Annotated in this window: 107 protein-coding genes (1 of these 107 running past the window's edge); 74 read left to right on the top strand and 33 right to left on the bottom strand. The window is 44.0% G+C overall.

Features of this window, described 5'->3' with window-relative positions; genetic code table 11:
* On the bottom strand, window positions 1–1,397 hold the 5' portion of the coding sequence (locus BM265_RS02630) for a putative bifunctional diguanylate cyclase/phosphodiesterase (protein WP_074959917.1). It extends 256 nt beyond the left edge of the window; the window shows 1,397 of its 1,653 coding nt (coding positions 1–1,397); the start codon lies at window positions 1,395–1,397; its stop codon lies off the left edge, out of view.
* 409 nt (window positions 1,398–1,806) lie between these two features.
* Between BM265_RS02630 and BM265_RS02625 the strand changes: the two genes are divergently transcribed.
* The 3 genes from BM265_RS02625 to BM265_RS02615 all read left to right on the top strand — a co-directional run bounded on the left by BM265_RS02625 (window position 1,807) and on the right by BM265_RS02615 (window position 4,818).
* Window positions 1,807–2,418, top strand: a complete 612-nt coding sequence (locus tag BM265_RS02625) for a phosphoribosylanthranilate isomerase (protein WP_074959916.1) — start codon at window positions 1,807–1,809, stop codon at window positions 2,416–2,418.
* Between the two features lie 217 nt (window positions 2,419–2,635).
* Window positions 2,636–3,985, top strand: coding sequence for a hypothetical protein (locus BM265_RS02620; protein ID WP_242940753.1), 1,350 nt, complete (start codon window positions 2,636–2,638; stop codon window positions 3,983–3,985).
* Window positions 3,986–4,119: 134 nt separating this feature from the next.
* A complete protein-coding gene (locus BM265_RS02615) occupies window positions 4,120–4,818 on the top strand; it encodes a ComF family protein (RefSeq protein WP_074959915.1) in 699 nt (232 codons plus the stop codon).
* A gap of 84 nt (window positions 4,819–4,902) precedes the next feature.
* On the opposite strand, the gene asnB is transcribed toward BM265_RS02615, so the two are convergent.
* Window positions 4,903–6,738 carry an asparagine synthase (glutamine-hydrolyzing) gene (asnB, locus tag BM265_RS02610; protein ID WP_074959914.1) on the bottom strand — a complete coding sequence of 612 codons (1,836 nt, stop codon included), beginning with the start codon at window positions 6,736–6,738 and terminating at the stop codon, window positions 4,903–4,905.
* 282 nt (window positions 6,739–7,020) lie between these two features.
* Between asnB and BM265_RS19930 the strand changes: the two genes are divergently transcribed.
* The 6 genes from BM265_RS19930 (at window position 7,021) to BM265_RS02585 (ending at window position 13,182) form a co-directional block, all read left to right on the top strand.
* Window positions 7,021–7,191, top strand: a complete 171-nt coding sequence (locus tag BM265_RS19930; RefSeq protein WP_177219525.1) for a hypothetical protein — start codon at window positions 7,021–7,023, stop codon at window positions 7,189–7,191.
* Window positions 7,192–7,696: 505 nt separating this feature from the next.
* Window positions 7,697–9,991 carry an anaerobic ribonucleoside triphosphate reductase gene (locus tag BM265_RS02605; protein ID WP_074959913.1) on the top strand — a complete coding sequence of 765 codons (2,295 nt, stop codon included), beginning with the start codon at window positions 7,697–7,699 and terminating at the stop codon, window positions 9,989–9,991.
* Window positions 9,992–10,060: 69 nt separating this feature from the next.
* Window positions 10,061–10,582 (top strand): anaerobic ribonucleoside-triphosphate reductase activating protein, encoded by a 522-nt coding sequence (gene nrdG, locus BM265_RS02600; protein WP_074959912.1) that lies wholly within the window; start codon window positions 10,061–10,063, stop codon window positions 10,580–10,582.
* Between the two features lie 186 nt (window positions 10,583–10,768).
* The gene (locus BM265_RS02595; RefSeq protein ID WP_347500672.1) at window positions 10,769–11,386 is read left to right on the top strand and encodes a phage head-tail adapter protein; all 618 of its coding nucleotides are present in this window, start codon (window positions 10,769–10,771) and stop codon (window positions 11,384–11,386) included.
* A 317-nt stretch (window positions 11,387–11,703) separates the two neighbouring features.
* Window positions 11,704–12,456 carry an exodeoxyribonuclease III gene (locus BM265_RS02590; protein WP_074959910.1) on the top strand — a complete coding sequence of 251 codons (753 nt, stop codon included), beginning with the start codon at window positions 11,704–11,706 and terminating at the stop codon, window positions 12,454–12,456.
* Between the two features lie 27 nt (window positions 12,457–12,483).
* Window positions 12,484–13,182 (top strand): metallophosphoesterase family protein, encoded by a 699-nt coding sequence (locus BM265_RS02585; RefSeq protein ID WP_074959909.1) that lies wholly within the window; start codon window positions 12,484–12,486, stop codon window positions 13,180–13,182.
* Window positions 13,183–13,234: 52 nt separating this feature from the next.
* On the opposite strand, the gene aspS is transcribed toward BM265_RS02585, so the two are convergent.
* On the bottom strand, window positions 13,235–14,569 hold the full coding sequence (gene aspS, locus BM265_RS02580) for an aspartate--tRNA(Asn) ligase (protein ID WP_074959908.1): 1,335 nt from the start codon (window positions 14,567–14,569) through the stop codon (window positions 13,235–13,237).
* A 217-nt stretch (window positions 14,570–14,786) separates the two neighbouring features.
* Between aspS and BM265_RS02575 the strand changes: the two genes are divergently transcribed.
* A complete protein-coding gene (locus tag BM265_RS02575; protein WP_074959907.1) occupies window positions 14,787–15,632 on the top strand; it encodes a hypothetical protein in 846 nt (281 codons plus the stop codon).
* Window positions 15,633–15,674: 42 nt separating this feature from the next.
* Here the strand turns inward: BM265_RS02575 and BM265_RS02570 are convergent, their stop codons facing one another.
* From BM265_RS02570 to BM265_RS02560, 3 genes are all read right to left on the bottom strand, one after another.
* Window positions 15,675–16,967: a PrsW family glutamic-type intramembrane protease gene (locus tag BM265_RS02570; protein WP_177219524.1), complete on the bottom strand. Its 1,293-nt coding sequence runs from the start codon at window positions 16,965–16,967 to the stop codon at window positions 15,675–15,677.
* Window positions 16,968–17,039: 72 nt separating this feature from the next.
* On the bottom strand, window positions 17,040–17,861 hold the full coding sequence (locus tag BM265_RS02565) for a DNA-3-methyladenine glycosylase family protein (RefSeq protein WP_074959905.1): 822 nt from the start codon (window positions 17,859–17,861) through the stop codon (window positions 17,040–17,042).
* Window positions 17,862–17,866: 5 nt separating this feature from the next.
* The gene (locus BM265_RS02560) at window positions 17,867–18,235 is read right to left on the bottom strand and encodes an Imm1 family immunity protein (protein WP_074959904.1); all 369 of its coding nucleotides are present in this window, start codon (window positions 18,233–18,235) and stop codon (window positions 17,867–17,869) included.
* 109 nt (window positions 18,236–18,344) lie between these two features.
* Between BM265_RS02560 and BM265_RS02555 the strand changes: the two genes are divergently transcribed.
* From BM265_RS02555 to BM265_RS20525, 31 genes are all read left to right on the top strand, one after another.
* Window positions 18,345–19,028 (top strand): DUF6062 family protein, encoded by a 684-nt coding sequence (locus BM265_RS02555; RefSeq protein ID WP_074959903.1) that lies wholly within the window; start codon window positions 18,345–18,347, stop codon window positions 19,026–19,028.
* 518 nt (window positions 19,029–19,546) lie between these two features.
* Window positions 19,547–19,813 (top strand): hypothetical protein, encoded by a 267-nt coding sequence (locus tag BM265_RS02550; RefSeq protein WP_143098653.1) that lies wholly within the window; start codon window positions 19,547–19,549, stop codon window positions 19,811–19,813.
* A 132-nt stretch (window positions 19,814–19,945) separates the two neighbouring features.
* A complete protein-coding gene (rlmB, locus tag BM265_RS02545) occupies window positions 19,946–20,716 on the top strand; it encodes a 23S rRNA (guanosine(2251)-2'-O)-methyltransferase RlmB (protein ID WP_074828274.1) in 771 nt (256 codons plus the stop codon).
* Between the two features lie 17 nt (window positions 20,717–20,733).
* Window positions 20,734–23,139 (top strand): HAD family hydrolase, encoded by a 2,406-nt coding sequence (locus BM265_RS02540; protein WP_074959901.1) that lies wholly within the window; start codon window positions 20,734–20,736, stop codon window positions 23,137–23,139.
* Window positions 23,140–23,223: 84 nt separating this feature from the next.
* Window positions 23,224–24,423: a glycoside hydrolase family 10-like protein gene (locus tag BM265_RS02535; RefSeq protein WP_074959900.1), complete on the top strand. Its 1,200-nt coding sequence runs from the start codon at window positions 23,224–23,226 to the stop codon at window positions 24,421–24,423.
* A gap of 108 nt (window positions 24,424–24,531) precedes the next feature.
* Window positions 24,532–25,371, top strand: a complete 840-nt coding sequence (locus tag BM265_RS02530) for a sulfide/dihydroorotate dehydrogenase-like FAD/NAD-binding protein (RefSeq protein ID WP_074959899.1) — start codon at window positions 24,532–24,534, stop codon at window positions 25,369–25,371.
* Window positions 25,364–26,758: an NADPH-dependent glutamate synthase gene (gltA, locus tag BM265_RS02525; RefSeq protein ID WP_074959898.1), complete on the top strand. Its 1,395-nt coding sequence runs from the start codon at window positions 25,364–25,366 to the stop codon at window positions 26,756–26,758. Before BM265_RS02530 ends, gltA begins: the two co-directional genes overlap by 8 nt.
* Before the next feature lie 81 nt (window positions 26,759–26,839).
* Complete coding sequence (gene yajC / locus BM265_RS02520) at window positions 26,840–27,181, top strand: preprotein translocase subunit YajC (RefSeq protein ID WP_074959897.1); 342 nt, start codon at window positions 26,840–26,842, stop codon at window positions 27,179–27,181.
* Window positions 27,182–27,282: 101 nt separating this feature from the next.
* Entirely contained in the window at window positions 27,283–27,681 is a 399-nt protein-coding gene (locus BM265_RS02515; RefSeq protein ID WP_074959896.1) for a TIGR04086 family membrane protein, read from the top strand.
* 114 nt (window positions 27,682–27,795) lie between these two features.
* The gene (gene scfA, locus BM265_RS02510; protein WP_074828246.1) at window positions 27,796–27,939 is read left to right on the top strand and encodes a six-cysteine ranthipeptide SCIFF; all 144 of its coding nucleotides are present in this window, start codon (window positions 27,796–27,798) and stop codon (window positions 27,937–27,939) included.
* A 140-nt stretch (window positions 27,940–28,079) separates the two neighbouring features.
* A complete protein-coding gene (gene scfB / locus BM265_RS02505) occupies window positions 28,080–29,453 on the top strand; it encodes a thioether cross-link-forming SCIFF peptide maturase (protein ID WP_074959895.1) in 1,374 nt (457 codons plus the stop codon).
* Window positions 29,453–30,115, top strand: a complete 663-nt coding sequence (locus BM265_RS02500) for a hypothetical protein (protein ID WP_074959894.1) — start codon at window positions 29,453–29,455, stop codon at window positions 30,113–30,115. The genes scfB and BM265_RS02500 overlap by 1 nt, the downstream gene beginning before the upstream one ends.
* A gap of 1 nt (window position 30,116) precedes the next feature.
* Window positions 30,117–30,470: a hypothetical protein gene (locus tag BM265_RS02495; protein WP_074959893.1), complete on the top strand. Its 354-nt coding sequence runs from the start codon at window positions 30,117–30,119 to the stop codon at window positions 30,468–30,470.
* A gap of 268 nt (window positions 30,471–30,738) precedes the next feature.
* A complete protein-coding gene (gene miaB / locus BM265_RS02490; RefSeq protein WP_074959892.1) occupies window positions 30,739–32,136 on the top strand; it encodes a tRNA (N6-isopentenyl adenosine(37)-C2)-methylthiotransferase MiaB in 1,398 nt (465 codons plus the stop codon).
* A gap of 22 nt (window positions 32,137–32,158) precedes the next feature.
* Window positions 32,159–32,569 carry a YlbF/YmcA family competence regulator gene (locus tag BM265_RS02485; RefSeq protein ID WP_074828232.1) on the top strand — a complete coding sequence of 137 codons (411 nt, stop codon included), beginning with the start codon at window positions 32,159–32,161 and terminating at the stop codon, window positions 32,567–32,569.
* A gap of 41 nt (window positions 32,570–32,610) precedes the next feature.
* The gene (gene mutS, locus BM265_RS02480) at window positions 32,611–35,226 is read left to right on the top strand and encodes a DNA mismatch repair protein MutS (protein ID WP_074959891.1); all 2,616 of its coding nucleotides are present in this window, start codon (window positions 32,611–32,613) and stop codon (window positions 35,224–35,226) included.
* A 57-nt stretch (window positions 35,227–35,283) separates the two neighbouring features.
* Window positions 35,284–37,371 carry a DNA mismatch repair endonuclease MutL gene (gene mutL / locus BM265_RS02475; RefSeq protein ID WP_074959890.1) on the top strand — a complete coding sequence of 696 codons (2,088 nt, stop codon included), beginning with the start codon at window positions 35,284–35,286 and terminating at the stop codon, window positions 37,369–37,371.
* 36 nt (window positions 37,372–37,407) lie between these two features.
* Entirely contained in the window at window positions 37,408–38,370 is a 963-nt protein-coding gene (gene miaA, locus BM265_RS02470) for a tRNA (adenosine(37)-N6)-dimethylallyltransferase MiaA (protein ID WP_074959889.1), read from the top strand.
* Window positions 38,371–38,502: 132 nt separating this feature from the next.
* On the top strand, window positions 38,503–38,751 hold the full coding sequence (gene hfq / locus BM265_RS02465; protein WP_013498645.1) for an RNA chaperone Hfq: 249 nt from the start codon (window positions 38,503–38,505) through the stop codon (window positions 38,749–38,751).
* A 15-nt stretch (window positions 38,752–38,766) separates the two neighbouring features.
* On the top strand, window positions 38,767–39,996 hold the full coding sequence (locus BM265_RS02460; RefSeq protein ID WP_074959888.1) for a biotin/lipoyl attachment domain-containing protein: 1,230 nt from the start codon (window positions 38,767–38,769) through the stop codon (window positions 39,994–39,996).
* Window positions 39,971–40,687, top strand: a complete 717-nt coding sequence (locus BM265_RS02455) for a YggS family pyridoxal phosphate-dependent enzyme (protein WP_242940752.1) — start codon at window positions 39,971–39,973, stop codon at window positions 40,685–40,687. Before BM265_RS02460 ends, BM265_RS02455 begins: the two co-directional genes overlap by 26 nt.
* Window positions 40,688–40,690: 3 nt before the next feature.
* Window positions 40,691–41,290, top strand: coding sequence for a cell division protein SepF (locus tag BM265_RS02450; protein ID WP_074959886.1), 600 nt, complete (start codon window positions 40,691–40,693; stop codon window positions 41,288–41,290).
* Window positions 41,290–42,072: a YlmH family RNA-binding protein gene (locus BM265_RS02445; RefSeq protein WP_074959885.1), complete on the top strand. Its 783-nt coding sequence runs from the start codon at window positions 41,290–41,292 to the stop codon at window positions 42,070–42,072. The genes BM265_RS02450 and BM265_RS02445 overlap by 1 nt, the downstream gene beginning before the upstream one ends.
* 12 nt (window positions 42,073–42,084) lie before the next feature.
* The gene (locus tag BM265_RS02440; RefSeq protein WP_074959884.1) at window positions 42,085–42,891 is read left to right on the top strand and encodes a DivIVA domain-containing protein; all 807 of its coding nucleotides are present in this window, start codon (window positions 42,085–42,087) and stop codon (window positions 42,889–42,891) included.
* Between the two features lie 71 nt (window positions 42,892–42,962).
* Window positions 42,963–43,472: a signal peptidase II gene (gene lspA / locus BM265_RS02435; RefSeq protein ID WP_074959883.1), complete on the top strand. Its 510-nt coding sequence runs from the start codon at window positions 42,963–42,965 to the stop codon at window positions 43,470–43,472.
* Window positions 43,465–44,379 (top strand): RluA family pseudouridine synthase, encoded by a 915-nt coding sequence (locus tag BM265_RS02430; protein ID WP_074959882.1) that lies wholly within the window; start codon window positions 43,465–43,467, stop codon window positions 44,377–44,379. Before lspA ends, BM265_RS02430 begins: the two co-directional genes overlap by 8 nt.
* Before the next feature lie 8 nt (window positions 44,380–44,387).
* Window positions 44,388–45,206 (top strand): Cof-type HAD-IIB family hydrolase, encoded by an 819-nt coding sequence (locus BM265_RS02425; protein WP_074959881.1) that lies wholly within the window; start codon window positions 44,388–44,390, stop codon window positions 45,204–45,206.
* Between the two features lie 120 nt (window positions 45,207–45,326).
* Window positions 45,327–46,166, top strand: coding sequence for a transketolase (locus BM265_RS02420; RefSeq protein WP_074959880.1), 840 nt, complete (start codon window positions 45,327–45,329; stop codon window positions 46,164–46,166).
* A 3-nt stretch (window positions 46,167–46,169) separates the two neighbouring features.
* On the top strand, window positions 46,170–47,117 hold the full coding sequence (locus tag BM265_RS02415) for a transketolase family protein (RefSeq protein WP_074959879.1): 948 nt from the start codon (window positions 46,170–46,172) through the stop codon (window positions 47,115–47,117).
* Between the two features lie 61 nt (window positions 47,118–47,178).
* Window positions 47,179–47,802: a sporulation protein YunB gene (locus tag BM265_RS02410; protein ID WP_074959878.1), complete on the top strand. Its 624-nt coding sequence runs from the start codon at window positions 47,179–47,181 to the stop codon at window positions 47,800–47,802.
* 503 nt (window positions 47,803–48,305) lie between these two features.
* A complete protein-coding gene (locus tag BM265_RS20525) occupies window positions 48,306–54,155 on the top strand; it encodes a dockerin type I repeat-containing protein (protein ID WP_074959877.1) in 5,850 nt (1,949 codons plus the stop codon).
* 115 nt (window positions 54,156–54,270) lie between these two features.
* On the opposite strand, the gene BM265_RS02400 is transcribed toward BM265_RS20525, so the two are convergent.
* A complete protein-coding gene (locus BM265_RS02400; RefSeq protein WP_074959876.1) occupies window positions 54,271–55,203 on the bottom strand; it encodes a hypothetical protein in 933 nt (310 codons plus the stop codon).
* Between the two features lie 209 nt (window positions 55,204–55,412).
* On the opposite strand from BM265_RS02400, the gene ligA reads away from it, so the two are divergent.
* A complete protein-coding gene (gene ligA / locus BM265_RS02395; protein ID WP_074959875.1) occupies window positions 55,413–57,392 on the top strand; it encodes an NAD-dependent DNA ligase LigA in 1,980 nt (659 codons plus the stop codon).
* Window positions 57,393–57,572: 180 nt separating this feature from the next.
* Complete coding sequence (locus BM265_RS02390; protein ID WP_074959874.1) at window positions 57,573–60,308, top strand: CotH kinase family protein; 2,736 nt, start codon at window positions 57,573–57,575, stop codon at window positions 60,306–60,308.
* A 68-nt stretch (window positions 60,309–60,376) separates the two neighbouring features.
* Here the strand turns inward: BM265_RS02390 and BM265_RS02385 are convergent, their stop codons facing one another.
* Complete coding sequence (locus tag BM265_RS02385) at window positions 60,377–61,570, bottom strand: ATP-binding protein (RefSeq protein ID WP_074959873.1); 1,194 nt, start codon at window positions 61,568–61,570, stop codon at window positions 60,377–60,379.
* A gap of 230 nt (window positions 61,571–61,800) precedes the next feature.
* Here BM265_RS02385 and BM265_RS02380 point away from each other — a divergent pair, with 230 nt between their 5' ends.
* From BM265_RS02380 to BM265_RS02340, 9 genes are all read left to right on the top strand, one after another.
* Entirely contained in the window at window positions 61,801–65,514 is a 3,714-nt protein-coding gene (locus tag BM265_RS02380; RefSeq protein WP_074959872.1) for a phosphoribosylformylglycinamidine synthase, read from the top strand.
* A gap of 113 nt (window positions 65,515–65,627) precedes the next feature.
* Window positions 65,628–65,999, top strand: coding sequence for a hypothetical protein (locus BM265_RS02375; RefSeq protein WP_074959871.1), 372 nt, complete (start codon window positions 65,628–65,630; stop codon window positions 65,997–65,999).
* 91 nt (window positions 66,000–66,090) lie between these two features.
* Window positions 66,091–66,570, top strand: a complete 480-nt coding sequence (locus tag BM265_RS02370) for an Lrp/AsnC family transcriptional regulator (protein ID WP_074959870.1) — start codon at window positions 66,091–66,093, stop codon at window positions 66,568–66,570.
* Window positions 66,567–67,748 carry an aminotransferase class I/II-fold pyridoxal phosphate-dependent enzyme gene (locus BM265_RS02365; RefSeq protein ID WP_177219523.1) on the top strand — a complete coding sequence of 394 codons (1,182 nt, stop codon included), beginning with the start codon at window positions 66,567–66,569 and terminating at the stop codon, window positions 67,746–67,748. The genes BM265_RS02370 and BM265_RS02365 overlap by 4 nt, the downstream gene beginning before the upstream one ends.
* Entirely contained in the window at window positions 67,735–68,634 is a 900-nt protein-coding gene (ispE, locus tag BM265_RS02360; protein WP_074959869.1) for a 4-(cytidine 5'-diphospho)-2-C-methyl-D-erythritol kinase, read from the top strand. The genes BM265_RS02365 and ispE overlap by 14 nt, the downstream gene beginning before the upstream one ends.
* 22 nt (window positions 68,635–68,656) lie before the next feature.
* Window positions 68,657–69,685, top strand: a complete 1,029-nt coding sequence (locus tag BM265_RS02355; RefSeq protein ID WP_074959868.1) for an FmdB family zinc ribbon protein — start codon at window positions 68,657–68,659, stop codon at window positions 69,683–69,685.
* Window positions 69,682–70,587: a radical SAM protein gene (locus tag BM265_RS02350; protein ID WP_074959867.1), complete on the top strand. Its 906-nt coding sequence runs from the start codon at window positions 69,682–69,684 to the stop codon at window positions 70,585–70,587. The genes BM265_RS02355 and BM265_RS02350 overlap by 4 nt, the downstream gene beginning before the upstream one ends.
* A gap of 15 nt (window positions 70,588–70,602) precedes the next feature.
* Window positions 70,603–70,953, top strand: a complete 351-nt coding sequence (locus BM265_RS02345) for a hypothetical protein (protein WP_074959866.1) — start codon at window positions 70,603–70,605, stop codon at window positions 70,951–70,953.
* Between the two features lie 158 nt (window positions 70,954–71,111).
* The gene (locus tag BM265_RS02340; protein ID WP_074959865.1) at window positions 71,112–71,645 is read left to right on the top strand and encodes an HD domain-containing protein; all 534 of its coding nucleotides are present in this window, start codon (window positions 71,112–71,114) and stop codon (window positions 71,643–71,645) included.
* Between the two features lie 57 nt (window positions 71,646–71,702).
* On the opposite strand, the gene BM265_RS02335 is transcribed toward BM265_RS02340, so the two are convergent.
* A complete protein-coding gene (locus BM265_RS02335) occupies window positions 71,703–72,461 on the bottom strand; it encodes a YdcF family protein (protein ID WP_074959864.1) in 759 nt (252 codons plus the stop codon).
* A 140-nt stretch (window positions 72,462–72,601) separates the two neighbouring features.
* Window positions 72,602–73,261, bottom strand: coding sequence for a DUF3592 domain-containing protein (locus BM265_RS02330; RefSeq protein ID WP_074959863.1), 660 nt, complete (start codon window positions 73,259–73,261; stop codon window positions 72,602–72,604).
* Between the two features lie 267 nt (window positions 73,262–73,528).
* Here BM265_RS02330 and BM265_RS02325 point away from each other — a divergent pair, with 267 nt between their 5' ends.
* From BM265_RS02325 to BM265_RS02310, 4 genes are read left to right on the top strand one after another with little or no spacing between them, the layout of a single operon-like run.
* On the top strand, window positions 73,529–74,557 hold the full coding sequence (locus BM265_RS02325; RefSeq protein ID WP_074959862.1) for a DnaD domain protein: 1,029 nt from the start codon (window positions 73,529–73,531) through the stop codon (window positions 74,555–74,557).
* Entirely contained in the window at window positions 74,554–75,543 is a 990-nt protein-coding gene (locus tag BM265_RS02320) for an ATP-binding protein (protein WP_074959861.1), read from the top strand. Before BM265_RS02325 ends, BM265_RS02320 begins: the two co-directional genes overlap by 4 nt.
* 10 nt (window positions 75,544–75,553) lie before the next feature.
* A complete protein-coding gene (locus BM265_RS02315) occupies window positions 75,554–76,885 on the top strand; it encodes an esterase/lipase family protein (RefSeq protein ID WP_074959860.1) in 1,332 nt (443 codons plus the stop codon).
* Between the two features lies 1 nt (window position 76,886).
* Complete coding sequence (locus BM265_RS02310; protein WP_074959859.1) at window positions 76,887–77,129, top strand: hypothetical protein; 243 nt, start codon at window positions 76,887–76,889, stop codon at window positions 77,127–77,129.
* Between the two features lie 46 nt (window positions 77,130–77,175).
* Here the strand turns inward: BM265_RS02310 and BM265_RS02305 are convergent, their stop codons facing one another.
* From BM265_RS02305 to BM265_RS20520, 11 genes are all read right to left on the bottom strand, one after another.
* Window positions 77,176–79,578 carry an endonuclease MutS2 gene (locus BM265_RS02305; protein ID WP_074959858.1) on the bottom strand — a complete coding sequence of 801 codons (2,403 nt, stop codon included), beginning with the start codon at window positions 79,576–79,578 and terminating at the stop codon, window positions 77,176–77,178.
* Window positions 79,579–79,592: 14 nt separating this feature from the next.
* Window positions 79,593–80,348, bottom strand: coding sequence for a DNA repair protein RecO (recO, locus tag BM265_RS02300; RefSeq protein ID WP_074959857.1), 756 nt, complete (start codon window positions 80,346–80,348; stop codon window positions 79,593–79,595).
* Between the two features lie 150 nt (window positions 80,349–80,498).
* A complete protein-coding gene (gene era, locus BM265_RS02295; RefSeq protein ID WP_074959856.1) occupies window positions 80,499–81,395 on the bottom strand; it encodes a GTPase Era in 897 nt (298 codons plus the stop codon).
* 1 nt (window position 81,396) lies between these two features.
* Window positions 81,397–81,864 (bottom strand): GNAT family N-acetyltransferase, encoded by a 468-nt coding sequence (locus BM265_RS02290; RefSeq protein ID WP_074959855.1) that lies wholly within the window; start codon window positions 81,862–81,864, stop codon window positions 81,397–81,399.
* Window positions 81,864–82,403: an NUDIX domain-containing protein gene (locus BM265_RS02285; RefSeq protein WP_074959854.1), complete on the bottom strand. Its 540-nt coding sequence runs from the start codon at window positions 82,401–82,403 to the stop codon at window positions 81,864–81,866. Before BM265_RS02285 ends, BM265_RS02290 begins: the two co-directional genes overlap by 1 nt.
* On the bottom strand, window positions 82,396–82,875 hold the full coding sequence (locus tag BM265_RS02280) for a diacylglycerol kinase family protein (RefSeq protein ID WP_074959853.1): 480 nt from the start codon (window positions 82,873–82,875) through the stop codon (window positions 82,396–82,398). The genes BM265_RS02285 and BM265_RS02280 overlap by 8 nt, the downstream gene beginning before the upstream one ends.
* On the bottom strand, window positions 82,859–83,371 hold the full coding sequence (gene ybeY / locus BM265_RS02275; RefSeq protein ID WP_074959852.1) for an rRNA maturation RNase YbeY: 513 nt from the start codon (window positions 83,369–83,371) through the stop codon (window positions 82,859–82,861). Before ybeY ends, BM265_RS02280 begins: the two co-directional genes overlap by 17 nt.
* Complete coding sequence (locus BM265_RS02270) at window positions 83,340–84,335, bottom strand: PhoH family protein (RefSeq protein WP_074959851.1); 996 nt, start codon at window positions 84,333–84,335, stop codon at window positions 83,340–83,342. The genes ybeY and BM265_RS02270 overlap by 32 nt, the downstream gene beginning before the upstream one ends.
* Before the next feature lie 106 nt (window positions 84,336–84,441).
* Complete coding sequence (locus tag BM265_RS02265; protein WP_074959850.1) at window positions 84,442–85,692, bottom strand: sporulation protein YqfD; 1,251 nt, start codon at window positions 85,690–85,692, stop codon at window positions 84,442–84,444.
* The gene (locus BM265_RS02260; protein WP_074959849.1) at window positions 85,673–85,972 is read right to left on the bottom strand and encodes a YabP/YqfC family sporulation protein; all 300 of its coding nucleotides are present in this window, start codon (window positions 85,970–85,972) and stop codon (window positions 85,673–85,675) included. Before BM265_RS02260 ends, BM265_RS02265 begins: the two co-directional genes overlap by 20 nt.
* 31 nt (window positions 85,973–86,003) lie before the next feature.
* Window positions 86,004–86,261 carry a hypothetical protein gene (locus BM265_RS20520; RefSeq protein WP_242940751.1) on the bottom strand — a complete coding sequence of 86 codons (258 nt, stop codon included), beginning with the start codon at window positions 86,259–86,261 and terminating at the stop codon, window positions 86,004–86,006.
* A 34-nt stretch (window positions 86,262–86,295) separates the two neighbouring features.
* Between BM265_RS20520 and BM265_RS02255 the strand changes: the two genes are divergently transcribed.
* From BM265_RS02255 to BM265_RS02230, 6 genes are all read left to right on the top strand, one after another.
* Window positions 86,296–87,120 carry a nucleoside recognition protein gene (locus tag BM265_RS02255; protein WP_242940750.1) on the top strand — a complete coding sequence of 275 codons (825 nt, stop codon included), beginning with the start codon at window positions 86,296–86,298 and terminating at the stop codon, window positions 87,118–87,120.
* A gap of 69 nt (window positions 87,121–87,189) precedes the next feature.
* Window positions 87,190–87,402, top strand: coding sequence for a hypothetical protein (locus tag BM265_RS02250; RefSeq protein WP_074828099.1), 213 nt, complete (start codon window positions 87,190–87,192; stop codon window positions 87,400–87,402).
* A 90-nt stretch (window positions 87,403–87,492) separates the two neighbouring features.
* Window positions 87,493–87,894: a putative ABC transporter permease gene (locus BM265_RS02245; RefSeq protein WP_074959847.1), complete on the top strand. Its 402-nt coding sequence runs from the start codon at window positions 87,493–87,495 to the stop codon at window positions 87,892–87,894.
* Between the two features lie 73 nt (window positions 87,895–87,967).
* The gene (locus tag BM265_RS02240; protein ID WP_074959846.1) at window positions 87,968–88,222 is read left to right on the top strand and encodes a sporulation transcriptional regulator SpoIIID; all 255 of its coding nucleotides are present in this window, start codon (window positions 87,968–87,970) and stop codon (window positions 88,220–88,222) included.
* A 136-nt stretch (window positions 88,223–88,358) separates the two neighbouring features.
* The gene (locus BM265_RS02235) at window positions 88,359–89,138 is read left to right on the top strand and encodes a putative ABC transporter permease (protein WP_074959845.1); all 780 of its coding nucleotides are present in this window, start codon (window positions 88,359–88,361) and stop codon (window positions 89,136–89,138) included.
* Window positions 89,139–89,281: 143 nt separating this feature from the next.
* Entirely contained in the window at window positions 89,282–91,186 is a 1,905-nt protein-coding gene (locus BM265_RS02230) for a GGDEF domain-containing protein (RefSeq protein WP_074959844.1), read from the top strand.
* Between the two features lie 45 nt (window positions 91,187–91,231).
* Here BM265_RS02230 and BM265_RS02225 read toward each other — a convergent pair whose 3' ends face one another.
* The 3 genes from BM265_RS02225 to BM265_RS02215 are packed head-to-tail and all read right to left on the bottom strand — an operon-like array spanning window position 91,232 to window position 93,359.
* The gene (locus BM265_RS02225) at window positions 91,232–91,624 is read right to left on the bottom strand and encodes a PaaI family thioesterase (RefSeq protein WP_074959843.1); all 393 of its coding nucleotides are present in this window, start codon (window positions 91,622–91,624) and stop codon (window positions 91,232–91,234) included.
* Window positions 91,621–92,448, bottom strand: coding sequence for a nitroreductase family protein (locus BM265_RS02220; RefSeq protein WP_074959842.1), 828 nt, complete (start codon window positions 92,446–92,448; stop codon window positions 91,621–91,623). Before BM265_RS02220 ends, BM265_RS02225 begins: the two co-directional genes overlap by 4 nt.
* Window positions 92,445–93,359: a glycoside hydrolase family 5 protein gene (locus BM265_RS02215; RefSeq protein WP_143098652.1), complete on the bottom strand. Its 915-nt coding sequence runs from the start codon at window positions 93,357–93,359 to the stop codon at window positions 92,445–92,447. Before BM265_RS02215 ends, BM265_RS02220 begins: the two co-directional genes overlap by 4 nt.
* 261 nt (window positions 93,360–93,620) lie before the next feature.
* On the opposite strand from BM265_RS02215, the gene BM265_RS02210 reads away from it, so the two are divergent.
* From BM265_RS02210 to glgA, 3 genes are all read left to right on the top strand, one after another.
* Entirely contained in the window at window positions 93,621–93,944 is a 324-nt protein-coding gene (locus BM265_RS02210; RefSeq protein WP_074959841.1) for a TfoX/Sxy family protein, read from the top strand.
* On the top strand, window positions 93,941–95,002 hold the full coding sequence (locus BM265_RS02205; RefSeq protein WP_074959840.1) for a hypothetical protein: 1,062 nt from the start codon (window positions 93,941–93,943) through the stop codon (window positions 95,000–95,002). The genes BM265_RS02210 and BM265_RS02205 overlap by 4 nt, the downstream gene beginning before the upstream one ends.
* Before the next feature lie 135 nt (window positions 95,003–95,137).
* A complete protein-coding gene (gene glgA / locus BM265_RS02200; RefSeq protein ID WP_074959839.1) occupies window positions 95,138–96,580 on the top strand; it encodes a glycogen synthase GlgA in 1,443 nt (480 codons plus the stop codon).
* A gap of 52 nt (window positions 96,581–96,632) precedes the next feature.
* Here glgA and BM265_RS02195 read toward each other — a convergent pair whose 3' ends face one another.
* The gene (locus BM265_RS02195) at window positions 96,633–97,682 is read right to left on the bottom strand and encodes a TraB/GumN family protein (RefSeq protein ID WP_074959838.1); all 1,050 of its coding nucleotides are present in this window, start codon (window positions 97,680–97,682) and stop codon (window positions 96,633–96,635) included.
* 204 nt (window positions 97,683–97,886) lie between these two features.
* Entirely contained in the window at window positions 97,887–99,206 is a 1,320-nt protein-coding gene (locus BM265_RS02190) for an aspartate kinase (RefSeq protein WP_074959837.1), read from the bottom strand.
* A gap of 240 nt (window positions 99,207–99,446) precedes the next feature.
* Here BM265_RS02190 and BM265_RS02185 point away from each other — a divergent pair, with 240 nt between their 5' ends.
* Window positions 99,447–99,887 (top strand): zinc ribbon domain-containing protein, encoded by a 441-nt coding sequence (locus tag BM265_RS02185; RefSeq protein ID WP_074959836.1) that lies wholly within the window; start codon window positions 99,447–99,449, stop codon window positions 99,885–99,887.
* Window positions 99,888–99,928: 41 nt separating this feature from the next.
* Here the strand turns inward: BM265_RS02185 and nrdG (BM265_RS02180) are convergent, their stop codons facing one another.
* The 4 genes from nrdG (BM265_RS02180) to nrdD are packed head-to-tail and all read right to left on the bottom strand — an operon-like array spanning window position 99,929 to window position 103,599.
* Window positions 99,929–100,453, bottom strand: coding sequence for an anaerobic ribonucleoside-triphosphate reductase activating protein (gene nrdG / locus BM265_RS02180; RefSeq protein WP_074959835.1), 525 nt, complete (start codon window positions 100,451–100,453; stop codon window positions 99,929–99,931).
* A 34-nt stretch (window positions 100,454–100,487) separates the two neighbouring features.
* On the bottom strand, window positions 100,488–100,931 hold the full coding sequence (locus BM265_RS02175) for a hypothetical protein (protein ID WP_074959834.1): 444 nt from the start codon (window positions 100,929–100,931) through the stop codon (window positions 100,488–100,490).
* Window positions 100,932–100,959: 28 nt separating this feature from the next.
* A complete protein-coding gene (locus tag BM265_RS02170) occupies window positions 100,960–101,400 on the bottom strand; it encodes a GNAT family N-acetyltransferase (RefSeq protein WP_074959833.1) in 441 nt (146 codons plus the stop codon).
* Between the two features lie 27 nt (window positions 101,401–101,427).
* Window positions 101,428–103,599 (bottom strand): anaerobic ribonucleoside-triphosphate reductase, encoded by a 2,172-nt coding sequence (gene nrdD / locus BM265_RS02165; protein WP_074959832.1) that lies wholly within the window; start codon window positions 103,597–103,599, stop codon window positions 101,428–101,430.
* Window positions 103,600–103,774: 175 nt separating this feature from the next.
* Here nrdD and BM265_RS02160 point away from each other — a divergent pair, with 175 nt between their 5' ends.
* The 6 genes from BM265_RS02160 to BM265_RS02135 all read left to right on the top strand — a co-directional run bounded on the left by BM265_RS02160 (window position 103,775) and on the right by BM265_RS02135 (window position 110,427).
* A complete protein-coding gene (locus tag BM265_RS02160) occupies window positions 103,775–104,422 on the top strand; it encodes a Crp/Fnr family transcriptional regulator (protein ID WP_074959831.1) in 648 nt (215 codons plus the stop codon).
* 126 nt (window positions 104,423–104,548) lie between these two features.
* On the top strand, window positions 104,549–105,820 hold the full coding sequence (locus BM265_RS02155) for a hypothetical protein (protein ID WP_074959830.1): 1,272 nt from the start codon (window positions 104,549–104,551) through the stop codon (window positions 105,818–105,820).
* Window positions 105,821–106,138: 318 nt separating this feature from the next.
* Window positions 106,139–107,140, top strand: coding sequence for a LacI family DNA-binding transcriptional regulator (locus BM265_RS02150; protein ID WP_074828056.1), 1,002 nt, complete (start codon window positions 106,139–106,141; stop codon window positions 107,138–107,140).
* A 51-nt stretch (window positions 107,141–107,191) separates the two neighbouring features.
* Complete coding sequence (locus BM265_RS02145) at window positions 107,192–107,560, top strand: C-GCAxxG-C-C family protein (RefSeq protein ID WP_074959829.1); 369 nt, start codon at window positions 107,192–107,194, stop codon at window positions 107,558–107,560.
* Window positions 107,561–107,810: 250 nt separating this feature from the next.
* Entirely contained in the window at window positions 107,811–109,574 is a 1,764-nt protein-coding gene (locus tag BM265_RS02140) for a 1-deoxy-D-xylulose-5-phosphate synthase (RefSeq protein WP_074959828.1), read from the top strand.
* A 19-nt stretch (window positions 109,575–109,593) separates the two neighbouring features.
* Window positions 109,594–110,427 (top strand): sugar phosphate isomerase/epimerase family protein, encoded by an 834-nt coding sequence (locus tag BM265_RS02135; RefSeq protein ID WP_074959827.1) that lies wholly within the window; start codon window positions 109,594–109,596, stop codon window positions 110,425–110,427.
* Between the two features lie 69 nt (window positions 110,428–110,496).
* Here the strand turns inward: BM265_RS02135 and BM265_RS02130 are convergent, their stop codons facing one another.
* Window positions 110,497–111,396, bottom strand: coding sequence for an alpha-hydroxy-acid oxidizing protein (locus BM265_RS02130; protein ID WP_074959826.1), 900 nt, complete (start codon window positions 111,394–111,396; stop codon window positions 110,497–110,499).
* 282 nt (window positions 111,397–111,678) lie between these two features.
* On the opposite strand from BM265_RS02130, the gene BM265_RS02125 reads away from it, so the two are divergent.
* Both BM265_RS02125 and BM265_RS02120 read left to right on the top strand, forming a co-directional pair.
* Complete coding sequence (locus BM265_RS02125) at window positions 111,679–112,203, top strand: RNA polymerase sigma factor (protein ID WP_074959825.1); 525 nt, start codon at window positions 111,679–111,681, stop codon at window positions 112,201–112,203.
* Window positions 112,200–114,026, top strand: a complete 1,827-nt coding sequence (locus BM265_RS02120) for a PASTA domain-containing protein (protein ID WP_074959824.1) — start codon at window positions 112,200–112,202, stop codon at window positions 114,024–114,026. The genes BM265_RS02125 and BM265_RS02120 overlap by 4 nt, the downstream gene beginning before the upstream one ends.
* 64 nt (window positions 114,027–114,090) lie before the next feature.
* Here the strand turns inward: BM265_RS02120 and BM265_RS02115 are convergent, their stop codons facing one another.
* Together BM265_RS02115 and BM265_RS20335 are read right to left on the bottom strand one after the other, a co-directional pair.
* On the bottom strand, window positions 114,091–114,831 hold the full coding sequence (locus BM265_RS02115) for an alpha/beta hydrolase family protein (RefSeq protein WP_074959823.1): 741 nt from the start codon (window positions 114,829–114,831) through the stop codon (window positions 114,091–114,093).
* A 290-nt stretch (window positions 114,832–115,121) separates the two neighbouring features.
* Window positions 115,122–115,343 (bottom strand): hypothetical protein (locus tag BM265_RS20335; protein WP_207646943.1); only part of this gene is annotated, 222 nt, incomplete at its 5' end.

Genomic DNA, 115,343 nt, shown 5'->3' with positions numbered 1-115,343 from the left:
ACCGATATGTTTTGCAGCATAAGCAGTGATGAATAGCCGATACCGAAATCATCTATCGCCACGGTGAAGCCGTTCTTGTGAAGTCCATTGACATAAGTGAGAAGACGATTGATCTCGTAGACATCTACGGTTTCCGTCATCTCTATCTCGATAAGGTGATGGTCGATGCCGTATTTATCGACTATCGCGATGATACGTTCAACAAGTTCATCATCGCCGAGATGGTCGTTGGAAAAGTTTACGGACACGGTTACAGGTTCAAGACCATTATCCACCCAGCTGCGGAGATCGCGGCAGGTCTGTTCCAGAACGTAGAAATCAAGATCGGATATAAGATGCTCTCTTTCAAATATCTCAACGAAATCCCCGGGATATATCACCTTGCCATCGTTGTTCCATCTGACGAGAGCTTCAGCACCGTAAAGAGTGTTGTTTTTTGTATATACCTTAGGCTGATATAGCACATAGAATTCGTTCTTATCTATGGCGTTCTTGAACTTCTGGCAGAACTCCTTATGTTCAATCACCTTGTGTTCAACGTCTTTGGTGTAGTAGACAACGTTTGTCCGCGAGTAGCTTTTGGCGTAGTTGAGGCTGGTAGAAAGATACGATACGACCTTGTCAAAAGTCTGGTCGGGAGTACCTACCATGTAAATACCAGCCCTGGCAGTGAGGTTGAATCTCAAAGTTGCGGAGTTTACTCTTGCCTTTACTTCGATACCTTTGAGCAGCTTGTTGATCTTGTCGATATTCTCCTTTTTGAATATGATGATAAAATTATCTCCGCCGGGACGAGCAACAAGTTCATCAGCACCGAACATATCTTTCAGCTTTGATGCATACTGTTTAATGACCTTTGTTCCTGTTCGGAATCCGGCCTTTTTATTTACATAGCTGAAACCGATTATATCCAGAAGTGCGCAGCCGTATTGATCAAAGATACCTCGTCTTATCAGTTTGCTGACAAATCTGCCAAGACCGTTGTTATTGCTTACGCCTGTGACGGTATCGATATAATAGTAGCTGTTTGCCATGGCATCCAGCCGTAACTTTTCGGACAGCGTGCAAGCCGTCGTACTGATAAAATCCAGGTCTTCAAGATCTTCAGCGTCCCATACAGTGCCGCTGCTGATCCATGTGATGACGGTTCTTACGCCTGCCCTGCGCCTGCCTTCATAGGTAAATATCTGTTTGCCGACTATATCAACAGAATTATCGCCGTAGAGATAGTATAGCTGTTTGGTGTTTGACCTGAAAGGGATCTCCAGTATAATTGCTGCAGCGCCGTATGCTTCTGCTATAGGCTTTACAGATTCACGGATGACCTCCTCATCGAAAACAGACAGACCCTCCAGCATCTTGAAGGACTGTTTTATAAGTTTAAATTTATCGTTCAAATTACCACCCCGATATCAATATCAAAATAATACTTTATCGGTAACAAACCCAATCTTTAATACCATTATACAGGAAAGTTTGTAAAAATCAAGTGATATGTTAAAAGTTCTAAGAATATCACAATACAGAGCATAAATTAAGCAAACTATTTTACTGTTCAAACAAAGAAATATCATTGAAATTGACTAATATTGGCAGATATATAAATTTAGAAATTGATTAATACAGATTAAATTCAGTTAATTATTTCTAAAATAAAGCACAAGATAAGCTTTTCTAAGAAATTTCAGTTTACAGAATGTTAAATTATGGAATTCAATAATCTGCACAATTGACTTGAAATTGAAAAGTAAATATGCTATAATAATTAACGAAGAATGAACCAGATATCTATGGATGGTGATATAATTGTCAGTTAAGATAAAAATTTGCGGACTTGTATCTGCCGAGGACGCTGTGAATGTCTCGGAAAGCGGAGCGGATATGGCAGGAATGGTGCTGTTTTTCCCTAAAAGCAAAAGGAATGTCAGCATCTCTCAGGCAAAGGAAATAATGAGCGCGCTTTCGGATAATGTGAAAAAATGTGCGGTGACGGTGTCGCCCGATGCTGAACAGGTCAGGGAGATAAGCGGGGCAGGGTTCGATATCCTGCAGGTGCACGGTGAACTTTTCGATGAAGCTTATGAGGCTTCCGCTATACCCATAGTCAAAGCATTCAATGTAACGGACATCGGAAGCTTAGAGAAATACGCTAAGCTTGACAAGGTCTGCGGTTATGTTTTTGATGCTGCTGAGTATGGAAGCGGAAAATGTTTTGACTGGAAGCTTCTTGACGACATTCCCCGTGACGGTAAAATGTTCATACTGGCTGGAGGACTTCATCCCGAAAACGTTTTTGATGCTGTAAAACGTGTCAGACCCGACTGTGTCGATGTATCATCGGGAGTAGAGAAAGAAGAGGGAATCGGAAAGGACAGAAACAAGATATTTGCCTTTGTAAAAAATGCACGAATGGCATAATTGTGTTTTGTAAAATGTTAATATCATGTTTCTGACAATTATTAAAATATTCCACCGAGAAAAATATTAAAATATTGTAGAGATTTTCGACAAATTGTATTGACATTTTAATTCAAATATTGTATAATATACAAGAGCGATAAAAACGGTGTCTGTTGCATTTGCAAAGAGCTGTTTTCAGCTTGATACCGGAATATGCATGGAAGGATTGATTAATTTGGCTAAGAAGAAGGAAGAAAGCACTAATGAAAAGATCGTTCGTTTGTATAAAGAGGGGTATAGTTTTGATGAAATTTCAAGATCTATGAATAATATCCCTAAAGCGAACGTTATTGGTATAGTAGAGAAGTATTTTCCTGAGTATAAAAGCTATGTTCAGCCCAAGGTAGATCATTCTATCACAGAGGAGAACGAAAAGGGTCAGAAGGCTAAGTTCCCGGGTGTGGGCTTCCTGAAAAGAAACTCCAAGAGTGACGATCATCCCGTCAAGATAACAGTAAACCTTGATATGGACGACGAGGGATTTCTCGATAAGCATACAGAGGGCATCGCAAAGATGCTGAAAGACGGCAGAAGTGTAAACGATATCGCAGAATTTTTTAACAAGGATAAGGCTGATATTCTGGCTGTTCGTGACGTTATGGACGAACATTTCAGAAGAGTTGAAGCATGCAAGAAAGCTGAGCCTGCTCCTGCTAAGTCTTCCGGAACCGAGGATAAGGATAATAAGTTCAGCAACTTTGCAACAGGTCTTGAGGGCGATCAGATCGCAAAGCCCGTAAGACCCAAGTATACACCTCCTACGTATTCAAAGCATGATGACCCCAAGCCTGTTTCGGCTTCTTACGGTCTTGCAAGCAATGAGCCTGCAGCTGAAGAAAAGCCTGTGGAAGAGCCTGTGGTTGAAGAGACAGTAAAGGCTGAGACTTCTGCCGATACTATTGATGAGGCAGAGCTTCTCAGAAAGGCTGTTGAGGAAGCAAATCTTCCTCCTATCATCGAGAAAGAGGAAGTTGAGGAGCACAAAGTCAGCCTGCTGCCCAGTGATGATGATAACGGAAACGGCGAACCTGCTGAAGATCACAAGGTAAGCCTCATAGATGATGTGCCTGAGGATCCTGCTATGGATGAGATCCTCGAGATCCCATCTATCGAATCGGTAAGTCCCGAAGAGCTTGAAAAGGAACTTACCAAGGCACCTGAGCCAGTTGAAGATATCCCTGAGATCGGATATGAAAATAATACCGAGGAAGTAGTTTCCACGGAAGTGAAGGAGGTTTATCCGGGCATGAGCGCTTTGGAAAAAATGAAGCAGTTTGCTCAGGAGCAGATTGCGGCTAATAACAAGAAAATCGAGGAGCTGAAGTCCAAGAAGACTGATGCAGAAAACGATGCATTCGACTGCAACACCAAGGTTGAGATGATGAAGAAGGAGATCGAGGAAATGCAGGCTAAGCTGCTTATCCTTATTGACGAAAAGGATAAGGCAGGCAAGGTAGTCAGCGATATCAACGAAGAGATCGAGGCCATCAACAAGGAGAATGCTGATTACGGTACATATCTGTAATATAAAGTGTTCTTATTGAATGATATAGAATGTTCTACATCCGCATACTGTAATATGCGGGGCAGGATATACTATAATTGTTGTACTATCAAAGCTCCGTCCGAAAAGGCGGAGCTTTTTGCTGAGGTGATATTATGCTTGCATCAAAACCAGTCTACAAATATCTTGCGGATATCGTTTTTCCCAACACCTGTGCATTTTGCGGAAATGTGATAAAGTGGGATAATATTTTGTGCGAAAAATGTGCAGAAGATATACCCGATACTTTTGAGGGTCTTATACGCATTGAAAACACTGACGGTGCGGTGGGCGTGTTTTATTACGAGAGCGATATCATCGGGCTTATCTATAAACTGAAACACGGTGATGCTGTATTCAATTTTGCTGAGCTCAGTGCGGGTATGATAGCAGAGCGGCTTCTGGCGCGGAAAATAGCAGACAGCATAGACATTGTAACTGCTGTACCCATGCATATTTCAAAGAAAATAATTAGGGGCAGAGATCAGGCGGAGCTGCTAGGGCGTTTTGTGGCGGATAAGCTTGGCAAGCCAACGAATTTTCACTTGCTTGGCAGGAAAAAGGACAGCACCGAACAGCACAAACTGGAGCGTGAGGAACGTCAGAGCCACGCAGAGGAGGTTTATACTGCGCTGCCAAAGCATCGTGATATCTCAGGAAAGACCGTACTGATTTGCGATGATGTTATCACGACAGGCTCAACCATAAGGGCTTGCGCTGCACAGCTGAAGTCCATGGGTGCTAAGAAAGTTTATGCTTGCAGTGCGGCTGTTTCGGCTGTTTACAAAGATCGCGGGGATGATATTTTGCCATGAGCTTTTGCAGTTTCCGTAAGTTTGGTTTGTTGTCAAAAAATGCCACAGTTCTTCCGATGAACTGTGGCATGATTTTATTTGTTTTTAAACTCCTGCGCCGAAGTATACATCGTACCAGATAAGGAATGTGAATACTGTCCAGATCTTTCTGGAGTAGTCATATTTCATATCACGGTGGTCATCCAGCAGGGCTACAAGCTCGGATGTATTGAAGAATTTTTCTGCGGCAGGAGAAGTGAAGCAATCCTTTACTATGCCGTAGTATTTATCTTCTCTGAGCCATACTCTTGTAGGAACAGGGAAACCAAGCTTTTTCTTATTTGCTGTCTGAGGTGGGCAGGCTTTGAGTGCTGCTATCCTCATGGCGTACTTGGTATTCTCTTTGGTCACGCGGTATTTTGCGGGTATCTTCTCGGCAAGTTCCATAACTTTTCTGTCGAGGAAAGGTACACGGAGTTCAAGGGAATGAGCCATTGACATTTTATCGGCTTTCAGCAGTATATCTCCAGCCATCCAGAGGTGGAGGTCGAGGTACTGCATCTGTGTGACCTGATCCTGATCGCGGACTTTATCGTAGTATGGTTTGGTGACAGCCATAGCATCAGGTGCGTTTGTTTTAATCTTCAGTATCTTTTTGCGTTCTTTTTCAGAGAAAATATAGGCATTACCGATGAAGCGCTCGTCCAGGTCTTTTGAACCTCTTATAAGATAATTTACGCCATGCTTGTGTGGAAGTTTTTCAGCGATCGCGCCCACACCTTTTCTCAGCGGCTTGGGAATCTTGAAATATGCTGCCATATCTGCGGGGTTGTGGTATATATTATATCCGCCGAAAATTTCATCAGCGCCCTCACCTGAAAGCACAGCCTTTACCTGCTTTGAAGCAAGCTGGCACACAAAGAACAGTGCGATAGCCGCAGGGTCAGCAAGAGGTTCGTCCATATGATACTGTATCTTTTTGAGATTATCCCAATATTCTTCGGGAGTGATTACCTTTGAGAAATTCTCTTTGCCGATGTACTTTGAGAATTCCTTAGCATAGCCTATCTCGTTGTACTTCTCATCCTCGCCGAAACCTACAGTAAAGGTCTTGTCAACGTCAGCAACTGCTGCAACGTAGCTTGAATCCACACCGCTGGAAAGGAATGAACCCACCTCAACATCTGCGAATTTATGTGCATCAACAGAATTCTTGAAAGTATCGGATATCTTCTCGACCCAGTTTTCAAGATCGGGACCGTTATCTGCATTGAACTTTACTTCCCAGTAACGGCGGATATTCAGCTTGCCGTCCTTGTAGGTGAAGCAGTGGGCAGGCAGGAGCTTTTTGACATTTTTAAAGAAAGTATCCTCAGTAGGGGAGTACTGGAAGGTCAGGTAAGTTTCAAGAACGTCTGTGTTCAGCTCCTTAGTGAAATCGGGGTGGTCGAGAAAGCTCTTGATCTCACTGCCCCACATGAAAGTCCCGTTCATCTGTGCATAGTAGAAAGGCTTGATGCCAAAGAAATCTCTTGCACCGAAAAGCTCACCTGTATTTTTATTGTATATAACGAAAGCGAACATACCACGCAGTCTGTCCAGAAGCTTTTCGCCCCACTCCTCATAACCGTGGATGAGCACCTCGGAGTCGGTCTTGGTGTAGAAGCTGTGACCAGCAGCAATAAGTTCATCTCTGAGTTCTTTGAAATTATATATTTCACCGTTGAAAGTCAGCACCAGCGACTTATCCTCATTGAAGATAGGCTGACTGCCCACATCACTGAGGTCGATGATAGAAAGTCTGCGGAATCCCATGGCAACACCGTCATCGATATACTTTCCGTCAGAATCGGGACCGCGGTGTTTAATCCTGTCCATCATTCTGCCGAGAACATCGGACGCATTGTCAATTTTGTTTGTGAATCCTACGATACCACACATAAATACCCTCGTTTCCCAGAATAAATCTGAATGATCATAAAAGCGGATAGTATCTCCGCTGCAAATACAACTTATATTATACACCGCCTTGAATGTATTTGCAATAGGTATTTTGTAAAAATAAACAAAGTCATATGCAAAAAATTGTCTAAATAGCAATCAATATCTGATTTTTAGTGCCTTTTTGAATAATTTGATTTACCCCCTTGCAAAATATTAAAAGATAGTGTATAATAAATAATGTAATTACTACCATTAAGATCTTCAAAGGGGGAGAGTGGCATGAAGGAGAAAAAGAAGAAGCGTTTCAGACTGGATATCGCACTGCTTATAGGACTGCTCGCCATGCTCGTATCTTTTGGTGCTTATATGGTAAACACCAGTCTTGAAGAAGTGCTTGAAAAGGAATACGGTGCGCCTGTGGTAACTCATGATTACAGCAGCGAAAAGTAAATATTCCTTGATTTGATTTCTGATATGCACCTTTGCTGTCATGGTAAAGGTGCTTTTTTATGAATTGAAACGAATATTAGTACTGACAAGCAATATCACTTGTCAATTTGAAAAGGTTACAAATTGTAACCTTTTGGCGCGAAGTTGTATTCCGGATAGCATATGTAATTCTGGGTGTAAAGCTTTTTACTTCACAAAAAAGCCGTAAAAGTCCATTGAAACCGACAAGTAAATGTGCTTGTCATGGTTAGTTGATGTATAAATTGACAGGTCAGCGGGATATATTTGTCTTGTTTTGATTTTCCAAAATGTAATTGTTTTGCACAAGAAACCAATTGCTGCGTTGTGCAATGTACACAAATATGTGTGATACTTTTTGGCAGGTCCCCGCCTTGACTTTGGAATGATATTACTATATACTAGAATACGAACGCATTTTGAATACTAGATATGGTGGTTGAATGCAGTTCAACACTTTATTACAATAAAGTATGGAGGAAGTACCATGATCGTAAAAATAAAGAAGAGGGACGGTCGTACCGTTACTTTCAATATTGAAAAGATAGCACAGGCTATCTATAAGGCAGCTCAGTCTGTCGGCGGAAGCGACTATGAGACCGCGCTTGAACTTTCGGGCAGGGTAGTTGATATGCTGATGGTAAATAATATCTCGACACCTACCGTTGAAGAGATCCAGGACTGCGTTGAAAAAGTGCTTATCGAAGAGGGTCATGCGGCTACTGCAAAATCCTATATTCTTTATCGATCCGAGAGAACTAAAGCTCGTGAGATGGATACCCGTCTTATGAAGGTGTATGAAGACCTTACTTTCAAGTCTGCTGAGGACAGCGACCTGAAGCGCGAGAACGCAAATATCGACGGCGATACCGCAATGGGTACCATGCTGAAATACGGCTCTGTTGGTGCTAAGGAATTCTATGAGATGTACGTTCTTGAAGAGGAGCACGCAGAGGCTCACGAAAACGGCGATATCCACATCCATGATATGGACTTCTATACTCTCACAACTACCTGCACCCAGATAGACCTCACCAAGCTTTTCACTGGCGGTTTCTCCACAGGTCACGGATACTTGAGGACACCTAATGATATAACCAGCTATGCCGCTCTTGCCTGCATAGCTATACAGTCCAACCAGAACGACCAGCACGGCGGTCAGTCTATCCCTAAGTTTGATTATGACATGGCTGAGGGCGTCAAGAAGACATTCCGCCACCGTTACAGAGATAATATCCGCAGAGGTCTCTCTCTGCTGGCTGATGTTCCCGATAATCCCGATATAGCTCAGAGATGTGCTGATTTTCTGGCTAAGAGGGGACTTACTCCCACACTTGCAAATGATAACGGCTACATGGAAGAGGAAGCTCAGCTGCTGTCTTCCTATGCTGATGCAAAGGTCGTTAAGAAGATACAGAATTTCGCATTCAAGAGTGCTGTAAAGGAGACTGACAGGGCTACCTATCAGGCTATGGAAGCTTTGATACACAACCTTAATACCATGAATTCCAGAGCAGGCGCTCAGACACCTTTCAGTTCGATAAACTATGGTACTGATACCTCTATTGAGGGTAGGATGGTAATCAAGAATATCCTGCTGGCTGAGGAGGCTGGTCTCGGAAACGGCGAGACACCTATATTCCCAATACACATTTTCAAGGTCAAGGAGGGTATTAACGTCAATCCGGAAGACCCGAACTACGACCTGTTCAAACTGGCGTGCAGAGTTTCGGCTAAGAGACTTTTCCCGAACTTCTCGTTTATTGATGCGCCTTTCAATCTTCAGTACTACAAAGAGGGCGACCCCAATACCGAGATCGCTTACATGGGCTGCCGTACACGAGTTATCGGCAATGCTTACGACCCCGAAAGAGAGATCGTTACAGGCAGAGGAAACCTCAGTTTCACAACTATCAACCTGCCGAGACTTGGTATCAAGGCTCATTACAATATCGACCTTTTCTATCAGTTGCTTGACGAAAAGCTCCAGCTTTGTATCGATCAGCTGATGCACAGATACAGGATACAGGCTAGCAAGAGAGTCAAGAACTATCCTTTCCTTATGGGACAGGGCGTTTGGATGGATTCTGAAAAGCTCTCGTACAATGACAGCGTAGAAGAAGTGCTCAAGCACGGTACACTTTCTGTAGGCTTCATCGGTCTGGCTGAGTGTCTTAAAGTTCTGACAGGCAAGCACCACGGCGAATCTGAGGAATCAAGAAAGCTGGGACTTGAGATCATCAAGCATATGCGTGAGCGTATGGATAAGGAGACCGCTGCTACCGGTATGAATTACTCTCTGCTGGCTACACCTGCTGAGGGTCTTTCTGGACGTTTTGTTAAGATGGACAAGGAGCTTTTCGGCGACATCCCCGGCGTTACCGACAGAGATTACTATACCAACTCGTTCCACGTGCCTGTATACTACAAGATCAATGCTTTTGAAAAGCTAGCTATCGAGGCACCTTATCATGAGCTGACCAATGCAGGTCACATCAGCTATGTTGAGCTTGACGGCGATCCTCTGGGCAACCTGAGCGCCTTTGAAAAGATCGTAAGATACATGAAAGAGGTTGGCATAGGCTATGGCTCTATCAACCACCCTGTTGACAGAGACCCCGAGTGCGGATACACAGGTATCATCGGTGACCGCTGTCCGAGATGTGGCAGATCTGAAGCTGAGCACCGTAAGTCCACTCACGAGAGGATACCTCGTATCAAGATCGATGCTGTTCCTGCTGATACGGCTGAAAAGAAGCCTGCAAAGAGCAAGAAAAAATAACCATACCATTATCTCCTGTCCATCTGTTTTGTACAGGAGATAATTTTGCGCAAATATCGGAGGTTTATTATGGAGATCAGGATAGCCGGTCTGGCTGAAGAATCTATAGTTGACGGCCCGGGTTTCAGGTTCACCGTGTTCACCCAGGGCTGCCCCCATCACTGCAAGGGCTGTCAAAACCCTCAGACCCACGACTTCAATGGCGGCAGGATAGATGACACCGATCGTATTTTTGAGATGATAATAAAAGACCCCTTGCTTGACGGCGTAACTTTCAGCGGGGGCGAGCCGTTTTGTCAGTGTGCTGCGCTGCTTTCATTGGCTGACAAAATACGTGATTTCAAGGAGCGCAGGCTGAATATCATCAGCTTTACGGGCTACACCTTTGAACAGCTCATCGAGCGCGGCAAAACCGAACCCGACTGCAAGGCTTTGCTTGAAAAGCTTGATTATCTGGTTGACGGAAGATATGAAGAAGACAAACGCTCCCTGGAGCTGAAATTCCGCGGAAGCTCAAATCAGCGTTTTATCGATGTTCAGCGTTCTCTGAAAGAGGGAAAAGCAGTTGAGGTCGATGACGAGCTGCTCTGAATCTGATTTTTAAATTGCTGTAATGATCAAGAAGTTTTAAGCCATAGTACTTCTGAAATTATTCAGTGGTACTGTGGCTTTTTAATTTACGATCTGACAGCTGGATGATATAATTTTAAATAACAAAACGGGAAAGCGGTGAACGGTATGAATAAAGAATGGTCTGGGATGAATAAGCTTATGCAAATGCAGATAAAAAAGAGGGATTCATTTTCTGAGGGTATAAACACATTGCTTGAACTACGCAGCAATTTGATGCGCACTCTTATATCTTTCAAAAACGAGCTTTCAGCAGACGATTTTTCTGAAATGCCTTTCATGAATGCGGAGGGCTATCACAGTAAGACCATCGCTTATTCATTGTGGCACATTTTCAGGATCGAAGACATAGTTGCACACACTTTGATAAATGGTGATGAGCAAGTTTTCTTTTCGGGAAAATATAAAGAGAGGATCAATTCACCTATAATTTCTACAGGCAACGAGCTTGTAAAAAATGAGATCTCGGAGTTTTCAAGGCAGTTAGATATAAACGAATTATATACATATATTTTTGAAGTCAAAGACAGCACAGAAAAAATCCTGCGTGAAATGCCTTACGAAAAACTTAAAGAAAAAATATCTGAAGAGCGCAGAGAGATACTGCAAAACTTGAATGTTGTCAGCATTGACGATAATGCTGTATGGCTGATTGATTATTGGTGCGGAAAAGATATTCGCGGTCTGATACAAATGCCATTTTCGCGGCACTGGATAATGCATACAGAGGCAAGTATAAGAATCGCAAATAAGATACACAAATAACTGAACTCGATGCCCCGAAGTGTTTAACGAAGAACGCTTAGGGGCAAAACCTTATTTTAAATTTTCTCATGGGTTGATTCTATGCTGTCACTTTTAGACGGATATCTACATCGTATGCAGTTAGAATAATTATTTTAGAATAGTATTGCGTTGCAGTTTTCCAGATTGTGGGATATGTTGATACATTAGCTTTAATATTATTAAAATTTTAAATAAACAGACATGATATGTATTCCCCGAAGTCTTTACTTTTGTTAAATAATGTGATATAATAAATACGAAAATAGTGCGATACGGAAAAGGTTGGGTATTATATTATGAAATTTATATCATGGAATGTAAACGGTTTCAGGGCTTGCCTGCAAAAAGGATTCGGGGATTTTTTCACCGAAGCGGATGCCGATATCTTCTGTATGCAGGAGACTAAGATGCAGCCGGATCAGGCAGATTTTTCGCCCGATGGCTATCACAAGTATTTCCACAGTGCGATAAAGAAAGGCTATTCGGGTACTGCTGTTTATACAAAGAAAGAACCGCTGGATGTAAAATTCGGGCTGAACGGCACTCACACAGACGAGGGCAGGGTGATAACCTGCGAGTATGATGATTTCTATTTTGTATGCTGCTATGTCCCGAATGCGCAGAACGAGCTCAAGCGCATAGATTACCGCATGGAGTTTGAAGACGATATGAGGGCTTATCTTTCGGAGCTTGACAAGAAGAAGCCTGTTATTTACTGCGGCGACCTGAATGTTGCACATGAGGAGATAGACCTTAAAAATCCCAAGAGCAATGCAGGCAACGCAGGATTTTCAGATCAGGAGCGCGGCAAGTTCACGGAGCTCCTGGCGGCGGGATTTGCTGATACTTTCCGCAGACTATATCCCGATGTGACAGGGGCCTACTCATGGTGGTCATACAGGTTCAACGCAAGAAAGAACAACGCGGGATGGCGCATCGACTACTTTGTAGTTTCGGAAAGACTTATGGATAAGGTCAAGGATTCAAAGATACTTAAAGATATAGAAGGCAGCGATCACTGTCCTGTTGAATTGGATATAGAGTTTTAAGTTTTTAGATTTTTCGGGGGGAGAAAAATGATACTTGTTACGGGTGATATCCATGGGTGCACGGATATTGGCAAGCTATCCGCCAAGGCGAACCCTGCCCAGAAACTGATGACTAAGGATGATTTCCTTATCATCGCGGGGGATTTCGGGCTGGTTTGGAATAACGACGCGGAAGATCTCTGGTGGCGCAAATGGCTTGATATGAAGCCTTATACCACGCTTTTCATCGATGGCAATCACGAGAATTTCGATTTGCTGGAAACCTTTGAAGAGGTGGAGTTCTGCGGCGGAAAGGCGCATAAGATAGGCAACAGCATCTATCATCTGATGCGTGGAGAAATGTTTGAACTGCAGGGGAAAAAGTTTTTCACCATGGGCGGTGCCGAATCTCATGACAAGGAGTTCCGCGAGATAGGTTCATCGTTATGGGAGCAGGAGCTTCCCAGCGAGGCTGAGTATGCTCACGCTCTGGAGACCCTTGAAAAGAATGGCTGGAAAACGGATTATATCCTGACCCACTGTGCGCCGTCATCTGTTCAGCATGAGATAGCAGTGAAGCTTGGTCTGGAGAATGAATACCCCGACAACAAGCTGAATGAATTTCTTGAAGAGATAGGTCATAAACTAGATTACAAGTCCTGGTTCTCAGGTCATTATCACACGGATATGGCAAGCGAGACCGAACCAAGGTTCAATGTGCTATTTAATAGTATAGTTGAGATCTGAATATAACAAACAAGGCTCGTTCCCGAAAAGGAACGAGCCTTTATATTTATTACTATGGATTCAGTCTGTTAGGACCGCGGAAGATGAACATAGCTTCCTTGATGTGCAGACCCAGAAGCAGCATTGTCAGTCTGTCAACGCCGATACCGAAACCGCCGTGAGGAGGACAGCCGTACTTGAAGAATTCAAGATAGAATTTTACGTCCTCATCCAGACCCTTTTCAGCAGCCTGTTTTTTCAGAACTTCGTATCTGTGCTCTCTCTGTGCGCCTGTGGTGATTTCAACACCTCTCCAGATGAGGTCGTAACCCATGGGCACGCCCTTTTCATCTCTCATGTGATAGAATGCACGCTTCTCAGCATCAAAATCGGTAACAAAGAGGAACTCGTGGTTGTAGTGCTTCTTAACCCACTCATAGCTGAGCTTTTCAGCATCGGTGGTGAGGTCACCCTTTTCTTCCTCGGGAACCTTGTAGCCGAACTCTTCTTCAAGTGCTTTGTAGAGGTCAGCCAGCTTAACAACAGGGAAGGGAGTTTCAGGTACGATTATATCCTGACCGAAGAGCTCTTTGATCTCATCGCCGTACTTTTCCTTAACAGCGGAAAGACCTGCCTTTAACAGCTGCTCTTCCATAGCCATAACATCTCTGTAATCGTTGATGTAGCTGAACTCAAGGTCGAAACCTGTGAACTCGGTGGTGTGCTTGCTGGTGTAGCTCTTTTCTGCTCTGAATACGGGTCCTACTTCAAAGATACGCTCAAAGCCGCTTGCCATAGCCATCTGCTTGTAGAACTGAGGGCTCTGTGCAAGATATGCGTTTCTGTCAAAATACTTTACCTCGAAAACGCTGGAGCCGCTCTCGGAAGCTGCGCCTATCAGCTTAGGGGTGTGTATCTCGATGAAGTTCTCACCCAGCAGGAAATTTCTCATAGCATTAACCATAACAGTCTGTGCCTTGAACATCAGCTGGTTCTCATCGGTACGCAGGTCAATCCAACGGTAGTCGATACGCTGATCGATGCTTGAACGCTCAACTGCCTTTTTCTTCTTGGTTGCTGCGATCTCTTTTCTTGCGATCGGGATAGCATCAGCAATGCTCTCGGGTATGATATCCTCGGGTATCATTTCCAGACCGCCCAGCTTAACGTAGTCATTCTCGAATACCTGACCGATAACGGTAACAACGGAATCGCCTGTCAGTGCGTCAAGTTTCTCGTTGAGCTCAGGGTGCTTTTCCTTTTCAACAGTTACCTGTAATTTGCCTGTAATGTCCTTAACGACGATAAAAGCCATAGCGCGGGCATTTCTGTAGTTCTCAACAAAGCCCTGTACCTTGATGGTCTCGCCAAGATGCTCTTTAACGTCTTTTATGTATGTTCTGTTCATATAATAACTTCCTCCCGTTTCGGATAAGATTTTACATACTTATATATTATAACGCTTTTCGGAAAAATTGTCAACAGCGATATAAATATATTTTATTTCAAAAATCAAATCTTTTTTGCTAAGGAAAAATCTCTGTTCTAAAATGTCACCCGAACACTTGACATTTCGGTTTATCGGTGTTATCCTATACATAATATAGACATAGGGAGGTAACATAATGAATATAAAAACACTTGCGCTCTTATCGGCTTTGACGATTACTTTGTTTTCGGGGTGCTCTAAGGGTGAAAACGAATCAAACGGAGATAATACTTCTTCTGAGGATAGCAAAGTGACTGTTTCGGATACTCAGGGATCGGCAGAAGAAAAACCTGAAAGCACCATTGAAACGCAGGAAGAATCTTCCAAAGCCACAGAAGAAATTTTCACCGAAAGCGTTGAAGATCTTTATCTCGCAGTTGATAAAAGAGAGATCGAGATAGGTGCGGAAGACAGTGTGGTCATCTTTGTTGCCCGTGATATCATAGAACCACAGAAAGTTCAGCTTATAGATGCAGATACAGGTGAGGTCATAGGCGAGATGCTTGATGATGCCGAGTTTGAAAAATCAGGGGACGATATATCGGGCGACTGCTGGTACAGCCTGCGCTATAAGTTAGATGATACTTTTCCCACTGATCCCGATGTATCAGAGGATAGGAAATACCGCTTTTACGCTCGCTACATCGATGGTGATACTGAGCACCGTTCAGCAGTTACTGAGATAACCGTCTATGAAAATTTCACCGACAAGGAACTTGATAAGATGGAAGAAGCAAGTAACAGAATAAAAGATATGATGGTTACTGAAGAATATAAAAACCTTGACACCGCAGGCAAAAAAGACAAGCTGGTGGAATTACTCCATGAACTTGAAGATGAGGGTTTGGTCGATAAGGACAGCATTTATGCTAATGATGAAAATGTTACATATTCCTGCTGTGATATACCCTCGATAATAATGCTTGAACCTATGCCCTGGGAAAAATACGGAAATTCCGACCCCGAGCAAAGTATAAACTGATAAAACAAGGCATGAGCGTTAAAACTCATGCCTTTATTTTGTCTATATTTTGTTTCCGCAGATGGTACAGAATTTAGCATCTGCTGACAGCCTGTTTCCGCACTCGGTGCAGAAACTTGCTTTTTCCGGTTGCTGAACCTGTGCCTGAGTCTGGGTTGGTGTATATGTCTGATGCACTGACTGATTCGGCGTGTATGTCGGACTGACAGGTTCAATGCCGGGAACGTAGGTATCGCTGTTCCGGGACTGATATGCATTCTGCTGTGGCTGATATGTATTTTCAGCGGGATAGCCGCCGTACTGTCCCTGACTGTAAGGATTGACATTTCCGGGCTGCTGATATGTGTTGTGGGGCTGATAGTTGTTTTGAGGCTGATATCCGTACTGACCGTTCTGTGCATTTCCGTAAGGATAGCCACCCGACTGTTGATCGGTGTTATTATTCGGAATGCTGCCGTACTGCCATACAACAGGCTGACCTGCCATTGTATTCGGTTGGCTGCCATACGCATTTGTGACAAAGTTTTGTACGTTGTCAGGATTTACAAGTACAATACCATTCTCGTTTGTTTTGCCGACCATATCCTGGAAGTGACCGTTCAGGTGCTGGTAGTAATATTCGTTGTAGATCATCAGATCTTCTTTGCTTGCTTTATTGATGATCTTATACATCAACACATAGACAAGTATCATTATACCGATAACTCCGGCGATAGATACATACACAAAACCTTCAGGAGCATCGGTTGCATTAGAAGCAATAGCAAGAAAATCATAAAGACCATGAACCGCGACCGAGAGAATAAAAGCAAGACGCTGAGGATTTTTATTATGCACTGCATTTATTACATTATTATACTTTATATATTTGGAGATTCCGAATTTGTAGCCCATTAGAATTCCTGTGAATGCATGGAGCGGAACTGAAAGTACAGCCCTTAGAATTCCGGTATAAGCACCCATTAAAGCGCCGGATTGCGAGCTATTTCCCAATACATATAATATATTCTCAAGTGTCGCAAAGCCTAGAGCAGCAGCAGCGCCGTAAATAACACCATCATAGGTATGGTCGAAATCTCTGTTTTTAAAGATAGTAAGTTTAAATGTGAAATACTTGCAGATTTCCTCTGATGGGCCAATGATAAACAAACATAGTGCAAATATTCCGGACATACTCATTATTCCTTTTACGTCGGATTTATAAATATTTGCCAATATAATCATACCTATTAATTCTAATATAATGGCTACTATCGTAGAAAGAGCACTCACAATAAATACTTTAGCAACTCGTTTAAAAGGTTCTTTTTTTACAGCGGGTGTCTTTTTCAGCACCGCAGAAAAAATGATTATGGTAGGTACCAATGCGATACCTATAAGAACAAAATTCACTGTTTTTTCCTCCCTTTATTTAATGGAAGCAGCTGCTTCCTCAGAAGTTCTTATGTAATGGAAAAGATATTGCTGTGCTATGCCCTCGCATCCTCTGGTACATTCAGGCAAACCATTGGGATACCAGTTAGCCATGACCCGCTTGACCCATACATCTATAGGGAAAGCTTCTGTACGGTAAAATCCGAAAAGAAGAGCACATTCTGCCACCTTAGGACCTACGCCTTTTATGGTCTGCAAAAGTTTGCGGGCGCTTTCAATATCCATACTTCGTATCTTTTCAAGATTTATGGCACCGCTTTGTATCTTCTGCACAGCGTCCACCAGGTATTTCGCTCTGAATCCCGCACGGAGATAAGCAAGGCTTTCCTCGGTCTCCCCGGTGAGTTCCTGCCATGCGGGATAGCCGCCGCAGTGTTCGCAAAGCCGCCCGATAATGCCTTTTATTCGCGGGATATTATTGTTCTGGCTGATTATGAAAGAGGAAAGCGCCTCCCAGCTGTCCTGACGAAGTATGCGTATACCACTTGCGTATTTACAGGCTTTTGAGAGAGTTTCATCCTCGGAAAAACGCTTTTTGAGTTCGCTGTAATCTGTGGCTAGGTCGAAATAATCCGCCCACACCGAAAGAAAATCTTCCTCTGTGGTATCATGCAGTCTGAAAACGTCTTTGCCGTTCTCACAGCTTATATCCAGCTTTTTATTGAGAAATGCTCCGCTGTAGGTGTTATCGGCTGTCTTTTCCCACCTGAAAGCCTGACCGCAATCAAGGGTCTGGTCGAGATCAAAGTCCGCCTGACAGAGCAGTATATCTTTGCCGTCTGTTTTGTAGTCCATTTTGTTCACACTCCGTCCTGCCAGTCTATACAGTCGGGCAGGTTATAATTTTTGCAGAATTGCCTTATACAGGCAACAGCACTTTCTATTGAAATTACAGCGTCCGCAGGCGCAGTCCATTCCGTGCCGCCGGGTTTAAAGGTGATTTGTGCATTTCCATCGCCCCGTGACATATACATATCGCCCTCGTCATTCCCGAAATAGTTCAGACAGGTGTATCTGCCGTTGACAAGTATCGCCAGAGCAGGGTAGAGTTTGCCGTCTTCGCTTAACCATATTTCGTTTATGCCCTTTTCGGCAAGACATAATATCAGCGAGATGACTTCTTCGTTATCGGTGATAGTGATGTCACCGTTTTCGTAACTTACGCGCATAGTATTCACCTTTTGTAAGACACTTGCAAATTTCATTAAAATACATTATACTATATAATGAAACATTTTTCAATATATATTTTGCCTATATACGAAAGGAAGTTTGTACATGAGAGAAAGCATTCTTACAATTCCCGTTACCGAAATTTTCGAGCCGAAATGCGGATGTCCGATATGCAGGCTGCGGGATACCCTTGAACAGCGCACAATTGATTATATAATGGGTGCTGCCATGATGGAGCCTGATGTACGTATTGAGACAAACAAACAGGGATTCTGCAAGATCCATTTTGAGCAGATGCGTGCCTGCAAGAACCGTCTTTCGCTGGCGCTGATGCTATCGACCCACTTGCAGTCTTTACAGAAAAACGTTCTGAAAAGGCAGAGCATCTTTGAGGGCAAATCAGCCAAGCAGAAGAGGGTATCTTCGGTGAATAACGACTGTTTTGTATGTAACAAGATTGAATGGGGTATGTCACGAATAATGGTGACGCTTTTTGAGCTTTACGAACAACAGAGTGAGTTTCGTCAGCTCTTTGCCGAGCAGGAAATGCTTTGTCTGCCACATTATGATATGCTTGTTTCCGCCTGCGAGGATAAAATGAATAAAAAGATGCAGGGCGGTTTCAAGGAAACCTGCGCAGCGTTGACAGAGAAATATCTGGCTGAACTGGAAAAAGACGTGACCCATTACTGTGATATGTATGACTATCGCAACAACGGAAGTGATGCCGACTGGGGCAATTCAAAGGATTCCATCGAGAGAGCGATAAAGTTTCTGACAACACGATAATTTCGTAACAGAATGTAATTTTTCTTTTGGCTTTCGTCTGAATAAAAATACATAATATTGTACAGACTTTCAGAGATGAGCGTTATTTGTCCCGTAGAGCAGAACGAGTACATTTTTATAGATATTTGACTTCATAAAGCGCCTAACAAATTAACACTCGCTGTGAATCCCGAGAACTTCGGGGATACCATCCGACTAGAGCCTGAAATATTTCAGCGTTAATGATTCCGTAACAGATTTTGCCACTTAAAAGACTTTCTGAGGTTATCAGTTTTCACCTGATGTACATATTTTTGTCCTTAGATATATTTTTCAACAAAATTAACCAATGTTGAAAACATAGGAATTCTACGTGATTTTCAACCTTTTCAACAGGTTTTTCAACACTTTTGATTTGAAAATGTTGGTTTCTGAAATGAGTTTTCAACTTTTCAACAGTAAATTGTTGAGAAGTACATTCTAACGGACTTTAATGTGAAAATCAATGACAAGGAGATGTCTGAAAGGTGATAAAAGGCGTGAACAAGCAAATTATTGAAATTAAATGTACAAACAGTGAATATTTCGAAAGGGCACTTTTGTTCGTGAATTCAAACTGCGAACTGTTTTCGGAAAACGATCCTCATATTGTAGCGGGGGAGTATCTTCAAAAGTTGACTGATGAAATGGAAGGTGTTGAAAGAGACGAAAAAAACTTTCATGATAAAACTCTGAGATCTCTTCTTACCGTGCTATTCGGAGCGATAGTGACTTCGGTGCTTGTAGTTGTGCTGATTGCTTTATGATAGCGCACATATTTTCTAAAAATCGTATATCCTATTTGTTTAAATTGCAAAAATTCCTCGGAAGCTCTTGGCTTTTGAGGATTTTTGTGCTATAATACCTAATAACTGTTGTTTGAAAAAGGATTTTTGATTATGAATAAAGACAGAAATAACACTACCGAAAACAAGCGTGATGAAGAGCTTATCCTGGGAAGAAATCCCGTTATCGAGGCACTTAAAGCCGATAAGCTTATAGATATGATCTTTGTGAATCCCGAGGCTAAGGGTTCGATCTCGCTGATACTGAAACTTGCCAAGGAAAGGGATATTCCCGTAAAGCAGGTCAGGGAAGTCAAGCTTGACTATATGGCAGGCGGTGCGGCACATCAAGGCGTTATAGCTGTAGGTGCCTGTGCAGAGTATGTTGAGGTCGAGGATATTCTCGCTATCGCTGAAAAGAAAGGTGAAGATCCTTTCATAATAATATGTGACGAGATCGAGGATCCACATAATCTCGGTGCAATAATACGTACCGCTGAGGCTGCGGGTGCTCATGGTATCATAATCCCCAAGAGAAGGAGCGCTTCGCTGAATCACACCGTATTCAAGACATCTGCGGGAGCCGCAAGCTGGCTGCCTGTGGCGAGAGTACCAAATCTTGCAGCGGCGGTTGACGAACTGAAAAAGCAGGGCGTTTGGATATACGGTACAGACGGCGCAGGTGAAAACTATTCGGGCGCCGACCTCCGCGGTCCTATCGGACTTGTAGTAGGTTCTGAGGGCTTCGGTATGGGAAGACTTATGAAAGAAAAATGCGATATGCTTCTCAGCCTGCCGATGGCGGGCAAGATAACCTCGCTTAATGCTTCTGTTGCTGCGGGAATCTTTATGTATGAGATAGTGCGCCAACGCGCCATCAAGTAGATTTGGAGTGATATGGATTGGCTGATAAATATTCCATCGACGAAATTTTGTCGGAATACAGCAATAAATACAAAACAAATAACAGACCCGAGGCGGACAAACCTGATGATTTCGATATAAGCTTTGAAAAATCCCGGGAAGCTCGTACTGCACCGGTGATACCAGATATCCCGATGGAAAACGCTGACGAGAAGAATGAGGATATTGCAAAAGCTGTTTCGGCTGCCGAAGACAAGGCTGAGACTGTCATAAAAAGTGATGCTACGTCTGATGCAAAAGCTGACGGCTTCCTGCTTGCAGAAGATCTTCTTCTCAAAAACGATACTCCGGTAGATGAGGAGATCGCTATGATGACTGCTCGCAAAATCAGCAGACTTTCATCCCATGGCGGAAGACGCAGGCGCGATGACGAACTGTCACCTGAACCGGTAAGACGTACAAGCCTCAAGGACATGAAGCTTGGTCTTGAGGGCAAGATAATCCCTCAGAGCCAATATCTTACCGATCCGGATGAAGAAGAGGATACTGCCGAAAGCGAAAGCATGGACGAGTATGACAGGCGTTCTGCGGCATTGGAAAGACACAGAAAATCGAAGGTCGATAGCTTTGTGCTTGACAGCATGGATGAGGACGACGGTGTTGAGCACAGCAAAGCCAAAAAGATATCCTACGGTCAGAATGAGTTTGAAAACTATGATGAAGCGCCTAAGGTGCTGAATGATATTATGCAGATCAAAAGCAATCTGTTCCTCAGGCTCTGTGTACTTCTTTTTACCGGACTTTCAAGTTTGCTGATTACAATTGCGAACGACCTTGAACTTCCTGTTATAAAGATATTTGACAGGTCGGTATCACCGTCGGCTTTCCTGTTTTCAAACACGATAATGGGTCTGCTGGCGCTGGGTGTTTCTTATTCTGTTATGACAGCCGGTCTGAAAAATATGTTCCTGCGCAAGCCTGATAATGATTCTATCGCGGCTGTGGGCATATTTGTTTCAGTAATCGCAGGGATCGCGACCCTGTTTGAACCCGATTCTATCCGCGACGGCTATTACCATGTGTATGTTTCAGCTGCCATCGTAGGACTGATTTTCAATACCCTGGGCAAGATGATGACGGTTCAGCGCACTGAAAAGAACTTCAGATACATTGCCGGAGATTTTGACAGATACGCTGTGAAGAGCGTTGACGGAAGCACTGCTGTGAATCTTGGCAGGGGAGCAGTTCCCGTAAATGCCAATATGGCCGCAATGCGCAAGACAGGATTTGTCGAGGATTTTATCAAAAACTCCTATGCTCCAGATGTTTCTGACAGATTTGCGAAGTATTCAGCACCGATGATACTTATCGCCGGATTCATAACAGGTCTTCTTTCATTTATCTGCGACAAGCATGCGAGCTCAAGCGTTGAAAAGATATACGTGGCACTTGCAGCATTTTCAGGTACGGTTACAATGTGTTCGTCACTTTCACTGATACTAGCTGTTAATCTGCCCATAAGTAAGGCTACTAACAAATATCTTCAGTATTCTTCTGTAATACTTGGTTACAGTGCAGTTGAGGAATATTCGGATACCAATTCGGTAATGGTGGATGCTGCTCAGCTTTTCCCGAAGGACAGCGTTGATCTTATAAACCTGAAACTGCTTTCCACCGAACCGTTGGACGAATGCATCCTTCTGGCTTCAAGCCTTGTTTTCCGTTCGGACAGTGTTTTGAAAAACTCGTTCTACAAGATACTCAAAGGCAAGCTTGATATGCTTTATCCCGTAGAAAGTTACATCTACGAGGATGAAAGAGGATTATCGGGCTGGATAGACAATAAGCGCGTGCTTCTCGGCACAAGACAGCATATGGAAGATCATTCCATTGACGGTCTGCCACCCGCTTCAAAGGAAGCTGAGTACGGTAAGGGCAATGTGATACTTTATCTCTCCATATCAGGTGTGATATGCACAATGTTCGTGCTGAAAGTAACTCCTTCCATGTCAGTGACCAAATGGATGCAGGCACTTGAAAGAGAGGGCGTTGTCACCGTTGTCAGAAATGTTGATGGTTTCCTTACAGAAGAATTCCTTGAATGTCTTTTCGACCTTGACAGAGGTTCGGTAAAGATGCTGCCTTTCAGGTATCACAAGGAATATGAAAACGAAGTGGACTATAACGAGCGCGAATCTTCTCCGATGATGTGCAGCGGAAGTTTTCCGTCATTTGCCATGTTGATTACAGGTGTAAAAAGGATAAAATCCGCGGCTCAGCTTGGTATCGCAATACAGGCGGGTTCTGTGGCTCTTGGAGCTGCTATATGCCTTATCTCTATGCTGCTTGGAACATTCGCACAGATAACACCAACGCTTATAATTGTTTATCACCTTGTATTTGCGGGTATAATGCTGGCAATGCTTGGCAGTAAAAAAGTCTGATATCAATACCGTCGGTTCGCCGGCGGTATTTTTTTGTAATATGCGCATAACTTTCAGCATAGGATTTATGTGGGAGTGATGCCAATGAAGAAGATACTGCTTACAGCTGTTATATTGCTTGCGGGCTGTTCCGCAGATATGCCACATGATACGATAAAATGCCACCGCATACCATCGCCTCCGCCGAGGTTGGAAGCTGCTGCCACTGAAAACAACGGTTATTCGCCGCTTAATTATGAACGTCGCAAAGGGATATGGCTTTCCTATATCGACCTTGCACCTATGTTATCGGCGGATAATGCGGATGATTTCCGAGGTGAATTCGATACAGCCTGTTCCAACATAGCTGAACTAGGCTGCAACACCATCTACGTCCAAGTAAGACCTTTCGGTGACGCTATATATGATTCGACGTTGTTTCCACCATCAGAGTATCTCAGCGGAGCTTATGACCCTCTTGAAATAATGTGTGGAACAGCCCATGAACATGAGCTTTCGATCCATGCTTGGATAAATCCTCTGAGATTGCAGACGGCGGACAAGCTTACCGAGTTTTCGGGCTTCACAACAGCTGACTGGTTTATTGATGGTGACGACAGAGTGAGTTATGTGGGAGAGGACTATCATTTGTGGCTTGATCCTGCCTATCCCGAGGTGCGTGACCTTATTGCTGAGGGTGCATATGAGATAGCTGAAAACTACGATGTTGACGGTATACATTATGATGATTATTTCTATCCCACCACGGACAGTGATTATGATGCGAAGTGTTTTGCTGAAATGGGAGGTGACAGTTCTCTCGATGAATGGCGCAGGGATAATATCTCTGAAATGTGCTGCGGGATATATGATAGCGTTAAGTCAGTTGACAGGCGTATTGAAGTCAGCATATCTCCACAGGGTAACATAGAAAATAATATTTTTAAACTGTATGCTGACGTGGAAAAGTGGTGCAGTGAGGAGGGTTACTGTGACAGAATTATTCCGCAGATATATTTTGGGTTCGAAAACACTGTCAAGCCATTTATCAGTACACTTAATGAGTGGCAGGAGATCTGCCGGAGCGGGGAAGTCAACCTTGATATCGGGCTAGCTGTATATAAGGTTGGGACAGAAGAGGAGTTCACCGAGAGTGTTGGAATTATAGCACGTCAGATCGAGGATTGTAAAGATTGTCAAGGAATATCACTTTACGCTTATAGCAGTCTGTTTGGTGAGAATAGTGAAGATGAGCGTATTGTAAATGAGAGGGAAGCTATCAGAAATGCTCTCGCTAAATATTAACTTTTTCTAAATAATTTTATTGATGACGATTATAATTCATTTCAGACTCTTGTAATTTTCATTGAAATGATGTATAATAAAATGAAATATTTTTGCGGAGGGATAGGATTGTTTAAGATAATCAGAAGGAAACAGTTAAACGACAGCGTTGTGCTGATGGATATTGATGCTCCTTTTATTGCGAAAAAGGCTGATGCAGGTCAGTTTGTTATCGTAAGAGCAGATGAATACAGTGAAAGGATCCCACTTACTATCGCGGATTTTGACCGCGAAAAGGGAACAGTTACTATAATTTTCCAGACAATAGGCGGTTCTACCATGTCGCTTGCCGCACTCAAAGAGGGCGAAGCTATACGCGATGTCGTTGGACCTCTGGGTATGGCTACGGAGTATGAGCCTAATTTGAAGAAAGTCGCTGTTATCGGCGGCGGTGTTGGCTGTGCGATAGCTTATCCTCAGGCTAAGAAACTCCATAATATGGGTGTTGACGTTCAGCTTATCGCTGGTTTCAGAACCAAGGATATCATTATTCTTGAGGACGAAATGAAGTCTGAATCCACTGATCTGCACATCTGTACTGATGACGGTTCTTACGGATACCATGGATTTGTTACTGACAAACTGAAGGAACTTATCGACGCAGGTGCAAATTTCGATGAAGTTATCGCTATAGGTCCTGTTCCTATGATGAAATTCATCTGTAAAGTAACAGAGCCTTACAATATAAAGACTATTGTTTCTCTGAATCCCATCATGATCGATGGCACAGGAATGTGCGGCGGATGTCGTGTTAGGGTCGGCGGAGAGATAAAGTATGCCTGTGTTGACGGTCCTGATTTTGACGGTCACAAGGTTGATTTCAACGAGCTTGTAAGAAGAAATTCCACTTATAACGAGGCTGAGAAGCAGCACGTTTGCAGACTTATGGGAGGTGCGGCTAATGGCTGATATGAGATTGGACAAGGTTCCGATAGCTGAACAGGAGCCCGAAGTCAGGGCGAAGAACTTTAAGGAGGTAACACTGGGTTACTCTCTTGAAAAGGCTGTAAGAGAGGCTATGCGCTGCCTGAATTGTAAGAATAAGCCCTGCATGAGCGGATGTCCCGTTGGTGTAAGGATTCCCGAATTTATAGCTAAAGTCGCAGAGGGCGATATGGAAGCGGCTTATGAGATAATCAAGACTACAAACTCTCTGCCTGCTGTTTGCGGAAGAGTCTGTCCTCAGGAAAACCAGTGCGAGGGCAAGTGCGTAAGAGGTATAAAGGGCGAGCCTGTTGGTATCGGCAGACTGGAGCGTTTTGTAGCCGACTACATGAGAGGCAAGGAGCCCGAGGTTGTTCTGCCCGAGCCTAACGGCCATAAAGTCGCTATCATAGGCGCAGGTCCCAGCGGACTTACTGCGGCAGGTGATCTGGCTAAGCTTGGTTACGAAGTTACTGTATTTGAAGCTTTCCACACCGCAGGCGGAGTTCTGATGTACGGCATCCCCGAGTTCAGACTTCCCAAGACCATCGTTCAGCACGAGATCGACAATCTTACCAAGATGGGTGTTAAGATAATGACCAACATGGTCATTGGCAAGGTACTTTCCGTTGACGAACTCTTTGAGATGGGCTATGAGGCTGTATTCGTAGGTTCGGGTGCAGGTCTGCCCAGATTTATGGGTATCGACGGCGAGGGTCTGATCGGAGTTTATTCTGCTAATGAGTACCTGACACGTATCAACCTGATGAAGGCTTATAAGAAGGAATATGCTACTCCTATCATGAAGTCACAGAAAGTTGCAGTCGTAGGCGGCGGTAACGTTGCTATGGACGCTGCACGCTCTGCTCTGAGAATAGGCGCTAAGAAAGTATATGTCGTTTACAGACGTTCTCTTGACGAACTTCCTGCACGTAAGGAAGAGGTTCATCATGCTATGGAGGAGGGCGTTGAGTTCCTGACTCTCAATAATCCTGTTGAGCTGCTTGGCGATGACAACGGAAGAGTTCGTGCTATGGTTTGCCGCAAGATGGAACTGGGCGAACCCGACGAGAGCGGCAGAAGAAGTCCTGTGGCTGTTGAAGGTTCTGATTATGAGCTTGATGTTGATACAATTATCATGGCGATAGGTACATCTCCCAATCCGCTGATAAGGAACACTACTCCGGGTCTTGACGTTAACAAGCGCGGCTGTCTCATCGTTGATGACACCGAGGCTACCACCAAGAAGGGCGTATACGCCGGCGGTGACGCTGTTACAGGCGCCGCAACAGTTATACTCGCCATGGGTGCAGGCAAAAAGGCTGCGGCAGCTATCGACGCTTATATCAAGAATATCAGTGAAGAAGAGTAAACATTCTGTTAAATCACTTGATAAATTATCGGGATTCTGCTATAATCATTAGCAGTAATTTAAAAATCGGGAGGCAGTAAAATGAATCATGCATACTTAACTCTGATGTCTGCGGGCAGTACTTCCACAACAAGCGGATATCTTATCTCTTTTATACCAATAGTGCTGGTATTTGTATTTTTCTATTTCTTTATCATGAAGCCCCAGAAGAAGCAGGAAAAGGCTGACAGAGAAATGAGAGACAATGTTGATGTTGGTGACGAGATCATCACAAACGGCGGCATAATTGGCATCGTTACTCAGGTCAAGGAAGATAACGTTGTTATCGAAACAGGCGGCGACAGAAGCAAGATACGCATCATGAAATGGGCTATCGCTAAAGTCGTTACTGATGACGACGAGAATAGCAAAGACAAGGTTTGATAATATCTCAGCACCGTTTTAAAACGGTGCTGTTTTTTGTAATAAATCATTTTTGGCGGGAATATTATAGCATTAAAGATTAACCAAGGAGGTCGGCTGCTATGAGAAAGCACAGAAGTAATGCAAGGGGTCTGGGTATTGTCGCCGAACAGATTGTCGCGCTGACTGTAGCCGCCGGTGTTATACTGCTACTCGTTTGTGCGATGGCGTTTTTGCTTACAAAGATAGATGCGGGAAAAAGTGTTTTGTCTGCTATGTCCACCGGAGCGCTGGTCATCGGTGCATATTTCGGCGGATACACAGGTGGCAAAAGACGAAAACGCAACGGTCTTGCGGCGGGGGCACTGACAGGTCTGCTGATGTTTGTCTTCATACTGATAACAGGAAGTATTTTCGCAGGATATTCGGCACGGATAACATCTTTCGGAAAGCTGCTGCTTACGGTTGCAGCAGCTTCGATAGGTGGTGCTATTGGAGTAAATGTAAAAAGAGTTCCCTAGCTAATATGATTTGATATATTTAACAAATGTTTATATCATATTAAATTATAATTCATAAAATTCGTGTCATAATATGATATAATATCTGTAAATCGTATATGGAGGTATGATATTATGAAACATATCAAGACTATCAATAAGGCTAATCTGAAGAAGACTGCTGCTAAGGGCGGCTGCGGCAAGTGCCAGGCTTCCTGCCAGTCTGCATGTAAGACTTCCTGCACTGTTGCTAACCAGAAGTGCGAGAAGGACGCTTGATCCACAAGGACCGTTTTTAGGGAGCTTAAAAGAGCTCCCGATACAGCGGGCGAGCACAGGTCAACTCTACACGGTCTTGGCTGACCCGTAGGGCTGGGCTTTGGTCGTCCGTTATTTTTTAAGATTTGCGAGGGAAGAAAATGATCCATAAATATAAGCTGGCAGGCTATAATGTCCTGCTTGATGTCAACAGCGGCGGTGTCCATATCATAGATGATCTGACATATGATATCCTTGACAGCGTTGAGCCTACTTTTGCTGAGGAATGTCCTGCCGAGGTTTTAGCCAAGCTTTCCAGAAGTTATCCCGCAGAGGATATCAAAGAGTGCTATGAGGAGATAGTATCTCTCTATAAAGACAAGATTCTGTATTCCGAGGATGATTACGAGAAGTATGCGCTGGTAGCTGTGGCTTCACCCATCAAGGCTATGTGTCTGCATATTTCCCATGACTGTAACCTGAGATGCAAGTACTGTTTTGCTTCTACGGGTGATTTTGGTGTTGGCAGAAAGCTGATGGACCTGGAAACTGCCAAGCGTGCCATAGATTTTCTTATTGATAAATCCGGCGACAGAAAGTTCCTTGAAGTTGATTTCTTCGGCGGCGAGCCTTCGATGAATTTCGATGTTGTTATGCAGACTGTTGAATATGCTCGTTCCAGAGAAGCTGAAACAGGCAAGACCTTCAGATTCACCACTACTACCAACGGTATCCACCTTACCGATGAAATGATCGATTTCATCAATAAGGAGATGAACAATGTCGTACTGTCCATTGACGGCAGAAAAGAAGTAAACGACAGAGTGAGAGTTCGCGTAGACGGCTCAGGCAGCTATGATACCATTACTAAGAACTTCAAGCGCCTTGTGGACAAGCGTCCCAAGGACAGCGACTGGTACGTTCGCGGCACTTACACCAAGTACAATCTTGATTTCTCCAATGATGTTATGCATCTGTATGATCTGGGATTCGATCAGATATCCGTTGAGCCTGTTATGGCTGATCCCAAGGAGCCATATGCTATCACCGAGGCTGATCTGCCTCGTATATTCAAAGAGTATGAAGTGCTTTCCGAAAAGATCGCTAAGATCAGATCGGAAGGAAAGTTCATCAATTTCTTCCACTTCATGCTTGACCTTGATCAGGGTCCCTGTGCTATCAAGAGACTTCGCGGCTGCGGATGCGGCAACGAGTACTGCTCTGTCACACCCGATGGAGATATCTACCCATGCCACCAGTTCGTAGGTGTTGAGGAATACAAGATGGGCAACCTTTATGACGGCAGTTTCAACCTTGAAATGAAGGACGAGTTCGCTAAAGCACACGTTTATAACAAGCCCGAATGTAAGAAGTGCTGGGCGAAATTCTATTGCAGCGGCGGATGCAATGCCAACAACTACATTTATCAGGGCGATATACACGCAGCACACAAGCTTTCCTGTCAGATACAGAAGAAACGTCTTGAAGTTGCTATCCTGATGAAGGCAGTTCAGCTGCTTGATGATGCGGAATAATGTTTGATTACAGAGAGCTACTTGAGCTGTTTGATGTTACCGAGCCTATGGGCTGGAGCGAGGAAGTAATATCTGCGCTGAAAGCCGAATATGGAAGTCTCCCTGCTGCGCTGGAGTATTATTACAGACAGTGCGCAGGCTGTGATGTGCTTGCATCGAATCCCGCAGGTGATTATCTTATGCCTGCCGAGAAAGTCGGTATGTATAAGGCTCAGGGATACTATGTTTTCTTTTCTGAAAACCAGAGCGTATCCTTCTGGGGAATAAAGCTTGAGGATATGGACAAGCCCGACCCGCCTGTTTACGAGAGTTATGACCGCGGAGAATGGTTTCTTACGGGAGACAGCCTTTCAAAATTCCTTATCTCCGAGGGTTATCTTTGTGCAGTGACAAGCGGTCTTGAATATGCAACTGAGGATTATCTTGAAGCTGACGAAGAACAGGCTGAAAGTATCAGCAGTAAATTTGAGCATATCGAGTATGCGGACAGCGGGATATATCAGGGAGCTCAGTTCTACCGCATCAATGAAGATTCATATCTGGCTCTTATGCCCGACAGTTGCGGAAGCCTTGTGATGTTCGCATCAAAAAGCGAAGAAGGTTTCAATGCCGCAGAAAAAGCGGTTCTGCCTTTACTTGATATTGACCCCGAGGAGGACTAAGATGAAAAATATTGCAGATTATTATCCCTCAAAATACTGTGCTGACGGTATAAAATGCGTAGCTGCGGGTGTATATGAATACGAGGGGCTGTACTTTACCAGCATTTCCTTTGAACAGGAGCCCGAGTATGGCGAGCACGAAGATGCAAGCGATATCTCACAGCACCCGCTGGAGGATATTCTGAATAAATTCGGCGTTTACGTGCAAGATTATTTTGAGTACGATATCTATTACGGTTCAAAGCAGTGTCATCTTGAATTCGCTTCCACTGAGATAGAGAATATCAAAGCGCTGAGGACTATCCTTGGCAGACACGTTTACTGCGATACAGATGGAAATCTCGTTATTGAATAACATAAGATTTTTCTGATAAACTATAAGTTTTATAAGCACTTTCGCTTTGCGGAGGTGCTTTTGCTTTTTGTAGATACCATGGAAAGAAAAAATTTACTTATACAGAGGGGATAAGCGGGCCGGGTAAGCACTTTTAATGTTGACAAATTTTCCGAAAAGATATATAATAATACAGTATGTTGCAGAATGACCAGCAGTGGCTTTCAGTGCTGAAAAATAACGGTCATGACTTGCAGTATCTATGCTTATGCTTGAAATGAGGTTAATGATGTCAGAATTATATGTTTCCGATGTCGGTAAATATGAAGCTGCCCGCAGGCTAGCTGAATGGGCTCAGAAATACCGTTCCGACAACGGTCATGCACCGATGGCTTTTTTACATTCCTACGGCTGTCAACAGAATGTCAGCGATGGTGAAAAGATAAAAGGTATGCTTGCGAAAGTCGGTTATGGATTTACCGATGATACGGATAATGCTCAGCTTATCCTGCTGAATACTTGTGCTGTCCGCGAAAATGCCGAGGACAGAGTGTTCGGCAATATCGGAAATTTTAAAAAGCTTAAAGAGAGCAGGAAAGACCTGATAATAGGTATCTGCGGCTGCATGGCTCAGCAGAAGCACGTAGCTGACAAGATAAAGGAATCTTACCGACAGGTAGATATGGTCTTCGGAACTTTTGCTTATAATGAACTGTATTCAATGCTTTGGGAAGTTATCTCGAAGCACCGCCGTCTTTTCAATCAGTCGGAGGTCTGCACCGAGATAGACGAGGGAATGACTCAGCTGCGTGATGACAAGTTCAGGGCTTTTGTACCGATAATGTATGGCTGCAACAATTTCTGTACCTACTGCATAGTTCCCTATGTACGCGGCAGAGAGCGAAGCAGGAAGCCCGAGGCTGTGCTTGCGGAGGTAAAAAGCCTTGTGGAACAGGGCTATAAAGAGATAACTCTGCTGGGACAGAACGTTAACTCTTACGCATACGGTTTTCCGCAGCTTTTAAGGGATATCGATGCAATAGAAGGGAAGTTCCGCATACGCTTCATGTCCAGTCACCCCAAGGATGCTACCAAGGAATTGATAGATACGATAATCGACAGCAGACATATCTGCAAGCATCTGCATCTTCCTGTTCAGGCGGGAAGTGACAGAGTGCTCAAAGCCATGAACCGTCGCTACACTGTGGAAAAGTACATGGAAATGATAGATTACGCCCGTGGATGTATGCCAGATTTCTCGTTCACCACCGACCTTATAGTAGGTTTTCCGGGGGAGAGCTATGAGGAATTCTGTCAGACAAAGGAACTCATCAAGCGGGTGAAGTACGACAACATTTATTCCTTCGTCTATTCAAGACGTTCTGGAACTCCAGCCGCTGAGATGGAAGATAATATCTCGGATAAGCAGAAAGGTCTGTGGCTGAGGGAGCTTCTTCTCGAACAGAGGGAGATCACTTCCGAATGGTTCGGCAGATTTGTTGGCAAGACCGTGGAAGTTCTCGTTGATGGCGAGGGCAGAACAGGCGAAGGATGGCTAACGGGCAAGAATGATGAGAATATCATTGTTGAGTTTCCCGCAGATAAAAAGTATATAGGTGAATTCGTCAGCGTGCGCATAACCAAGGCTATGAACTGGGCGCTTGAGGGCGAACCGGTCACTGAATAATATAGTTTAAGGAGTAGTAAAAATGAACGTTATAGAACTTACAAGACAGCTTGGAAAAGCTATTCAGGAAGATGAAAGATACAAGAAGTACGAGGCAGCATGCGCACTGAACGATACCGATACCGAGATCCAGAACGAGATCGGCAAGTTCAACCAGATGCGTCAGGATCTCAGCGTTGAAATGAGAAAGCCCGATAAGGATGCTGACAGACTCACAACTCTCGATCACGATATCAAGGAGCTTTATGAGAAGATCATGGCTATGCCCAAGATGATCGAGTACAACGAGGCTAAGGCTGATATCGATGCACTGATGAAGAGCGTTTATTATATCCTTCAGCAGGCAGCAAACGGTGAAGACCCTGAGACTTGCCCTGCACAGGCACCTTCAGGCTGTACAGGAAGCTGCTCTACTTGCGGCGGCTGCGGCTAATACTTGATATTATCTATATAAATAGAACGGAGCGGGCAGAAGTGACACTTAAAGAGATAGATGAATCAAAGCTTACACCCATGATGAAACAGTATCTGGCGGTGAAAAAGAAGTACAAGAACCACATTCTTTTCTACCGTCTGGGTGATTTTTATGAAATGTTTTTTGACGATGCACTGATTGTTTCAAAGGAACTGGAGCTTACCCTTACAGGCAGAGACTGCGGTCTTGAGGAGCGCGCACCTATGTGTGGCGTGCCTTTCCATGCCTGTGATGTTTATCTTAAAAAGCTGATAGAAAAAGGTCACATGGTGGCGATATGTGAGCAGACAAAAGACCCCTCGGAATGTCAGGGTCTGGTCCCGCGTGATGTCATCCGTGTGGTCACTCCCGGTACGCTTATCGAAAGCAGTATGCTGGACGAATCTTCAAACAATTATCTCTGTGCGTTTTATATGCAGTCAAAAGAGGCGGCACTTTGTCTGGCTGATATCTCCACAGGTGAAGTTCATCTTTTTGACTTTACCGGCAAGGACACAGCCAACAGCGCTATAAACGAGCTTTCAAGATTTTCGCCATCGGAGATACTGATAAATGATGCTATCCTTTCCAATAGAGAGATATCAGCTTTTATCCGAGAGAAAATAAAGACCAGCGTTCAGCTTCTTGAAGATGCTGACTTCGATCCCGCTAATCATACGGACGAAGTTCTCACACAGTTTTCGGTAAACAGCCTTGATTCACTTGGACTTAAAGCAGACAGTCTTTGCGCCTATGCAGTATGCGGACTTTTCGCTTATATCCATGAGACACAGAAAGCACTGGTAGGAAGATTCTCTGAGATAACCCGCCACGATGCCGACCCCATAATGACCATAGGTTTTACTGCCCGCAGAAATCTGGAACTTACAGAGACACTGCGAAACAAGCAGAAAAAGGGCTCTCTTCTCTGGGTCATCAGCAATACAAAGACTTCAATGGGCAACCGTATGCTGAAATCCTGGCTTGAACAGCCCCTTATCAATCCCGCGAAGATAATCGACCGACTGAACGCTGTTGAACAGCTTGTCCGTGACCCTGTATCTCTCGGAGAGATACGCGAAGTGCTGAGCGGTGTTTACGACCTTGAGCGTCTTATGACGAGAGTAATGTACCGTTCTGCAAGCCCACGCGACCTCAAGTCACTTTCACTTACAGCGCTGAAACTTCCGGAGCTGAAAAGACTTCTTTCAGCATTTGACGGTAAGCTTATAAAGGACTGCACTGGAAGGATATCCACTCTTGACGCGGTATCGAATCTCGTTGAAAATGCCATTGTAGACGAACCTCCTGCAAATGTCAAGGACGGCGGTGTTATCCGTGAGGGATTCAACGAACAGCTTGACGGTCTTAGAAATATCATTTCGGGCGGAAAAGGTCTGATTGATGATATTGCCGAGCGTGAAAAGGAAAAGACAGGCATCAAAAACCTGAAAATAGGCTATAACAGGGTATTCGGATATTATATCGAGGTCACAAAATCCTACTACGACCTGATACCCGATCATTATATCAGAAAGCAGACTCTTGCCAACTGCGAGAGATTCATAACAGATGAGCTGAAAGTCGCCGAGAATACCATTCTCGGTGCAAGCGATAAGATACTTACCCTCGAACAGGAGATCTTCGGCGAGGTAAGAGAGTTTATCGCCACTCAGTTGAGACTTGTTCAGGAAACTGCCACAGCTGTAGCTGAGATAGATGTTCTCTGTTCTTACGCTACTGCGGCTATCAAGAACAATTATACCAAGCCCGAGATCGCTATTGACGGAATCATCAATATCAAAAACGGCAGACACCCTGTAGTTGAACTGATGCAGCAGGACGAAGTTTTTGTTCCTAACGACACCTATCTTGATCTGACTGGCAACCGCATGGCTGTCATAACAGGTCCGAATATGTCAGGTAAATCCACATATATGCGTCAGGTGGCGCTGATAACCCTTATGGCGCAGATAGGCTGTTTCGTACCTGCGGACTATGCAAAGATATCTGTAGTTGACCAGATTTTCACGAGAATTGGTGCTTCTGATGACCTTACCGCAGGACAATCGACCTTTATGGTTGAAATGAGCGAGGTTGCCGATATCGTAAAGCACGCTACAAAGAACAGCCTTGTCATTCTTGATGAGGTTGGCAGAGGTACTTCTACTTTTGACGGAATCGCCATAGCTCGCGCTGTATCGGAATTTATCTCAACTTCCCGCTCTCTGGGCTGCAAGACCCTTTTTGCTACACATTATCACGAGCTTATTGCCCTTGAAGACGAACTCGACGGTGTGAAGAATTATTCCGTTGCGGTAAAGCGTCAGGGGGACAATATAAAGTTCCTGCGTAAGATAGTAAAGGGTGGAGCAGATGAGAGCTTTGGTATAGAAGTTGCCAAGCTTGCGGGTCTGCCCAATAAGATAATCGGCAGAGCAAAATCGCTCCTTGGCGAAATGGAAGCCGAATCAATAAAAGCAAAAGCCGCCGTTGCAGAAAGCGACAGCGGACAGATATCCTTCGACAGGATAAGTGACAGCATAGTTACCGACAAACTTCGTAAAACCAACATCGATGAGATGAACGATGAAGAACTCAGGGAGTTTGTAAAAGATCTGCTGAGGTACGTCTGATACCGAACGAAAAAACTTTGAAGTTATTATAAAGATCACATAGAACAGGAATTAAAAATGTCAGAGATAAGAGTTTTGAGCAAGGAAGTTTCCGAGCTTATCGCCGCGGGTGAGGTCATCGACAGACCCGCCTCGGTGATAAAGGAACTTCTTGAAAATGCCATCGATGCAGGCGCAACAGTCATAACCGTTGAGATAAAAAACGGCGGCAGGACTTATATGAGAGTGACCGACAACGGCAAGGGCATAGCCCCAGAAGATCTGCCCACGGCCTTTCTTCGTCATGCCACAAGTAAGATCTCTCAGAAAGATGACCTTGACCGTATAATGACCCTTGGTTTCAGAGGTGAAGCACTTGCGTCGATATGTGCGGTGGCAAAAGTTGATGTGCTTACAAAACGCCGCGATGACAGCTACGGAACTCATTATTCCATCGAAGGTGCAGTAGAAAAAACAAGCGAGCAGTGCGGTTGTCCTGATGGTACAACATTCGTTGTCAGGGATATTTTCTACAACGTTCCTGCAAGACTGAAATTCCTGAAAAAGGACAGTTCCGAAGCTAACCATGTTGCTGACCTAGTAACAAAGCTGACCCTTTCACATCCTGATGTTTCATTCAAACTTATCCGAGATAACAAAGCCGAGATAATCACCGCGGGGGACGGCAAGATATATTCTGCAGTTTATTCCGTTTACGGCAGAGAATTCGCAAACAGCCTTATCGAAGTCGACTACACATGGCAGGGAATACACGTTTACGGTTATACTGTTAAGCCACTTTCAGCCAAGCCGAACCGCAAGTTTCAGAACTTTTTCGTAAACAGCAGATTTGTAAGGTCAAAAGCCTGCGCAGCTGCCATCGAAGAAGCCTACCGCAACAATATTATGGTTGGCAAATTTCCCGCCTGCGTGCTTTATATCGATGTCCCGCCCAACACCATTGACGTTAACGTTCACCCTACAAAGATAGAGGTTCGTTTTTCTGATGAAAAACTGATACATGAAGCTGTTTTTTTTGCGGTCAAGAATTGTCTTATGGAAAAGGACGAGCCTAACGAGCTGAAACTTGAAAACCGCAGAAATTTTACCGATCACGAGCTTTATGATTTTCCTCCCGAGGACAAGAGCGTACAGCTTGAATTTGCTGTTGAGGAAGAAACTCTTCCCGATGCTGACAAGGTTTTGCAGGAGATAACTGAACAGCCTGTACAGAAGCCTGTTCAGGTGCAGTCAGTTCCCGAACCTGTAGCAGCAAAAGATATACCTCTCCCGGAACCGCCGGAGCCCAAACCTTATCAACCGAAGATAACAAAGGTTGAGAATATCCCCATAAATGAAGAAGCAAGGAAATCGGGTGAAGACCTTTTCCTTGCCAGTCTTGAACAGCCTGTTCCTCAGCCGGAGCCTAAAAAGCCCGAAAGGATAACTGTCGAGGAGATAAATAAGGTACTTCAGGATATCCCAATCCCGGAAGCCCCCGAAGAGGAGAAAAAAGATGACAGCTTCCACTTTATAAATGACAGAAGCTTTATCCGTTCCGTGGTTCAGGAAGTCAAAAAAGAACCGGAAAAGCCAAAGCCTATAGTCATCGGCGAGCTTTTCAGAACTTATGTTGTCGCTCAGGTCGGTGATGAGATGCTGCTGATGGATAAGCACGCCGCCCACGAGAGATATATTTTTGAAAAGATAAAAGGTGATCTCAGCGAGCTTGAGACCCAGATGCTTCTTGAACCTGTGATGGTCATGCTTTCATATGAGGAATTCGATGCGCTGGCAGCGAATGTGGATAAACTGGGCAGACTGGGATTTGAAGTTGAGCCAGATGTTGCACCGACGGTAGCAGTCAAAGGCGTACCGATAATCCTGGGAGATTCTGAAAATCCCACAGATATTATCACCGAGCTTGCAAGGAATTTTATTCAATGCAGAAACGACCCACAGCTGGAGATCTTCGATGATCTTTATCATTCCATTGCCTGCAAGGCGGCAATAAAAGCAAATGACAACAACAGCACTATCGAGCTTCAGGCTTTGCTGAATGCCGTCTACGGAAACGAAAATATCAGATATTGCCCACATGGCAGACCTGTGCTGATAACCCTAAGCAAAAAGGATATCGAAAAGCAGTTCAGAAGACTTGTATGACAAATATACTATTATAATATATAGAGAGGTGAGCGCATGGATAAAAACAAAATACCGCTTCTTGTCGTAGCAGGACCTACTGCTTCAGGTAAGACAGCACTTGCCGTTGAAATGGCAAAGCTTTATAACGGCGAGGTAATATCCGCTGATTCCATGCAGATATACAAGGGTCTGAACATTGCTACCGCTAAGCCCACCGCTGAAGAGATGCAGGGGATACCTCATCATCTGATAGATTTTCTTGAACCTGATGAACCTTTCAGTGTGGCGGATTATGTTTCATTGGCAGGGCAGAAGATAAGAGAAGTCAGGGAAAGGGGAAAACTTCCCATAATATGTGGCGGAACCGGTTTGTATATAAGTTCGCTGGTGGATAATATCATATTCGATGATACGGGAAGTGACCCTGCTATCCGCGCAAAACTTGAAAAACAAGCAAAAGAAGAAGGCACACATGCTCTCTGGCTGAAGCTTAAAGAGATAGATCCCGAAACTGCGAATAAAGTTCACGAGAACAATCTTCCGAGAGTCATCAGAGGAATTGAAGTCTTTGAGCTTACAGGCATGAAGCTTTCTGAGCATAAGATCAACAGCAGGAGAGAAGAATCTCCATATAAAGCTTGTATCATTGGCCTTACTGCCGAAAACAGACAGTACCTCTATGACCGCATAGAAAAAAGAGTGCGTATAATGGCAGAAAACGGAATGGTTGAAGAATGCAGGGAAGTATGGCAGAAAGGCGGTTTAGCCACAGCGGGACAAGCGATAGGCTATAAGGAACTCGTGCCATACTTTGAGGGTCAAGCCGAACTGGAGGTTTGTCTTGACAAAATAATTCTTGAAACAAGGCATTATGCTAAAAGACAGCTCACCTGGTTTAGGCGAGTTGCTGATATTTCGTGGGTGAAAATTGATAATTTTGACGAATCGAAAAAAATAATTGAAAATGTTCAAAATATAGTAGCCAAATCCGAAATAATGTGTTATAATATAGTGTGATGTATAATAAAATGCATCTTTATGTTTTGAATGCCGCCGTTGTTTTCTTTTGTGGCGTTCGTATGGTATGGTGAGCGTATTTCTGCACACCCTATTTCAGACACACGAAGATAAAGAGAAGGAGTGTTTATTGTGAATAAGAATATCAATCTTCAGGACGTTTTTCTGAATCAGGCAAGAAAGGAACAGGTGATGGTCAAGTTCATTCTGATGAACGGCTATCAGTTTAAGGGTATAGTAAAGGCTTTCGACAGCTATGTAGTATTTCTCGATTGCGAGGGCAAGCAGAACGTTGTGTACAAGCACGCGATATCTACAATAGTTCCCGACCGTTCCATCAATATCCTTGACGCAGCAAAAAACGAACATACAGAAGGATAAGGAAGTAATGCACAGATGAATTCATTGACCGTAAAAATACTTGCGGCTCTGGTTTCACTTTTGATGCTGACCACCATATGCACTCAGGTCTACTATTTCCTGCACGATAAGCACGATACCGAAGAAGCGGTGCTTGCCACTGTAAATGAGGATATCGTCTTCGACGGCATAATAGTCAGGGACGAGAGCGTGGTAACTTATAACGGCAGTGGAATACTTGATTATAAGTATCCCGATGGCAGTAAAGTCTCGGTGAATAATACTATTGCTGAGGTATATCCCTCGGAAAAAGCGATATATGCTAAGGACAGGATAGCTGAGATAGATGCCGAAATAGAACAGCTTGAAAAAGCTCAGGATCCCGCAACTACCAATTATGCTGAACCCGATGCACTTATATCGGGAGTTAAGAACGGGTATAACGATCTTCTCGAAGCGGTGGAAAACAGGGAGCTTGACAGGATACCCGATATTAGATCAAGGATAGCACTGAACAGCAATATGTACAGCGTGATAACAGGTACCGAAGCAGGATTTTCCGAGGCTATCGATACGCTTAAATCCGAGCGGAACAGCCTTATTGATTTGGCAAGCGAGCCCGATGATGTTATAAAATCCGACAGGACAGGATATTTTGTATCCTATGCAGACGGCTACGAAGATTCGCTCAAGACCTCCGATGTAAGCAATCTGAGTGAAAGTGATATCCGTGATGTCATAAAAGGTGGTAAATCCGCGCCTGCCAATGCGATAGGCAAGACCTTTGACAGCTACAACTGTAAAATTGTCGGCATTGTTAAGGCAGATTCAAGGATAACTGATGATGCTGAGGTATCACTTAAACTGAATTCTTCCAGAACAGTATATAACTGCCAGGTGGATTCAGTTAAATCCAGCGGCGACAACATGATCGTTGTGCTGGACTGTGACAGAGTTGATCAGACTCTTGTGGATTCCAGGGTTCTTTCCGCAAAGCTTATTTTTGACGAATATCAGGGCATCAAAGTACCCAGAAGCGCTCTCAGGTTCCAGGGGGACGAAAAGGGAGTTTACGTGATACTGGGCAAGGATATCTCCTTCAAGAAGATCAAGGTCATCTATGAGGGCGACGATTTCGTTCTTTCGGAGAATACTTCTGATGAAGATTATCTGTTGCTTTATGATCAAATTCTGCTAGAGGTGGTATCAAATAAAGATGTGTCAGTCAACAGCGAGACCGATGGGGACACAGTTTCCTCAGAATGAGTTCGGTGAAGTATTGGAAAACTACAAGCGAATTTGTGATAATGTGGAAAATGCAAGAGCCAAGTACCGCAGCAGTGATGAAAAGATAGACATTATGGCTGTGACAAAGACTGTTGCGCCCGAAAAGATCAATTTCGCAATAGAGCAGGGTATAACTCTGCTGGGTGAGAACAGAGTACAGGAATATCTTTCAAAAAAAGATAGCTATATCAAAACGGCGCAGGTGCATATGATAGGTCGCCTGCAGACAAATAAGGTCAAATATATTATCAACGAAGTCGCTATGATACAGTCGGTTGACAGTATCAAGCTCGCAAAAGAGATAAACAGACTCGCCATAAAGAATGGCAGGACTATGGATGTTCTGCTTGAGATAAATATCGGCGACGAAGCGAGCAAGAGCGGCGTTGCGGCAGAGGGTCTGGATGAGCTCATCTATGAGACCGCACAGCTTGAAAATGTCCGCATCAAAGGACTTATGGCTATCCCGCCCGCAGGCTGCGGTGAGGATATGTTCGACCGTATGCACAGTATCTTTCTACGTGTAAAGGAAAGATCTGTGCCCAACGTTTCCATGGAGATACTCTCAATGGGAATGTCCGGAGATTATGAGCTTGCGATAAAGCACGGCTCAAACCTCGTTCGTATAGGTACCGCACTGTTCGGTGCCAGAAATTATTTGGAGGGTTAGAAAATGGGCATATTAAAAGGTTTTACAAATCTTTTTATAGGTGAAGACGATTCCGACGAAGTTGATTTCGGACAGGATTTCGGTTCGCCTAAGAGCAGCAAAGGTTCATCAGCAAAAGACGGCTTCTTTGATGATAATGATTTCAGCGGTTCAAAATCCAAGTCAGGCGCACGTTCAAAAGAGAATGATGTCTTCACAGAAAGACCCTTCACTTTTGAAGAGAGCTTTACAAGATCCAAGACCGGGAGCGAGTCCTCATTCAGTACAGGGACAAGCTCAGCAAACAGATATGAGGGGGAGCACACTATGAGCTTTGATCAGACAACTACTTTACAGATCGTACTTGCCAGACCTGTCGATTTCTCCGAAGTCAGGAGCATCGGCGATGATATAAATGCGTACAAAACGGTAATACTCAATCTCGAGATGGTAAAGAGCGACGACGCTAAGAGAATACTTGATTTTCTTTCCGGTGTTGCTTACGCAAACAAGGCTCAGATAAAGATGATGGCACAGAAGACTTTTGCCATCATGTCAAAAAATGTAAAGTTCGACGGCAAAGATCTGCTGACTGAGCTTGAAAATAACGGTTACAGCTTCTGATGAAGCTTAGGAATTTTTCATTCCTGAACGACCCGAGCGATGACGATAAGCGCCTGCTTTCCACTTTCCTTGACTGGACGGAAATGGCAGAGGAAAAGTACATAACAAAGTATTCTGCATTTCTCGATGAAAGGCAGTGCAGGCTTTGTGAGAAAGTCATGGCTTCGGTAAAATACGAAAATTACTTGCTGTGGGGCGGATATGAAAACGCCGAGAGGAAAATGCTCTGCGTATATCCGCAGTACAGCGATGAAAATATCATTGGATCATACCCGATGCAGGCGGTGACATTCAGATTTCGGCCCGAGGACAAGCTGAGCCACAGAGATTTTCTTGGTTCGCTTATGGCTTTGGGCATTACTCGCGGCTGTGTCGGTGATATCCTGGTTAACAGCGGTTCTGCTTCGGTGTTTGTTAAAGATACTGTCGCTTTGGATGTTCTTGGGATATCAAAGATCGGCAGAGTTGGCGTCAAGCCCGAAGAGGGTTTTGATGCGAAGTCTGTTAAAGAACCCGAATTTCGGGAAATAACGGGTACAGTTGCTTCGCTAAGACTGGACAGCGTGCTGTCACTTGCACTTAGGATTTCGCGTGAAAAGGCTTCCGCACTGATAAAAGGCGGAATGGTCGAAATATCTCACGAAAAAACAGATCAGCCAAGCAGAACTGTTGAACCGGGGGACAAGATCTCCGCAAGAGGTCACGGAAAGTTCCTGCTAAGATCCGTTGACGGTGTAAGTCATAAGGACAGAATTCATATCACTATTTGTAAATATATTTAGGAGGACATAATAATGATGACAGCAAAAAGTATCAAAAGCGCTGCTTTTGAATCTGAAAAAAATGGTTACAGCCCGGCACAAGTAGACAGATTTCTGGCTGAGGTAGCTAAAGAATTCGCAGCACTTGAAGCAGAAAATGCCGACAGCGAAGCTAAGATATCCAAGCTGGTAGAAAAAGTAAGCGAATATAAAGAAGACGAGGACGCTATCAAGGGTGCTCTTCTTTCTGCACAGAAGGAAGCTGCCAAGATAATCAACGATGCGAAGAACAAAGCAGCTGCTATCGTTGACAGTGCTAAGAGCGAGCAGAGAAAGCTGGCTGAGCAGTCCGCAGCAGAGTGCGAGAAGATCGTAAGAGAGCACAAGGAAAGATGTGCTGCACTCATCAAAGAGAACACCGAGATCACCGAGCAGAAGATCAATGCTCTCAGAGATGCTTATGACGAGGAGAAAGCAGCTTATGACGAGCTGAGAGCAGAGGTTACCTACTTCAAGTCCGAGCTCACTTCTCTCTATCAGGAGCAGATCAAGCTTGTTATGCAGTTGCCTACCCTCACTGACGAGGAACTTGATGCTTACGAGAACGGTGAAGGCGAATATTACGACGATGAAGAGTATGAGGACGTAAGTGAAATGACTGAAGGTTTCGGTGACGAGCCCGTTCAGGAACAGCCAGTTCAGCAGCCCGCACCTGTTCAGCAGGCAGCTCCCACTGCATCCACAGCAGAGCTTGACAAGGTACTGAACACAGGCTCTTTTGACCCCGTAATACACAAGCCCAATCCCGAAGATCTCCAGTTCGGCAAAAAGAACGGTTAATAGGTCTATGAAGGCTCTGTTTTTGCAGGGCCTTTTGATGGTTTAAAATACTCTCGGAGGGCAGGTGTGAAATGTTCGCACTTTCACTTTTGCTGGCGGCATTTCTGATCATTACAGATCAGGTGCTTAAAGCAGTTGTAAATAATAAGATCGAACTTGGCAAAGTAATTGAAGTTATCAAGTTCGGTGATGCAAAGATATTCAGCTTGACACATATCAGAAATTCAGGCGCGGCATGGAGCATGATGTCCGGAAAGACCTGGTTTCTGGTTTCACTGCCTATAATCGTGTGCATCGCAGGAATATTTTATATGTACAAGATTCGTAAAGGCAGTAAGCTTGAAATAGTATCGGTTTCAATGATAATCGCGGGCGGTGTAGGCAATCTCATAGACAGGGTTAGGATGCATGAGGTCATTGACTACATCAAATTTGAGCCCATTGATTTCCCGATATTTAATTTTGCAGACATCTGTATAGTGCTGGGAGCCATAGCTTTCTGTCTCTCTATAGTTATTTCAGATGTCAAAAAGAGTAAATCAGATAAACTTGACAAGAAAAAGGTAGAAGCAGATGCCTGATCGTTTTGAATTTACCGCAGGAACTGAAAATATCGGCGAAAGGATAGATAAAACTCTGTCCGAACAGCTGCCTGATATGTCGCGGTCAGCACTGCAAAAACTTGTGTCAGAGGGCTGTGTTCTTGTAAATGGCAAAGCTGTCAGTAAGAACTACAAGATGAAAAACGGTGATAACGTCACAGTTGATATCCCTGAGCCCGAAGAACTAAAAGCCGAACCACAGGATATCCCGATAGATATCGTTTATGAGGACGACTCGCTGTTAGTTGTGAATAAGCCTCAGGGAATGGTAGTCCATCCCGCGGCAGGAAATCCCGATGGCACTCTCGTAAATGCGCTGATGTACCACTGCAAAGGCAGATTGTCATCTATCAATGGCGTTGTCCGCCCGGGTATCGTCCACAGGATAGATAAATTCACAAGCGGTCTGCTGATGGTAGCTAAGACCGATAAAGCACATAATTTTCTTGCCGAACAGATCAAAGACCACAGCTTCACCCGCGAATACAATGCCATATGCGTTGGCAGGTTCAAAGACTTGACAGGTACTGTCAATGAACCAATAGGCAGAAGCAAGTTCGACCGCAAGAAAATGTGCGTCACTTATCAGAACTGCAAGGAAGCTGTCACTCATTATGAAGTTCTCGAAGACCTGGGGCAGTATTCACTGGTGAAATTTAAGCTTGAAACAGGGCGTACACATCAGATAAGGGTTCATTCCGCCTTTATCGGACATCCCGTACTTGGTGACGATGTCTACGGTAAAGCATATAAAGGACTTGCAGGTCAGTGTCTTCACGCTAAAAAGCTGGGATTCATTCATCCCGAAAGCGGTGAGTATATGGAGTTCGACAGCGACTTGCCCGAATATTTTGTCAAAGTGCTTGATAAGCTAAGGAAAGGATAACATTTTTAATGTTTGAAGATATAAACAAGGTATTGCTGATAACAGATATGGACGGCACATTTCTTCCGTCAAGTAAAATACCGGGACAGCGAAGCATTGAAGCAATAGCAGATTTTCAGCGTAAAGGCGGGAAATTCTCTATTGCCACAGGCAGAGCTATCCAGGCGGCACAGCAGTATTTTGAATCTTTCAGTGTCAATTGTCCCATAATCATGAGCAACGGCGGAATGGTCTATGACCTTGACCGCAAGAAGCAGATACATGATGTTTTCGTACCCGATTTCACCAGGGATATCGTCTCAGAGATACTCAGAGATAATCCCGATGTTGGGTGTGAAGTACTTACACTTGACGCTGTATATGTTCCTCAGATGACCCCGCTGGAAGCGAAACACAATGTCATCTGTAAGGTAAAACCCGTTCTGTGCGGGGTTGATGAAATGCCTGGCGATTGGTACAAAGTGCTCTTCGCCATTGAACCCGAAAAGATGGAAAGACTTATGGATTACGTAGATAAACGCGGCTGGACAGGCGTAGACTTTGTCAGAAGCGCTCCCGAGTATTATGAGATCCTTCCGCAGAATATCTCGAAGGGTTCGGCGCTTGAAAAAATGCGGTCGCTCTGCGGCATGGAGGATTACACCTTCGTTGCTATGGGCGATTACAATAATGATATTGAAATGCTCCAGGCTGCCGATGTGGCAATATGTCCTTCAAACGCAGTAGAGGAAGTCAAGAAGGTCTGCGACCTTGTGCTTGATGTTTCCTGCGAAGAGGACGCTGTTGCAGCGGCACTTGAGTATATATACGGACGTCTGGGTGTATGACTGCAAGGCAGGGAAGCCGCGTGTATGTGAAGCCATGTGTGCTCGGCTGAATGTGTGCGTATCTTCTTGCCACAGCATTACAGACAGTCCGAAACAATCAGATAATTTGGAGGTTTTTTTATGGACGCTACACTTAAAAAACAGCTTGAGATAACTGCCACCAAGGTACGTCTCGGCATCATCGAGGGCGTTTATAACGCTAAGTCGGGTCATCCCGGCGGCTCTCTTTCGATAGCCGATCTGCTGACCTATCTTTATTTTGCAAAGCTTAATGTATATCCCGATAAGCCCGATGAGGCTAGCAGAGACAGATTCGTTCTGTCCAAGGGTCACACTGCACCCGCACTTTATTCCACACTGGCTCAGAAGGGATTTTTCCCCGAGAGCGAGCTCAAGAGCCTGAGACATATTGGTGCTCTGCTCCAGGGTCATCCCTGCATACATATCCCTGGTGTTGATATGTCTTCCGGTTCTCTCGGACAGGGCGTATCCGTAGCCGCAGGTATGGCACTTTCCGCTAAGTATCAGGGCGCTGATTACAAGGTTTACACTGTTCTCGGCGACGGCGAGATACAGGAAGGTCAGGTATGGGAGGCTTCAATGTTCGCTGCTCACTACAAGCTTGACAATCTCGTTATGATCGTTGATAACAACGGTCTCCAGATCGATGGTAAGGTAAGCGATGTAATGTCTCCTTATCCGATAGTTGACAAGTTCAAGGCTTTCGGTCTTCACGTTATCGAAGCTGATGCCCACGACTTTGATTCTCTCGACAAGGCTTTCAACGAAGCTGAAACTGTTTGCGGACAGCCTACTGTCATTGTTATGAAGAGTACAAAGGGCAAGGGCGTTTCCTTCATGGAGGATAACGTTTCATGGCACGGTACCGCACCTAATGCCGAGCAGTATGCACAGGCTGTTGAGGAGCTTACCGCACATCTGAAAGAACTGGAGGGCTAAGTCATGGCTGATGTAAAGAAGATAGCAACTAGAGAAAGCTACGGCAATGCGCTTGCTGAGCTTGGTGATAAGTACGATAAGCTGGTAGTTCTGGATGCCGATCTGGCAGCAGCTACCAAGACAGGTATCTTCAAGAAGAAGTTCCCTGACAGACATTTTGACTGCGGTATTGCAGAGAGCAACATGATGAGCGTGGCTGCCGGTATGGCTGCAACAGGTCTTATACCCTTCGCTTCCACATTTGCAATGTTCGCAGCAGGCAGAGCTTTCGAGCAGGTAAGAAACTCCATCGGTTATCCTCACCTGAACGTTAAGATCGGTGCTACTCACGCAGGTATCTCTGTTGGTGAGGACGGCGCTACACATCAGTGTAACGAGGATATCGCACTGATGAGAACTATCCCCGGCATGACAGTTATCAATCCTGCCGATGACACCGAGGCTAGAGCCGCTGTTGAGGCTGCTATTCTCCACGAGGGTCCTGTTTATATGCGTTTCGGCAGACTTGCTGCTCCCGTTATCAACGACCCTGCAACTTACAAGTTCGAGCTTGGCAAGGGCGTTCAGCTGAGAGATGGCAAGGATATCGCAATATTCGCAACAGGTCTGATGGTAGGCGAGGCTATCGAGGCTGCCAAGACTCTTGCTGATGAGGGTATCGACGCTGCTGTTATCAATATCCACACCATCAAGCCCATCGATGAGGATATCATCGTAAAGAACGCGCAGAAGTGCGGTGTTGTTCTGACTGTTGAGGAGCACAGCATCATCGGCGGTCTGGGTTCTGCTGTTGCAGATGTTCTTACTGCAAAGTGCCCCACAAAGCAGGTTAGAATAGGCGTTAACGACGAGTTCGGTCACTCCGGCCCTGCAGTTGATCTGCTGAAGGAGTTCGGTCTTTGTGCTGAAAATATCGTTGCTAAGGCAAAGGAAGCTGTAAAGGCTAAGTAATTTTTCCATAAAATATCACACCCCTGTGTATTTCTGAGTAGAATACACAGGGGTGATTTTTTTGAGCAGAAAACGAATATCACGAAAATGCAAAGCGTCATACATCTTTCTTGGGACGCTGATCGTTATAGCATTGGCGGGAATATGTATCATCGGGGAACTGCGTGAGCATTTAGCCGAGATTACGGAGTACCGCGGCAGGGAAGCCGCAACCGATATCATTACATCTGCGGTGGAAAGAACTATTTCACAATGTCCCTGCGAGGAAATATACAAGCTTACCACCGATGGGAACGGCGCTGTACTTTCTGCGAAGCTGAATGCAGATTCAGCCAACCGCGTAAAAAATATACTGACGCAGGAAGTGGAAAAGGGGTTAGACAAACTGGGTGAAGATGGCATAGCCATACCCATGGGCGTACTGATCGGCATACCACTTCCTGCGGTGGGATGCGACCGCATAGACCTCGGTGTTCAGCAGATAGGTGCTGTAAAAAGCGAGTTCCGCTCCACCCTTGAAACTGCGGGGATAAACCAGTCACGACTGACGGTCTACGCCGTTGTCACCGTGGATATCCGCGCAATACTGCCCAATGGCCACACTGATATCAGTGTTACCGAGGAACATATCATCACCGACTGTCTTATCGTTGGGGAAGTTCCGCAGTCATATTTCAGGGGATAGATTTTAATAACAGCAGTAAAATCTTGTAATATTTTGGTAAAATATATAAATAGTTTACTCATAATACACTTCAAATATTTGAATTATTGAGTCCGCTTTATTAATATCACTAATGCACGCGCTGTGCTTTTGTATTATACTTACAAAGATTTTGATTAATTAACTAACATCTGTTGACATTGATGTGAAGTTGTGATATATTTATTAATATGAAATACCAAATCTGTCGAAAGTATTAAGATTCATTGATAGGAGTATGAGTAAATATGCTGTTAAATTGTTATCAGACTAATATCAGCCTTAATACACGCTGTTTTGTATATCATGTGTCAGGTCTGCGCTTTGCGGGATAGCTTTGTCCCTTGGGGCGCTGTTTATAAATAACTGAACAAGGAGGACGTCGGAATGAGAAATTTAAAACTTCCTAATGTAGCGGTGCGAGCCGCGAACGTTTGGAAAATGAGTTAGTAGTCAAAAAAATTGAAAGGACAGGTGAAAAAAATATGGCAAGGAATTTATCTAAGGATCTTAAAAGGTTAGTTGCAGGTTTATGTGCGGTTCTGGTAGTAGGCGGCGCGGTGCCTCTGCAGCCACTGGTTGATTTTAACTACACTATCAAAGCGGCGGCAGATACAGCAGAACCTGTATTTATTAATTATTCGCCTTACATTGTTAGTAATGGCGATTATGCTTTTGTACAAAATGACAGCACAGGTCTTGCAGGTGTAGGTTATCGTTCAAACAATCAGGGTCAACATGGTTCTACCGCACTAACTACTTTCAAGGTTTATCCAAGAAACGGTCAAATAGTAAAGGTGAACTGGAAAATAAGCAGCGAACAAAATTATGATTGTATGACTATTACTGCAGGTAACTCAACACCTGTATCCGCAGTTTCCGGTGAGGGATCAGGTTATTTCAATATCACGGGCACCGAAACTTCTGCTACTGATGGTATAACTGTTTATGCTAGATATACGAAAGATAGTTCAGTACATAGTCGTGAGGACTCTGCTTATATCGCTTTCCAGATAGAACAGAACAAAGCTTCTCTCTCATTCAGCGGATTTACAGCCAGTACGGATTATTCGGTTGTAGATAATGTTTCCGAAGTAAGACCCGGAGATACTGTCACCATTTATTCCAACAAGAAGTTCAATTCCAGCAGTCCTTATACTACTCTTGATTTTGAGAAAGCTCAGGACAGTTTCGAGTACAACGAAGCAAACTACAAGTATAGATGCACAATGACAGTAAACAGTGATGCTGTATTCAGTGCAGACGAGACCATAACCTTTACCGAACAGCCTAAGGTATATATGACTTTCAAAGATCTGGAAGAGGCAGGTTATTACGTTGATTACAATTCCGAGGGTGTATATGTTACCGACTATGTTGATGTATACACTAACAAGCGTATGTATCTTGACGAGAGCATCTTCGATGACGGTTCAACTTCTGCACCCCCTATACGTTTTGTGGAATACATGAAAGAGACCACCGATGGCGGCTTTGACGTAAATAATTCTAAATATCTGTACAGATATCACATCACATTCCCTCAGTATCCATACATCGGTAATTCATACATTACTTTCATAGCTGAAAAGAACGTTGATCTGGAATTCGAGAATATGGCAGAGAACAAGAAGTTTGCAGTTGAGGGCGACCTGCCTTATGCATATGTTGCTGATGGCTCTGTTATCTACTCCGACCAGACTATTACAGGCGATATAAGCAAGGTTCAGCTGAGTGCCAGCACAAAGACCGGCGGTTACAATTATAAGGATAAGAATTATAAATATAAGTACGATGTAACATACTCCGAAGAACTCAAAACCGGCGATAAGGTATCATTCTTCCACGTTCACGAGTACGGCAATCCTCATGTTGATATCGAAGAAAAACCCGATATCATCATTGCTGATTGTACAGGTGAGGACGGTGAATCAGTAGGTACAGTTGAGATAGCACAGCTCAAGCCCAAGGATATCTACTATTACGGCGATCTGCCTACGGTGGAGGAAGTTGTTGTCAAGCCTGAACAGATGCCTAATGGTATAACCAGTATTGACCCCGTCAGCCTCTCTATCAAGAAGAAAGGCAAGACTACTACCCAGGATTATTTCACCGATTTCGGCACATATGAACTCTCCGCTATCGTCAATGTTGTGTGCGGCGGCAAAACATATCCTATCTCCATCACCAAGGACGTTGAGTATTCACCTCGTTCACTGTTCGGCGATGAAAACAGTTCTTCCACTGACGAGGACTACACCGGCTGTCAGTTCTTCCTGAGAACCTACGAAGAAGCCGATGAAGATCAGGTTGAGCCCGAAATTGAAAATGATAGTCCAGATCAGCAGAATCCCGAACAGCAGAATGATGAACAGCAGAATAATGAACAGCAGAATGATGAACAGCAGAATGATGAACAGCAGGAGAACGAACAGCAGCAGGCTAATTATAGTGAAGTTCCTCTGGTAGTTAAGAACGGCGTTATCACTCTGCCCAAGGACTCTTTCGTATACAATAAGAAAGAGCAGAAGCCTGTTATAGTTGTTAAGAACAAGATAAACGGTCAGGTATTTGAACTCACCGAAGATGAGATATCCAGCACCGTAGAAGGCAAGACAGGCGCTAATAAGGATAATGAGTTCTACGAATTCAAGATATCCGCAGTTCAGCCCGAGAGCGAAGAAGCTGCTCCTGCTAACTACACAGGCGAAGTCACCGTTAAGTGGAGGATCGAAAAGGCTCCCAACAACGTAACATTCGTTCCCAAGACCGATACCGTATACGATGCAGAAGTACTGGATGACACCGACTTCACATTCACCGATCCCGATGATACCCTGAATGATTCCAATATCAAGGTCGAGGTCAAGGGCAAGACCACCGGTACTGTAAACGCAACTAGTGGTGATCCTTATGTTCTGTCCTCTGCTGACAACTATAATACCCTTACTCATGTAGAGGATGCTTCTTACGTCCTTCCTGATAATTATACTTATACATTCATAGGAAAGTATATGAATGGTGGTTCTGTAAAGACTGTAACAGGTAATGTTGAACAGTATTGGTTTGGCGAGATAGTTCCTAATGATGTTGGTAATCAATGGAGATTGTATGACAAAGAAGATTCAAATTCCAGACCTATTGGATTTGCAACCATAACTGTAGTATTCAACGATACAGCTCATACAGCAGATATTATCTGTTTTGAAAACAACGATCTCTATAATCAGTATATGGCTAAATTAGGTGAATCCAGCGATATCACCAGCGCAGGCATTCAGAAGGGTACTATCACCATAACTTCCGATAACTATCAGGATAAGGTCATGGACTTCGAGACCAATATCGCCAAGAAGGAAGTTACAGTAGCTCCCAACGGCATCAAGGATAACGATACCAACACCATCACATGGGGCGAGCTCATCAAGGACAGCGATGTTCTGTACAGTCAGGACGGCGTTGTTGATAAGGATAAGCCTAATCAGGGTGATTATAACTTCGGTCTGATCTTCACAGCTGAGAATTACAACTTTGAAGATGCAAGCAAAAACAATGTCGGCGAGTACAAGCTGGTTCCCAGCCAGATCTTCGCTGAGTACAACGCAGCTGATAATAACTATTACCTTGTACTGCCTAAGGAAGAGACCGAAGAGCAGGAAGAACTCGCAGAGCCTATCTATATGCTGAGTACTGAACAGGGAGAGCCAGGCGAGAGCGAAGAGATCACAGAGGATGAGCCTGAAGAGGAGACAGAAGATGTCAAGCTTGATACCCTGACGATAGTTCCTTACGAACTTACAAAGGCTAATGTTTCCATCTCTGATATAAATTATCAATTCGATACCTACATAAAGAATCCTGAAGTAAAAACTACTGTTCCTTACAGTACAAAGGACTCTGCGGAGCCAGAGCTCTATGAACTTAAACTTGGCTCACTTGAAGATCACGCAGATAAAGACTTTTTCGTAAAGGGTGTAAGATACGATAATATCGTAGGCGAAAAGAATATCGCTGTTATGACTGACGAAACCACCAACAAGAACTTCACCGCAGGTGAAAATGGTCTTGAATTCAAGTGGTACATCAATAATGGTACACTTTCGATCGAAGTTAGCGTTATCAACGACAAGATCTATGACGGCGCAGCTGTTGCTGAACCTACTGTAACTGTAACCAACCAGATCCATGAAGTTGTTAAGAATGCATCTACAAAGATACAGTACCAGAAGAAGGACGAAGAGTCCGGTGAATATGGTGAAGCTTTCGACGGCGAACCCAAGGATGCAGGCACATACAGAGCAGTTGTAACAGTAAATGCGGACAGCTACGATGAAGCAGTAACCAATTCCAACGAGTTCACTATCTCCAAGAGAGAAGTTACAGTTACTCTGACAGGTCTGCCTGAAGTCAAGGGTTACAACGATAAGACCGTTTCTTACGAGATAAGTGTAGCTGATCCTGAAAATCCTGATAATAACACCGGCATCGTCAATAATGAAATTAATCCTAAAGACACTGTAGATATCGAGGCAGGCAAACAGGACGGCGATCACATCACAAATGAAGATCTGCCCGAGATAGTTGAAAGACTGGGTGATAACTACACATTCACTTTTGATGAGGTACTCAATCTGAGAGATGCTAGGCTTGAAACTCTGGTAGTTTATAAAGCTTATATGGAAGAGGGAGAGACCATCGATCCTAATGACTACTTCGCTGCATACGATGAGAACGGAAAGGATATCACCGATAAGTGCAAAGTAATCAATATAGATAATATTGATCAGTTTGGTGAGTATACCATCGAAGTTAACGACGGCAGTATCATTGATCCTCTCACTGATGTTCTGTACGTTAAGCCTAAGTCCGACGAGATCGAAGAACGCTTTGCAGATCTTCCCGATCCCGAGAATGTGACTGTTATGGATGAAAGACTTATAAACGATGCACGTGAAGCTTACGAGGCACTTTCAGATAAGCAGAAAGAAAATATAAGTGAAGAAGAACTCCAGAAGCTTGTTGATGCTGAAAATGCGCTGGAAGCAGCTAAGAAAGCAGCAGCAGATAAGGAAGCAGCAGATGCAGTCAAGAAGGCTATCAACGATCTTCCCGCAGCTGAAGATGTTACCGTTGACGATGCAGAAGCTATCGAAGATGCACGCGAGGCATTTGAAGCTCTGACAGATGATCAGAAGGCTCTTGTTGACGGAGATACAATGAATAAGCTCGATGATGCTGAGGCAGCCCTTGAAGCAGCTAAGAAGGAAGCAGCAGATAAGGCAGCAGCTGATGCAGTCAAGAAGGCTATCAACGATCTTCCCACAGCTGAGAATGTTACCGTAGACGATGCTGATGCAATAACAGCAGCTTGCGAGGCATTTGAAGCTCTGACAGGTGATCAGAAGAATCTGGTCGACGGAGATACAATGAAGAAGCTTGATGATGCTGTAGCAGCTCTGGATACAGCCAAGAAGGCAGCTGAAAAGGCGGCAGAAGATCAGGCAGCAGCAGATGCAGTTAAGAAGGCTATCAACGATCTTCCCGCAGCTGAGAATGTTACCGTAGACGATGCTGATGCAATCGCAGCAGTTCGCGAGGCATTTGAAGCTCTGACAGGTGATCAGAAGGGTCTGGTCGACGGAGATACAATGAAGAAGCTTGATGATGCTGAAGCAGCTCTGGATGCAGCCAAGAAGGCAGCTGAAAAGGCGGCAGAAGATCAGGCAGCAGCTGATGCAGTCAAGAAGGCTATCAACGATCTTCCCGCAGCTGAGAATGTTACCGTAGACGATGCTGATGCAATCGCAGCAGTTCGCGAGGCATTTGAAGCTCTGACAGATGATCAGAAGGGTATGGTCGACGGAGATACAATGAAGAAGCTTGATGATGCTGAAGCAGCTCTGGATACAGCCAAGAAGGCAGCTGAAGATCAGGCAGCAGCTGATGCAGTCAAGAACGCTATCAACGCTCTTCCCGCAGCTGAAGATCTCACCAAGGACGATGCTGAAGCAATAGCTAACGCACGCAAGCTGTTCGATGAACTTACAGATGAGCAGAAGGCTCTGATCGATCCCGAAGTAGTAAAGAAGCTGACCGATGACGAAACTGCAGTTGCAGCTATCATAGAGGAAAGCAAATATATGAAGGGCGATGTAAACGGCGATGGCACGGTCAATATTAACGATCTGACCAAGGTCGCAGCTCACGTAAAGGGCAAGAGACTTCTGTCAGAAGAAGAGCAGAAGCGCGCAGATGTAAACGGAGATGGCAAGATCAACGTTACCGATATCACCCAGCTCGCCGCTCACATCAAAGGCAAGAGGCTCTTAAAGTAATTTCAGATAATTTCTCATTTTTCACGTCCTACTAACTTATAAGATGATCCCCCGTGATATTGCTTCACGGGGGATCGTCTTTTGTCTATCTTATAGTGTAATATATTTGATCTTATTATTCCTCTGTCCAGATATCGCTACCGCACTTTTCTATGATGGTTGCTTTTAACTTCCAATCTATCTTCTCATTATCACATATTACCAGACGTCTATTATTCGCAGTCTTTGTAATAACTTTGTATGTGTGGTATGTTTTTCTTGAGGGCTTGGATCTGGTATGCGATGCTTTCTTTACACAGATCTCTTTGATATCTGTATACTCCACAGCCGTAAGACCCATGTTCGTACCAATAACTATTTTCGGCGTGATATACACTTCGTTATCCTTTATCCATTCCGATGCAGGAAGATTTGCCTGATCATCTATCTCTTGGTGGGTGTATCTGACACTTCCACAGGCAGGTCTCAGATTTTTAATAGCATTTCGTGATCTCGAAACCACTTCCCAGATTAACGCTAAAACCAGTACAAAAATTCCGAATGCCATACCGACACCATGATCTTTTTGCAACTTATCTCTAAAATCTATTCTATCGCAAGACAAATAAAAGCTAGAATAATTTGTGCTCTCCTTGTTGGAATAGCCGTTATTGATAAAATAATTTAGTGAATCGATAAATAATACTAAATCACTTTTATTTTCTCGCACAACACCTTTTACTTTGACATAGCCGTTCGTATTCAGTTCTTTAATTTCATCATCTATGTTCGTCATCAGGATCAATTCTTCACCTGTTCTAACAGCATAAAAGCCCTCATATATCTCAACAGGTGGTTCGGTTATCTCGTATGTGTAGATAGTTTTATCATCCTGTACTATATTGTCGAAATCTATCCTTCTTTCGACGTATATATCTGAATATGTCCTGTATATACTCAAAGCTATCAAAAATAGACCTAACAGGAGCATACCTATAGTGATGCGGAAACATTTCGCATACATCCGTACAGTTTTTTGTATGTTTTCATTTGTATATTTGTATTTCACTTTGGTCACCTCGTTATAAGTGCTTTTTCAATCATGTTTCTTCTCTGTTCTCAATATCAAATCATTTTGAAATTTAAATATAATTATACCACACTCGTCTAGAAACGTCAATTGATATCGAAAATAATAAAGTTATTATCTTAACCTTGATTTTTCGGGGATATTATGTTATACTAAATCAAAAGCTTTATCGAAAGGCGGCAGGAAAAATGTCTGAAAAAGAAAATGCAAAAAATAGAATAGACGAACTTGTTGAGACACTCAATTATCATGCACATCTCTATTATGTTGAGGACAGGAACGAGATATCCGACTATGATTACGATATGCTCCAGAACGAGCTGAAAAAACTTGAAGCGGAAAATCCCGAACTTATCAGACCCGACAGCCCTACACAGCGTGTGGGCGGCGAAGCTGTATCGGGCTTTGAAAAAGTCACCCACAAGGTGCAGATGGGCTCTTTGCAGGACGTTTTTTCCTTTGAGGAAGTCAGAGATTTCGTTGACAGAGTGAGGGAAAGTGTCAGCGATCCCAAATTCGTTGTGGAGCCCAAAATAGACGGCCTTTCGGTTTCTCTTGAATACCATGACGGTCAGCTGACAGTGGGTTCTACCCGCGGCGACGGATTTGTTGGTGAGAATGTAACCGAGAATCTCAAAACTGTACGCTCGATACCTGTTACTATCGACAGCACACTGCCGATGATAGAAGTACGCGGCGAGGTTTATATGCCGAGAAATGTCTTTCTGAAACTCATCAAAGAGCAGGAAGACAATGACGAACAGCCTTTCAAAAATCCGAGAAATGCGGCGGCAGGTTCACTTCGTCAGAAAGACCCAAAAATCGCCGCAAAGCGTAAACTGGATATTTTTGTGTTCAACGTTCAGCAGATAGATGGCAGAGAGATAACCGCTCACAAACAGTCCCTTGATATGCTGAAAGAACTGGGCTTCAAGACCGTGCCCGACTACAAGCAGGTGACCACCGCAGATGAGATAATCGACCGCATAAACGAGATAGGTGAGAGCCGTTTCGAGCTGCCTTACGATATCGATGGTGTTGTTATAAAGGTGGATGATTTCAAGCACCGTGATGTTCTGGGCGCTACCGCGAAAGTTCCGAAGTGGGCTGTTGCATATAAGTTCCCGCCGGAAGAAAAAAACACAAAGCTCCTCGATATCGAGCTGAATGTAGGAAGAACAGGTGCTGTTACTCCAGTTGCAGTATTTGAACCAGTCTTCCTCGCAGGCACTCAGGTGTCCCGTGCAACACTGCACAATCAGGATCTTATAATCGAGAAGAATATCAATATCGGTGATACTATCCGTGTCCGCAAAGCAGGGGATATCATTCCCGAAGTTCTAGCCTCTGTAGAGAAAAATTCCGAGGGCGCATTCATGCTTCCCGATGAATGTCCCGTATGTCATACAAAGCTTGAAAAATCCGATGACGAAGCAGCTGTTCGCTGTCCCAATGTTGAATGTCCCGCCCAGATTTTCCGAAGTATAGTCCACTTCGCTTCAAAGGGTGCCATGAACATCGATGGTCTCGGACCTCAGATAGTACGTCTGCTTCTGGATAAAGAACTGATTTCTTCCGTTGCAGACCTTTACCATATCAATGAAGAAGACCTTATGGCACTGGAAAGCTTTAAAGAAAAATCAGCTCATAATCTGGTAACGGCCATCGGGAAATCCAAGTCGAACACTCTTGACAGACTTATATTCGGTCTCGGAATCAGAAATATCGGTCAGGCTTCAGCGAAACTACTTTGCGCTAAATTCGGAGGACTTGACAGTATAATGTCAGCTACCGCAGAGGAGATCTCAGAAATAGATGGTTTCGGAGATGTTATGGTGCAGAGTGTTTATAGTGCATTCCATGAAGAGCACATGATATCTCTCATACAGCGCCTTAAAGACTGCGGCGTGAATACCGAATACGAAAAAGTTCAGCAGGACGATCGTTTTGCCGGCAAGACTTTCGTACTCACAGGCACTCTGCCAACTCTGAAAAGAAACGATGCCAAGGATCTTATCGAGAAATTCGGCGGAAAAGCCAGCGGTTCCGTTTCAAAGAAAACGGACTATGTACTTGCAGGTGAAGAAGCAGGAAGCAAACTCACAAAAGCTCAGCAGTTGGGCATAAAGATCATCACTGAAGAAGAATTTATGGAGATGATCAAATAACCGGAAAATACAGTAAAAACACTGTCCCCGAGCACATTGCTTCGGGGACTTTTCTGTGTAAAAAACAAATACATGCTGTGCATAATTTTTATATATCTTGACAAAATCAATAAAATGTGATATAATACAAATTGTTAAAACACCAAACAAATATTGATCCTACTAAGGAGGTAAATTGCAATGAATCATCGTTTAGGGCGAAAAGCTGCCGCAGGCATACTTTGTCTGGGGCTTGTATGCCAGAATGCAGGACTTATCCCTGCTTCCGCTGCTTCAAGCAGTGTAACCATCAATGAGGTCTGCTCAAAGAACACGACTGTTGCAGCTCCCGACGGAAATTTCTATGATTGGGTCGAGCTGTATAACTCAGGCAACTCTGCTGTTGACCTGTCAGGCTGGGGACTTTCTGATAAGGCTACAAAGCCTTTCAAGTTCAAGATCCCCAACGGCACAAAGATCGCTGCGAAGTCCTATCTGGTAATCTACTGTGACAGCACAGCAGGTGAGACCAACACTTCGATCGCACCTTTCGGTATGTCAGGTTCGGGTGAGACTCTTACTCTCTCCGATGCAAACGGCAACGCCGCTGATACACTGACTTTCGGTTCCATAGCTTCTGATACTTCCTACGGACAGTATCCTGATGGCAGCGGTAATTTCTTTGACCTTACCTGCACACCGGGCAAAACCAATGTTGCTCCCGAAGGCTCTGCGGCTGTAGCTACTCCTGCTTTCTCTCTTGAAAGCGGTTACTATGAAGCAGGAAAGACATTATCCATTCAGGTACCCTCCGGCACAACGGTTTATTATACAACCGACGGTACTGTACCTACTACTTCATCACAGAGATACACATCACCCTTTACACTTAACGATGTATCCAACAACGCTAACAAACTCAGCGCTGAGAGAAATATTTCCACATACAGCTACAATCCACCTTCTTCACCTGTTGATAAAGCGAACATCATCCGCGCAGTTGCTGTCGATTCACAGGGTCGCGTAAGTGACGTTATCACCAGAACATATTTCGTTGGCAAGACAAATTCGGGCTACTACAAGGATATGAAGGTAGTATCTCTCGTAACCGATCCCGATAACCTGTTCAATTATGATACAGGTATCTACGTTCTTGGCAAGCACTACGATGAAGACAATTCCACTGGCGGCAATCAGGGAGGAAGACCCGGCGTTCCCGGATGGGGCGGCGGATTCAGCTTCAAACAGCCCTGGGAGATGGAGGCAAACTACACCCAGTCTGGTAAGGAATGGGAGCGTCCTGCTACCATGACTGTATTTGACAAGGGACAGAAAGTTATCGATCAGGACGTAGGAATCCGTATCAAGGGCGGTGCTTCACGCCATAACGCACAGAAGAGCTTCAATATCTATGCTAGACTTGATTACGGCGCTCCTGAAATGACTTATGATTTCTTTGACGGTACTTCCATAAAGGCAAAGAACGGTAAGACTATCAAGAGCTATACCACCATTTCTCTCCGTGATGGCGGTAACGATAATAACAATGCTATCTTCCGTGATTCTCTTAACCAGAGCCTTGTTGCTGACCGCGACTGCGCTCATCAGGCTATGAGTGAGTGTATAGTATTCATTGACGGCGAGTTCTGGGGCATCTATCAGATATGCGAAAAGCTGGATGATGCTTACATCAGCGACCACTACGGTGTCAAGAAGAGCGATGTGGCTATGGTCAAGGAAGGAGAACTAGAGGAAGGCTCCGATTCCGATCTTCAGGACTGGAATAATCTGGTACAAGGCGCTGCAAACGGCAGTCTCAGCTATGCACAGATCTGCGAAAAGATAGATATCCAGAGCTTTATGGATTACTTCGCAGCACAGATCTACTGGTCTAATCAGGACTGGCCGAAGCGTAACATAGCTTCATGGCGTTCAAATACCATCGACAGTTCAAACCCTTATGCAGACGGCAAGTGGCGCATGATGTTCTTTGATACCGAGTACGGTCAGGGACTCTATAACAGCCAGAATACTACTGCAAATTATGATAATTTCAGCCGTCTGGCTCAGGATCAGAGTGATGTGAGCAAAATGTTCAATGCTCTTCTCAAGAACGATCAGTTCGCAAAGGACTTCGCACGCACCATGATGGATCTGGCAAACTACAACTTCGAACCCAACAGGGTAGCTGAAAAGGCAAAGTACTATTCTGATAATTTCAGCCAGCAGGCAGCAGATACCTTCAAGCGTTTCGGTTCAAACAACAACGCACAGTCTTATCAGAACCAGTGGAACACCATTGTAAACTTCTACAGACAGCGTTTTGATCCCGCTGAGCGTTCTCTCCGTCAGGCGACTAAGCTCTCAGCTGAACCTGCTACTCTCACAGTTGAGAACAGCAACAGCTTAGGCGAGATACAGCTCAACACCCTGAAACTTGGCGCCATAGACAAATGGTCGGGCAAGTATCACAAGGATTACGACCTCACTCTGACAGTTGCACCTAAGGAAGGCTATACCTTTGATCACTGGGAGATCAGCGGTGCTCAGCTGACAAGCGGTTCCAAGAATTCTGCAACTGTAAAAGTTAAGATCACAGGCTCCGGTGCTACTGTCAAGGCTGTTTACACCAATCAGGGCGGCGGACAGACCGTTAAGACTGATTATCCTACAAATATCAAGGTAAATTACAACTCTCAGTATCACCAGATCCAGTTCCTTTGGGACAAGGTAGAGGGTGCTGACAAGTACGGCATCGCTGTATACCTGGCAGGTAAGTGGAGAGTTCAGACTTCCAGCATTACTACAAACAGTTATATTACTCCCAAGAACCTGACTCCCGGCATGACCTACAAGGTAGCTATTGCTGCAAGAGTTAACGGTCAGTGGAATACAACTGATCCTATTAAGAATGCTGTAACAGTTACTGTTAAGTAATTTATAGTTTCACAGAACTAAAAACGGCAGTTTCATCGGAAACTGCCGTTTTTATTATATAAGAAATATCACTCTTCCGTACCCTTTACATATTCAATGAACTGCTTTGCAACACGGGGCGAACGTCCGCCCTTTGAAAGTGCAAAAGCTTCAGCTTTTATCTCCAGTTCATCGCGATTTGTGCTGATCTCATACTGATCAGCAAGCTTGTTCACAAGGTCAAGAAACAGCTTTTTGTCAGGTTTCTGGAAAGTTACCGTAAGACCGAATCGGTCAGAAAGTGAAAGAAGTTCCTGAACGGTATCCTTGAAATGTATCTCGTCGCCCTTACGGGAAGTAAAAGTCTCACGTACCAGATGCCTACGGTTCGATGTAGCGTATATCACAAGATTAGAAGCCGTCGAAGCCACACTGCCTTCAAGGATAGCTTTCAAAGCAGCATAGTCGTTGTCGTCCTCGGTGAATGACAGATCATCAATGAAAATAATAAACTTCAGCGGGTTCTTGCTTATGGTCTCCACAATGTTGGGTATCTCATGGAGCTGTTTCTTTTTCAGCTCGATGAGTCTCAGACCCTCACACGCAAATTCGTTGGCAATAGCCTTTACCGTCGAAGATTTACCGGTACCGCAGTCGCCGTAAAGCAGTACATTGTTGGCAGGCTTTCCTGCGATAAGCGCTTTTGTATTGGCAATTACCTGACTGCGTTCATTCTCATAGTTGTGCAGCTGTGAGAGCCTTATGGGGTCAGCGTGCTCAACAGGGGTCATAACTCCGTCCTTGATTATGAAAATATTGTACTTTGAATAAATGCCGTAGCCGATCTTGTTTATCTCATGCACACGCTGAGCATATATCTGGGAAAAATCTCTGGGGCTGATCCTGTATTCGGGCAGGAAACCATCATAGTTTATCCTGCCGATGAACTCGCTGCTTGGTATAGTTGCCAGTTCTTCCAGAAAAGCAAGCTCGTTCGCCAGACAGTTGTCCAGCATCGTACCCGTTTCGAGTCCCTCGCCCTTTTTAAGTATAAAAAGGTTTTCGTCTTCCAGGATTATCTTCATGATGTATTCGGTAAGGTCGTCGCCTGACTTGTAAAGGTCGCCGCACATATCGCAGTACCACTCTACAGCCATCTCTGTGTTTTCCTCACAAATGCTTATCATCGTCTGTATCATATCGATGATAACATCGTTTTTGCGAAGTTCCTTGAAAATTACAAGGCTCCTTATCTGTTTGAGAATACGATTAAAATCCGTCATTTTTATTTACCTCCGTTTGCGGGTAAAGCCCTGTCAGTGCATATCACAAAGCTTTAGGCTGACATTCCCAAATCAGCACAGGCTCTGTAACGCTTTTTACATTATATAACATTTTTTCGTATAAGTCAATGTTTAATAATTAAGTCATTGACAAAGACCCCCAAGATGTAGTATAATATATTTTACATGGATACATTTTGTATAAATTAATCTGTAAAGGAGCTGCTGATATGTCAGTATACAGAATTTATGTAGAAAAAAAGCCGGAATTTGCAGTTGAAGCTGATTCACTGCTTGGCGGTATCAAATCTGCACTGGGTCTTGAAAACCTCAAAGGTCTGCGCGTTATTAACCGCTATGACGCTGAGGGTCTGCCAGTTAAAGATTTTGAGCTCGCTATCCCCGTGGTATTTTCCGAACCCGCGGTAGATGTTACCTATGATCATCTTCCCGCTGTTGGTGAGGACGAGCAGATATTCGCAGTTGAATATCTTCCCGGTCAGTTCGATCAGAGAGCTGATTCATGTGCGCAGTGTATCTCACTGCTGACTGCGGGCAAGCGTCCCGTTATCAAGTCCGCCCGCATTTACATAGTAAGCGGCACCCTTTCCGATGAGGAGCTTGCACAGATCAAGCAGTATATGATCAACCCTGTTGAATCAAGAGAAGCTTCTCTTGATGAGTTTGAAACTCTGGATATCAAGTACGATATCCCCACAACAGTTGATACAGTTAACGGCTTCATTGATTCTTCTGAAGACGACCTCAAGTCTATGCTTGCAGACCTTGGTCTTGCTATGGATCTTGATGATATCAAATTCTGCCAGAAGTATTTCAAGGAGCAGGAGAACCGCGATCCTACCATCACCGAGATCAGAATGATCGATACCTACTGGTCGGATCACTGCCGTCACACAACATTCTCGACAATCGTTGACAATGTTTCTATCGAGCCCGATTATATCGCAGCTACCTTTACTGATTATATAAATGCCAGAAAAGATCTCTATGCAGGCAGAACAGACAAGCCTATCACACTTATGGATCTTGCCTGCTTCGGTGCAAAGCAGCTTAAAAAGGCAGGTCTGCTGAAAGACCTTGACGAAAGCGAAGAGATCAATGCTTGCTCCGTAAAGATCAAGGTGGATGTTGACGGTGTTGACGAAGACTGGCTGCTGATGTTCAAGAACGAAACTCACAACCACCCCACCGAGATCGAACCTTTCGGCGGCGCAGCTACCTGTCTTGGCGGCGCAATCAGAGATCCTCTGTCCGGACGTTCCTACGTATATCAGGCTATGCGTGTAACAGGCGCAGGCAACCCTCTCGTTCCCGTTGAGGATACCATAGCAGGTAAGCTGCCCCAGAGAAAGCTGGTAGTTGGCGCTGCAAACGGCTATTCTTCCTACGGTAACCAGATCGGTCTTGCTACAGGTCACGTAAACGAGATATATCACCCCGGCTACGTTGCTAAGCGTATGGAGATCGGCGCAGTTATCGGTGCAGCTCCCGCTTCCAATGTTAGACGTGAAAGACCTGCCCCCGAGGATATTGTTATCCTGCTGGGCGGTAAAACAGGCCGCGACGGCTGTGGCGGTGCAACAGGTTCTTCCAAGTCACACACCCTGCACTCTCTCGAGACTTGCGGTGCAGAGGTTCAGAAGGGTAATGCTCCCGAAGAAAGAAAGCTCCAGAGACTGTTCAGAAATCCTGAAGTTACAGCAATGATTAAGCGCTGCAACGACTTCGGTGCAGGCGGTGTATCCGTTGCTATCGGCGAGCTGGCTGACGGTCTTCAGATAAACCTCGACCTCGTTACCAAGAAGTATGACGGTCTTGACGGCACTGAGCTTGCAATATCCGAATCTCAGGAGAGAATGGCAGTTGTCATCGCCAAAGAAGACCTTGAAAAGTTCATGGCTGAGGCTGCAAAGGAAAACCTTGAAGCTACAATGGTAGCAAGAGTTACCGAAGAACCCAGACTGAGAATGAACTGGAACGGAAATACCATCGTAGACCTCTCCAGAGAGTTCCTGAACTCCAACGGTGCTGAAAAGCACACAGATATCGAAGTACCCACTCCCGTATTTGCAAATGATGACGGCGGTGAGGATAATGCAGACCGCTGGGAAGCTATGATATCCAACCTGAATATCTGCTCGCAGAAGGGTCTGGTTGAAAGATTTGACTCCACCATAGGCGCAGGCACCGTGCTGATGCCCTACGGCGGTAAGTATCAGAATACTCCCACACAGGCTATGGCTTGCAAACTCCCCGTACTCAACGGTGAGACAACCACTGCTTCCATCATGGGCTGGGGCTTCAATCCATTCCTTTCCAGTGTCAGCCCCTACCACGGAGCTATGTCCGCAGTAGTTGAATCTGTGGCTAAGGTAGTTGCAACCGGCGGTTCCTACAAGCACTGCTGGCTGACTTTCCAGGAGTATTTTGAGAGAACTCAGAACAATCCTTCCAGATGGGGCAAGCCTTTCTCAGCTCTGCTGGGCGCATATAAGGCTCAGATCGAACTGGGCTGCGGTTCTATCGGCGGTAAGGACTCCATGTCAGGTACATTTGAGAACATCGATGTTCCTCCTACCCTGGTTTCCTTCGCAGTTTCCACTGCTAAGACCGATAAGATCATCTCACAGGAATTCAAGAAGGCCGGTTCAAGAGTTATACTCATCAAGCCCGAATACGATGAAAACAACATCGTTAAGTTTGACAGCCTGAAAAAGGTATTTGAGAAGGTTGAAAAGCTGATTGCAGATGGTAATGTACTCGCTTGCTGGTCTATTGCTTACGGCGGTGTTTCCGAAGCTATTGCCAAGATGGCATTCGGTAACAAGATAGGCTTCAAGTTCACCGATAAGGTAAGCTCTGCTGAACTCTTCCGCGCTTGCTACGGCAGCTTCGTTATTGAGCTTGCTCACGGTGTTCAGACAGCTGAAAGAGTTATCGGTGAGACAACTCAGGCTTACACTATTGAGAACAACGGTTATACCATTGACCTCGAAAAGATCCAGGATCTCTGGGAAAAGAAGCTGGAGCCCGTTTATCCAGTGCACGTTAAGGAACCTGCAGAGAAGCCTAACAAGTACAGCTTCAAGGCTGACGAGAGAAAGGCTCCCGCCATCAAGGTTGCCAAGCCCAAGGTTCTTATCCCTGTATTCCCCGGAACAAACTGCGAGTACGATACTGCAAGACAGTTTGAAAAGGCAGGAGCAGAGGCTGAGATATTCGTAGTAAGAAACCTCTCCGAACAGGCTATCAAGGAATCTGTTGATGCTATGGAAAAGAAGATCAAGCAGTCTCAGATCGTTATGCTTCCCGGCGGTTTCAGCGGCGGTGACGAACCCGATGGAAGCGGTAAGTTCATCGTATCATTCCTGCGCAATCCTAAGCTGACCGATGCTATCCACGATCTGCTGAAGAACCGCGACGGTCTGATGCTGGGTATATGCAACGGTTTCCAGGCACTTGTTAAGCTGGGTCTTGTACCTTACGGCGAGATCGTTGATATGCGCGATGATTCTCCTACACTGACCTTCAACACCATCGCAAGACACCAGTCCAAGATGGTAAATACACGTATCGCTTCCAACAAGTCGCCTTGGCTGGCAGCTTGTGACGTTGATGATATCCACAGCATAGCTATTTCCCACGGTGAAGGTCGCTTCGTTGCTTCCGCTGAGGAGATCGCAAAGCTTGCGGCAAACGGTCAGATAGCAACTCAGTACGTTGACTTTGACGGTGAGCCCACATTCGATATCCACTGCAACCCCAACACATCTTTCGATGCTATCGAGGGTATCACTTCACCCGATGGCAGAGTACTCGGTAAGATGGGTCACTCCGAGAGAATGGGCAACGGTGTATGCATCAACGTTCCCGGTGCAAAGGATCAGAAGCTGTTTGAGAGCGGCGTTAAATATTTCAAATAATGTCAGAGCAGGCGGCTGGTCTGCTAATTGACAATTGAATTGTACTATGTTATAATTAAGGCAGTACCGTAAACTCGGTGCTGCCTTTTATCTTTATATATAGGTGATAAATTATGAACGACAAGCAGCTTCTGATCGAAAAGTACCATCTTATACATGAAAACAATGCATGGTATTCGGATAGGGAAAATTCCCACAAACATCTGATATTCAAAGATTCTTTCTATGAGAAAAATGATGTGCTGGGACTGCTGTTCCGCATCAACAAGCTCTGTGGTGCAAAAGTGAAGTATTTCCGTACAAATATCGATAAATTCGAGCCTCTGAAATATGACTACAAAAAGGGATTTGTTTCTGTTCCTCTGTGGGACGCTGATTTCCTTAAGCATCGTAAATCGGGATATATTCTGGATTTCAGATATTTGCAAACGATCACTGTATATGAAGATTTTGTCGCTCTTTGTGAAGAGCTTGAAGGCTGTTAAATAGCACATTATCATCATTATAAATATATTAAATGGCGTAAAATGCATGTCATGAGTATTTTGTGCCTGTTCCCGAGAAGGAGGTCTACTTATGGAAAAACTGCTTAATCTTCTGAAGTCAAACGCAAGGCTGACTAATGCCGAACTCGCTGTAATGCTCGGCAAGACCGAGGCTGATGTCGCCGCGGAAATCGAAAAGCTGGAAAAAGACGGAATCATAACAGGCTATACCGCCATCGTCGATGAAGCTGTTTACGATCCCAATTCCGTTACTGCACTTATAGAGCTGAAAGTTACTCCCCAGTCTCAGTCGGGCTACGATGATATAGCAAAATCCATAGCCGCCTACGAACAGGTGGAATCTGTAAGACTGATGTCGGGGGCATATGATATACTGGTCTCTGTAACTGGCACAAATATCCGCGAGGTCTCCCGCTTTGTAGCTGAGAACCTTGCAGCCATAGATGCGGTGCAGTCTACCGCAACACATTTTCTGCTGAGAAGCTACAAAGTCAACGGCATATCCGTTACCGCTGATGAAAAAGATGAGAGAGGACTGATGTTCCCATGATAGATTACAGCAAGGTACTTTCGCCTGCCATCGTGAACATGAAGCCCTCAGGCATACGAAAGTTTTTCGATATCGCTCAGCAGCTGGAGGGCGTTATCTCCCTTGGTGTTGGTGAACCCGATTTCAAGACCCCTTGGGTGGTAAGGCGTGAAGCGATTAATGTTCTGGAAAAGGGCAGGACTTCATATACAGCAAATGCAGGTCTTGCCGATCTCCGAAAGGAAGCTTCCCGATATTTCAGCGACCGCATAGGTGTGGATTACGATCCCAATGATGAGATCATAATTACCGTCGGCGGCTCTGAGGGCATCGATCTTTGTATCAGGTCGATTGTAACAGCAGGTGACGAGGTGCTGATCGTTCAGCCTTCTTTCGTCTGTTACTGCCCCATAGTTTCCCTTAGTGGGGGAGTCCCCATTCCTATTGAGACCAAGGCTGAAAATGAATTCCGCCTTACCGCCGAGGAACTTCGCAGTAAGATAACTGACAGGACAAAGCTGCTTGTTCTGCCTTATCCCAACAATCCCACAGGTGCGATCATGCGCAAGGAAGATCTTGAAGAGATTGCAGATGTTCTGCGAGGTACAAATATTCTGGTACTGTCCGATGAAATATACTCCGAACTTACATACAGCGGCAAGCACGTTTCATTTGCATCACTGCCTGATATGAGAGAACGTACTATCGTTATAAACGGATTTTCCAAAGCTTATGCAATGACAGGATGGAGACTTGGTATTGCAGCCGCACCCAGGGAACTTACTTCCCAGATGCTGAAACTTCACCAGTATGCAATAATGTCCTCACCAACAGTGAGCCAGTTTGCGGCTATAACAGCACTCAGAGAATGTGACGAAGATATAGTGAAAATGCGCGATGAATACGATATGCGCAGGCGCTATCTGGTTGACGCATTCAACAAGCTGGGTCTTGACTGCTTTACACCCCAGGGCGCGTTCTACGTTTTCCCCTGCATTAAAAGCACAGGGCTTTCAAGCAGTGATTTCTGTGAAAAATTGGTTTACAGCAAAAAAGTCGCAGTTGTACCCGGCAACGCTTTCGGCGAATGCGGCGAAGGTTTCGTGCGTGTTTCATACGCATACTCCCTCAGCCACCTGAGAGAAGCTATCAAGCGCATCGGAGAGTTTTTAGAGGAGCTAAAAAATGGCACTTTATGATAATATAAAAGTTAAGGCATACGGCAAGGTCAATCTACTGCTGGACATAATAGGCAGACGTGATGACGGCTATCATATGCTAAACACCGTTATGCAGAGCGTCAGCGTTTATGATACCCTTGAATTGTCCATAGACAGCACTGCCCCCGAAGGCATGGAGATAGTCTGTGATAAGGAGGGCTTCCCCCTTGACAGCTCAAATCTGATATGGAAAGCAGCTGATATTTTCAAGGAGCAGACAGGCATAACTTACGGCGGAAAGTTGATTGTAAAGGTCGAGAAAAATCTGCCTTCGCAGGCAGGCATGGGCGGCGGAAGTGCAGATTGTGCCGCTATGCTGAAAGCCATGAACACATTTTTCTGCACACTGAAAGATGAAGATGAGCTCTGCGAGATGGGCACAAAACTCGGTGCTGATGTACCTTTCTGTATCAGGGGCGGAACAAGGCTGTGTCAGGGAATCGGCGAGATAACAAACAAACTGCCGTCACCCGACTGCGCTTTTGTTATCGTCAAGCCTGATGTGAGCATATCTACGCCCGAAGCTTACAAGCGCTACGACCTGATGAAGTCTCCGCCGAGAAGTAATCTCGATTACTTCCTGAAAGGACTTGCTTCGGGAAATGTTTTTTCCACAAGCATATACTTATTCAATGTGTTTGAAGCTGTTATGGATATGCCCGAGATAGCTCAGGCTAAGCAGGATCTGAAAGAAGCGGGTGCGCTGAATACTCTTATGACAGGAAGCGGTTCGGCTGTTTTCGGCATTTTTGAAAAGGAAAGTTTTGCAGAAGAAGCAGCTGCAAAGCTGGCAGGAAAGTACAGCTACTGTAAATCCTGTGTACCTGTAAAGAGCGGATACGAGCTTATGTGGGTAAACAGATAGACTAAGAAAGGTCGGCAAAAGTATGAATTACAAATGCAGATTCTGCGGATACAGATTTAAGGATAAGGACGAACAGATTTGTCCCGAATGCCTTACAGCCCGCGAAGAAGATATATCCTGCGGTATTTTCGGAGAAGACGAACACAGTCATGAACAATACGATGACAGCTATTTTCCTGATAACCGCTTTGTGAGAAGTGATACTTTCAAGGATGGCAAAGCTGATTTTCTGAGAGAGGAACGTCGTGAGGAAAACCGCGTAGAAGCAGCAAGATACGAGCGCAGGAACGGCGGCGATATCAATGTTGAGGCAACTCCCTCAAAGCAGTCATACAACAGAACGCAGTATAAAACGCCACAAAATGTATATAATCCCAATAATAGTAAAACAACTAAGAATTCCGGTGGCTGCGGCAAGGGCTGCGCAGTACCTCTTATCATACTGATAACCTTAGGTATGATATTAAAGAGCGATCCCGAACTGATAAACACCATTAAGGAAAAACTTGAAGGCGCTGTTTCCGATACGTCAGTATCTTCCACCGCTTCTGAAAAGAAAAAATACGAGATCGACAGGGAAAATTCTTTAGAGGGTGTAAAAACCGTTGACTGCGATATCGATGCATTTCTGACAGAGTATAATATCAGTGATATCATGTCAGACGATGAAACTCTAAATTCTTTCCAGAAAAAAAATCTATTCTATTTTGAAAATGATAATTGGGTTGAAAGTACCGAATTTGATCCACGCGAACTCTATGTGGTAGACTTTACTTTGGAATTTGAATATTCCGATCACAGATGCCTGGAAAGCGGCGATGTGGATATCAAAGACATATACCTTCAGGGCGTTAATTCAGACGGTAATGATATCAGCTACTACGAAGGATTCATGTCGGACAATTTAATTTACTGCATCGGCGACAGATCAAACATGAATCCGAAGCTGTTATGCGATAAAACTTGTGATGGCGCGTATATAACAGTCGATCTTGATTACAAAGGACAAGAAGTGGCTTACGGCTTTTACATTGACCTGAACGAAAAATGAGTGATATGAATATATTGAACAAATGTATGCTCTGCCCCCGTAAATGTGGGGCAGACAGACTTTCAGGCAAAAAAGGATTCTGTCGTGCGGGAGCTGATATAAAGATCGCACGTGCAGACCTGCATATGTGGGAAGAACCTCCCATAAGCGGAACTAACGGCTCGGGAACGGTATTTTTCTCGGGGTGCAATCTGCAGTGCTGTTTTTGTCAGAATCATGAGATCTCGGCTGGGGGAAAAGGCTTTGTTCTTACGGCTAAGGAACTGGCTGAGACATTTCTTATGCTTCAGGAAAAGGGAGCTCACAACATAAATCTTGTGACGGCTGCACCTTATGTTCCGCAGATAATCGAGGCACTGGACATTGCAGGGGACAAGCTCACCATACCGATCGTATACAACAGCGGCGGTTATGAAAGCCTTGAAACTCTTGAAATGTTGAGGGGCAGGGTAGATATATTCTTGCCCGACCTGAAATATTATTCGGACAAGCTTTCAGCTGAATATTCCGGTGCGGGAGATTATTTTGAACGCGCTTCAAGAGCTCTTATTAAAATGCATGAGCTTGTTGGTGCGCCTGAGTTTGATGAAAACGGCATAATGAAAAGGGGAGTCATTGTAAGGCATCTGGTACTTCCTGGCTGTCGCCATGATTCGGCTAAAATAATCGGATGGCTGGCGGATAATTTTGCTCCGCAGGAAATTCTTATAAGCCTTATGAGCCAGTATGTGCCGATGTACAAAGCTAAGGATATCAAGGCGCTTTCACGAAGAACTTCCACCTTTGAATACGAGTACGTTTGCAGGCTTGTTGAGGGCTGTGGATTTGACGGATTTTTCCAGCAGAGAAGTGCAGCCGAGGACAAGTACGTTCCAGAATTTTTCGACAGAAAATATTATTGATATCGGATAAGTAAGATGAAAGAATTTCGTTTGCAGCCTTTGAGGTTATGCGCAGGCTGGACAGTTGCGTATAACAATTTTTCGGAATACGACCCTGCCTGCGACGGAGAGGAGTATTCATATGAATTGTGTGAAGATCTTTTGCAGCTTGTGAACGGTGATCTGCTTATAGATCTAGGCTGGTATCCGCATGGAGATGTTAACGGATGCTACAAGATGTATCTTGTTGATATGAACAGGGAAGCTACCTTTGAAAGACCGCTGGAAGTCTTCTCATCAAAATCCAAAGGAGAAATACTTGACAAGCTGGAATATTGGACACAGCCAGGCTTTTATGCAAAATATAAAGTAAAATATCCAAAGTAGTTAATTACAACAAACTAAAATGTTAACCAACTTGTAATATCTGACTATTGACAATCATATAAAAATGCGTTATACTTACAGTAAGAACTATGAATTAGTTCTTATCACAAAACAAACACATAATGATCAATGTCAGATAAAGAAAAGAGGGAATGCCGATGTCCAAAGCAATGGGTTCAAGATATTCCGTTGAGACCTCGAAGGAGAGCAGAGAGTATTTTGAATATGTCAAGGATCTGCTTGACAATGAAGTAGTGAGTGAGATGAAGAAATTCAGACACCACTACAGCACTACCTGTTACCAGCATTGTCTTAATGTATCGTATTATAACTATATCGTCTGCAAAAAGCTTGGTCTGAACGCGAAAGCCGCTGCGAGAGCCGGTATGCTCCACGACCTGTTTCTGTATGACTGGCGAGATGAGCCAAGAAAAAAAGGTGAGCTGCCCCACGGCTTTACTCACCCAAGGATAGCCCTTGAAAATGCCAAGGAGCATTTTGAACTTGGCAAGGTAGAGGAAGACATGATAATCAAGCATATGTGGCCGCTGACGGTTAAACTGCCAAAATATGCAGAATCCTACGTTATCGTTATGATCGATAAATATGCTGCTATGCTGGAATTCGGTGTACACTGCAAGAATGTTCTTTCAAACACCGTAAGCAACATAAAGCACAAAAAGGCAGCCTGATACAGTAAATGCAACAAGGCTCCTGCGCTTATCCCGCAGGAGCCTTGTTTTATTATGTCAGTTTCCGAATACAAAGAAATGTGTAAGACCAAGCCATTCACGCACCCAGTAGGTCGGGACATATTTGGGCTGAGTGTTTGCGGAATAAGCAGTCACGTTTTTGGCACCTTCCTGTTTTGCTATAAGACTTGCGCGGTACTGGTGGAAGCCATCGGTGACTATTGTGATATCTCTACCGCAGCCAAGTTTATCGGTTATGGCAAATGAGAATTTTATATTTTCAAATGTGGTAGTAGACTTATCCTCCATTATAAGTCTGCTTTCATCTGCTCCTTTTTCTACAAGATATCTGTGCATACACTCAGCTTCGGATATCTTTTCATCACTGCCTTTTCCGCCTGAGACAACTACGAGGGCATCAGGGTGTTTCTGCATTGCTTCATAGGCAGCATCAAGTCTGTAGCGAAGCATACGCGAGGGTCTTTCGCCCTTCACCTTACAGCCGAGAACGATTATCAGTTTGGTGTCTTTCGGTTCATTTACCTGAGCTTTGTACATCTTGAAAGAGAGTATGCCGACATAGGTGAATCCTGCGATCAGGAACAGGCTTACAGCGATTATTAAGCCTTTTCCCCATCCGTGAGCCCACATTGCTTTCATCAGCTTGAAAAACTGGCGATGAGCCGCTGTGGCAGCGATCATAAGCGTAAAAAATCCAATACCTGCGACATTTCCAGCATTAAGTATCGGTAATGGTGCTACGAAGATCAGCAGACAAAATATCTCCGCTGCGAGGATAACATATTTTATTGTCATTGTTGTTTTCCTTTCTGTTTTTTTACTATTATAATACATTTACACTGAAATTGCAAGCTTAATGTGAAACTTAGTTTATATCAACGATTTTCGCATCGAAAAAGACACACCTGTCGTTGTGACAGATGTGTCTTGAAATATTATATGATCATTGCCATGAAAAGGGGTACTGCCATGAATACTAAACCGAAAACCAGCAAAAAAAGCATTTTCGAGGTACTTTTGCGATAGATAGTAAGAGGGTCGTTAGGATCTATCATTATCTCGCGCTGCTCACCCATACGGGGGACATCAATATTACTTGAACCACTTTCATGGTGCTCATAGTAATTACCATTAAAATAGTATCTCCATACCGGGCTGTAGGTCGTAGAAGAATGTCCGTCTGAGTCTCTGCTGTGGGAAACATGAAGATCATGACATACAGCCATAACGGGCTGAGTGCAGATCTTTTTCTTTGAAATCTCGCCGAACAGGGAAGTCCAGAATATCATGCTGCCCGCAATAAAAAAGATCATTCCAAAACTAATGGGGGAGTTATTATTTGCAAAATGCTTTATGGAAAGATATACAGCAATACCCAGTACTGCAGTTACAGACAGTGCGCTGATAAAGGGCTTGTAATTAGGTCTTGAAGTTCCTTTCAGCACTTTATTTGATATATACATCGGATCATCCGGTGTGCGGTACAGGGCATTGTCATAGCTGTTCATAAGGTCGTTGTTATTATAATCTGTCAGGTTGATAAATTCGCCATGTGTGTTATTAGTATCAGGGTATTTATTTTTTTGATCAAGCATAGTGGTTACCTCCTATTTCATCTTGGTAAATCAAATTATACTACAAATTTTCAGAAATGTCAATAGCATTTACTGTAAATTTACCTTTTCTTTTAAATTTATAATCCACTTTGGCTTTATACACAAAATAATATAATAAAAATATTATAATGATAAAGCATTAACACAGAAAACCGTTGCAGCATATCGGATAATTTGTTCGTTGATAGCTTTACTTTTTCCTCAAACTATGTTATAATAAAACTTACGCACAGGAGGTCTGTAACTATGGATTATTGTTTTGAAGCCGAAAGCTGGGGAGCATCTTTTAGTTTCCCGTGGGCTGCGGCAGGCGGATATATAAAGAGCTGTAACGAAGCTCAGATCAAAATTCTTCTCTGCATACTTGCAGGTCCGAGATATACCGATTCTGCCATGCTTTCAGCGATGTCAGGCTTTTCGGAGGCTGATGTTGATTCATCTGTTGCCTACTGGCAGGAGCTGGGAGTTATAAAGGTAAACGGCGAGAAAACGACTGCTGTTAAACCGGAACCACCACATACTTTCTCCGGAAAGAATGAGCCTGTCTCGCTGGTTGAGTCTGTAAAGCCCACAAAGGCAGCAGCGGTTGAGCGGAAGATAACAGTAAAATACTCTCAGCGAGAGATGCAGCAGAAGGCTGAAAATGATGCTGCGCTGAAAAGCCTTATAAATGAGATACAGTCGCTCCAGTTTTCAATAAACGGAAGTGAGCTTGCCAAGCTGATAGAACTTTACGAGCTTTATCGTTTTGATGCTCCATCCATACTTCTTGCTGCCGACCATTGCCGCGCAGCAGGGAAGTGCAGTATAGCATATTTGTATACCGTTATGATAAACTGGCACAACGAGGGTATAAATTCATATGCAGAAGTAGAGCAGGCGATAATCACAGCTTCGGAACGAATATCTTACGAGAATAAAATACTCAGAATATTTGGCATGGAGAATCGTCCATCAAAGAAACAACAGCAGTATATGACGGAATGGCGGCGGCTTGGTTTCAACAATGATCTTATCGAGCTCGCCTATAATAAATGTCTTGATGCCAAAAGCAAGCTCAGTTTCAGCTACATAGACGGCATTCTGAAAAACTGGGCTAAGGTCGGTGTCAGCAGTGTTGAAGAGGCTGAGCAGTCTGATGAGCAGTACAAAAAGAGATATTCTGCAGTAAGCGAGGACAAGCCATCTTACGACCTCAACGAGTATGAGAATTTTGCAAGGAATTATGATTTCGGTGACGCTCCCTGGAACGTCAGAAAGGAAGAAGATCAATGAGATATACCGAGAAAGCTTTTGACCGCGCCGAGTTTGAACTCAGACAACGGCAGGACAAAGCCAACGAGGAGCATCAGCGCAGACTAGACGAGATAGCCCAGAAGGCTCCTGAGATATACCGTATGCACAGCGAAGCCATAAGGCTGAACTACGCACTTCTCGGCAACATCGGCAAAGGAAAGAGCAGCGCTGATATATCAAAGAAGATCGCCGAGATCAAGGAGAAAAACATAAGCCTGCGACACACCATGCACGAAATGCTCAAAGCCTGCGGATATCCCGAGGATTACCTGCAGATGCACTATCAGTGCGAGATATGCAGCGATTCAGGTTATCATGACGGCGTTCGATGCGAGTGCATGAAAAGTCTTCTTAAAAAATACACGACCGAGGAGATCAATGCTAACTGTTCCATAGAGCTTCACGATTTTGCGGATTTCAGGGCGGAATATTACAGCGATATGCCCGTTAACGGCGAGATTCCCCGTGTGAAGATGCAGACGATCTTTGAAAACTGCAAGAATTACGCTACGCGTTTTGAGCCCCACACAAGCTCACTGATATTCTTTGGTAAGACAGGTCTGGGCAAAACGTTCCTATCATCATGTATCGCAAAAGAGCTTATCTCACAGGGCTGGAACGTAGTTTACGGTTCCATGCTGAAACTTATGCGACAGGTGGAGGACGAACGATTTCACAGAGCTGAGGGCGACACCATGAGCGTCATGCTTGAAGCCGACCTACTCATTCTTGACGACCTTGGTTCTGAATTCCAGACCCAATTCACTGATTCGGTGCTTTATGAACTCATCAATGAGCGCATAAACGAACGTCGACCTACCTTGATATCGACGAATCTTACCGTCAACGAAGTCGGAAAAAAGTACAATGACAGAATAGTTTCACGAATAACAGGATGTTTCAGACCATTCTTCTTTGCGGGAAGTGATGTAAGGCTGGTCAAGCTGAGAAACGGTATTATATGAGGTTACTATCGTGAGAAAGATAAGATTATTGTTCGACCAGCTTCTGATACTTTGTCTATGTAATTCCGTTATTTTGTGGACAGTGGTGCAGCTTTCCACGGCGGTAAAAATACTTGCCATAGTAGTACTGGTACTGTTTTACCTTGTCTATCTGATATCTGCGGGCGGTCGTGCTGATAAGGACAAAAAGCTTTGCCGCATTGCAAAAGGTTCGTTTCTTATTGACGGCGCTGTAATCTCTCTTGTTTTGCATACGGCTGTGGTGCTTGCGTTTATTATCATAGGCGGATTTGACCCGTGGCGAATGTTCGCTAACGCTTTGACAGGATATGCCATTATCGCCCTAGGTGCTCTGTTCGGAATAATCAGACTTCTGATATCTTCAAGACAGGTCAAGGTAATCAAGTATATCGCACTGGTATTCACATGGTATATTCCCGTGGTAAATATCATCGTGCTTAGAATGATCTCCAAATCTGCTAAGAAAGAATTCCGCTTTGAACAGGCTAAGCAGGAACTTGACGATATGCGCAAAGAGAATGAAGTCTGCAAAACGAAATACCCGATACTTATGGTTCATGGCATCTTTTTCCGCGACTGGCAAATGTTCAATTACTGGGGCAGAGTTCCCAAGGAGCTTGTGCGAAACGGTGCTGAGATCTACTACGGCGGTCAGCAGTCAGCGAACCTGATATCCGTCAGCGCAGGCGAACTTCGAAACAAGATCGAGAAAATTATAAAAGAGACAGGCGCAGAAAAACTGAACATCATCGCCCATTCAAAGGGCGGGCTTGATTCGAGATATGCCATATCAAAGCTAGGTATGGACAAATATGTTGCCAGTCTGGTAACGATAAATACTCCCCACTATGGCTGCAATTTCGTTGACGATATACTGGCTAAAGTTCCTGATGGTCTGCTGAAATTTGTGGCAAGCAGGTACAACAAGCTCTTCACCGTTCTAGGTGATACCGCCCCTGATTTTGAAAAGGGTCTGCGGGAACTCACTCATTCAAACTGTGCAAAGCTTGACGAGGAGATACCAGATAGTCCCAACGTATACTACCGCTCAGTAATGTCGGTGATGAAAAATGTATTCTCGGCAGGATTTCCGCTGAATCTCGGTTACATGATGAACCGCAAAGACGGCACGGGCAACGACGGTCTAGTAGTTAAGGAATCCGCACTGCGCGGCGAGAACACACTTATGATAAACCATAACGGCAACAGAGGTCTTTCACACGGAGATATGATAGACCTCTTCCGTGAAAATATAGACGGATTTGATGTCCGCGAATTTTACGTGGATATAGTCAAAGACCTGAAAGAAAGAGGATTGTGATATGAACCCAATGGCAGTAGTCAAGCTGAAACCCATGCTTGAAAAATTCAGAGAGAACCACCCAAAGATACCCCAGTTTATGCAGACAGCTGCAAGCGGCATGGAGGAGGGCGGAGCTCTCGACCTTAAAGTTACAAACGCAGCTGGACAGAAGATAGAAGCGAGCATCAAACTCAATGCTGATGATATCGAGCTTCTGAATGCTCTTCGTGAACTGCTTTCCCAGGCAGGAGGACAGTTCTGACATGATAACAAAAATCCCCGAGGACAGCTATCCTCGGGGATTTCTTTTATTTAAGTTCGATCACGGTAACACCATCTTCGCCCTCGCCGTAAACTCCAGGACGATAGGATTTCACCGACGGATGTCTGCGCAGATGATTTCTCACCGCGTTTTTAAGAACGCCGGTACCGATGCCGTGTATTACAGTCACCATGCTGATTCCCGACATTACGCAGTTATCGATAAAGCTGTCCATCTCGTGGATGCCCTCATCGCTTGCGTAACCTCTGATATCCAGCTCAGTAGAAAAGCGCCTTGTCATACGGCTCTCAACACCCTTGGTGGAAACTCCGCGCTGTTTTTTCTTCTGCTGCGGGGTCTTGTTGGGCTGTTGTTTTTCAACCAGCCTGAGCTTTTTCACATCGATCTTGGTCTTCATGATACCCGCCTGAACAAAGCACATACCTTTGTCATCCGGGGGAGTTACAACGATACCGTTGCGCTTTGTATCGGTAATAAGCACCGTATCACCCTTTTTGAGGGGTCTTGGCAGAACATAATCATCATCGGGCTGTTCAGAAACAGGATTGGCTTCAAGATAAAGCTTGTTCATCGTTGAGCGCTGCTTCTGCCTTGCATCGATAGCTTTCTGTGTGAATCCGTTCTTTTCCTTCTCCTTGCGAAGCTTATCTAGTTCGTCCACAAGAGCTTGAGATTCACGCTGAACACGATTTACTATATCGCTTGCCTGACGTCTTGCCTTTTCAAGCTCAAATTCCTTTTCTTCAAGGAACTTCTGCTTCTGCTGATCAAGCTCATTTCGCAGGCTTTCAGCCTCTTGGCGGTATTTTTCTGCAAGAAGATTATTTTCTTCAAGGCTAATCCTTGCTTTTTCGAGATCGTCTATTATATGCTCGAAACGCCTGTTATCCTCGGATATCAGTGACTTCGCATAGCTGATTATATCATCATCGATGCCAAGATTCTTCGATATCGCAAATGCATTGGACTTACCCGGTGAACCGATCACCAGCTTGTAGGTTGGGCGCATGGTCTCAACATCGAACTCGCAGGAAGCATTTTCAACTCCGTCGGTATCGAGAGCATACATCTTTATCTCCTGATAATGGGTGGTGGTAACAACAGTTGCGCCCACCTGACGCAATCTTTCGATTATGGAAACTGCCAGCGCTGCGCCCTCAACAGGGTCAGTACCCGAGCCAAGCTCATCTATCAGTACAAGGCTCACATGGTCAGCTTTGTCGATTATATCCTTGACCTTGCCCATGTGAGAAGAGAAAGTCGAAAGGCTCTGCTCTATGGACTGTCTGTCACCGATATCTGCAAGGATATTCTTGTAGATCGAAATTCTGCACCCATCGGACGCCGGTATCATCAGACCGCACATGGTCATCAGTGTCAGCAGACCGACAGTTTTCAGGGTAACAGTCTTACCGCCTGTGTTAGGACCTGTGATAACAAGCACATTATAATCTGTGCCCGATCTAAAGTTTATCGGTACAACTTTGTTCTCATCGATAAGGGGATGTCTTGCCTTGTTCAGCACGATTATTCCGTCATCCGATATCTCGGGATCAACGGCTTTCATCTTTGCACCGAGGTTAGCCTTAGCAAAATAGAGATCAAGCTTTACTGCCGCATCATAGTTTGATTCTATCTGTGGCTGCATCATGGCACATTCTTTGGAGAACTCTGTTAGTATGCGGTGTATCTCGTCCTGTTCCTTGCCCTGAAGTATCCTGACTTCGTTGTTGGCTTCAACTACTGAGATAGGCTCAACGAAAAGTGTAGAACCGGTTGCCGAAGTGCCGTGTACAAGACCACCCACGTTACCTTTGAACTCGGTCTTAACAGGTACAACAAATCTGCCGTCACGCATGGTAACGATGGATTCCTGAAGATACTTCTGTGTAGAAGGTGATTTTATCATCTTGTCCAGAGTTTCACGTATTTTCAGACCAGCCTTTGCTATCTTGTTTCTGATAGACCTGAGCTCGGGGCTGGCATCGTCGGAAAGATTCTCGCTGTCAAGTATGGCTGTTTCCAATCTCTGCCAAAGTGACTTGTTAGGGAAAAGCTGTTCAAACAGATAGGACAGGGGAGTGTTCTTATCATCGTTCTGATCGAACCATTTGCAAAGCTCGTTTGTCTGTCCAAGAACTTTTTTTATCTCCAGCAGTTCGCCGAGAGAAAGTGTACCGCCTGCGTTTGCTCTGTTCAGGCTTGCGGATACGTTGTTTATGCTGTAAAAAGCAGGTGTACCGTTTTTGATGGACATATTCAGCGCACTAGCCGTTTTAGCCATCTCGGTACGCACCGTGTACAGGTCATCCGATGGCCTTACAGCCAGCGCCGCCTGTCTGCTGTCCTTGCTTGAACAAAGCTCTGAAAGCATTTCAAGAACCTTATCAAGTTCAAGGATCTCATGGTTTATATTTTCTAGTCCCATTTATGTAATTTACCTCATTTCAACATCTTGTAAAATTCCAGCGCACCGAATTTTTTCCTGAAATGATATCCAACGTATCTCTCGGTGAATTCGGTGAGCTTTTTCAGATATCTGTCGCTTATATTAAAGTAAAAAAGTTTTTCATACTCCGTCAGCGCGATATAACGCACGATATAAAGAAGCTGTTTGTCAAGTATCATAGTATGTACGCTTTCGGGATTAGGGCAGCAGCTTTCACATTCAAGTCTGTCTTCCAGAAAGTTGAAGTGCATCTTATCGTCTTCGTATTTAAAGCAGAACGCACAGCCCACAAGTTTCGGACGCATACCTATCTCGCAAAGCAGCCTGAATTCAAACACGCATTTTAGCAGGTCGGGCTGCATTTTGCCCTCGTCCAGAAAATAGAGACTATTCAGTGCGAGCCGCATGACTTCCTTACATTCCTGACCCTCAGTACCCGAATATATAAGCAGCTCTGAAAAATACGACGCAAGGGCAACTTTAGCTGCGTCGAGTCTTATATTATAAAACAGCTTGACAGGCTCGCTGCTGTTCAAATAGCGGCTGACCTGTCCGTTGGCATTTTTCTTTTCTTCAAAGCAAAGCTCAGAATAGCTGAATGACTGAGTGGCAGAAACAGTCTTACTGCTTTTTCTTCCGCCCCTGACGTAAATATATATAACTCCAAGTTCGGCAGTCAGCACACATATCGATTTGCTGGATTCTCCGCTGTCAGTTTCTTTCAGGATAAGTCCTTTCAGGGTCGTCATTCACATCAGTCCTTTCAGCTCTCGCATAGGCGAGATAATCCTTGATACTGCCGCTTTTCAGAAATTTCTCCCAAAGCTCCAAACCGCTCACCATCCTTTAAAGATAGCTTGCTCTCTAATGAACGAGATATGAGCGGAATATTTTTCCAATCAGGAAAGTCCGAAATTCTTAATCAATCCCTCTCGGTTACGCCAACCTTCCTTGACCTTTACCCAGCACTGCAGATTGACCTTTATCTGGAAGAAATCCTCCAGATCGGCTCTTGCGTCCTGACCTATCTTCCTCAGCATTGAACCACCCTTGCCGATGATTATTCCTTTGTGGGATTCTCTTTCGCAGAAGATCGTGGCGGTGATATCAAGTATGGCTTCGCCGCTCCTGTCCTCGCGTTCACCCAACTGTTCGATAGTTACAGCTACGCCGTGAGGAACTTCATCGTTAAGATTCCTCAAAGCCTTCTCACGGATTATCTCCGCCATGATGACTTTCTCGGGCTGATCGGTGAATTTATCATCAGGGAAGAAATGGGGACCATCTGCCGCATTTTTCTCCAGTATATCCATGATGATATCCAGCCCATCGTTCTGAACAACGCTGATAGGAACGACTTCCGTAAAATCATAAAGCTCCGAATACTCAGCCAGCTTTGCAATAACCTCTTCCTTGTTATCAAGAAGATCTATCTTGTTAAGCGCCAGTATTACCTTGCTTTTTCCGCCCTTGAAGCTCGTAATCAGGCTTTTCTCGTTGTCTGAGATCTTCTTGGTGCAGTCGCACATAAGGATTATCATGTCAACACCTGTTATGGTCTCGTTGACTGTGTTCACCATATGTTCGCTGAGCTTGTTTTTCGCCTTGTGCATACCGGGAGTATCCATGAAAACGAACTGAGTTTCGCCCTTAGTCAGAACTCCTGTTATCTTTGTTCTGGTGGTCTGCGGTTTGTCGCTGACAGCCGCTATCTTTTCGCCGACAAGAGCGTTCAGCAGGGAAGATTTGCCTGCGTTTGCTCTGCCTGCTATGGTAACAAAAATATTCTTTGTCATTTTATTTTTCCTTTACTTTCTTGATCATTATATCCCAGCACAGAAAATCACCGTTATCTGTCATAACGGTCTTGTACTCAATTTCTGTGTATCCTCTTTTGATATATATCTTTTTAGCCGCAAGTGATGCGTCAAGTATTATATCGGAATAACTTCTGCTTATCACATTTTCTGCAAAATCAAGAAGTGCTTTGCCGTATCCTTTTCCCTGAAATTCAGGAAGCACGAAAAGTCTTCCGATGTCATTTTCTTTTATAGTCACAGTACCGACCTTATTGCCGTAATCGTCAATGCAGAGAAATGTTCTGCGCTCTCTGATATCCTCGGCAATATTTTCTTCACTGTGGTATTTTAGAAAGAAATCCACAGCGCCTGACGGATAGTACCTCGGATAAACCGCCTTAATCGTACTGTGGGTGATATCCTTAATGGTACTAAGGTCAGTACATGATGCTTCGATAATCTTCATCAATGTCCCTCTCTATTATTTAGCAGTTCTTTCGCCCGCATAAGTACAGGCAATTCTCTGGCAGCTATCAGTCTGCCGATTTTGGATTTTCTGCTGTTTTGGTATTCTTCCACAGCATCATCGAACCTTAACTTCAAAGTCGAAAGATGAAAATCAGTGATCTCCTGTTCGGTAAGATCATTGGCACCGAAGCTTTTCGCTTTGCAGAGAAAATAGTTGTTTAAGTTATGCCTGTGGATAAGATTATAGTAGTCACTGACCACACCGATCTTGCATACGATATCGACTTCTGCACCCAGTTCCTCACGGAGTTCCCTTATTATAGCTGTCTCAGGAGTTTCGTTTTCCTCAACACCGCCACCGGACGTTTCTATAAACACTGCCTTGCCGAAATCGTCGTCACGTTCAGCTCTGACAAAATAGAAATAACCATCATCATCAAAAACTATGGCTCTTGCGATGAGCCTGTCGTGATCCGTGTACTCGAATTCCCACTCGGTATCCCGCAGTTCTATCGTCAATTCTTTGTTATCAGTCATCATTCTTCTCCCTGAAACAGAGAAAGACCCACCAGAACCACAGTGCGAAGTATAGCACGGCAGCTATGATAAGTTCTGGATATTCAGCAAAACATCCTAAAATGTACAGTATCCTTCTGCCGAAAACAACACCCGCAACGCAAGCTGCCGCTATGCAGAATATCAGCACTGCACCTGCCGCACAGTCTTTGGCTGCTTTTGCCATTTCAGAAGGTTTGTTTTTCGCAGCAAGGTTAACTGCGTTTTCTATGGCAGTATTGACACATTCAAGTGCAATGACACCACCGACAGTCAGCAGCAAAGCAAGCTCCTCTGCTATGCTGACACTACATAGTATCGCAACAATAGCTACAGCTCCGGCAGCTCCAATATGAAAACGCATATTTCTCTGTGTCTTTATACAGCGGATTATACCGCTTGCCGCGTATCTGAAGCTCTTTAAGAACTTCAAAAGTTCATTCTTTATGTTCATGTTCCTCTACAAATGTCTCATCTCTGGAAATTCCCAGCTGTGCAAGAATAGCTTCTTCCTTTTCACGCATTATGCGCTCCTGCAGACTGCTTTCTTCATGGTCATAGCCCAGCAGATGCAGCATGGAATGAACAGTCAGGAAGCCTACTTCACGTTCAAGGGAATGACCGTATACCTGAGCCTGTCTTGTCGCAGTTTCAAGGCTGATTACAATATCGCCCAGAAGACAGGCACCTGTTTCGTAATTTACGTCGTACTCGCCGTCCTCACCAAGAGGGAAGCTCAGTACATCAGTAGGTCTGTCGATATTCCTGTGTTCCTTGTTGAGCTCATGTATCTGCTTGTCATTTATGAAAGATACAGATACCTCGGCATCTTTTCCGAAGCCTTCATATTCAAGAACCGCATGACAGCAGCGTCTCACAAGCATCCTTATGCCAACGGGTATCTTAACCTCTGTCTGATTATTGGTGATCATTACCTTGACTTTGTCCATTGTTTTTCCCATTCCTTTTTGAGTATTTTTCGTATGCCAGTATGATATCCTGTACCAGCTTATGTCTGACTACATCCTTATCGGAGAATCTGTTAATTTTTATATCATCAACGTCCCTTAGAACGTGCATCGCCTGTATAAGTCCCGACTTACGGTTATCGGGCAGGTCGATCTGAGTTATATCGCCTGTTATTACTATCTTTGAGTTGAATCCCAGCCTGGTCAGGAACATCTTCATCTGTTCGTTGGTGGTGTTCTGTGCCTCGTCCAGGATTATAAATGCGTTATCAAGTGTTCTTCCTCGCATATAAGCCAGAGGAGCAACTTCTATACACCCGCGCTCCTGCTGTCTTGCAAAGGATTCGGGTCCCAGCATCTCAAAGAGGGCATCATACAGCGGTCTTAAATAAGGATCGACCTTGTTCTGCAGGTCTCCCGGCAGAAATCCCAGCTTTTCACCCGCTTCCACCGCAGGTCTGGTCAGGATTATCTTTTCCACCTCATGGGCTTTAAAAGCCTTGACCGCCATAGCCACCGCAAGATAAGTCTTGCCCGTGCCCGCAGGTCCGATGCCGAGAACTATGGTATTCTTGCGGATAAAATCAACATACCGCTTCTGTCCCAGAGTTTTGGGCTTTATTACCTTGCCTGTTATCGTCACGCAAATGCCGTCATCACTGAGATTATTCAGCTCATACTGTCTGCCCTCGCGAACCAGAGCAAAAACATAACGTATACTTTGTTCGGTGAGCTTTTCACCGCTGTTTATCATAGTAATCAATCCGTTGATCGCTTCACAGGCGTTAAATACACCCTGTTCATCACCCGTGACTTTGATATCCTCACCGCGTCCAAGTACGGCAACACCGTATTCGCGCTGTATCAGATTCACATTCTCATCGTAGCTGCCGAACAAGCTAAGCATAGTTTCCATGCTGTCAACGGCTATCAGTTTTTCTGCCATTAGGATACACTCCGCTCAATTTTACATTCTGGAATCCATTATACCACATTCTTTAATGGAATGCAACAAAAAAAATCAAATTTTTAATTAAATGCAACAAAAAATATCAATAATTTTCACTATCTTGCACATTTTCTTTTTGAACTGTTTCCAAATCGGGTACAATGTATTTCGGTATGAAGAAATCACTCTCTTTACAGAGGTCTCCATAGAGTTCGTAATTTACTGTAAGCCTTACACCGTCATCAGTAAATTCGGGTTTTGCAGACCTTCCGCGTATCTCATACGGTGTAAGAAAGTTCTGCTCGTATCTGTAAGCAGCTTGTTCAGCACGGGAGAGTGCTTCGTTCTTGTCAAGCACCTGACTTCTTATGTCGAACTCACGCAGATCGATCTCAGTAAAACCAAAGGGCAGAATGAAATCACCTATCTCCGGAAAGTGCTTTTCCTCTTTTGCAGTTTCATAATAGCCATCGGATATTTTGGTATGCAGTGGTATGCGAGCGCTGAATATCTCAAAATAAGACAGCTTTTTCTTTTCACCTGTCAGTACCTTTTCTTCGGTATCAAATGGCTGCTCAAACACCATCGTCCTTATGAAAGTTCCCCGAATCTTGCCGATGCTCCTAACATACCGTGTTTTCGAAGTTATGACCTCGCCGTCTTTCGTCCATTCGGAATTTTCGGTAACTATCTTTCCGCTCACAACTATCTCACCTTTTGTTACACCACTGCCAAGGCATTTCATAAGCTGACCGTCAATAAGTTCTATATCATCGATAACTCCGTCCTCGCAAGCCACAAGATGGCATGGCATACCAACAGTGATGCCTTTTTCAGCTTCGACCGCTTCAAGTATATCCACAGCTATTCCCGAGCCTGTACGGCTGATACCGGCCCATGCGACTTCATCGATCTGTCTTTTCAGCGAACGTTCCTCAATGACCAGATCGATATCGGGTATATACGCCCCCGCTTTTACACCGTCAGCGTTCAGCACATCGATTATCTTTCCGTAGATGATCGGATCATCGGTATCCACTTTGATAGTCAGGATAACATTGGAATAATAAACCATCAGCAGCACAGATAACACTGCACCCGCAATAAGTCCTGGACGTTTTATAATACTTCGGTACAGCTTCAGCATACCATGATATGCCGTTCTTTTAGGCTCATAGCCCTCTTTTCTGCAAAGCCTTTCAAAGCTAAAACTGTGCTCAAAAGAAACATTCAATGTCAGATGATCCTCGTTCTCACGAAGCCCTGAATATATGAGTTTTTCTTTCGTGAAAGCTGCGAGCAGTTTTGCAAAATCCCCGCCCTCTATTTTGTAATCAATACTTCCCAGAGTCATTTCCATCCCTCCTGTTTCTACGTGAAACAAGTTTAACCTGTTCAATCGTCCCACGAACTTCCACACTGTTTTCAGCGTATGAACTCAGCATTAGCCCACTGCCCCAGAGTTCTATCTCAAAACTGCCAGTTAGAAGCCTTACGCAAACCTCAGTACATTCGTATATCTGCCGACAATTTTCCACCAGTGCAGAAGTATTATCGTTTATCCGTATGTATGACTGCAAATACATAAGCTCCCGCGTTTTACCCAAAAAGCTTATCCCGGGTATTCTTGCCATTATGATCACTCCCTCCGTCACAAATATTATATTACGCTTGTCTGCGGCATATACTTGTCTTGGAGGTAACACCTATGAAATGTAAAAACATATCCAAGCTGAAAGACCTGTTATTATGTATATTCCTGACCTTGATATCCGCGGGAATGTCGCTGTATCCAGCCGAAGTTTCATCAGCAGTGAAAGATTCTACCATGCGGTGCCTTAATATTCTGATACCGTCACTATTCGCATTCATGGCAGCGGCTTCGATGCTGGTAAACAGCGGGTGCATACGAACCCTTGCCAAACCATTCAAGTGGATACCAGTCGTACTTTTTCGTATGCCGGAAAGTATATTCGTAGTATTTCTTATAAGTACTTTCGCGGGATACCCCGTAGGGATAAAGACACTTTCCGAAATGCTTGACAGGGGAGAGATAGATACCTCCACAGCCGAAAAAGCAGCCTGCTTCTGCTACTGCGGAGGTCCTGCCTTTTACAGTGGTGCAATCGGACTGACTGTCTTCGGCAGTGCAAAAGTTGGAACACTGATATTTTTATCGGTGTTGCTATCGAATCTTGTTATTGCATTTATTACGTGCAGGTTTTCTGAACTCGCAGTAAAAAAAACAATTCACATACATAAAAAGGATAGTTTTCTGGTCGGCGGGATTACTTCGGCAGGGAAGTCCATGGGTGTCATCTGCATGACCGTGATATTCTTTTCGGCAGTAATGGCAGTACTGAAAGCCAGTGGCATATTTGGCATTATACGGCATTTTTTCGGATTTTCATATAACGAATCAGCTTTGCTCTCTGCCTTTTTTGAGATAACCTCACTCTCCGAACTTCAAGGCTCACCTTACAGAATTCTGCCGATCATATGTGCAGCCTGTTCTTTCGGGGGAATATGTATCATCATGCAGTTATTTGCTCTGAAATCAGATAAATTATCACTGTTCAGATTCATTAAACTTAGACCTTTTGCCGCACTCCTATCAGCACTGTTCTGTAAAATATTACAGCCGCATCTTATAAACGAAGCTGTAACTGCTGTTTCATGTAGTTACAACTTCGTCAAAGTTAACAATTTAAGTGCATCGTTATGTCTAATATTAATGATTTTTCTACTGAATTATAAAAAAGGTCTGGTATTTTCGGATTGAGTGTGCTATAATGTAAATAATTCAGAACTTGAAAAATATATCTTTTTTTGCAAAGGAGTTGCATATATAATGGCAAAGAAAAGTTTTTTCGGTAATAAGATAACACCGTCATGTTCATACTGTAAGTTCGGCAACAAATCTAAAGAGGGCAACAAAGTACTGTGTGAAAAACAGGGTCTCGTTGATGCCGATTATGCCTGTAAAAAATGGGATTACGATCCCATAAAGCGTGTTCCTAAGAAGCAGCTGAACATTCCTAACCAGGAAGACGATATAATCTGATATCAAAGGCGGGTAGATATCCCGCCTTTTTGTATTATGTGCATTTTTTTGCCAATACTTCTACCGAGATGATTATTTCGGGGTGAAGAGATGGAAAAACTGCTGAAGCTTTTTACAGTCGGTATATTCGGTGGGATATGTTACGGCTGTATCGAAATGCTGGAAAGGGGATACTCTCATATCTCCATGGGATTGCTTGGTGCTCTTGCGATGATAGTGATACATGAACTTAACGGAGAACGACGTTCGGGTCGCATGACATATCTAGGAGTTCTTTTCATATCAATGCTTTTTATAACATCGGGTGAGCTTCTGGCAGGGGAGATACTTAACCGCCGCATGGGTATGAAAATATGGAATTATCATAATATGCCTTATAATTTTGACGGGCAGATATGTCTGCGCTATTCCGCAATATGGTTTATGCTGTCTTTTTTCGGCATGGTATCAGATAACTTTATCAGGCGGTTCATATTTTGTGAACCAGCCTAAGCGGTTACAACAATAAAATAATGTTCTATCACACCTCTATTGGACATATTATGTAGCAAAAGGGGTGTGAACAATGTTTAGAACCGATAAGGAAAGAGCTGTGCAATTCGGCGAATTCATGGTCAGCCGAAAAACAACTGTCCGAGCCACCGCATCTGAATTCGGAGTCTCAAAATCAACGGTACACAAAGATCTCACCGAACAGCTGCCGAAGCTGTCGGCCTCTCTTTACAGCGAGGTGCGGAAAATACTTGAGGAAAACAAAGAGCAGCGTCATATCCGCGGCGGTCTTGCGACTAAACACAAATATGAAAATGCTCATAAATAAACACCAGCTGACAGGTATATACATACTATACGCCGTTCTTCCGCATTGCGGTGGGGCGGCGCATTGCTGTTGACAAACTGTCAGATCTCAGCTATAATATAATAATGGATAACGGTCATTTTTGTGAGGTGTACATATGACTATCGTATACGGATTTATGATATTGGCCCTGCTGTTTGCATCGGGCAGTATGTTTGGCTGGACGCTTGAAGTATTTTACCGACGTTTCAAGCCTGCAAACAAGGAACGAGTCTGGATAAACCCGGGTTTTCTTAACGGACCTTGTCTGCCGCTTTACGGCTTCGGACTAACAGCACTTTACCTTATGGCAATGCTGGAAAAGTTCATACCGATAGATGATGACAGCATACGAAAAGGCGTGCTTTTCACCGTCATGGCTGTGGCAATGACAGTCATCGAGCTTATCGCTGGAGAACTTTTTATTATAAGGCGGCATCTTAAGCTTTGGGATTATTCTGAGCTGAGATTCAACTACAAGGGCATAATCTGTCTCAGATTTTCCTTATACTGGGCTTTGCTTGGGGCAGGTTATTATTTTTTCATTCACCCGCGGATTTTATCGGGTCTTGAATGGTTCTCACATAATCTGCTTTTCTCTTTCGTGATTGGATTTTTCTACGGGATACTTACGATAGACCTTGTAATTTCATTTAGCCTTACCGCGAAGATCAAAGCCTTTGCATCAGAAAACAAAATGGTCATTCGCTACGACGAACTGAAAAAACATATCCGCGCCGAAGCCAGAAGGCAGCGAAGAAGATACCGTTTCATCTTCGCCATGCATACTGAACGCGATTTTATCGAGGAACTTCGGAGCTATATGGAAAAGCAGCTTGAGCAGGCTAAAAACGGGAAACTAAACGATATGTTATCGTTTATCAAAAAAGAACTTTAAATTTCATATTTTTATAAAACTTCCAATAGCACGACAAAATCGCGGGCATTTGGAAGTTTTTTTCAAAAACTATTGATTTTTTGCAAAAAATATTGTATAATATAAAAGATAATACTATTATATTTTAAAGGGAGGTCGTTTGCATGGACAGACCCACTGAGATCGCTCTGATAGCTGCGGGAATTGATGAAGAATATCAGCGCGGAGTTATTGACGGCGTTATCGCTTGTGCGAAAGAGAAAGATATCAATATCTCTTGTTTCTCTTGCTTCTGCGGAGTCGTTTCCGACCGCGGATTTGATGTAGGCGAAAACAATATTTACAGCCTGATAAACTATAAAATGTTCGATGGCGTTATCCTTATGATCAATACTATCCCCGATGTCGAGATCAAGCAGAAGCTCGTATCGGTGATAAAGACTTCAATGCTGCCTGTTGTGGTTTTTGACTGTGATGAATATCCACAGTTCATGAATGTTACCATCGACAACAAAAAGGCTATGTCGGAACTTGTCAGCCATATAATTGAAGTTCACGGAGCAAATGATATCGCTTATCTTTCCGGAGCTAAGAGCAACCCTGAGGCAGTGGAAAGGTACGAAGCTTTCTGCGAGGTAATGACCGCAGCAGGGAAGAACGTTGACCCTGACAGGATCATGTTCGGAGAATTCCGTCCATCAGATGGAAAGATTATGGCAGAAATGCTCATGAAGAGTGACAATAAGCTCCCTGATGCGCTGATTTGTGCAAATGACGCAGCGGCACTTTCGGCTATAAAGGAATTCGAGGACAGAGGTTATACTGTACCTAATGACATTATAGTGACAGGATTTGATAATATCTACAATGCACGTCACCACTATCCTGCGCTGACAACTGTTGAAAGACCTCTGGCAGAAGCCGGTTATTCTGCTTGTGAGATACTTGTAAATGCTATCGAAGGCAAATCGTGGGAGAAAGTCAGGAACCTTGATTCAAAGCTGGTCCTTTCCGAAAGCTGCGGATGTCAATCGACCGAACTTACCGATATCGATGCTTACCGAAGATATACTTATAATATACTGGACTACAACAGGTCGAAAGTTCGTCTGCTGAACAGTATCATATCCGAAACTGCCGAAACAGATACCCCTGAGGAATGCATGAGAGTTATCGGAAATAGAGTTTCAGAGCTTGACTGTGACCGCTTCTGCATTTGCCTCTGCGATGACTGGATAAGCAACTATTCCGTGAAGATTGAGGATTCTCTCATACACGGATACACACCTAAGATGTCCGCGCCGCTGATATGGAACAAAGGTGAGATTTCTGAGGTAAAATGTTTCAGGAGTTCAAACATTGCTCCAAGAAACTTTACCACAGGGGGTAATATCAGCTATTATCTGCCTCTGCATTTTCGCGAGAGATGCCTCGGCTACGCAATAATAACTAACAGCGAATTTCCCACAAGAAGTATGGTCTGTCATTCACTGATAATGAGTATCAGCCAGAGCCTTGAAGATATCCGAAAGAATATAAACCTTAAAAACGTGATAGATGAGCTGGATAAGCTCTATGTTATTGACCCGCTGTGTAATATCTACAACAGAAACGGCTTTATCCGTGCAGCTGATTCGGTATTCAACGAATGCAGGATGCTGGGGCAGAAGCTGCTTATAAGCTTTGTGGATATGGACGGTCTCAAATACATAAACGATAACTTCGGCCACAGCGAGGGCGATTTCGCACTCAAAACTCTTGCCACAATAATCAGCGAGAGCTGCGAAGAAGGCATGATATGTGCAAGATTCGGCGGTGATGAGTTTATCGTTATAGGTCTGAATGCCGAAGAAGAGGACGTCGAAAAGGTCGAAAGCTCAATAAAGAGCCGAGTTGAACACACCAACAAGATAATCGCAAAGCCTTATCAAGTCGAATGCAGCATAGGTACTCTTGTTACCAGGGTCGCTGACGATATGACTCTTTTCAAATTGATAACCAAGGCTGACGAAGTAATGTACAAGGAGAAAAAGCGCAAGAATTACTCGCGCTACCTCAGAAGATACTGATACAAAAATCCCGGAGAGCACGAAGCTTTCCGGGATTTGTTATTATCATGTCTTGTGGAAACCGACTGTTTTCACCACCGCAAGAGGTTTTCCTGTGCTGTCATTCACTCTGACTATGTAAGTACAGACCGACCTGCCATCTTTAACAAGCTCAGTCTCAGCATAAATCTTATCAGTAGAAGGTACTCCGATGAAAGATATATCCGAATCAAGTGATACCGTACCGGGTGACTGCCAGTTGGATGCCACAGCAAAAGCAAAGTCAGCAATAGTGAAATAAACTCCGCCCATCACACCGCCTACAGCGTTTCTGTGACGCTCTGTCAGCGTGAGACTTATCTTCGCATATTTATCGCCGACTTCCTCGATATATGCACCTGTATCATAGGCGTAAAGGTCGTGTCTGAAAAATTCTCTTATCTCTTCGATGGTCTTCATTCTTCGCTCCATTTTTCTATCAAAAAACTTGCAATATATTCAAGCCTGCCAGCATCAAGGTTCGGATCCTCAATACTGAATCGTGTTTCAATTCCGTTAGCTTCGGCACAAAGTCTGAAATGACATAGCGCTATGCCCATGTCTATCTTCTGCATATCCCAGCCTGTACCATCGATATATCCCATATCGTGCTTCAAATAAAAATGCGCACCTGTCTCGTTGATTATCACGCGCCAGGGCTGTCGGTTGACAGCCGATGGTGCCAGTCGTACCGCTTCAAGTATCTCGGATAGTTCGGGATATCTGGCTTCACTGAGAGGCACATTTATACTGCCATCGAAGAACAGTTCCTCGAACTTTTTGCGGCTGTCCGCCCTGATACCTTTTCTCATCATGATCTCTCTCAGAGAACGTTTTTCCGCAGGTTTGCCGATGGGGCTGACGCAGGGCATGACTTCATTTGAATCAAGTTCCATAGCGTCCTCGAAAGCCTTCCTGTCCATAGTACCTCCGATCCAGGTGGTACCAAGCCCCAGGGACTGTATATAGAGTATCAGTTCTTCAAAGAAATATCCAAATGCTTCTTCCGCGTGTTCAGCACGGTCTATCTTTCCGGCGATAAAAGTCTCAGAACCCACTATAACAGGGCTTGAAAGCCCGTGCATACCTTTGTCAAGTATGCGCACATCGACTTCCTGTCCGTAGGGAGTTTTTATCCCACGGGCGTACCTAAGTATATCATCGCGTACAAGGGGAGTTATCTCATCGCTGTCAAAAGTCCTGACGCTTTTGCGCTCGCTTATCAGCCCGAAAACATTGTTCATTTATTATTCTCCTCATCAGCAAAGGTGTTGAACCAACTCTTTATCATCTTACCCGAATCTTTCAGATCCTCATCTGTCCAGCCCGAAAGCTTGGTACAATCCTTCGCAAAAACGCCACAGGTATCTCCACTGTTAGACAGGCACCAGCTTATACAGCTAAGTCCAAGTCTGTCGATGACTTCACGCCATGCTTCGGATTCTTCGCTGTCGATATCACCCTTGCCGCTTGCTTCACACAGGTTGAACTCATTTATGAAAACAGGAAGTCCTGCTTCAACACAGCGCTCAAGACGACTGCGCAGAGTTCCCTTATGGGTAGCAGCATAGAAGTGCAGGGAGTACATCACATTATCCCATTTGAAAGGCTTATCCAGAGCGCAGTGTATATCCTGGGACCAGTTAGGCGTACCTGTGATTATCAGCGCATCAGGGGAGTTCTTCCTTATCAGAGGTATGATCCTGTCGGCATACTCAGTTACCCTATCCCAAGTTCCGCTGTTGTTGGGTTCGTTGCATATCTCGTATATGACATTGTTCTTTTCGGCAAAGCGCTTTGACATATCACCAAAGAATTCCTCAGCCTGATCTACATACTTCATAGGATCCTGATCACTGAGAACGTGCCAGTCAACAATAACGTACATATCCAGCTTTTCAGCGATGTTGACGCCTTTCTCAACCAGTTCCTTGAGGTGCTGCTTATTGCCGTCTTTGCAGTATCCACGGAATTCATCGGTATACATGGTTATCCTTACACAGTTGGTGCGCCAATCATTCTTCAACGCCGCAAAGGATTCTTCACATACATATTCGGGGTACCATGCAATACCGTGGGTAGATAATCCAAAAAGCCTGATTGGCTTCTCGCCGTCTGTCAGTTTACCATTTATAACTTTAAGTTTATTCAACATAGTATCCGCTCCTTAGAGTGCATCATGCTATAATTGTGTACAAATCTTCTTTTATATTATACACAATTAATGTAGACTTTTTAGTCCAATATTATTAATTTAATATTACATTTGCGAATATATTAAACTGCATTGCCCAAATAAGAAACGGCATACCCAAGAATTTGCTTTTCGGCATCTTTACATTTGAATAAAATTATGATATAATAATTAATATGATATGAACGTATCGTAATAAATCCAGAGAAAAGAGTGATATGTATGCCATCGACCAAAGAATACCTTGAATACGTACTTGAACAGCTTTCAGAGACAGAGGAGATCTCATTCCGTGGCATGATGGGGGAGTTCATTTTGTATTGCAGAGGAAAAGTCGTTGGCGGCATTTACGATAACAGACTGCTGATAAAGCCCACCGATTCTGCTCAAAAACTACTTCCTGATAGAGTTTATGAACTTCCGTATGAGGGCGCTAAAGAAATGCTTCTTGTTGATCTCATCGACGATAAACAACGACTGAAAGAGCTTTTTGAAGCAGTTGCTGACGACCTGCCCGCACCAAAAAGAAAGGCGAAAAAGCAATGAGAGATTTTGACATAAGGGATATAACAGAGCACTGCTATCATGACGGTACAGTAAGCAGTGCAAGATGTGCGCTGTGGGGGAATTTTCCCGAAGAAGAAACAGAAAAATCCGGGTTAAAAACCTTTAATTTTATTTTTTCGCCTCGTCCCGAAACAGATAACGGCGAGTATCTTCCGAAGTTTGATAACTACGACATACTTCATATCTCCGTCACCAAAAATGAGAGCGGATACGAGTTTACCATTGACTGCTCAAAGTACGTAAACGGAGAAACAGATTTCCGTCATCTGCATTTTACCTGTGAAAAAATATCGGCTTGCCTTTGTACCTTTGAGGACTTTTCATATAAGAATATTTATGATGAAAACACCTGTCCTGAGGGCAGAGAATTTCTTGACGATAAATTTTTTATCTGCACCGATGAATATGATATAGGCTACGGAATAACCGTTCGATATGAAATCTATGGCGAAGAAAGTGAGAGTAAAAACAAATACGTCGGTGCACGTATTGCAAACTGCACCTATTTCAAAAACGGTGAAAAGATTTTTGAACATCTCACGGACATACATCATCTACACCCTTTCAAATCGATCATATATCATTCCAACGGACATAGCTATATCCCTTTTCATACCGATCTTTACGGCATCAGCTTTTTTGAAATCGAAACAGGCAGACGCTACGACTATATCCCTGAGGGACTGGAACATGATATTTCTTTTAGCTGCGGTGAATCTTTCATTGTATGCGATATATTATACGACAGCGAAAGCAATCTTCTTGCCTGTGACGGCTGTTACTGGGCTTGTCCAAATGAGATATTCGTTATGGACTTTTCCGACCACATGCACTACGACCCGCGAATGATAAGAATGCATGGCGAGATACCGATGGATTATGATGAATACGACGATATATACTTTGTACGCTGGGAGAAGGGAAGTCTTATACTTAAAGGAGAAGATGGCAAGGAATACTCCGTCACAAAGGCTCGTCTCAGGGAAATGATTGCCGAAAAACGCAGTCGTTTTCCAATTGAAGATCTTGATAATTAATTATAAAAAAATCAAATTATACTATTGACGATAACGACAAACCATGTTATAATTAACCTAGACAGATTGTCTATTTTCTCAAATTCATGAAACTATCTACTTAAAGTAAATCATATAAAGGAAGGAATAAATGCTATGAAAAAAGTTCTTTTTGCAGCTTCGGAAGTGGTTCCTTTTATCAAGACAGGCGGATTGGCAGACGTTGTAGGTTCTCTGCCCAAATGCTTTGATAAAAAGTATTTTGATGTTCGTGTTATACTGCCTAAATATGCCTGTATGGCACAGAAATGGAAAGATAAGCTGGAGTATATCACTAACTTCTATATGGATTTTGCAGGTCAGAGCAGATATGTGGGTCTGCTGAAAATGGTACATGAAGGAGTTACTTTCTACTTCATTGATAACGAATACTATTTCAGCGGTGAAAAGCCCTACGGCGACTGGCACTGGGATATCGAGAAATTCATGTATTTTGACAGAGCTGTGCTTTCCGCATTGCCCATACTTGATTTCAGACCGGATGTTATCCACTGCCACGACTGGCAGACAGGTCTTATACCAGTATATCTCCACGATTCTTTCTGGGGCGGTGAATTTTTCCGCGGCATAAAGACCGTTATGACTATCCATAACCTGAAATTCCAGGGCAATGATAATGCAGCAAGATTCATGGCGCTGTCAGGTCTGTCTTCTTATTACATGACATATGACAAACTTCTCAAGGACGTTGACGGCAATATGCTCAAGGGCGGACTTGTTTATGCCGATGCTATAACTACGGTTTCAGATTCCTACGCTGAGGAGATCAAAACTCAGTTCTACGGTGAGGGACTCGATGGTCTCATGAGAGCGAGAAAAAATGATCTCCGCGGTATCGTCAACGGTATCGATTATTCCGAATACGACCCCGCTACCGACAAGATGATAAACTGCAACTACGATATCAACAGTGTATTCGAGAAAAAGATCATGAACAAGCGTGCTCTGCAGTCCGAGCTTGGTCTTACCTGTGATGACAACAAGTTCATGATAGGCATTGTAAGCAGACTGACTGACCAGAAAGGCTTCGACCTTATCGCTTACATGATGGAAAAGCTTTGCCAGCAGGATATACAGATAGTTGTCCTCGGCACAGGCGACCAGAAGTATGAGGAAATGTTCAGATATTTCGCTTGGAAATATCCCGATAAGGTTTCCGCGAATATGTATTACAGCGAAGCCATGAGCCACAAGATCTATGCGGCTAGTGATGCTTTCCTGATGCCCTCGCTGTTTGAGCCCTGCGGGCTTTCACAGCTGATGTCCCTGAGATACGGCACACTTCCTATAGTCCGTGAAACAGGCGGTCTCCGCGATACTGTTCAGCCTTATAACCAGTTTGAGAAAACAGGTACAGGCTTCAGCTTTACCAATTACAATGCTCACGAAATGTACAACACAGTCATGTTTGCTCACTACATCTACGTTGACAGGCGCGATGAGTGGAACGGAATAATCCGCCAGGCTATGTCCAAGGATTTTTCATGGCAGGCTTCTGCAAAAAAATATCAGGATATGTACGACTGGCTCATCGGATAATATGGCAAAAACAACGGCACTGCATTGGTTTGCAGTGCCGTTTAATATTTTATCAGTCAGGCTTATATTCAACTCGTTCAACTGTATAGCCGTCTTTTTCAAGCTGTGAGATAATGCCCTCATCGCCCACATAATGTGCCGCACCTACGACAAACAACACATTTTTGTCGCCCTTCAGGAAATTCTCCACTGCTTCTGTCATGATCTTGTTTCTGTTTTTATAGATCTTGTTCTCGTATTCTTCGATGGCAGCAGCATTCTTGTCGTCGGTCTCTATCTCTTCATTTGAAGCTGTTTCAATATATCCAAGATCACCTGTAGCCCATGCTTCATGAAGCTCCTCAAGAGCTTTCAGGTCGTCCTCGACAGTCGAGTTTTCACGGGATTCAAACAGCATACTGTACACATCATCAGAAAGATCCGCAAATAGATCAAACTGGAATTCCAGCCCCTCAACTTCATAGATCTCTTTATTGTCGCTGTGTGCTTTTATCAGAAGATATTTATCAAGACCCATATCTCCAGATAAATCGCTCTTTGCCAGTGAAAGATTCTCTACCACGGTATAAACAGCCCATGGTCTCATGTGGGTGTATGACGAAATATCCATCGAGTAAAGATCAAGATATTTTTCAAGCACTTCGTATCCCTTTTGTGAGATATGATTTGAAAGCTTATCATCTGTATCATCGTAATACATAGCCGCCAGCATAGCCGACTGGAAAGTTATTGAACCCGATTCAGTCAGATCAGCTTCAACAGCAAGAATATCAGACTCATTGTAAGCTTCTAACATTTCCTTCGGCATTGGATAATCACTGTCTTTAAGTGCGTGCATAGATCCGGTAAGCGTAACTTCAACGCCGTTATCACCCTTTACTGTCCAGATGGCAGGTGTGATATCCGATTCGCCTGTTGTGTCCAAGTTGGGAACTTCTTCAGGGGCTTCGGTAATGGTCGGAAGTGTTACTGTTTCCGCGGCGGATACATCTGCCTTTTTAGATGAACTATCATCGTTCTTTGTGCCGCAGCTGCCGAACATCACAGCAGTGATAACAGCAGCGCAGAGTACTGAAAGTTTGCGTTTTCTGTTTGTATACATTGTCATCTTTCCTTTTATATCTTAAATTTGAAACGATCCGTACACCCAAAGCGTTTTCCGGGTATACTTCCTGTATACTGATTATACAACATATGGTTTCCTTAGTCAACAGTTTTATCTGATAATAAAATGAAAAAACAGTCCGTACAAAAATTCTGTACGGACTGTGATCTATAAAGATCTATACTTCCTTAAAGGTTTTTATCAAAGCTTGGTCTCAACGAAGATATCATAGATGGACTTAACAGCAGTCTCGAAATCGCTCTCGCTTACACCGATGATAACATTCAGCTCGCTGGAGCCCTGGTCGATCATCTTAACATTTACGTGAGAGTGTGCAAGTGCAGAGAATATTCTGCCTGCAGTACCTCTGTTAGCCTTCATAGCTCTGCCCACAACAGCGATAAGTGCAAGATCTGTCTCGATCTCGATCATATCAGGATGGCAGTTTCTGTGAAGACCTGCAAGGATCTCCTGCTCCTTGTCAGCGAATTCTTCCTGAGTAACGATAACAGACATAGTATCGATACCGGAAGGCATATGCTCGAAACTTACTCCGTTCTTTTCGAATACTTCAAGAACTCTTCTGCCAAAGCCCAGCTCAGCGTTCATCATATCCTTTTCGATATTGATAACGGTGAAGCCCTTCTTACCTGCGATACCTGTGATGGTGTATGCGGGCTTCTGAGAAGTGGACTCAACGATCAGAGTGCCGGGAGCCTCGGGAGCATTGGTGTTCTTGATGTTTATAGCGATACCTGCTTTTCTTACAGGGAAGATAGCGTCCTCGTGGAACACGCTTGCACCCATGTAGGAAAGCTCTCTGAGCTCCTTATATGTGATGGTGGTGATAGGAGCGGGATCCTTTACGATCCTGGGGTCTGTTGTCAGGAATCCTGAGGTATCAGTCCAGTTCTCATAGAGGTCTGCATTAACAGCAGCAGCTACGATAGAACCGGTGATATCAGAACCGCCTCTGGAGAATGTCTTAATGGTATCGTTGGGCATAGAACCGTAGAAACCGGGGATAACAGCGTTGTCAAGACCTTCTATCCTCTCGGAAAGAACCTTGTTTGTGCGCTTTGCATCAAACTGACCTCTTTCGTCAAAGAAAATGACATCAGCAGCATCTATGAAATTGTAACCCAGATAATTTGCAAGTACCATACCATTCAGGAACTCACCTCTGGAAGCAGCGTAGTCTCTGCCGGCTTTACCGATGAAGCAAGCCTTGATAACATTGAATTCGTTATCCAGGTTCATATCAAGACCAAGCTCGCTGATGATACCATTGTATCTTTCCTTTATTGCGTCAAACTCCTTGGTAAAATCCTTGCCCTTAGCAGCAAGATCATAGCAGCCGTAAAGCATATCTGTAACCTTGGTGTCAGCGGAAAATCTCTTTCCGGGAGCAGAAGGAACTACAAATCTTCTTGAATCCTCTGCGGTGATGATATCCTTAACCTTCTTGAACTGTTCAGCGCTTGCCAATGAGCTTCCGCCGAATTTTACTACCTTAGTCATTAATGTTCAGACCCCTTCTTACTTAAAATAAACTATATCATGCATTTTAGCACCTTAAAAAGTATATCTAATTTCTCTTAAATAGTCAATAGTCAAACATACAAACTTTACCAACGTTTCCAATGTGCGTTTGTGAAATACGCTTGTATTTCTCTGACGGACAAGCACAACATACGCAACAGACAGTTGCTTGATTTGATCGTACTTTGGTGCTATAATGTATTCAAAGGAGTTGATACCATGGAAACAAAAACCATCATACACGAACTTCGCACAAAACAAGGACTTTCTCAGGAAGAGCTTGCAGAAAAGGTCTTCGTCACACGACAGGCGGTATCACGGTGGGAAAAGGGCGATACTGTCCCCAATACGGAAACACTAAAACTGCTGTCAAAGCTTTTTGATGTTTCAATAAACACTATCCTAGGTTCACCGCGCACACTTATCTGCCAGTGCTGCGGAATGCCCCTTGAAGATACGAGCATCAGCAGGGAAGTGGACGGCACATTCAACGACGAATACTGCAAATGGTGCTACACCGACGGTAAGTTTATTTACTCCTCATTAGACGAACTTACAGAATTTCTTGTCGGTCATATTTCCAACGAAAAATTCCCGCCCGAACAGGCAAGAGAATATTTATCTCAGGCTCTGCCAAAGCTCAAACACTGGCAAAACTGAATAATCCCGTGAACATTATGCGTGTTCACGGGATTATATTTTTAATCGAAATCAATTAGAACTGTTTCAGAACCTGACAGTGTCTTTTTCAGGTCGATTATCCTCTGATTATCCGACCCGCGGAAAGCCAGCGAGATATTTCGCCTTGCCAGAATAAACTCACCATCAACAAGTACATCTATCATGGAAAGCATCTCATCGGTAAATTCACAGCGCCAGTGACTTTCGGCAAGCAGATGCTTTTCCAGCACACAGCCTGTATAGCACCATATGCTTTTCGTTGGGAACTTTTCACTAACTCTGCGCAGAAAAGGCACTAAAGCCCGCTGATTATCAGGCTCCATTGGCTCACCACCCAGCAGTGTAAGACCATCGATATAGTCGGGAGAAAGCATTTCAAGAAGTTCGTTTTCTGTTTCGGCAGTAAAAAGCTTTCCGTAGCCGAAATCCCATGTCATTTTATTGAAACAGCCCTCACAGCAGTGGGTACACCCCGATACGAACAGGCTCACCCTTACGCCGATGCCATCGGCTATATCGCAGTTTTTTATCTCACCGTAGTTCATTTGCCCACCTCTATGAATATGCACTCATTTCACTTTAATTTAATGAGTATTTATCAAATAGATAGTTTTCCTCATCACGTGAATCACTTCCAAAGTCGTACATGGTGTCTTTATTTTCATCGATCAGAACAAAACCCTTAGAGTTTGGGGTTGTCTTGTCAAAAATATCCAGCACAGCTGTTCCGGGATCAGTCACCCTGAACTTTACAAGAAAACCATCGGCAGCATAGTACCATATCTGCGAATCTTTGATATTCATGCGGTCGCATATTTTGGCAGCTATCTCGTTTGCGTTGGTACTATATGGTATTTTAAGATCAGCTTCCTTGCTGTTGTTTAGATAACCTATCTTTTGAAGATATTCTTCGCTGAATGGATTTTCTTCGTAGTCCAGAATCACTATGCCTCTGACAGTAGACATCATGTTCCGTATCTTTTGCAGAGCAAGCTTGGTTTGAAGTCTGTTTCTGTCAATCATAGATATGTCTCCTCATTCTACTCATAATTCACTCACATTCAAGCCGAAGTTCTTCCATACCAAATTCAATAAGACCTGTGGGTACGAAACCAACCGACCGATACAGCCGGGATGCGACCGCATTGCCGGGGACTACACCCGTATATACAGAATCAACATCGAACTTGTCTTTCAGGAATTTTATCCCAAGGGCAAGCGCCTGTCTGCCATATCCCTTGTTCTGATGTTTTTTATCAATGAGGAATTTCCACAGGGTATAATATTGCTTGACCTCGTAGTAACCCATCATTATAAATCCGACTATCTCATCATCATTGTACACAGCAAACGGGTATGCATTATCACTATAGACATAAGCTTGTGCCAAAGATTCCGCCACAGTTGAAACAAAGCTTTTCTGGTAGTCATGAACTTCCAGAGCCAGCACATCATCAATATTGTTCTTGTCAACCGGTCGTAACTCTACCATACTTATCTCCCATCTACTGATATTTCATCACAGATGCAAAACTCTGTCACGTATCTCCTGTGTTCTGCCCTGATTCCAGTACTGAGTTCCTATATAACCGCAGGTACGCCTTGCAACATTCATCTTGTTCTGGTCGCGGTTATGACACTGAGGACATTCCCAGATAAGCTTGCCGTCATCTTCAACTATCTGTATCTCGCCGTCAAATCCGCATACCTGACAGTAGTCACTCTTGGTGTTCAGCTCGGCATACATTATATTGTCGTAGATGAATCTGATTACTTTCAGCACAGCGGGAATATTTTTCTGCATATTGGGAACTTCAACATAGCTTATAGCACCGCCGGGGGAGAGATGCTGGAACTCGCTCTCAAATTTAAGCTTGGTGAAAGCATCTATCTCCTCGGTAACATGGACATGATAGCTGTTTGTGATGTAGCTCTTGTCGGTGATGCCCTCAACTATGCCGAACCTTTTCTGTAAACATCTTGCAAACTTGTAAGTTGTTGATTCAAGGGGAGTGCCATAAATTGAGAAATCGATATTCTCTTTTTCTTTCCAAACCTTGCAGGCGTCGTTCATGTGCTGCATAATCTTCAGTGCAAAAGGCTTAGCTTCGGGGTCGGTGTGGCTCTTGCCTGTCATGTATTTCACACACTCGTAAAGTCCCGCATAACCCAGAGATATTGTAGAATATCCACCGAAAAGCAGCTTGTCGATAGTCTCGCCCTTTTTGAGCCTTGCCAGCGCACCGTACTGCCAGAGTATGGGCGCAGCATCTGAAAGGGTTCCTTTCAGACGTTCATGCCTGCACATAAGCGCTCTGTAACAGAGTGCAAGTCTGTCATCAAATATCTTCCAGAAGTTCTCCATATTCTTCGAGCTTGAAAGTGCTATATCAACGAGGTTTATAGTAACAACGCCCTGATTGAAACGTCCGTAATACTTGGGCTTTCCGTTTTCATCGAGATATGGTGTCAGGAAGCTTCTGCAGCCCATGCAGGTGTAGCAGTGACCGTCGCCGTTTTTATCGACTTTCAGCTTCTTCATGACTTTCTCGGAGATATAATCGGGAACCATGCGCTTTGCTGTACATTTTGCAGCAAGCTTGGTCAGGTAGAAATAAGGTGTGCCCTCATCGATATTGTCCTCTTCAAGCACATATATCAGCTTCGGGAAAGCAGGAGTTACCCATACGCCTGATTCGTTTTTAACACCCTCGGCACGCTGTTTCAGCGTTTCCTCGATTATCATAGCAAGGTCTTTCTTTTCCTGCTCGTTCTTTGCTTCATTCAGATACATGAACACGGTAACAAAAGGCGCCTGTCCGTTGGTAGTCAGCAGAGTTACCACCTGATACTGTATGGTCTGGACACCTCTGGTTATCTCTCTGCGGAGCCTTTCTTCGGTGATCATTTCTAGCTTTTCCTGAGTAGGTGTAACACCCAGCTTCGCCATTTCGACTTCAAGTTCCTTGCGTATCTTCACTCTGGAGATCTGAACAAAAGGCGCAAGATGAGCAAGACTTATGCTCTGTCCGCCATACTGATTTGAAGCGACCTGTGCGATTATCTGTGTGGCGATATTGCAGGCAGTTGAAAAGCTATGTGGCTTCTCGATAAGTGTTTCGCTGATGACAGTGCCGTTCTGGAGCATATCTTCCAGATTTACAAGGTCGCAGTTGTGCATATGCTGTGCGTAATAATCTGTATCATGGAAATGGATAATGCCTGCCTCATGAGCTTCAACGATATCAGGGGGCAGCAGCAGTCTTTTTGTAAGGTCACGGCTGACTTCACCCGCCATGTAGTCACGCTGTACACTGTTGACCGCAGGGTTCTTATTGGAATTTTCCTGTTTTACTTCCTCATTAGCGCACTCGATAAGACTGAGTATCTTGTTGTCGGTAGTGTTGGTCTTTCTTACCAGAGAACGGGTATAGCGGTATCTTACATAACGTCTTGCCAGTTCGAAAGCACCCTTTGCCATCAGCTGGTTCTCCACCATATCCTGTATCTCTTCAACAGTTACAGCTCTGCCCAGCTTATTGCATTTGTATTCAACATAGTCGGTGACATCGGCGATCTCTTCGTCGCTTATCCTGCCTTTTTCACCTGCTACATTTGCTTTTTTTATCGCGTTGATTATCTTAGCCGAGTCGAAAACTTCCTCGGCACCGTTCCTTTTGATTATCTTCATTTTATATCTTCCTCCGGGATATAGTTACAATGTCAAAATATTTTCTTATAATTTCAGTAATTTTGATTATACTACAAAAAAATGTGAATGTCTGTTGCAATTGCAACACTTTTGTGATATAATACAAGATATAGTATCTCTTTTGAAATTTCATCACATTATGGAGTGAACAGCAATGAGTGAAACATTAACAGGATACGGCCTTTCAGCAGATAAAGAGGGAAGTCCCGATGAATGCCTTGGCACTCATACCCACGGATATTCAAAGGGCGAGATGATACTCCGAAATCTCAGCGATACTTTTTCTGAAACCGCCATAGTCAACGAGGGAACGGTGCTGATTGTCAATATCAGCAGTGACGGTCAGAAAAGCATACTGGATATCTGTCGAAAAGGGGATTCATTCGGCTGCGGAGTTTTCCCGAAAACAGGACTTGAAGCCTGCTGTGCCATTGCCGGAAGCTCATGCAGTGTATCTTATATAAGCTACAGCAGACTTCTCGACGGCTGTGAAAAAAAATGCAGCAGGCACGGTGTTTTCATAGATAGTATAATCGGAGGAGCTGCCCGCAGGTATGCTGCTCATATAGATATCCTCAGCCGCCGCACCATACGAGAAAAACTCATCGCAGCTTTCCGATTTCTGCTCGATACCCAGAAGTACACCCAGCAGAAGCTTCCCGTATCCCTTTCCGAACTTGCAGATTATCTCTGCTGCGACAGAAGCGCTATGATGCGGGAGATCAAGCGCCTTAACGATGATGGAACACTGCAGTCCCACGGCAGCAGGATAACTCTTCTTTCGGATATCTCTGTGCTATGATCTCAGCAACTTTTCGGATATAAACAAAATCTTTCATTCAGCTATTGACTTATTCGGATAAATGTTGTATAATGTATTAGTTAAAGTCTGTTTTCATAAAAAAGCAGGAAAGGATCTGGAATCAAAATGAATAAATTCAAAAAGGCACTGGCTGCAATTTCAGCAGCAGCTATGATGTTTACTATGTCGGGATGTTCCGATACAAGATATGTTATGACTTACAAGGGCAATGAGCAGGTCAATGCGGGTGTATACATTTACAACCTGTATTCCGAAATGTCATACGAACTGACGATGTCGTACTATACTACAGGTCAGGCAATCATAGACCTTGACAGCGACAGAGACGGTCAGAAACTCCGTGATTATCTGGTTGAAAAGGCAAGAAAAGACACAAAGGAATGCGTTGCTTTGACCTACAAATTCAACGAGTTCGGTCTTGAGCTTACCGAGGAAGAGCTGCAGAGCGTAAACGACGATGTAAAGAGCATCTGGGATGCCAGCGGCGACCTGATGGAAGAAGAGGGAATCTCCAAGGAATCCATCAAAACAGTGCTCAAAGCTCAGAAGATGCGTGAAAGACTTTTCAATTACTATTATGCAGCAGAAGATGGTAAAGAAGCTGTTACCGATGATGATCTGAAAAAGTACGTTGAAGAAAACTACTTAAGATACAAGGCTATAAGGATCTCGAAATCCAGCGCCGAGGATGCTGAAGAGGCTGAAAAGGAAAACAAGGAAAACGAAGCAACCCGTGATGAGTTCCTTGCAAAAGCCGAGGGTCTTTCTTACGATGAGTTCGATGCTCTTATTGAGGAGTACAACGAGTATGCACAGGCTAAGCTTGAAGCTGAAACTTCCTCTGATGAAGACAGTGCTGCAGAAGAAGACAGCATTGTAGGCCCTATGCCTTCAGATGATACCGCTACTGAGGTTGATGCTCCCGAGGACAGCACAGAAGAAGATGCAGGCCTTGGAGACGAACTGGTTCTTGATGAATCCGCAGAGAGCGCTGAATCAGACGATATAGCAACCGACGCAGAGGATGAAACAAATCCCAACGATACGATGTATGACATGGGACAGGGTGAAGAAGCTGAGAATACCGATACAGGAAAGCTTGCAAAATTCATTAACGGTCTGGAGATCGGCAAAGCAACAGCTTATGAAGATGACGGTTTCTATTACATAGTAATGAAAGGTGACGTTACCGAAAACAGCGAAAAGTACGTTACTGATAACCGTGAAACTCTTCTCAATAACATGAAGGGCGACGAGTTCCAGGGCAAGATAGACAGCTGGGTAGAGGAACTGGACATCAAAGAGAACGCTGATGCGATAAAGAAATACACCGCTCAGGTAGTATACGACAAGCAGAATGATTTCTACAATAAATAAGATATATACAGATCACCGGTATCGATCAGATGCCGGTGATTTTTTTAACGTTAATGAACTGATATTATTGTCAATAATTTATCAATCATGACTTTTTGAAATATTTACCATAAGATAATTATATAAAGAATAATTTTTAACAATTTCATTAACCACGCAAAACCGCCGATTTTACTGCACATTTTGGACTTGCAATACAACTCGCCATTCAGAATTTACATTAATTTTATCAAATTTAAAGAAAACTCTTGACAAATTGACGAAAATTGTTTATAATAAAGTTAATATTAAGTTATAACAATTAAAGGAGTGATAACAATGAAAAAACCTGTTACCCTGATAGATATCGCTAAAGCCTGCAATACCAGCAACGTTACCGTTTCAAAGGCGCTTGCTGATAAGAGCGGTGTAAGTGATGAGCTGAGAGCTAAGATCAAACAGGTAGCTGAAGAAATGGGCTATGTGCCCTCCAAGACTGTGACCTCGCGCAAGAAGAGCAATATCGGTGTCCTTATACCGGAAAAGTATGTTGGTCTCAGCGGCTCTTTCTACTGGACACTGTACAACAGCCTTGTGCAAAGACTGAAAAGAGAGAACCTGTACTGCGTCATCGAGAATCTTGAGTACAAGGACGAGGAGAATCTGGTACTGCCGAATATCGTTACCGACAGAAAGATATCCGCCCTTATCTCCCTGGGTGAGATATCCCACGTGTATGCTCAGAATCTTTCCGAGAACGTTGAACATCTTATTCTGCTGGACTACTATGTTCCGGGTCTTAAGGTTGACTCCATAGTTACAAACGGCTACAACGGTGGATACAAGCTTGCAAATTATCTCATAAGCCTCGGCCACAGACGTATCGGTTTTATCGGTTCGAAAAAAGCAACATCAAGTATATTCGACAGATACATGGGCTACCTCAAAGCTCTAATCGAGCATGATCTTGAAATTCGCGATGACTGGATAATCGATGACAGAGATAAGTATTCCGATCCTATCGACCTTGTATTCCCTAAGGATATGCCTACTGCTTTTGTCTGCAACTGTGACGAAGTAGCTTTCCAGACCATCAAGCAGCTGCGTGAGCACGGCTATTCCGTACCAGAAGACGTATCTGTTGTGGGCTACGATAACTACCTTATCTCCGAGGTCAGCGACCCGACTATAACCACTATCAGCATCGATGCTGAGTATATGGCTGAACTTACTGTTAATACGCTTATACAGCGTCTTAATGATCCCAGCACCATATACCGTATGCGTACAATCGAGGGCGACCTGGTGATCAAGAACTCGGTACTGCCGCTGAACAGATAATGAACTTATGACCGCAGACACCACTCTGCGGTCTTTGCATGGAGGAAAGAGATGAATAAAAAAAGTGATCTGGCGATAGAGAACCACAAAAACGGTCAAAGCTGTTCAAGCGCTGTTCTGTGCGCTTTCATTGACGATGCAGGAATGACCGTTGATGAAGCATGGAACGCTGCTATGCGCTATGCAGGCGGCAAAATGGATATATGCGGAGCTGTACTTGCTGCAGAGCTGGTGCTGAAAAGGAAATTCGGTGAAGAAATTGCTTCGAAGAAGATAGCCGAACTTGAAAAGCGTTTCATGGAGATGAATTCTTCGCTGATGTGCCGTGAGTTGAAAGGTATCGGCACTGGCAAGGTGTTAAGAACCTGCCGCGGCTGTGTAACAGATGCAGCTGTTATACTTGAAGACCTGCTGAAATAATCTCACTGTCCGCCTTTTAGAGCTACTTACGGCAGCTTGATAATGTCTATACTTTCACGGAAGATACTTCGTTCTGAGGTATCTTCCTGTTTTTATAATGAGATTTCTTATATTGACATATCAGGCTGGCTTCTATAGGTTTATACAATTTTTCTGAAAATATGTTATAGTTTTGGATTGAGGGATTGTGCTACAATATTACAGCAGAAGGACAGATAATTATGGAATTTTGAAAAGAGAGGTATTGCATATGTACGAGATCCTTGACAGGGTAAACTCTCCCGAGGACGTTAAAAAGCTTAATATCACCGAACTGAAAGGACTAGCGCAGGACATAAGAGACGCTATGATGAACCGTCTTTCCAAACGAGGAGGACATTTCGGACCCAACTTCGGTATAGTTGAAACTACAATAGCTATGCACTATGTTTTTGATTCACCGAAGGATAAAATCGTTTTTGACGTTTCTCACCAGTGCTACCCCCACAAGATACTCACTGGAAGAAAGCTGGGCTACATATCTGATGAACATTTCGGTGATGTATCCGGCTACACAAATCCCGAGGAAAGTGCCCACGATTTCTTCAATATTGGGCACACATCAACATCCGTGAGTCTTGCGGCAGGTCTGGCTAAGGGAAGAGATCTCACCGGCGGCAAGGAGAACATAATCGCTGTTATCGGTGACGGGTCACTCAGCGGCGGCGAAGCTCTGGAGGGTATCGACTTCGCAGGGGAGATGGACAGCAATTTTATCATCGTTGTAAATGATAATGATATGTCTATTGCGGAGAACCACGGTGGTATGTACAAGAACCTGAAAGCTCTGCGTGAGGGTAACGGCAAAGCAGAAACAAATCTGTTTACAGCTATGGGGCTCGACTATGTTTTCGTGGCTGACGGCAACGATATCGAACAGCTTATAGAAGCCTTTAAGGGTGTTAAGGATTCTACAAAGCCTGTTGTTGTGCATATCGTCACCAAGAAAGGCAAGGGTTATCCCATCGCCGAAAACAACAAGGAAAACTGGCACTGGTCTATGCCCTTTGACCCCGAAACAGGAAAAACGACAGTAAACTGGGGCAATGGCGAAAACTACGGTTCACTGACTGCTGAGTATCTTACCAAAAAGATGGATAAGGATAAGTCGGTGTGCGCAATAACTGCGGCAACTCCAATGGTGTTCGGATTTGACGAGAAGCTGCGTGAGAAGTACAAAGATCAGTTTTTCGATGTTGGCATAGCTGAGGAGACTGCAACAGCTCTCGCTTCGGGTATTGCCAGAAACGGCGGAAAACCTGTGTTCGGCGTAAACAGCACATTTATGCAGAGAACCTACGACCAGATAATGCAGGACGTTTGTCTTAACAGTTCAGCTGTGACTTTCCTGGTGTTCTCGGCTTCGGTGTACGGCATGAGTGATGTTACGCATATCGGTATCTACGATATACCCATGATATCCAATATCCCGGGGCTTGTATACCTTGCACCTACCTGTGCAGAAGAATATCTTGTAATGCTTGATTGGGCAGTAGAACAGAATACATATCCAGTGGCTATACGTGTCCCGGGCAACGGCGTGGTACATACCGACAGGGAGATACCCGCAGATTACAGCGAGCTGAACAAGTCTGAGATGGTCAAGCAGGGCGAAAAGGCGGCTGTTATCGCTGTGGGCGGTTTCTATCAGATAGGTGAAAAGACGGTTGAGCTACTGGCAGAGCAGGGGATCAATGCTGCGCTGATAAACCCGAGATTCGTAACTGGACTTGATACTCCATTGCTGGATACTCTCAAGGAAAACTGCAAAGTCGTTATCACGCTGGAGGACGGTTCTCTCGACGGCGGTTATGGTCAGAAGGTCGCTGCATATTTCGGCAGCAGCGATGTAAATGTCAGGTGCTACGGACTTGGCAAGGAGTTCTACGACAGGTACAATGCAAATGAGCTGCTCGATAATCTTGGTATAACCTCGGAGAAGATAGCTTCTGACATCATCGGAATGCTGAAATGATCTTACAGGAGGCATAGTCATGAGACTTGGTACATCATCGCCGTTAAGACATTCATCTGCTGAGGAATGGGCGAAAAATCACTGTGCGTTAGGGTGTTCGGCAGTGGTTTTTCCCATCCAGAGCAATGAGCCCATAGACCGCATCAACGAATACAAAAATGCGGCAGAGAAATACGGCCTGATGATCGCAGAGGTAGGGATATGGAGAAATGCACTCGCTGCCGATGAGCAGGAGAGACGCAAAAATCTCGACTACTGTATAGAGCAGTTAAGGCTGGCAGACTATCTCGGGGCAAGGTGTGCGGTGAATGTAGCAGGCGCTTTCGGTGAACGCTGGGACGGTGGCTACAAAGCTAATTTCACCGATGAAGCATGGAAGAAAACTGTTTCAATGGTACAGTACATCATCGATACAGCTAATGTACGGAACACATACTTCACACTTGAACCCATGCCCTGGATGATACCCACAAGTCCCAAAGAATATCTGCGTCTTTTTGAAATGGTAGACCGTGACAGGTTCGCAGTACATCTTGATGCTGTAAATATGATCAATTCGGCAGATCGGTATTTCGGCATGGAAGAATTCATCGATGAATGTGCCGAGCTTCTCGGCGGACGGATACGAAGCTGTCATGTGAAGGACGTTCACCTAAAGCAGGAGTACACGCTTCAGCTGGAAGAATGCGCTCCGGGACTGGGAGAATTACCACTGAGATACTACGCTGAGACGATGAACAAACTGGACAGTGATATGCCGATGATACTTGAACATCTCAATACGGACGAAGAATATCTGAAATATCTTGCCTATTTAAAGGGGCAGTTAAATGGGCTTTATAAGGTATTGTAACAGCATTTATAGAAATTATGGAATATAAGAAAGACCTCTTTGGAAAACTACCAAAGAGGTCTTTTTTTACTATCTTGTGAATCTAAGTGCCGAGTCGTCGATATCGCTGACTTTGGAAAATCCTGTGAAGCTCATGACGTATCTGAGTTCATCCCTGATTTGACCGAAGCAGGCTTTTACGCCATCAGTTCCGTCTTTTTCCAATGTGGGAAGCATCGCTCTGCCCACCGCAGCAGCATCAGCACCCAGAGCAATAGCCTTGTAAACGTCAGAACCGCTGGCGATACCACAGTCAACGATAATACGAACATCTTTGCCTTTGAGGGCTTCTTTTATCTCGGGAAGTATTATCATGGGCGGTACTGCATAGGGCAGTCTGCCATGATGGTGGCTGACTATTATAGCCTTTACTCCGATATCAGCACAAAGCAACGCGTCACGGACGCTTAGCACACCCTTTACAATAAAAGGGAGCTTTGAGGACTCAACATATGAGCTCAGCATATCCGCACTCTGGGCAGTCATTTTTTCGCCCATGCAGACATCATAGCCATTTGAACCAAAAATGTGATCGATATCCATGCCAATGCCGAATGCACCGTGAGATTCAGCAAACTGCATCTGGTCACGCACCTTGCCGTTGTCAGCGTATGGCTTGACGATACGCACAGTCTTAGCTCCTGTGCCGACTATCTTCTCAAACATATCATTTTCCACCATACCCACAAAATTCAGCACGTTGAGTTCCTTGGCTGCAAGAGAATACTCTTCAAGACCCGTCAGTTCTCTACTGCCGAAATTATTAAGGTGAGAAAAAGCAGGCATGAATATCGGCATAGAAAACCTCTCACCCAGAAATTCCGTTTCTGTATCCGCCGCCACAGAACCTATCAGCCTTTCCTCAAAAAGTATGGAATCCATGTACCTTTCATTAATGATGTTTGCATCATCTGTTCTTTCGTATCTCATGTTATCACTCCTTATTATAAGTAAGCCAGCGCCTCTTTCACAAGTATATTATATCACCGTTGATTTTGCGAAAGTATAACTTTTGCCCGTGAAAATTGAACAAATCTCCATATGTTGAGAATTGACAATCTTTCCATGGATATGGTATAATCTAAAAGTCGAACTTTTTAGTTTGATTTCTATTCACAAAACGTTTACATTATTATTTTTCGCGATCTTGTTACTTTTCCGTCTTTAGTTTCGACTGTATATATTGAAACGTTTCAATAGTGAGGTATTCATATGAATGACAATGAACTTCTAAACTTGCTGCGGTCTGATCACGAGCGAGGGCTTGCACAGACTGTCAGGCAATACAGCGCCTATGTCTATAAGATCGCCTGCACACGTCTTTCGGATGTATGTACCGGCGAGGATATAGAGGAAGCTGTCAGCGATATTTTTCTTGCATTTTACAATGCCGGACTGAAAAACGACTTCCGGTTCCGTTCGGTACAGGCCTTCTTAGGAGTTATCTCAAAACGCCATTGTATCGATGTATTCCGTAAAAAAAGCAAATGCATAGATACGGTGGATTATGACGAGCTTGAAAACTGTATCGCAGATGATAGGGACGAGAGCAGGGAACTGCTTGAAGCTGTCAAAGAACTGGGTGAACCCGACAGCACGATTTTTATACGTAAGTACTACTTCGGTCAGAAGAACATTGACATAGCCAAAGAATTGGGCATGAGCAAAGGCATGATAAACATGAGAATATCCCGCGGTCTGAAAAAACTAAAAAAGATATTGGAGGGCAGAGAATGATGAAGAACAGATTGAAAAACTTAGGCGATCGTGCTTCGGAAATCGATGCTGAGATCCTTAAGGACGACTTCGCTGATTTCGGCAAAGATGCTCAGATTCCTGATGATGCTAGGGAAAGGATTCTCTCCTCCGTTATGGGAAAGGCAGGATTCAAAATGAACAATACAAAGGGTGTCATAAAGGGACACAAGAGTATCACAGGAAACAAAACGGATAGCAATATAACAGCATCTAACGGTAAGCTGAGACTTTACCGCGGCGGAGCGATTGCTGCTTGTATCGCGGTTATTGCGGCAGGTGCGGTAACATCGACCATGCTTTTCGGCAAAAAGATCAATACCGATGGATCAGCATCGTCAAAGGTCGAAAAAACTTCCGCAAATCAAAAAACTACAGCAGAGAAAAATGACAACAATGTTACTATGCCTGATCTGATCGGAAAAAATATTGATAGTATAGATCAGGATAATTTAGGCGAAGTTGTTATCTCATTTGAAAACAATCCTGATTATGATGACGGTATTATCTTCTGGCAGAGTCCTGAGCCGGGAGATCCGATAAACAGCTACGATAATGTAATCCTTAGAGTATGCGATAGAAATAAACATGATGGCTCAGTCACACTTCCAGACTTTGTTGGAAAGGAAATAGATCAGGTTAAAATGGATTTCTCAGACAAGTTGAATTTTGATATAATAGAAGAGTATAATATCGAATATGAGGAGGGCATAGTATTCTGGCAGAGCCAGAGCGCAGGCAGGTCTGTTAATGAAGGCTACACCATCACCCTGAAGGTAAGTAAGGGCAAGCAGAAGACATTAGTCCCTGATGTATCGGATTGTGAATCCGAAGTTGCAGAGAGCGAGCTGAGAGCAGCACAGTTCACAGTCGTTCTGAGAAGCAAGTACGATGATAATGTTCCCGAGGGTATAGCAATAGGCACAGAACCTGCAGCCGGTACTGAATTTCCTATTGGCGATATGGTCACACTTTATGTCAGCAAGGGTCCGCTGGATAATAAGGTAAAGGTACCTAACGTTGTTGGTCTGACCAAGGAAAAGGCTATCACTATCCTTAAGGAAAACAAGCTGAAAGCAAATGTTGAAGATATGCCTTACGAAGGCGATAAGGGTAAGGTAATCGATATGTCTCTTGAACCCGACAGGAGAGTTGAGAGAGACACTGAGGTTACGATCTACGTATCCACAGGCGTGACCGATCCCGTTGATCTGACTATCAGTATGCCGATGCCCAAGGGTCTGACCGGAAAATACACTGTAAATGGCATTGTAAATGGTATTACACGTTATATAATACCGATTCCCGATGCATCAGCTGTTGCCGGCGGTGCGATAACAATGGATATCTCCGGCAAGAAGACCGAGAGATTAAAAGTTACGCTAAAAAACGAAGCAACCGGAGAATCGATCGACTATGGTGAATTTGTTGTAAATTATGATAAAAAGACTGCCGAGCTGGTAGGTGAACTGAACAAAGACCTGCAGTTTGATAAAAATGACCTGGTTGATCTGACAATCAGTATCCCTATGCCCGAAGATCTGAGCGGTAAATACACGGTCAAGGGTATGGTAGACGGAAAGGCACGTTATACACAAAAAATCTCTGATGCCAAGACTGTTGCAGGAGGTGCGATAACTATGGATATCTCCGGCAAAGATACTGAAACTCTCACAATTTCCTTAACAAATGAGAGTACAGGTAAATCAGTAAACTACGCTGTATTCAACATAAACTACGATAAGAAGACCGCTGAACTTAATGGTGCTTTTAATAAAGACGGTCTGCTTAACACAATGAAGTGATCTAAAAATTCCAACCAAAATAAAAAAATGCTGTGTTATCCAGGTGGTAACACAGCATTTTTCTTTATACTTTTATAGATTCAACGATCTCTTCCGCAATGACTGCACGCAGTTCGGGCGGGAACCAATGTACATTCCCACTGAAAACTTTAAGCTCGCAATTTTCATAGCTTTTCACAAGTTTCAGCGAGTATTCGGGATCAACCACAGGGTCTGCACCGCCGTGCCATATTTTTACAGGGCCCTTGAATTCAGCAGCCTTTGCAAAAACATCATATCTCGGTACACCGTCGTAATATGCCCTTGAAATCTTCACACCCATAAAATCAAATTCATCCTGCATAGTGCTTTCATCTCTGCTGAGCCAGTCGTGTGGTATAACAAACGCAGGATAAACAAGGAAAAGTCCCTCGATATCAGGTATTTCAGGAGCAGTCAACGCCGATACAAATCCTCCCTGACTTTCGCCGTATAGATAAATATCACCTATCTGCGAAAGACTTTTCACATATCCGATAACAGCCCTGAGATCATTCTGCTCAGTCAGAACGCTCATATCCGTGGTCTTGCCTGTGCTTCTGCCCTTATTACCGCCGCCGTTAAAATCGTAGCAGAGGGCATATATACCGTTTTCCGCCAGCTTTTCAGCTATATCGTGAAGCTCTTCGGCGCAGGAATTGAATCCGTGACTCATTATTACGCAGGGATAATTCCCCTCTGTTTTGGGAATGAATTCATCTATGAAAATATCGCCCTGTTCTGTCGCCAGGGAAGTTGTGTTCATCTTAAAATCAGTACTTTTCATATCTTTGTCCTCCGAAAAAGCCATCTTCATATAAATACAAAGATCATAAGTTTTCACTAACTTGATTATTATATCATGATATATATTTCATGTCAAGAAAAAAGCCGTGCTCTCTCACAAGCACGGCTTTGCCGAAAGGACGGCACAAACAAAAAGAGGTGTATTATTATGAATGTCAACAAACGGAAGACAAGCTTTTCCGTTTGTGTATATATTATAGCACATCCAAATTGATTTGTGGGGAAATTTTCCGTACAGTTGATATAAATATTTTAACGTCATATGTAAAACTAAATGAAAAGATTATAAGCTTTTACTTTTATAAAAAGAAAATCTTGAATGTAAAAATAAAATGCGATTTGCGGAAAGCGACTTCCTATAGCAGATAAAACAAAAGAGGCTGTTGCAACCGCAGCACCCTCTAACCATATCCGAACATCAGAGTAAAAAAACATATTAACTGGTGAAATAAGCTGTTTCAGAGCGCACACCCCCAAGCCCTCTTCAAAAAA

The sequence above is a fragment of the Hominimerdicola alba genome (assembly GCF_900112155.1).
Lineage (GTDB): Bacteria > Bacillota > Clostridia > Oscillospirales > Ruminococcaceae > Hominimerdicola > Hominimerdicola alba_D.
This window is presented reverse-complemented; position numbering and strand designations above follow the sequence as displayed.

Coding starts and splice junctions, on each gene's coding strand:
- BM265_RS02615 (WP_074959915.1), top strand. CDS start 4,120: ATGCTTGCATCAAAACCAGTCTACAAATATCTTGCGGATATCGTTTTT.
- asnB (WP_074959914.1), bottom strand. CDS start 6,738: ATGTGTGGTATCGTAGGATTCACAAACAAAATTGACAATGCGTCCGAT.
- BM265_RS19930 (WP_177219525.1), top strand. CDS start 7,021: ATGAAGGAGAAAAAGAAGAAGCGTTTCAGACTGGATATCGCACTGCTT.
- BM265_RS02605 (WP_074959913.1), top strand. CDS start 7,697: ATGATCGTAAAAATAAAGAAGAGGGACGGTCGTACCGTTACTTTCAAT.
- nrdG (WP_074959912.1), top strand. CDS start 10,061: ATGGAGATCAGGATAGCCGGTCTGGCTGAAGAATCTATAGTTGACGGC.
- BM265_RS02595 (WP_347500672.1), top strand. CDS start 10,769: ATGCAGATAAAAAAGAGGGATTCATTTTCTGAGGGTATAAACACATTG.
- BM265_RS02590 (WP_074959910.1), top strand. CDS start 11,704: ATGAAATTTATATCATGGAATGTAAACGGTTTCAGGGCTTGCCTGCAA.
- BM265_RS02585 (WP_074959909.1), top strand. CDS start 12,484: ATGATACTTGTTACGGGTGATATCCATGGGTGCACGGATATTGGCAAG.
- aspS (WP_074959908.1), bottom strand. CDS start 14,569: ATGAACAGAACATACATAAAAGACGTTAAAGAGCATCTTGGCGAGACC.
- BM265_RS02575 (WP_074959907.1), top strand. CDS start 14,787: ATGAATATAAAAACACTTGCGCTCTTATCGGCTTTGACGATTACTTTG.
- BM265_RS02565 (WP_074959905.1), bottom strand. CDS start 17,861: ATGGACTACAAAACAGACGGCAAAGATATACTGCTCTGTCAGGCGGAC.
- BM265_RS02560 (WP_074959904.1), bottom strand. CDS start 18,235: ATGCGCGTAAGTTACGAAAACGGTGACATCACTATCACCGATAACGAA.
- BM265_RS02555 (WP_074959903.1), top strand. CDS start 18,345: ATGAGAGAAAGCATTCTTACAATTCCCGTTACCGAAATTTTCGAGCCG.
- rlmB (WP_074828274.1), top strand. CDS start 19,946: ATGAATAAAGACAGAAATAACACTACCGAAAACAAGCGTGATGAAGAG.
- BM265_RS02535 (WP_074959900.1), top strand. CDS start 23,224: ATGAAGAAGATACTGCTTACAGCTGTTATATTGCTTGCGGGCTGTTCC.
- gltA (WP_074959898.1), top strand. CDS start 25,364: ATGGCTGATATGAGATTGGACAAGGTTCCGATAGCTGAACAGGAGCCC.
- yajC (WP_074959897.1), top strand. CDS start 26,840: ATGAATCATGCATACTTAACTCTGATGTCTGCGGGCAGTACTTCCACA.
- BM265_RS02515 (WP_074959896.1), top strand. CDS start 27,283: ATGAGAAAGCACAGAAGTAATGCAAGGGGTCTGGGTATTGTCGCCGAA.
- scfA (WP_074828246.1), top strand. CDS start 27,796: ATGAAACATATCAAGACTATCAATAAGGCTAATCTGAAGAAGACTGCT.
- scfB (WP_074959895.1), top strand. CDS start 28,080: ATGATCCATAAATATAAGCTGGCAGGCTATAATGTCCTGCTTGATGTC.
- BM265_RS02500 (WP_074959894.1), top strand. CDS start 29,453: ATGTTTGATTACAGAGAGCTACTTGAGCTGTTTGATGTTACCGAGCCT.
- BM265_RS02495 (WP_074959893.1), top strand. CDS start 30,117: ATGAAAAATATTGCAGATTATTATCCCTCAAAATACTGTGCTGACGGT.
- miaB (WP_074959892.1), top strand. CDS start 30,739: ATGTCAGAATTATATGTTTCCGATGTCGGTAAATATGAAGCTGCCCGC.
- BM265_RS02485 (WP_074828232.1), top strand. CDS start 32,159: ATGAACGTTATAGAACTTACAAGACAGCTTGGAAAAGCTATTCAGGAA.
- mutL (WP_074959890.1), top strand. CDS start 35,284: ATGTCAGAGATAAGAGTTTTGAGCAAGGAAGTTTCCGAGCTTATCGCC.
- miaA (WP_074959889.1), top strand. CDS start 37,408: ATGGATAAAAACAAAATACCGCTTCTTGTCGTAGCAGGACCTACTGCT.
- BM265_RS02460 (WP_074959888.1), top strand. CDS start 38,767: ATGAATTCATTGACCGTAAAAATACTTGCGGCTCTGGTTTCACTTTTG.
- BM265_RS02455 (WP_242940752.1), top strand. CDS start 39,971: ATGGGGACACAGTTTCCTCAGAATGAGTTCGGTGAAGTATTGGAAAAC.
- BM265_RS02450 (WP_074959886.1), top strand. CDS start 40,691: ATGGGCATATTAAAAGGTTTTACAAATCTTTTTATAGGTGAAGACGAT.
- BM265_RS02445 (WP_074959885.1), top strand. CDS start 41,290: ATGAAGCTTAGGAATTTTTCATTCCTGAACGACCCGAGCGATGACGAT.
- BM265_RS02440 (WP_074959884.1), top strand. CDS start 42,085: ATGATGACAGCAAAAAGTATCAAAAGCGCTGCTTTTGAATCTGAAAAA.
- lspA (WP_074959883.1), top strand. CDS start 42,963: ATGTTCGCACTTTCACTTTTGCTGGCGGCATTTCTGATCATTACAGAT.
- BM265_RS02430 (WP_074959882.1), top strand. CDS start 43,465: ATGCCTGATCGTTTTGAATTTACCGCAGGAACTGAAAATATCGGCGAA.
- BM265_RS02425 (WP_074959881.1), top strand. CDS start 44,388: ATGTTTGAAGATATAAACAAGGTATTGCTGATAACAGATATGGACGGC.
- BM265_RS02420 (WP_074959880.1), top strand. CDS start 45,327: ATGGACGCTACACTTAAAAAACAGCTTGAGATAACTGCCACCAAGGTA.
- BM265_RS02415 (WP_074959879.1), top strand. CDS start 46,170: ATGGCTGATGTAAAGAAGATAGCAACTAGAGAAAGCTACGGCAATGCG.
- BM265_RS20525 (WP_074959877.1), top strand. CDS start 48,306: ATGGCAAGGAATTTATCTAAGGATCTTAAAAGGTTAGTTGCAGGTTTA.
- ligA (WP_074959875.1), top strand. CDS start 55,413: ATGTCTGAAAAAGAAAATGCAAAAAATAGAATAGACGAACTTGTTGAG.
- BM265_RS02390 (WP_074959874.1), top strand. CDS start 57,573: ATGAATCATCGTTTAGGGCGAAAAGCTGCCGCAGGCATACTTTGTCTG.
- BM265_RS02385 (WP_074959873.1), bottom strand. CDS start 61,570: ATGACGGATTTTAATCGTATTCTCAAACAGATAAGGAGCCTTGTAATT.
- BM265_RS02380 (WP_074959872.1), top strand. CDS start 61,801: ATGTCAGTATACAGAATTTATGTAGAAAAAAAGCCGGAATTTGCAGTT.
- BM265_RS02375 (WP_074959871.1), top strand. CDS start 65,628: ATGAACGACAAGCAGCTTCTGATCGAAAAGTACCATCTTATACATGAA.
- BM265_RS02370 (WP_074959870.1), top strand. CDS start 66,091: ATGGAAAAACTGCTTAATCTTCTGAAGTCAAACGCAAGGCTGACTAAT.
- BM265_RS02365 (WP_177219523.1), top strand. CDS start 66,567: ATGATAGATTACAGCAAGGTACTTTCGCCTGCCATCGTGAACATGAAG.
- ispE (WP_074959869.1), top strand. CDS start 67,735: ATGGCACTTTATGATAATATAAAAGTTAAGGCATACGGCAAGGTCAAT.
- BM265_RS02355 (WP_074959868.1), top strand. CDS start 68,657: ATGAATTACAAATGCAGATTCTGCGGATACAGATTTAAGGATAAGGAC.
- BM265_RS02350 (WP_074959867.1), top strand. CDS start 69,682: ATGAGTGATATGAATATATTGAACAAATGTATGCTCTGCCCCCGTAAA.
- BM265_RS02345 (WP_074959866.1), top strand. CDS start 70,603: ATGAAAGAATTTCGTTTGCAGCCTTTGAGGTTATGCGCAGGCTGGACA.
- BM265_RS02340 (WP_074959865.1), top strand. CDS start 71,112: ATGTCCAAAGCAATGGGTTCAAGATATTCCGTTGAGACCTCGAAGGAG.
- BM265_RS02335 (WP_074959864.1), bottom strand. CDS start 72,461: ATGACAATAAAATATGTTATCCTCGCAGCGGAGATATTTTGTCTGCTG.
- BM265_RS02330 (WP_074959863.1), bottom strand. CDS start 73,261: ATGCTTGATCAAAAAAATAAATACCCTGATACTAATAACACACATGGC.
- BM265_RS02325 (WP_074959862.1), top strand. CDS start 73,529: ATGGATTATTGTTTTGAAGCCGAAAGCTGGGGAGCATCTTTTAGTTTC.
- BM265_RS02320 (WP_074959861.1), top strand. CDS start 74,554: ATGAGATATACCGAGAAAGCTTTTGACCGCGCCGAGTTTGAACTCAGA.
- BM265_RS02310 (WP_074959859.1), top strand. CDS start 76,887: ATGAACCCAATGGCAGTAGTCAAGCTGAAACCCATGCTTGAAAAATTC.
- BM265_RS02305 (WP_074959858.1), bottom strand. CDS start 79,578: ATGGGACTAGAAAATATAAACCATGAGATCCTTGAACTTGATAAGGTT.
- recO (WP_074959857.1), bottom strand. CDS start 80,348: ATGACGACCCTGAAAGGACTTATCCTGAAAGAAACTGACAGCGGAGAA.
- era (WP_074959856.1), bottom strand. CDS start 81,395: ATGACAAAGAATATTTTTGTTACCATAGCAGGCAGAGCAAACGCAGGC.
- BM265_RS02290 (WP_074959855.1), bottom strand. CDS start 81,864: ATGAAGATTATCGAAGCATCATGTACTGACCTTAGTACCATTAAGGAT.
- BM265_RS02285 (WP_074959854.1), bottom strand. CDS start 82,403: ATGACTGATAACAAAGAATTGACGATAGAACTGCGGGATACCGAGTGG.
- BM265_RS02280 (WP_074959853.1), bottom strand. CDS start 82,875: ATGAACATAAAGAATGAACTTTTGAAGTTCTTAAAGAGCTTCAGATAC.
- ybeY (WP_074959852.1), bottom strand. CDS start 83,371: ATGGACAAAGTCAAGGTAATGATCACCAATAATCAGACAGAGGTTAAG.
- BM265_RS02270 (WP_074959851.1), bottom strand. CDS start 84,335: ATGGCAGAAAAACTGATAGCCGTTGACAGCATGGAAACTATGCTTAGC.
- BM265_RS02265 (WP_074959850.1), bottom strand. CDS start 85,692: ATGACTCTGGGAAGTATTGATTACAAAATAGAGGGCGGGGATTTTGCA.
- BM265_RS02260 (WP_074959849.1), bottom strand. CDS start 85,972: ATGGCAAGAATACCCGGGATAAGCTTTTTGGGTAAAACGCGGGAGCTT.
- BM265_RS02255 (WP_242940750.1), top strand. CDS start 86,296: ATGCCGGAAAGTATATTCGTAGTATTTCTTATAAGTACTTTCGCGGGA.
- BM265_RS02250 (WP_074828099.1), top strand. CDS start 87,190: ATGGCAAAGAAAAGTTTTTTCGGTAATAAGATAACACCGTCATGTTCA.
- BM265_RS02245 (WP_074959847.1), top strand. CDS start 87,493: ATGGAAAAACTGCTGAAGCTTTTTACAGTCGGTATATTCGGTGGGATA.
- BM265_RS02240 (WP_074959846.1), top strand. CDS start 87,968: ATGTTTAGAACCGATAAGGAAAGAGCTGTGCAATTCGGCGAATTCATG.
- BM265_RS02235 (WP_074959845.1), top strand. CDS start 88,359: ATGACTATCGTATACGGATTTATGATATTGGCCCTGCTGTTTGCATCG.
- BM265_RS02230 (WP_074959844.1), top strand. CDS start 89,282: ATGGACAGACCCACTGAGATCGCTCTGATAGCTGCGGGAATTGATGAA.
- BM265_RS02225 (WP_074959843.1), bottom strand. CDS start 91,624: ATGAAGACCATCGAAGAGATAAGAGAATTTTTCAGACACGACCTTTAC.
- BM265_RS02220 (WP_074959842.1), bottom strand. CDS start 92,448: ATGAACAATGTTTTCGGGCTGATAAGCGAGCGCAAAAGCGTCAGGACT.
- BM265_RS02215 (WP_143098652.1), bottom strand. CDS start 93,359: ATGTTGAATAAACTTAAAGTTATAAATGGTAAACTGACAGACGGCGAG.
- BM265_RS02210 (WP_074959841.1), top strand. CDS start 93,621: ATGCCATCGACCAAAGAATACCTTGAATACGTACTTGAACAGCTTTCA.
- BM265_RS02205 (WP_074959840.1), top strand. CDS start 93,941: ATGAGAGATTTTGACATAAGGGATATAACAGAGCACTGCTATCATGAC.
- glgA (WP_074959839.1), top strand. CDS start 95,138: ATGAAAAAAGTTCTTTTTGCAGCTTCGGAAGTGGTTCCTTTTATCAAG.
- BM265_RS02195 (WP_074959838.1), bottom strand. CDS start 97,682: ATGTATACAAACAGAAAACGCAAACTTTCAGTACTCTGCGCTGCTGTT.
- BM265_RS02190 (WP_074959837.1), bottom strand. CDS start 99,206: ATGACTAAGGTAGTAAAATTCGGCGGAAGCTCATTGGCAAGCGCTGAA.
- BM265_RS02185 (WP_074959836.1), top strand. CDS start 99,447: ATGGAAACAAAAACCATCATACACGAACTTCGCACAAAACAAGGACTT.
- nrdG (WP_074959835.1), bottom strand. CDS start 100,453: ATGAACTACGGTGAGATAAAAAACTGCGATATAGCCGATGGCATCGGC.
- BM265_RS02175 (WP_074959834.1), bottom strand. CDS start 100,931: ATGATTGACAGAAACAGACTTCAAACCAAGCTTGCTCTGCAAAAGATA.
- BM265_RS02170 (WP_074959833.1), bottom strand. CDS start 101,400: ATGGTAGAGTTACGACCGGTTGACAAGAACAATATTGATGATGTGCTG.
- nrdD (WP_074959832.1), bottom strand. CDS start 103,599: ATGAAGATAATCAAAAGGAACGGTGCCGAGGAAGTTTTCGACTCGGCT.
- BM265_RS02160 (WP_074959831.1), top strand. CDS start 103,775: ATGAGTGAAACATTAACAGGATACGGCCTTTCAGCAGATAAAGAGGGA.
- BM265_RS02155 (WP_074959830.1), top strand. CDS start 104,549: ATGAATAAATTCAAAAAGGCACTGGCTGCAATTTCAGCAGCAGCTATG.
- BM265_RS02150 (WP_074828056.1), top strand. CDS start 106,139: ATGAAAAAACCTGTTACCCTGATAGATATCGCTAAAGCCTGCAATACC.
- BM265_RS02145 (WP_074959829.1), top strand. CDS start 107,192: ATGAATAAAAAAAGTGATCTGGCGATAGAGAACCACAAAAACGGTCAA.
- BM265_RS02140 (WP_074959828.1), top strand. CDS start 107,811: ATGTACGAGATCCTTGACAGGGTAAACTCTCCCGAGGACGTTAAAAAG.
- BM265_RS02135 (WP_074959827.1), top strand. CDS start 109,594: ATGAGACTTGGTACATCATCGCCGTTAAGACATTCATCTGCTGAGGAA.
- BM265_RS02130 (WP_074959826.1), bottom strand. CDS start 111,396: ATGAGATACGAAAGAACAGATGATGCAAACATCATTAATGAAAGGTAC.
- BM265_RS02125 (WP_074959825.1), top strand. CDS start 111,679: ATGAATGACAATGAACTTCTAAACTTGCTGCGGTCTGATCACGAGCGA.
- BM265_RS02120 (WP_074959824.1), top strand. CDS start 112,200: ATGATGAAGAACAGATTGAAAAACTTAGGCGATCGTGCTTCGGAAATC.
- BM265_RS02115 (WP_074959823.1), bottom strand. CDS start 114,831: ATGAAAAGTACTGATTTTAAGATGAACACAACTTCCCTGGCGACAGAA.